The organism is uncultured Cellulomonas sp. (assembly GCF_947494015.1).
GTDB lineage: Bacteria > Actinomycetota > Actinomycetes > Actinomycetales > Cellulomonadaceae > Pengzhenrongella.
Window position 1 is genome coordinate 1 of sequence record NZ_CANLTL010000004.1, and the last position, 115,343, is coordinate 115,343.

General features: G+C 74.5%; 97 protein-coding genes (1 of these 97 running past the window's edge). 54 read left to right on the plus strand and 43 right to left on the minus strand.

The window, feature by feature from the left end:
* The coding region (locus Q0840_RS05485; protein ID WP_298457270.1) for an HNH endonuclease signature motif containing protein at positions 1 to 990 on the plus strand (990 nt) is incomplete at its 5' end.
* Between the two features lie 236 nt (positions 991 to 1,226).
* Here Q0840_RS05485 and Q0840_RS05490 read toward each other — a convergent pair.
* Entirely contained in the window at positions 1,227 to 1,799 is a 573-nt protein-coding gene (locus Q0840_RS05490; RefSeq protein ID WP_298457273.1) for an MOSC domain-containing protein, read from the minus strand.
* Between the two features lie 321 nt (positions 1,800 to 2,120).
* Here Q0840_RS05490 and Q0840_RS05495 point away from each other — a divergent pair, with 321 nt between their 5' ends.
* The 4 genes from Q0840_RS05495 to Q0840_RS05510 all read left to right on the plus strand — a co-directional run bounded on the left by Q0840_RS05495 (position 2,121) and on the right by Q0840_RS05510 (position 5,680).
* A complete protein-coding gene (locus Q0840_RS05495; protein WP_298457275.1) occupies positions 2,121 to 2,660 on the plus strand; it encodes an alpha/beta hydrolase in 540 nt (179 codons plus the stop codon).
* A 57-nt stretch (positions 2,661 to 2,717) separates the two neighbouring features.
* Positions 2,718 to 4,283: a glucose-6-phosphate dehydrogenase gene (locus Q0840_RS05500; protein ID WP_298457277.1), complete on the plus strand. Its 1,566-nt coding sequence runs from the start codon at positions 2,718 to 2,720 to the stop codon at positions 4,281 to 4,283.
* A 154-nt stretch (positions 4,284 to 4,437) separates the two neighbouring features.
* Entirely contained in the window at positions 4,438 to 4,860 is a 423-nt protein-coding gene (locus tag Q0840_RS05505) for a YkvA family protein (protein WP_298457280.1), read from the plus strand.
* A gap of 175 nt (positions 4,861 to 5,035) precedes the next feature.
* Entirely contained in the window at positions 5,036 to 5,680 is a 645-nt protein-coding gene (locus Q0840_RS05510; protein ID WP_298457283.1) for a vitamin K epoxide reductase family protein, read from the plus strand.
* A gap of 105 nt (positions 5,681 to 5,785) precedes the next feature.
* Here the strand turns inward: Q0840_RS05510 and Q0840_RS05515 are convergent, their stop codons facing one another.
* From Q0840_RS05515 to Q0840_RS05525, 3 genes are all read right to left on the minus strand, one after another.
* Complete coding sequence (locus tag Q0840_RS05515) at positions 5,786 to 6,409, minus strand: response regulator transcription factor (RefSeq protein WP_298457911.1); 624 nt, start codon at positions 6,407 to 6,409, stop codon at positions 5,786 to 5,788.
* A 116-nt stretch (positions 6,410 to 6,525) separates the two neighbouring features.
* Positions 6,526 to 7,842, minus strand: a complete 1,317-nt coding sequence (locus Q0840_RS05520; RefSeq protein WP_298457286.1) for a threonine/serine exporter ThrE family protein — start codon at positions 7,840 to 7,842, stop codon at positions 6,526 to 6,528.
* 90 nt (positions 7,843 to 7,932) lie between these two features.
* The gene (locus tag Q0840_RS05525) at positions 7,933 to 8,787 is read right to left on the minus strand and encodes a thioredoxin domain-containing protein (RefSeq protein WP_298457289.1); all 855 of its coding nucleotides are present in this window, start codon (positions 8,785 to 8,787) and stop codon (positions 7,933 to 7,935) included.
* Between the two features lie 254 nt (positions 8,788 to 9,041).
* Between Q0840_RS05525 and adhE the strand changes: the two genes are divergently transcribed.
* The 6 genes from adhE (at position 9,042) to Q0840_RS05555 (ending at position 16,784) form a co-directional block, all read left to right on the plus strand.
* Complete coding sequence (adhE, locus tag Q0840_RS05530; protein ID WP_298457291.1) at positions 9,042 to 11,789, plus strand: bifunctional acetaldehyde-CoA/alcohol dehydrogenase; 2,748 nt, start codon at positions 9,042 to 9,044, stop codon at positions 11,787 to 11,789.
* Between the two features lie 95 nt (positions 11,790 to 11,884).
* Positions 11,885 to 12,352, plus strand: a complete 468-nt coding sequence (locus tag Q0840_RS05535; protein ID WP_298457293.1) for a hypothetical protein — start codon at positions 11,885 to 11,887, stop codon at positions 12,350 to 12,352.
* 97 nt (positions 12,353 to 12,449) lie between these two features.
* Positions 12,450 to 13,940, plus strand: coding sequence for a rifampin monooxygenase (gene rox / locus Q0840_RS05540; protein WP_298457295.1), 1,491 nt, complete (start codon positions 12,450 to 12,452; stop codon positions 13,938 to 13,940).
* A 33-nt stretch (positions 13,941 to 13,973) separates the two neighbouring features.
* Positions 13,974 to 14,819, plus strand: coding sequence for an esterase family protein (locus Q0840_RS05545; RefSeq protein WP_298457298.1), 846 nt, complete (start codon positions 13,974 to 13,976; stop codon positions 14,817 to 14,819).
* A 143-nt stretch (positions 14,820 to 14,962) separates the two neighbouring features.
* On the plus strand, positions 14,963 to 15,658 hold the full coding sequence (locus Q0840_RS05550; protein ID WP_298457301.1) for an alpha/beta fold hydrolase: 696 nt from the start codon (positions 14,963 to 14,965) through the stop codon (positions 15,656 to 15,658).
* Positions 15,659 to 15,767: 109 nt separating this feature from the next.
* Positions 15,768 to 16,784 (plus strand): LLM class flavin-dependent oxidoreductase, encoded by a 1,017-nt coding sequence (locus Q0840_RS05555; protein ID WP_298457302.1) that lies wholly within the window; start codon positions 15,768 to 15,770, stop codon positions 16,782 to 16,784.
* Between the two features lie 25 nt (positions 16,785 to 16,809).
* On the opposite strand, the gene Q0840_RS05560 is transcribed toward Q0840_RS05555, so the two are convergent.
* Positions 16,810 to 17,862, minus strand: a complete 1,053-nt coding sequence (locus Q0840_RS05560; protein WP_298457304.1) for a glycoside hydrolase family 3 N-terminal domain-containing protein — start codon at positions 17,860 to 17,862, stop codon at positions 16,810 to 16,812.
* 537 nt (positions 17,863 to 18,399) lie between these two features.
* Here Q0840_RS05560 and pflB point away from each other — a divergent pair.
* On the plus strand, positions 18,400 to 20,685 hold the full coding sequence (gene pflB / locus Q0840_RS05565) for a formate C-acetyltransferase (RefSeq protein WP_298457306.1): 2,286 nt from the start codon (positions 18,400 to 18,402) through the stop codon (positions 20,683 to 20,685).
* A gap of 98 nt (positions 20,686 to 20,783) precedes the next feature.
* Complete coding sequence (gene pflA / locus Q0840_RS05570) at positions 20,784 to 21,677, plus strand: pyruvate formate-lyase-activating protein (RefSeq protein WP_298457311.1); 894 nt, start codon at positions 20,784 to 20,786, stop codon at positions 21,675 to 21,677.
* A gap of 19 nt (positions 21,678 to 21,696) precedes the next feature.
* On the opposite strand, the gene Q0840_RS05575 is transcribed toward pflA, so the two are convergent.
* Both Q0840_RS05575 and Q0840_RS05580 read right to left on the minus strand, forming a co-directional pair.
* Positions 21,697 to 22,908 carry a cobalamin-independent methionine synthase II family protein gene (locus tag Q0840_RS05575; protein WP_298457313.1) on the minus strand — a complete coding sequence of 404 codons (1,212 nt, stop codon included), beginning with the start codon at positions 22,906 to 22,908 and terminating at the stop codon, positions 21,697 to 21,699.
* Positions 22,909 to 23,036: 128 nt separating this feature from the next.
* Positions 23,037 to 23,810, minus strand: a complete 774-nt coding sequence (locus Q0840_RS05580) for an SDR family NAD(P)-dependent oxidoreductase (RefSeq protein ID WP_298457314.1) — start codon at positions 23,808 to 23,810, stop codon at positions 23,037 to 23,039.
* A 138-nt stretch (positions 23,811 to 23,948) separates the two neighbouring features.
* Here Q0840_RS05580 and Q0840_RS05585 point away from each other — a divergent pair, with 138 nt between their 5' ends.
* The 3 genes from Q0840_RS05585 to Q0840_RS05595 all read left to right on the plus strand — a co-directional run bounded on the left by Q0840_RS05585 (position 23,949) and on the right by Q0840_RS05595 (position 28,172).
* A complete protein-coding gene (locus tag Q0840_RS05585; RefSeq protein WP_298457317.1) occupies positions 23,949 to 24,836 on the plus strand; it encodes a DNA/RNA non-specific endonuclease in 888 nt (295 codons plus the stop codon).
* A 132-nt stretch (positions 24,837 to 24,968) separates the two neighbouring features.
* Positions 24,969 to 25,994, plus strand: coding sequence for a diacylglycerol kinase family protein (locus Q0840_RS05590; RefSeq protein ID WP_298457319.1), 1,026 nt, complete (start codon positions 24,969 to 24,971; stop codon positions 25,992 to 25,994).
* 99 nt (positions 25,995 to 26,093) lie between these two features.
* A complete protein-coding gene (locus Q0840_RS05595; RefSeq protein WP_298457321.1) occupies positions 26,094 to 28,172 on the plus strand; it encodes a bifunctional UDP-sugar hydrolase/5'-nucleotidase in 2,079 nt (692 codons plus the stop codon).
* Positions 28,173 to 28,283: 111 nt separating this feature from the next.
* Here Q0840_RS05595 and Q0840_RS05600 read toward each other — a convergent pair whose 3' ends face one another.
* Together Q0840_RS05600 and Q0840_RS05605 are read right to left on the minus strand one after the other, a co-directional pair.
* Positions 28,284 to 28,679 (minus strand): type II toxin-antitoxin system VapC family toxin, encoded by a 396-nt coding sequence (locus tag Q0840_RS05600; protein WP_298457323.1) that lies wholly within the window; start codon positions 28,677 to 28,679, stop codon positions 28,284 to 28,286.
* 78 nt (positions 28,680 to 28,757) lie between these two features.
* Positions 28,758 to 29,384 (minus strand): hypothetical protein, encoded by a 627-nt coding sequence (locus Q0840_RS05605; protein ID WP_298457326.1) that lies wholly within the window; start codon positions 29,382 to 29,384, stop codon positions 28,758 to 28,760.
* A gap of 159 nt (positions 29,385 to 29,543) precedes the next feature.
* Between Q0840_RS05605 and Q0840_RS05610 the strand changes: the two genes are divergently transcribed.
* Together Q0840_RS05610 and Q0840_RS05615 are read left to right on the plus strand one after the other, a co-directional pair.
* Positions 29,544 to 30,014 (plus strand): hypothetical protein, encoded by a 471-nt coding sequence (locus Q0840_RS05610; protein ID WP_298457328.1) that lies wholly within the window; start codon positions 29,544 to 29,546, stop codon positions 30,012 to 30,014.
* Positions 30,011 to 31,180, plus strand: coding sequence for a zinc-dependent alcohol dehydrogenase (locus Q0840_RS05615; protein ID WP_298457330.1), 1,170 nt, complete (start codon positions 30,011 to 30,013; stop codon positions 31,178 to 31,180). Before Q0840_RS05610 ends, Q0840_RS05615 begins: the two co-directional genes overlap by 4 nt.
* 9 nt (positions 31,181 to 31,189) lie before the next feature.
* Here Q0840_RS05615 and Q0840_RS05620 read toward each other — a convergent pair whose 3' ends face one another.
* The 4 genes from Q0840_RS05620 to Q0840_RS05635 all read right to left on the minus strand — a co-directional run bounded on the left by Q0840_RS05620 (position 31,190) and on the right by Q0840_RS05635 (position 38,158).
* Complete coding sequence (locus Q0840_RS05620; protein ID WP_298457332.1) at positions 31,190 to 31,786, minus strand: DUF5317 family protein; 597 nt, start codon at positions 31,784 to 31,786, stop codon at positions 31,190 to 31,192.
* A 1-nt stretch (position 31,787) separates the two neighbouring features.
* Positions 31,788 to 33,893 carry a bifunctional diguanylate cyclase/phosphodiesterase gene (locus tag Q0840_RS05625; protein ID WP_298457334.1) on the minus strand — a complete coding sequence of 702 codons (2,106 nt, stop codon included), beginning with the start codon at positions 33,891 to 33,893 and terminating at the stop codon, positions 31,788 to 31,790.
* Positions 33,894 to 34,263: 370 nt separating this feature from the next.
* On the minus strand, positions 34,264 to 35,109 hold the full coding sequence (locus Q0840_RS05630; protein ID WP_298457336.1) for a Cof-type HAD-IIB family hydrolase: 846 nt from the start codon (positions 35,107 to 35,109) through the stop codon (positions 34,264 to 34,266).
* Positions 35,110 to 35,137: 28 nt separating this feature from the next.
* Positions 35,138 to 38,158 (minus strand): bifunctional diguanylate cyclase/phosphodiesterase, encoded by a 3,021-nt coding sequence (locus tag Q0840_RS05635; RefSeq protein ID WP_298457338.1) that lies wholly within the window; start codon positions 38,156 to 38,158, stop codon positions 35,138 to 35,140.
* Positions 38,159 to 38,471: 313 nt separating this feature from the next.
* On the opposite strand from Q0840_RS05635, the gene Q0840_RS05640 reads away from it, so the two are divergent.
* Complete coding sequence (locus Q0840_RS05640) at positions 38,472 to 39,692, plus strand: M15 family metallopeptidase (RefSeq protein WP_298457340.1); 1,221 nt, start codon at positions 38,472 to 38,474, stop codon at positions 39,690 to 39,692.
* A 42-nt stretch (positions 39,693 to 39,734) separates the two neighbouring features.
* On the opposite strand, the gene Q0840_RS05645 is transcribed toward Q0840_RS05640, so the two are convergent.
* Complete coding sequence (locus Q0840_RS05645; RefSeq protein WP_298457343.1) at positions 39,735 to 40,598, minus strand: NAD(P)-dependent oxidoreductase; 864 nt, start codon at positions 40,596 to 40,598, stop codon at positions 39,735 to 39,737.
* Between the two features lie 152 nt (positions 40,599 to 40,750).
* Between Q0840_RS05645 and Q0840_RS05650 the strand changes: the two genes are divergently transcribed.
* On the plus strand, positions 40,751 to 41,164 hold the full coding sequence (locus Q0840_RS05650) for a VOC family protein (protein WP_298457348.1): 414 nt from the start codon (positions 40,751 to 40,753) through the stop codon (positions 41,162 to 41,164).
* A 56-nt stretch (positions 41,165 to 41,220) separates the two neighbouring features.
* Positions 41,221 to 41,394: a chromosome partitioning protein gene (locus tag Q0840_RS05655; RefSeq protein WP_298457350.1), complete on the plus strand. Its 174-nt coding sequence runs from the start codon at positions 41,221 to 41,223 to the stop codon at positions 41,392 to 41,394.
* 14 nt (positions 41,395 to 41,408) lie between these two features.
* Here the strand turns inward: Q0840_RS05655 and Q0840_RS05660 are convergent, their stop codons facing one another.
* Complete coding sequence (locus tag Q0840_RS05660) at positions 41,409 to 41,618, minus strand: hypothetical protein (protein ID WP_298457353.1); 210 nt, start codon at positions 41,616 to 41,618, stop codon at positions 41,409 to 41,411.
* A gap of 51 nt (positions 41,619 to 41,669) precedes the next feature.
* Positions 41,670 to 43,076, minus strand: coding sequence for a glycoside hydrolase family 5 protein (locus Q0840_RS05665; RefSeq protein ID WP_298457357.1), 1,407 nt, complete (start codon positions 43,074 to 43,076; stop codon positions 41,670 to 41,672).
* Positions 43,077 to 43,233: 157 nt separating this feature from the next.
* On the opposite strand from Q0840_RS05665, the gene Q0840_RS05670 reads away from it, so the two are divergent.
* The 3 genes from Q0840_RS05670 (at position 43,234) to Q0840_RS05680 (ending at position 48,062) form a co-directional block, all read left to right on the plus strand.
* Positions 43,234 to 44,265, plus strand: coding sequence for a LacI family DNA-binding transcriptional regulator (locus tag Q0840_RS05670; protein WP_298457361.1), 1,032 nt, complete (start codon positions 43,234 to 43,236; stop codon positions 44,263 to 44,265).
* A 189-nt stretch (positions 44,266 to 44,454) separates the two neighbouring features.
* Positions 44,455 to 45,810, plus strand: a complete 1,356-nt coding sequence (locus Q0840_RS05675) for an ABC transporter substrate-binding protein (protein WP_298457363.1) — start codon at positions 44,455 to 44,457, stop codon at positions 45,808 to 45,810.
* 50 nt (positions 45,811 to 45,860) lie between these two features.
* On the plus strand, positions 45,861 to 48,062 hold the full coding sequence (locus tag Q0840_RS05680) for a hypothetical protein (RefSeq protein WP_298457365.1): 2,202 nt from the start codon (positions 45,861 to 45,863) through the stop codon (positions 48,060 to 48,062).
* A 13-nt stretch (positions 48,063 to 48,075) separates the two neighbouring features.
* On the opposite strand, the gene Q0840_RS05685 is transcribed toward Q0840_RS05680, so the two are convergent.
* Complete coding sequence (locus Q0840_RS05685; RefSeq protein ID WP_298457367.1) at positions 48,076 to 48,966, minus strand: Gmad2 immunoglobulin-like domain-containing protein; 891 nt, start codon at positions 48,964 to 48,966, stop codon at positions 48,076 to 48,078.
* A gap of 108 nt (positions 48,967 to 49,074) precedes the next feature.
* Between Q0840_RS05685 and Q0840_RS05690 the strand changes: the two genes are divergently transcribed.
* A complete protein-coding gene (locus Q0840_RS05690) occupies positions 49,075 to 49,671 on the plus strand; it encodes a DUF488 family protein (protein ID WP_298457370.1) in 597 nt (198 codons plus the stop codon).
* Positions 49,672 to 49,703: 32 nt separating this feature from the next.
* Here the strand turns inward: Q0840_RS05690 and Q0840_RS05695 are convergent, their stop codons facing one another.
* Genes Q0840_RS05695 through Q0840_RS05705 form a run of 3 tightly spaced genes read right to left on the minus strand, consistent with a single transcriptional unit; the run spans position 49,704 to position 52,122 of the window.
* Positions 49,704 to 50,618: an SDR family oxidoreductase gene (locus Q0840_RS05695; protein ID WP_298457372.1), complete on the minus strand. Its 915-nt coding sequence runs from the start codon at positions 50,616 to 50,618 to the stop codon at positions 49,704 to 49,706.
* A complete protein-coding gene (locus tag Q0840_RS05700; RefSeq protein ID WP_298457374.1) occupies positions 50,615 to 50,797 on the minus strand; it encodes a DUF1059 domain-containing protein in 183 nt (60 codons plus the stop codon). Before Q0840_RS05700 ends, Q0840_RS05695 begins: the two co-directional genes overlap by 4 nt.
* Positions 50,794 to 52,122: an EAL domain-containing protein gene (locus Q0840_RS05705; RefSeq protein WP_298457378.1), complete on the minus strand. Its 1,329-nt coding sequence runs from the start codon at positions 52,120 to 52,122 to the stop codon at positions 50,794 to 50,796. The genes Q0840_RS05700 and Q0840_RS05705 overlap by 4 nt, the downstream gene beginning before the upstream one ends.
* Before the next feature lie 258 nt (positions 52,123 to 52,380).
* Between Q0840_RS05705 and nirB the strand changes: the two genes are divergently transcribed.
* The 7 genes from nirB (at position 52,381) to Q0840_RS05740 (ending at position 62,040) form a co-directional block, all read left to right on the plus strand.
* Complete coding sequence (gene nirB / locus Q0840_RS05710) at positions 52,381 to 55,011, plus strand: nitrite reductase large subunit NirB (RefSeq protein WP_298457381.1); 2,631 nt, start codon at positions 52,381 to 52,383, stop codon at positions 55,009 to 55,011.
* An 86-nt stretch (positions 55,012 to 55,097) separates the two neighbouring features.
* Positions 55,098 to 55,493, plus strand: a complete 396-nt coding sequence (gene nirD, locus Q0840_RS05715) for a nitrite reductase small subunit NirD (RefSeq protein WP_298457913.1) — start codon at positions 55,098 to 55,100, stop codon at positions 55,491 to 55,493.
* A complete protein-coding gene (gene cobA, locus Q0840_RS05720) occupies positions 55,490 to 56,764 on the plus strand; it encodes a uroporphyrinogen-III C-methyltransferase (protein ID WP_298457383.1) in 1,275 nt (424 codons plus the stop codon). Before nirD ends, cobA begins: the two co-directional genes overlap by 4 nt.
* 20 nt (positions 56,765 to 56,784) lie before the next feature.
* Positions 56,785 to 57,921 (plus strand): uroporphyrinogen-III synthase, encoded by a 1,137-nt coding sequence (locus Q0840_RS05725; protein WP_298457916.1) that lies wholly within the window; start codon positions 56,785 to 56,787, stop codon positions 57,919 to 57,921.
* Positions 57,914 to 58,624 (plus strand): sirohydrochlorin chelatase, encoded by a 711-nt coding sequence (locus Q0840_RS05730; protein ID WP_298457385.1) that lies wholly within the window; start codon positions 57,914 to 57,916, stop codon positions 58,622 to 58,624. Before Q0840_RS05725 ends, Q0840_RS05730 begins: the two co-directional genes overlap by 8 nt.
* A 299-nt stretch (positions 58,625 to 58,923) precedes the next feature.
* Positions 58,924 to 60,555, plus strand: coding sequence for a ribonuclease J (locus Q0840_RS05735; protein ID WP_298457918.1), 1,632 nt, complete (start codon positions 58,924 to 58,926; stop codon positions 60,553 to 60,555).
* Positions 60,556 to 60,651: 96 nt separating this feature from the next.
* A complete protein-coding gene (locus Q0840_RS05740) occupies positions 60,652 to 62,040 on the plus strand; it encodes a deoxyribodipyrimidine photo-lyase (RefSeq protein WP_298457388.1) in 1,389 nt (462 codons plus the stop codon).
* Here Q0840_RS05740 and Q0840_RS05745 read toward each other — a convergent pair.
* Both Q0840_RS05745 and Q0840_RS05750 read right to left on the minus strand, forming a co-directional pair.
* Positions 62,025 to 62,780: a class F sortase gene (locus Q0840_RS05745; RefSeq protein ID WP_298457391.1), complete on the minus strand. Its 756-nt coding sequence runs from the start codon at positions 62,778 to 62,780 to the stop codon at positions 62,025 to 62,027. The genes Q0840_RS05740 and Q0840_RS05745 overlap by 16 nt on opposite strands.
* On the minus strand, positions 62,780 to 63,544 hold the full coding sequence (locus Q0840_RS05750) for a CHRD domain-containing protein (RefSeq protein WP_298457394.1): 765 nt from the start codon (positions 63,542 to 63,544) through the stop codon (positions 62,780 to 62,782). The genes Q0840_RS05745 and Q0840_RS05750 overlap by 1 nt, the downstream gene beginning before the upstream one ends.
* A gap of 198 nt (positions 63,545 to 63,742) precedes the next feature.
* Here Q0840_RS05750 and Q0840_RS05755 point away from each other — a divergent pair, with 198 nt between their 5' ends.
* On the plus strand, positions 63,743 to 64,036 hold the full coding sequence (locus tag Q0840_RS05755; RefSeq protein ID WP_298457397.1) for a DUF2277 domain-containing protein: 294 nt from the start codon (positions 63,743 to 63,745) through the stop codon (positions 64,034 to 64,036).
* Between the two features lie 105 nt (positions 64,037 to 64,141).
* Here the strand turns inward: Q0840_RS05755 and Q0840_RS05760 are convergent, their stop codons facing one another.
* Positions 64,142 to 64,972: a tryptophan-rich sensory protein gene (locus tag Q0840_RS05760; RefSeq protein ID WP_298457399.1), complete on the minus strand. Its 831-nt coding sequence runs from the start codon at positions 64,970 to 64,972 to the stop codon at positions 64,142 to 64,144.
* Between the two features lie 230 nt (positions 64,973 to 65,202).
* Between Q0840_RS05760 and Q0840_RS05765 the strand changes: the two genes are divergently transcribed.
* The gene (locus tag Q0840_RS05765; RefSeq protein WP_298457403.1) at positions 65,203 to 65,859 is read left to right on the plus strand and encodes an LON peptidase substrate-binding domain-containing protein; all 657 of its coding nucleotides are present in this window, start codon (positions 65,203 to 65,205) and stop codon (positions 65,857 to 65,859) included.
* A 75-nt stretch (positions 65,860 to 65,934) separates the two neighbouring features.
* Here Q0840_RS05765 and Q0840_RS05770 read toward each other — a convergent pair whose 3' ends face one another.
* Positions 65,935 to 66,186: a hypothetical protein gene (locus Q0840_RS05770; protein WP_298457406.1), complete on the minus strand. Its 252-nt coding sequence runs from the start codon at positions 66,184 to 66,186 to the stop codon at positions 65,935 to 65,937.
* Positions 66,187 to 66,535: 349 nt separating this feature from the next.
* Positions 66,536 to 67,438, minus strand: a complete 903-nt coding sequence (locus Q0840_RS05775) for an oxygenase MpaB family protein (RefSeq protein ID WP_298457409.1) — start codon at positions 67,436 to 67,438, stop codon at positions 66,536 to 66,538.
* 211 nt (positions 67,439 to 67,649) lie between these two features.
* Here Q0840_RS05775 and Q0840_RS05780 point away from each other — a divergent pair, with 211 nt between their 5' ends.
* Together Q0840_RS05780 and Q0840_RS05785 are read left to right on the plus strand one after the other, a co-directional pair.
* Complete coding sequence (locus Q0840_RS05780; RefSeq protein WP_298457410.1) at positions 67,650 to 68,114, plus strand: NUDIX domain-containing protein; 465 nt, start codon at positions 67,650 to 67,652, stop codon at positions 68,112 to 68,114.
* A 277-nt stretch (positions 68,115 to 68,391) separates the two neighbouring features.
* Positions 68,392 to 69,030: a uridine kinase gene (locus Q0840_RS05785; RefSeq protein WP_298457413.1), complete on the plus strand. Its 639-nt coding sequence runs from the start codon at positions 68,392 to 68,394 to the stop codon at positions 69,028 to 69,030.
* Positions 69,031 to 69,135: 105 nt separating this feature from the next.
* Here Q0840_RS05785 and Q0840_RS05790 read toward each other — a convergent pair whose 3' ends face one another.
* From Q0840_RS05790 to Q0840_RS05830, 9 genes are all read right to left on the minus strand, one after another.
* Positions 69,136 to 69,783 carry a hypothetical protein gene (locus tag Q0840_RS05790; RefSeq protein ID WP_298457416.1) on the minus strand — a complete coding sequence of 216 codons (648 nt, stop codon included), beginning with the start codon at positions 69,781 to 69,783 and terminating at the stop codon, positions 69,136 to 69,138.
* 137 nt (positions 69,784 to 69,920) lie between these two features.
* On the minus strand, positions 69,921 to 70,760 hold the full coding sequence (locus tag Q0840_RS05795; protein ID WP_298457417.1) for a PRC and DUF2382 domain-containing protein: 840 nt from the start codon (positions 70,758 to 70,760) through the stop codon (positions 69,921 to 69,923).
* Positions 70,761 to 71,037: 277 nt separating this feature from the next.
* On the minus strand, positions 71,038 to 71,961 hold the full coding sequence (locus Q0840_RS05800; RefSeq protein WP_298457418.1) for a class I SAM-dependent methyltransferase: 924 nt from the start codon (positions 71,959 to 71,961) through the stop codon (positions 71,038 to 71,040).
* On the minus strand, positions 71,937 to 72,635 hold the full coding sequence (locus tag Q0840_RS05805; protein ID WP_298457421.1) for a hypothetical protein: 699 nt from the start codon (positions 72,633 to 72,635) through the stop codon (positions 71,937 to 71,939). Before Q0840_RS05805 ends, Q0840_RS05800 begins: the two co-directional genes overlap by 25 nt.
* An 81-nt stretch (positions 72,636 to 72,716) precedes the next feature.
* Positions 72,717 to 73,415, minus strand: coding sequence for an ANTAR domain-containing protein (locus Q0840_RS05810; protein ID WP_298457424.1), 699 nt, complete (start codon positions 73,413 to 73,415; stop codon positions 72,717 to 72,719).
* A 71-nt stretch (positions 73,416 to 73,486) separates the two neighbouring features.
* Positions 73,487 to 75,430 (minus strand): bifunctional diguanylate cyclase/phosphodiesterase, encoded by a 1,944-nt coding sequence (locus tag Q0840_RS05815; RefSeq protein WP_298457427.1) that lies wholly within the window; start codon positions 75,428 to 75,430, stop codon positions 73,487 to 73,489.
* Between the two features lie 190 nt (positions 75,431 to 75,620).
* Positions 75,621 to 75,986 carry a TraR/DksA C4-type zinc finger protein gene (locus Q0840_RS05820; protein ID WP_298457430.1) on the minus strand — a complete coding sequence of 122 codons (366 nt, stop codon included), beginning with the start codon at positions 75,984 to 75,986 and terminating at the stop codon, positions 75,621 to 75,623.
* A 30-nt stretch (positions 75,987 to 76,016) separates the two neighbouring features.
* Positions 76,017 to 78,110, minus strand: a complete 2,094-nt coding sequence (locus tag Q0840_RS05825; RefSeq protein WP_298457432.1) for a SpoIIE family protein phosphatase — start codon at positions 78,108 to 78,110, stop codon at positions 76,017 to 76,019.
* A 132-nt stretch (positions 78,111 to 78,242) separates the two neighbouring features.
* Complete coding sequence (locus Q0840_RS05830; protein ID WP_298457435.1) at positions 78,243 to 79,616, minus strand: aminotransferase class V-fold PLP-dependent enzyme; 1,374 nt, start codon at positions 79,614 to 79,616, stop codon at positions 78,243 to 78,245.
* 114 nt (positions 79,617 to 79,730) lie between these two features.
* Between Q0840_RS05830 and Q0840_RS05835 the strand changes: the two genes are divergently transcribed.
* The 4 genes from Q0840_RS05835 to Q0840_RS05850 all read left to right on the plus strand — a co-directional run bounded on the left by Q0840_RS05835 (position 79,731) and on the right by Q0840_RS05850 (position 85,368).
* The gene (locus Q0840_RS05835) at positions 79,731 to 81,845 is read left to right on the plus strand and encodes a bifunctional diguanylate cyclase/phosphodiesterase (RefSeq protein ID WP_298457438.1); all 2,115 of its coding nucleotides are present in this window, start codon (positions 79,731 to 79,733) and stop codon (positions 81,843 to 81,845) included.
* Between the two features lie 106 nt (positions 81,846 to 81,951).
* Positions 81,952 to 82,206: a hypothetical protein gene (locus Q0840_RS05840; RefSeq protein ID WP_298457440.1), complete on the plus strand. Its 255-nt coding sequence runs from the start codon at positions 81,952 to 81,954 to the stop codon at positions 82,204 to 82,206.
* Positions 82,207 to 82,301: 95 nt separating this feature from the next.
* A complete protein-coding gene (locus Q0840_RS05845; RefSeq protein WP_298457443.1) occupies positions 82,302 to 84,767 on the plus strand; it encodes a TIM-barrel domain-containing protein in 2,466 nt (821 codons plus the stop codon).
* Entirely contained in the window at positions 84,754 to 85,368 is a 615-nt protein-coding gene (locus Q0840_RS05850) for a flavodoxin family protein (RefSeq protein ID WP_298457446.1), read from the plus strand. Before Q0840_RS05845 ends, Q0840_RS05850 begins: the two co-directional genes overlap by 14 nt.
* A gap of 28 nt (positions 85,369 to 85,396) precedes the next feature.
* Here the strand turns inward: Q0840_RS05850 and Q0840_RS05855 are convergent, their stop codons facing one another.
* The 6 genes from Q0840_RS05855 to Q0840_RS05880 all read right to left on the minus strand — a co-directional run bounded on the left by Q0840_RS05855 (position 85,397) and on the right by Q0840_RS05880 (position 94,360).
* Complete coding sequence (locus Q0840_RS05855; protein ID WP_367183074.1) at positions 85,397 to 86,218, minus strand: putative protein N(5)-glutamine methyltransferase; 822 nt, start codon at positions 86,216 to 86,218, stop codon at positions 85,397 to 85,399.
* A gap of 40 nt (positions 86,219 to 86,258) precedes the next feature.
* On the minus strand, positions 86,259 to 87,632 hold the full coding sequence (gene nhaA / locus Q0840_RS05860; RefSeq protein ID WP_298457449.1) for a Na+/H+ antiporter NhaA: 1,374 nt from the start codon (positions 87,630 to 87,632) through the stop codon (positions 86,259 to 86,261).
* A 178-nt stretch (positions 87,633 to 87,810) separates the two neighbouring features.
* The gene (locus Q0840_RS05865) at positions 87,811 to 89,316 is read right to left on the minus strand and encodes a SulP family inorganic anion transporter (protein WP_298457924.1); all 1,506 of its coding nucleotides are present in this window, start codon (positions 89,314 to 89,316) and stop codon (positions 87,811 to 87,813) included.
* A gap of 295 nt (positions 89,317 to 89,611) precedes the next feature.
* Positions 89,612 to 91,651, minus strand: a complete 2,040-nt coding sequence (locus Q0840_RS05870; protein ID WP_298457452.1) for a beta-galactosidase — start codon at positions 91,649 to 91,651, stop codon at positions 89,612 to 89,614.
* Positions 91,652 to 91,767: 116 nt separating this feature from the next.
* Positions 91,768 to 93,141 (minus strand): MFS transporter, encoded by a 1,374-nt coding sequence (locus Q0840_RS05875; protein ID WP_298457455.1) that lies wholly within the window; start codon positions 93,139 to 93,141, stop codon positions 91,768 to 91,770.
* A gap of 7 nt (positions 93,142 to 93,148) precedes the next feature.
* Positions 93,149 to 94,360, minus strand: coding sequence for an alpha-hydroxy acid oxidase (locus tag Q0840_RS05880; RefSeq protein ID WP_298457458.1), 1,212 nt, complete (start codon positions 94,358 to 94,360; stop codon positions 93,149 to 93,151).
* Between the two features lie 161 nt (positions 94,361 to 94,521).
* Here Q0840_RS05880 and Q0840_RS05885 point away from each other — a divergent pair, with 161 nt between their 5' ends.
* Genes Q0840_RS05885 through Q0840_RS05910 form a run of 6 tightly spaced genes read left to right on the plus strand, consistent with a single transcriptional unit; the run spans position 94,522 to position 100,663 of the window.
* Positions 94,522 to 95,838 carry an ABC transporter substrate-binding protein gene (locus tag Q0840_RS05885; protein ID WP_298457460.1) on the plus strand — a complete coding sequence of 439 codons (1,317 nt, stop codon included), beginning with the start codon at positions 94,522 to 94,524 and terminating at the stop codon, positions 95,836 to 95,838.
* A gap of 39 nt (positions 95,839 to 95,877) precedes the next feature.
* Positions 95,878 to 96,837, plus strand: a complete 960-nt coding sequence (locus Q0840_RS05890) for a carbohydrate ABC transporter permease (RefSeq protein ID WP_298457461.1) — start codon at positions 95,878 to 95,880, stop codon at positions 96,835 to 96,837.
* Positions 96,837 to 97,784 carry a carbohydrate ABC transporter permease gene (locus Q0840_RS05895; protein ID WP_298457463.1) on the plus strand — a complete coding sequence of 316 codons (948 nt, stop codon included), beginning with the start codon at positions 96,837 to 96,839 and terminating at the stop codon, positions 97,782 to 97,784. Before Q0840_RS05890 ends, Q0840_RS05895 begins: the two co-directional genes overlap by 1 nt.
* A 16-nt stretch (positions 97,785 to 97,800) precedes the next feature.
* Complete coding sequence (locus Q0840_RS05900) at positions 97,801 to 98,439, plus strand: hypothetical protein (RefSeq protein ID WP_298457466.1); 639 nt, start codon at positions 97,801 to 97,803, stop codon at positions 98,437 to 98,439.
* Positions 98,436 to 99,536 (plus strand): Gfo/Idh/MocA family protein, encoded by a 1,101-nt coding sequence (locus tag Q0840_RS05905; protein WP_298457468.1) that lies wholly within the window; start codon positions 98,436 to 98,438, stop codon positions 99,534 to 99,536. Before Q0840_RS05900 ends, Q0840_RS05905 begins: the two co-directional genes overlap by 4 nt.
* Positions 99,533 to 100,663 carry a Gfo/Idh/MocA family protein gene (locus Q0840_RS05910; RefSeq protein ID WP_367183075.1) on the plus strand — a complete coding sequence of 377 codons (1,131 nt, stop codon included), beginning with the start codon at positions 99,533 to 99,535 and terminating at the stop codon, positions 100,661 to 100,663. Before Q0840_RS05905 ends, Q0840_RS05910 begins: the two co-directional genes overlap by 4 nt.
* A gap of 21 nt (positions 100,664 to 100,684) precedes the next feature.
* Here Q0840_RS05910 and Q0840_RS05915 read toward each other — a convergent pair whose 3' ends face one another.
* Entirely contained in the window at positions 100,685 to 101,476 is a 792-nt protein-coding gene (locus Q0840_RS05915) for an SDR family NAD(P)-dependent oxidoreductase (protein WP_298457471.1), read from the minus strand.
* A gap of 131 nt (positions 101,477 to 101,607) precedes the next feature.
* Between Q0840_RS05915 and Q0840_RS05920 the strand changes: the two genes are divergently transcribed.
* Positions 101,608 to 102,117 (plus strand): MarR family winged helix-turn-helix transcriptional regulator, encoded by a 510-nt coding sequence (locus Q0840_RS05920; RefSeq protein WP_298457473.1) that lies wholly within the window; start codon positions 101,608 to 101,610, stop codon positions 102,115 to 102,117.
* A gap of 69 nt (positions 102,118 to 102,186) precedes the next feature.
* Here Q0840_RS05920 and Q0840_RS05925 read toward each other — a convergent pair whose 3' ends face one another.
* Positions 102,187 to 103,365 (minus strand): LacI family DNA-binding transcriptional regulator, encoded by a 1,179-nt coding sequence (locus tag Q0840_RS05925; RefSeq protein ID WP_367183076.1) that lies wholly within the window; start codon positions 103,363 to 103,365, stop codon positions 102,187 to 102,189.
* A gap of 140 nt (positions 103,366 to 103,505) precedes the next feature.
* On the opposite strand from Q0840_RS05925, the gene Q0840_RS05930 reads away from it, so the two are divergent.
* The 4 genes from Q0840_RS05930 to Q0840_RS05945 all read left to right on the plus strand — a co-directional run bounded on the left by Q0840_RS05930 (position 103,506) and on the right by Q0840_RS05945 (position 108,811).
* Complete coding sequence (locus Q0840_RS05930; RefSeq protein WP_298457475.1) at positions 103,506 to 103,880, plus strand: L-rhamnose mutarotase; 375 nt, start codon at positions 103,506 to 103,508, stop codon at positions 103,878 to 103,880.
* 151 nt (positions 103,881 to 104,031) lie between these two features.
* Entirely contained in the window at positions 104,032 to 105,177 is a 1,146-nt protein-coding gene (gene rhaI, locus Q0840_RS05935; RefSeq protein WP_298457932.1) for an L-rhamnose isomerase, read from the plus strand.
* 3 nt (positions 105,178 to 105,180) lie between these two features.
* Positions 105,181 to 107,283, plus strand: a complete 2,103-nt coding sequence (locus tag Q0840_RS05940) for a bifunctional aldolase/short-chain dehydrogenase (protein WP_298457478.1) — start codon at positions 105,181 to 105,183, stop codon at positions 107,281 to 107,283.
* 4 nt (positions 107,284 to 107,287) lie between these two features.
* Positions 107,288 to 108,811, plus strand: a complete 1,524-nt coding sequence (locus Q0840_RS05945) for a rhamnulokinase family protein (protein ID WP_298457480.1) — start codon at positions 107,288 to 107,290, stop codon at positions 108,809 to 108,811.
* A 103-nt stretch (positions 108,812 to 108,914) separates the two neighbouring features.
* Here Q0840_RS05945 and Q0840_RS05950 read toward each other — a convergent pair whose 3' ends face one another.
* Entirely contained in the window at positions 108,915 to 111,815 is a 2,901-nt protein-coding gene (locus tag Q0840_RS05950) for an S-layer homology domain-containing protein (RefSeq protein ID WP_298457482.1), read from the minus strand.
* Between the two features lie 318 nt (positions 111,816 to 112,133).
* Between Q0840_RS05950 and Q0840_RS05955 the strand changes: the two genes are divergently transcribed.
* The 3 genes from Q0840_RS05955 to Q0840_RS05965 form a co-directional block, all read left to right on the plus strand.
* The gene (locus tag Q0840_RS05955; protein WP_298457484.1) at positions 112,134 to 112,919 is read left to right on the plus strand and encodes a 3-ketoacyl-ACP reductase; all 786 of its coding nucleotides are present in this window, start codon (positions 112,134 to 112,136) and stop codon (positions 112,917 to 112,919) included.
* A 155-nt stretch (positions 112,920 to 113,074) separates the two neighbouring features.
* A complete protein-coding gene (locus Q0840_RS05960; protein WP_298457486.1) occupies positions 113,075 to 115,141 on the plus strand; it encodes an FAD-binding protein in 2,067 nt (688 codons plus the stop codon).
* 133 nt (positions 115,142 to 115,274) lie between these two features.
* Positions 115,275 to 115,343, plus strand: partial view of a GDSL-type esterase/lipase family protein gene (locus tag Q0840_RS05965; protein ID WP_298457489.1) — the 5' end (the start) only. It continues 1,146 nt past the right edge of the window; 69 of the gene's 1,215 nt are visible here — the first part of the coding sequence; the start codon lies at positions 115,275 to 115,277; the stop codon falls past the right edge of the window.

The window sequence follows — 115,343 nt, forward strand, 5'->3', positions numbered from 1 at the left end:
CGGCAGTGGGCCGCCTACGCCGACCCCGACGCCGACGACCGCGGCTACGTCGAGTCCTGCGACCGCGAACACCTCGAGCTCTCCCGCATGGGCGACGGGTACCACCTGGAAGGGCAGCTCACCATCGAGCACGGCCAGACCCTGAAAGCCGCCCTGGCCGCGGTGACAGCGGTGCCGGCGGTCGACGACGACCGCACCCCCACCCAACGCCGCGCCCACGCCCTGGCCGACCTCGCCGCGATCACCCTCGACCACGGCCTGGTCGGGACCGGCCGGGCAGTGCGCCCGCGGGTCACGGTCCTGGTCGACGAACCGACCTTCCGCGCCCGCGCCGAGGCCGCACTGGCACGATCCGCCCCCGCCTGCCCCGAGCAGGGCACGCTGCTCGGTGATGAGCTGGGCGGCGGTGCGGGATCCGCGGCGAACGGGACCGCGAACCAGGCCTCCACCGGTCCAGGTGCCGCGGCCCCCACCGGCGGCCACGACCCGGCTCCCCGCACCCCGCCGGCGGTGACCGCGACGATGCTGACCGGTCACGCCGTGGCCGGTGGGCCGCAGTACGAGGACCGCACCCCCGTCCCCCGCGCGCTGCTCGACCGGATCGCGTGCGACAGCCAGATCAACCGCATCATCTTCGGACCCCACGCCGAAGTCCTGGACGTCGGACGCGCCGAACGCACCTTCACCCGACACCTACGCGCCGCGATCACCGCCCGCGACACACACTGCCAATACCCCACCTGCACCGCACCACCACCGGTGTGCGAAGCCCACCACGTCCAGCACTGGGCCCGCGACAACGGCGCCACCAAGGTCGACAACGGAATACTCCTGTGCACCTACCACCACGGCCTCATCCACCGCCGCGCAATACAGATCCACCGCCACGGAAAACACTGGACATTCCACGACACCCACGGAACCCAGATCGACCCGGACCGTGATCGAGCGTCGCGTCCGTTCGAGTCTGGACGTGCGGCCGACCGATGAGCCACCCAGGCGCGAGCGGCGTCGGCGCATCGCACGCACACGCCGGTGCACGCAGATATCGATCTCCTTCAGCGCGGCACGGCACCGGTCGCCGCGGATCGGTGCGGGGCACCCGTCCTGGCACCCGCGTCTCAGCACGGCCCATCGACAGGTCGTCGCGGCCGACGGTCACGATGAGCCGGCGGTCCTCGCTGCGGCCGGCTTCGCTCCGCCCGAGCTCGCGACGGGCGGCTCCGCTACGGCAGGCGAGACGGCAGCCGACGGCTCGGCACCCCGGCGAGCCCGGGCTCGAGCGGGACGGGGGTCACGAGCACAGCCGGTCCGCGGTGAAGCAGCCCGCTGGTCAGCGGCTGGCACCGCACGCCACCGCGACCGCGCATCGCCGCGTGGGCGCCGGGCGCCAGCACACGGTCCATCCATGCGCACGGGTTCGCCGGCCGACCGGCTCGCAGACGCACCGACGCGTCACGCGACTCCACCACGAACTCCTCACCCAGCAGCGGCGCCAGGTGAGCCCCCCGCAGCACGACGTTGCGGCGGGTGCGCAACGGGTCGAACGGTCCGGCGCCGAGCTCGGCCGCGATCGCCTCCAGGGCCTCCACCGCGAACAACGTCACGGCGGCGTCCACGTGCGCCGCCTTGCCGAAGAACCGGTCCCCGACGATCCCCTTGCCCGCCACGATCTCGACCCGGTCGGCATCGGTGGTGGGTACGTCGACGGCACCGTCGCGCGGACGGCCGAAGTACGCGTGCTCCGGCGACACCAGCAGGTGCAGCACCTCCACGTCGTACCTGTACTCCGCTGTCATCGCGTCCGGTCCGGCCGGTCGCGCACGGTCAACCGCGCCGCGCCGATACCGGTGCGGGCGACCACGTCCTCCACGAGGTTGGCGACGAGGCGCGGCAGAGGCCCGCCGCCGGCGACTCCGACCCGCACACCCTGTGCCCAGCGCTCCATGGACCGGCGCTCAGCTCGGCCCGTCGGTTCGGACCTCGGGCACGGGCATGGGCGTGGCATGCGTGCACCCTACGAGGGGTGATGCCGACTCGCGCCACCACCGCTCGCGTCCCCGTCCCGTGCCCTCGCCGTCCGGCCACCGGAGCGGCCGCGGTCGAGCACACTGGGTGTCGTGCCGAAGAACGCGATCCTCTTCCACGGGACCGGCGGGAGCCCGGATGCGATCTGGTACCCGTGGCTCGCGCGCCGGCTGACCGACCGGGGCTACGCGGTGCAGACGCCGCACTACCCGGCGCTCAACGTGGAGCCGATCGCGACCTTCCTGCCGCAGGTCCTGCGGCGGCACGCGTTCGACGACGAGACGGTGCTCGTCGGCCACTCCGGCGGCGCCGCGCTCCTGCTGTCCCTGCTGGAGCACCTCGATGTCACCGTCGCGCAAGCCGTGCTCGTGGCCGGCTACGCGACGGCGCCGAACACAGCCGACGAGCCGGTGCTCCAGGACGACTACGACTGGGCAGCCATCCGTGCGCACGCCGCGGACCTCTGCTTCGTGAACTCCGTCGTCGACCCCTACGGGTGTGACGCCGTGCAGGGCCGGGCCATGTTCGACCGGCTCGGCGGGACGCTCGTCGTACGCGACGAGGGCCACTTCGGCGACGTGGACCAGCCGTACCCGACGTTCCCGCTCCTGGACCGGCTCATCGGCGGCTGACCCGGCGGACCGACCGCAGGCGAGCACCGCGGCCCGACCCGTGCCAGGGTCGGCGCCATGATCATGCGACTGCTCCTGCTCGGCGCGACCGGGGACATGGCCGGGCGGTTCCTCCTGCCTGCGATCGCGGCCCTGCGCCAGTCCGGACGACTGCCGGGGGACCTGCAGGTCGTCGGCGCGGGGCAGGAGGACTGGGACGACGCCACCTTCCGCGACCACGTCGGGACGCGGCTCGCCGAGCACGCGGCCGACGTCGACGAGCCGGCCAGGGAGTGGCTGCTGAGCGCCCTGCGGTACCGGCGGGTGGAGCTGACCGACCACGACGACGTGGCTCGCACCGTCGCCGAGGCTGCCGGGGGAGCGCCCGGCGCCGCCCCGGCACCGGTCGCGGTGTATCTGGCGCTGCCGGCGACCGTGTTCGCGCCGACCCTCCGGGCACTCGCGGCGGCCGGCCTGCCGCCGGGCAGCCGCGTCGCCGTCGAGAAGCCGTTCGGCGCGGACCTTGCGAGCGCGGTCGACCTCAACAGGCTGCTGACCGCTGTCGCCGGCGGCGCCCCCGACGCGGTGTTCCGGGTCGACCACATCCTCGGGATGCCTGCGGTGCAGACCCTGGAGAGCCTGCGCGGGAGCGGTGGCGGGCTCGAGCCGGTGTGGTCGGGCACCGACCTGGAGCGGATCGAGGTGATCTGGGAGGAGACGCTCGGGCTCGGCACCCGGACCGGCTTCTACGACCGCACCGGCGCCGCGCGCGACGTCCTGCAGAACCACCTGCTCCAGGTCCTGGTGCTGGCCGCGATGGAGCCACCCGCCGGTCCCTCCGAGGACGACCTGCACGCCGCCAAGCTGACCCTTCTGCGGTCCCTGCGAGCACCGGCCCCCGAGACGATCACCGCCCACACCGCCCGCGCGCGCTACACCGCCGGCTCGCTGGTCGTCCCCGGGGTGCCCGGCGGCCACCCCGTGCCCGGGTACGCCGAGGAGTCCGGGGTGGACCCGTCCGCCGGCACCGAGACCCATGCCCAGCTGGTGCTCACGGCGGACAGCCCGCGCTGGTCGGGGACGACGTTCGTGCTGCGCACGGGCAAGGCCATGGCAGCGGACCGCAAGGGAGTCGCGCTGCACTTCCGCACCGCGGTGCCCGACCACGTCCCGCCCGGCGCGCAGCGCGTCTCGGACACCGAGCTCTGGCTGGAGCTCGACGCCGCCGCCGGCGACCCGGACGGGAGCGGGCGGTCAACGGGGCCGGCGGACGACGCCCTCGCCGCGGCGGGCGGTGGCCCGCGGGTCCACGCGCCGGGGGAGCGGTCGGCCTACGGCGTGGTGATCACCGACGTGCTGACCGGCAGCACCCGCACGTCGATCGGCGCCGAGGAGGCCGAGGAGGCCTGGCGGGTCGTCGAGCCGGTCCTGCACGCGTGGTCCGCCGAGGCGGTGCCACTGGGGGAGTACCCGGCGGGATCGGCCGGCCCGCCGCTCGTGGGCGTCTCCGGGACGCCCGGGACGCCCGGGACGTCGGGCAACCCGGGCACGTCGGGCACGTCGGGCACCCCGGGCAACCCGGGCACGTCGGGCACCCCGGGCACGTCGGGCACCTCGGGCAGCCCTGGCACGGCCGGGACGTAGCGACACGCGTGCCCGCACCGCGCCGTCACGGTCCGCGGCACGCCTCGACGCTCGACGCGCGCACGGCATCCGGCGGCGGAGCCGCGCGTCTGGCAACGGAGCCGCTGCCGGACGGCCAGTCCGCGCACACACCCGTGGCGGGCACACTCGGGGCATGGACGGATCCTGGTGGGCGCCCGTGGTGGGCGTCGTCGCCGGCGTGCTGCTGCTGTGGCTGGCGCTGCTCGCCGTGCTGTGGCGGTACCGGCCCGACGACCTCGGGGTCCGTGACGCGCTGCGGCTGCTGCCCGACGTCGTCCGGCTGGTGCGGCGCCTCGCCGCCGACCCCGCCGTGCCCCGCGGCGTCCGGGTCCGGCTGTGGCTGCTGCTCGGCTACCTCGCGCTGCCGTTCGACCTCGTCCCCGACGTCGTGCCCGTGCTGGGCTACGCCGACGACGCCGTGGTGGTGGCGCTCGCGCTGCGGTCGGTGGTCCGGCACGCCGGGCCGGGAGCGCTCGACCGGCACTGGCCCGGCACCGGCGCGGGCCTGGCCGCCGTCCGCCGGCTCGCGGGTGTGACGGACGATCGGGACATCTAGGACCTCCGTCCTGTCACATCGGCGCCGTCCCGGCCGATCCTGTGGTCATGGACACGACCCAGACCCGCGCCCTGACCCTCGCCGACCTCCTGCGTGAGCTCGGTGTCGCCGACGACGACTCGCTGCCCCAGTTCTGGGACTGACCGGTCGTCCCGGGGCTGCGACCATGGGCCCCATGACCGTCACCACCGACCCGGCACAGGCCACCGTGCTGGCCCGGCTGCACCGGCTGCGCGGCTCGGACCGCTTCATCTTCACCACGATGCTGCTGTCCGCGTGCGTCAGCCTGCTCGCCTCGCTCGTGCTGTCGATCGACGCCGTCCGGCTCGCCGCCGACCCCGGCACGGTGCTGGCCTGCGACATCAACGCGACCCTCAGCTGCGGCACGGTCGCGCAGTCGTGGCAGGCGTCTCTGCTGGGCTTCCCCAACGCCTTCCTCGGCCTGATGGCCGAGCCGGTGGTCATCACCATCGCCGTCGCCTCGCTCGGCGGGGCCCGGTTCCCGCGGTGGTTCATGGCGTCGGCGCAGGCCGTCTACACGATCGGCCTGCTGTTCGCGTACTGGCTGTTCGCGCAGTCGATGTTCGTCATCGGGGCGCTGTGCCCGTGGTGCCTGCTGGTGACCGTCTCCACCACGCTGGTGTTCACGTCCCTCACGCACGTGAACGTCCGGGACGACAACCTCTACCTGCCGCGTCGGCTCCAGGCGCGTGCGGCCGCCGCGGTGGCCGCGGACGTCGACCTGTTCGTCGTGGCCGCCTGGCTCGTGCTGCTGGCGACCGCCATCGTCGCCCGGTACGGCACCCAGCTGCTCGGCTGAGCGGGCAGCCGCTCGGCCGGCGGCACGGTCGCGGCGGGCGACGGGCGTCAGCGGCGGTCGCCGCGGGCGACGGGCGTCAGCGGCGGTCGCCGCGGGCGACGGGCGTCAGCGGCTGTCGCCGCGCCAGGCGCTCGCCCTGCGGCCGGCGACCCATGCCGTGACCTGCGTCCGGCGCTGCAGGCCCATCTTCGCCAGCACCGCGGTGACGTGGTTCTTGACGGTCTTCTCCGACACCCCGAGCCGGTCGGCGATCTCCCGGTTGGACATGCCCTCGCCGATCAGGTCGACCACCTTGCGCTCGCTCGGCGTCAGGTCACCGGCCGGGTCGTCGTGCCCCGCCCGACGGCGCGTGATCGTCCGTTCGTCGAGCAGGGTCCGGCCGGCGGCCACCGAGCGGATGACCTGCGCGATCTCCGCGCCGTGCACCGACTTGAGCACGTACGCGGCCGCGCCCGCCTCCAGGGCGGCGGCGAGGGCGTCGTCGTCGTCGAACGAGGTCAGCACGACGGCGCGCGTCGCCGGCAGCGCCTCACGCACGGCCCGCAGGATGTCGATGCCGCTGCCGTCGGGCAGCTGCAGGTCCACGAGCATGACCTGCGGACGGACCAGCGTCGCGCGGCGCACACCCTCGGCGACCGTGCCGGCCTCCGCGACGACGGTCATCCCCTCGGTGCGGTCGATCACCTCGGCGATGCCGCGCCGGACGACCTCGTGGTCGTCGACGATCATGACGGCGATGTCACCGGTGCTGCGGGCGGCGGGTGTGGTCGGCGGCATGGGTGCAGCCTAGGCAGTCCACCGCGGCTGCACACCCAGCCCACGGTCGCGTGCCGCCGCGCGCAGGCTCAGCGCTCGTACGCCCACGCGCGGTCGGTCAGCATGCGGGCCGCCGCCAGGCCGACGGCGATCGACACCAGGACGAACAGGGCCTGGGCGCCCGATGCGAACGCCGTGGCCGCGTCGCCGTCGTTGAGCCCGACGACGGCGCGGTAGGCCGCCGCGCCCGGGACCATGATGACGACCGCGGGCACCGACACCGTGATCCGGGGCACGCGCAGCCGCGGGGCGACCCAGGCCGCGAGCAGACCGACCAGCAGCGTCGCGCCCATCGTGGCGGCCTGCACCGCGACCCCGACGTCCACCATCTCCAGCCGCAGCACGTTGGCGACCATGCCGATCACGGCCGCCCCGAGCGCCATCCGCAGCGGGGAGTTGAACATCAGGGCGAAGCCGAGCACGCCGAGGAAGCTCGCGAGCAGCCGCAGCACGACCTCGAGCGCCGCGTGCAGCGGCTCGGGGGACTGCGGGGGAGCGCTCACGCCGGTCACCCACAGCACCGCCCACACGCTGAGCCCGGCCGCGATCAGGATGATGTTGGCGTAGACGGTCCGCGCGATGCCCGCGGAGAAGTCCAGCTTCGCCAGGTCCAGCGCGCCGGTGACCAGCGCGAACCCCGGCACCAGGAACAGCACCGCGGACACGTACCCGGCCTGGTGGCTCGGCTCGGCCCCCGCCCACTGCTGCAGACCGAGCACGAACCCCAGGTAGACCAGGCACGCCACCCCGGCCGCGACCATGGTGGTGCCGAACTGGTTGATGCGGCGGTGCAGCAGCCAGCGACGCACCGCCTGGCCGAGCCCGGCCGCCAGCGCGACGCCCAGCACCTCGATCGGGCCGCCGGCGTTGAGGTAGGCGAACGCACCGCACGCCATCGCCGCGAACAGGGCGTTGGCCGGTGCCGGGTACAGCGGCGCCATCGCCTCGATCCGGTCCAGCTCGTGGTCGACGGCGTCGACCGAGGTGCCCGGCCGCAGCCCGTCGCACAGGCGGGTCAGCTCGGCCAGCCGGGCGGAGTTCACCCCGATGGTGCGGGCCTCGGTGACCTCGGTGCGGAAGATCGACCCGCGGTGGGAGGTCGCGGTGATCTCCGTCAGGGTGACGTGGGCCTCGTGCCGGTCGACCCCGACCGCGTGCGCCACCTGCTGCATCGCCGTCTTGACCCGGTACGACCCCGTGCCGGCGGCGAGCATCGCCCGTCCGGTGCGCAGCACCACGCCGGACTGCCGGATCAGCTCCACCGGCTCGAGCGCGTCCTCGGGGCTGCCGACCGGGACGGGCGGGGTGCCCGGCAGGGGGCCGGCGGGCTCGGGTGGCTGCGTCACGGGCGCCATCATGCCGGTGCGTCGCGGGTGAGGGCGGCAGGGTGAGGGCGGCAGGGTGCGGGCGGCAGGGCGGCGTCGGTCGCCGGCCCGTCAGCCGCGGGCGGCCTCGATGGCGTCCGCGAGCCGGCCGGGCTGGCTCCAGTCGTACTCGTCGGTGTCCAGGGGCTCGCCGTCGACCAGGATGGCGGGGGTCGCCAGCTGGTCCAGGTCCTCCCCGGCCCGTCCGGTGAGCGCGGCGACCCACGGCGCGAACGAGTCGGGGCCGGTGAGGTAGCTGCCGTCGGCGATCGCGTCGACGACGGCCTGGGCCGCGCCGGCACCGGCGGCCAGGTCGGCGATCTGCGCGTCGGTCAGGCCCTCGCTGTTCTCCGCCGGCTGGTCGACGAACATCACGTCGTTGAAGGCGACGAACGCCTCGGGCGAGCGGTCGGCGACCAGGGCCGCCGCCGTCGCGGCGCGCGTCGAGTACTGCGTCCCCGACGAGAGCCGGTCCAGGATCGACACGGGGTGGTACTCCACCACGACGTCACCGGCCTCGCGCATCTCGGCCAGCGTCGCGGCGTTGATCTCCTCGAACCGGCCGCAGAACGGGCACATGTAGTCGGCGTACACGCTGACCACGACGGCATCCGGGTCGGCCCCCTCGGTGCTCCCGGCAACCCCGGCCGCACCCACCGGGATCGCGCCGTCCCCAGTGGCGCCGGCGGGCGCGCTCACCTCGTCCAGCGACGGCACGGCGCCCCCGGCGGCGTCGTCGCCGTCGTCCCCGGAGACGAGGATCACCGCCACCACGGCGCCGAACAGCACCAGGCACGCCACCAGGACGGAGATGGCGATGGTCCGCGACCGGCGCGCAGCGCGCGCCTGCTCGGCGCGCAGCCGCTCGGCCGCCGCGCGGGCCTCCTCACGGCGGCGGTTCGCGGGGCGGTTCTGGGTGGCGCTCACGTGGTGCTCCGTCCGTGCCGGTTCAGCTGGTGCCGGTCTGCCTCGTGCCGGTCAGGTCCGCACCACTGTCCGTGCTCGACGGCGCGACGGCGTGGGACCCAGGTCCCGGACACGGTGCACCCGAGCGCGGCCGCCGGCCAAATCGGCCGGCCACCCCGGACCTTCGACCCGGGTGGACGGCCGCGGGCCGCAGCAGGGTGGGCGGCGAGCCAGGTCGGCTCGCCGCGGAACCGCGGCCCTGGGAAGGGACGATCATGAGCACAGCGCACGCCTCCGCCGACGCCACCGCCGGCACCACCGCCGGCACCACCGCCGACACTGGCGGTCGGTCCAGCGCCGACACGAGCGGCGGGTCCACCGGCGGGACCAGCGCGGTCGGCGACGCCGTGGACGCCCTGGTCGCGGCGGCGACCAAGGCGCTGGCGGAGTTCATGCACCTGACCCAGGCCGACGTCGACCACGTCGTCGCGAAGGCCTCGGTGGCGGCGCTCAGCCAGCACGGGCCCCTCGCGCAGGCCGCCGTCGCCGAGACCGGGCGGGGGGTGTTCGAGGACAAGGCGGTGAAGAACATCTTCGCGTGCGAGCACGTGACCCACTCGATGGGCACGCTGCGCACGGTGGGCGTCGTCGGGCGCGACGAGCTGACCGGGATCGTGGAGATCGCCGAGCCGGTCGGCGTCGTCGCCGGGATCACGCCGGTGACCAACCCGACGTCGACCGCGATCTTCAAGGCCCTGATGGCGCTCAAGACGCGCAACCCGATCGTGTTCGCCTTCCACCCCTCGGCCCAGCAGTGCTCGGTCGCCGCCGCGCGCGTGGTGCGGGACGCGGCCGTCGCGGCCGGCGCACCGCAGGACTGCATCCAGTGGGTCGAGCGTCCGTCGCTCGAGGCGACGTCCGCCCTCATGCACCACCCCGGCGTCGCGCTCATCCTCGCCACCGGCGGCAACGCGATGGTCCGGGCCGCGTACTCGTGCGGCAAGCCCGCCCTCGGGGTCGGCGCCGGCAACGTCCCGGCCTACATCGAGAGGTCGGCCCGGCTCCAGCGCGCCGTGAACGACGTCGTGCTGTCCAAGGCGTTCGACAACGGCATGGTGTGCGCCTCGGAGCAGGCGGTCATCCTGGACGACGAGATCTACGACGCCGCGATGGACGAGTTCGGCGTGCTGCACGCACACCGGTGCACGCCCGAGCAGAAGGCGATGCTCGAGGCGCTCATCTTCGGGGTCGCCGCCGGGTCCGGGAACTGCGCGGGCGCGCGGCTGAACGCCGCCGTCGTCGGGCAGAGCCCGCAGTGGATCGCCGAGCAGGCCGGCTTCAGCGTGCCGGACGACACGTCGGTGCTGCTCGCCGAGGTCTCCGGCGTGGGCCCGCAGGAGCCGTTGACCCGCGAGAAGCTGTGCCCCGTGCTGGCGGTCCTGCGCGCCGCCTCGACCGAGCACGGCATCGCGCTCGCCGAGCAGATGGTCGAGCTCGACGGCCTGGGGCACAGCGCCGCCATCCACACCGAGGACGCCGAGCTGGCCGAGCGCTTCGGCAGCCGGGTCAAGGCCGTGCGGGTGATCTGGAACTCGCCGGCGTCCCTCGGCGGCATCGGGGACATCTACAACGCCTTCATCCCGTCGCTCACCCTGGGCTGCGGCTCCTACGGCCACAACTCGGTGTCCAACAACGTGTCGGCGGTCAACCTCGTGAACATCAAGCGCATCGGGCGTCGCACCAACAACCTGCAGTGGTTCAAGGTTCCCGGCAAGACGTACTTCGAGCCGCACGCGATCCGCTACCTCGCCGACATGCCGGACGTGCACCGGGTCACCATCGTCACGGACTCGACGATGACGAAGCTCGGCTTCGTCGACAAGGTGCTCGACGTCCTCGGGCGGCGCGCCGAGACGGTCGCGCTGCAGATCATCGACAACATCGAGCCCGAGCCGAGCATCGCCACGGTGGACCGCGGTGCCGAGCTCATGCGGGAGTTCGGCCCGGACACCATCATCGCGCTGGGCGGCGGCTCGCCCATGGACGCGGCGAAGGTGATGTGGCTGCGGTACGAGCACCCGGAGGTCGTGTTCGCCGACCTCAAGGAGAAGTTCTTCGACGTGCGCAAGCGGGCGTTCAAGTTCCCCACGCTGGGTGACCGAGCGCGCCTGGTGTGCATCCCGACGACGTCGGGCACCGGCGCGGAGGTGACGCCGTTCGCGGTCATCACCGACCCCGCGACCGGCATCAAGTACCCGTTGGCGGACTACGCGCTGACGCCGACCGTCGCGATCATCGACCCGGCCCTGACCGGCCGGATGCCCGCGTCGCTCGCCGCCGACTCGGGGTTCGACGCGCTGACCCACGCGACGGAGGCGTACGTGTCGGTCTACGCCAACGACTTCACCGACGGCATGGCGCTGCACGCCATCCGGCTCATCTTCGAGAACCTGGAGCGGTCGGTGGCCGGTGACGACCCGGCGGCACGCGAGCGGATGCACAACGCCGGCACCATCGCCGGGATGGCGTTCGGCAACGCGTTCCTGGGGATCGTGCACGCGATGGCGCACACGGTGGGCTCGACGTTCCACCTCGTGCACGGGCGCACCAACGCGACCCTGCTGCCGCACGTGATCCGCTACAACGGCACCGTGCCGACCAAGCTGACGAGCTGGCCGAAGTACGAGCACTACGTCGCCCCGGAGCGCTTCCAGCAGATCGCGGCGACGCTCGGTCTGCCGGCGTCGACCCCCGCGGAGGGGGTGGAGTCCTACGCCCGGGCGGTCGAGCGGCTGCGGACCGCCGTGGGGATCCCCGGGTCGTTCCAGGAGCAGGGCGTGGCCGAGGACGCCTTCATCGGGCGGCTCGACGAGCTGGCGATGCGGTCCTACGAGGACCAGTGCGCACCGGCGAACCCGCGGCTGCCGATGCTCGCGGACATGAAGGACCTCATGGCCGCGGCCTACTACGGCACATCGGTCGACGAGATCCGGACCCGCGAGGCGTCGTCGGCGCCGGCGTGACGGCGTCCGGCCGGTCGGCGCGAGCAGCCGCTCGTGGCGACCGGCCGGACGGCGCGGCGGGCACAGCCGCCCCCCCGTGGGCCAGGCTGGGTCCCATGGTCGGACGACGGGACGCCACGGGACTCACCCCGGCGGGTGGGCTGCTCGCCGCTGCCGCGCTGCACCTCGGCTTCCAGGCCGTGGTGACGGGCGTGGTGTACCCGGCCCTCGCGGAGGTCCCCCAGGACCGGTGGGCGGCGGCGCACGCCGCGCACTCACGGCGCATCGGGGTCGTGGTGGCCCCGGTCTACACGCTTCTGGCCGCGGCCTGCGCCCGGGTGCTGGTCTCCGGGCCGCGGACGCCGTCGTCGCTGGCGGCCGTGGGCGGCGCGGCGGGTGCGGCGCTGTCGACGGCGTTCGTCGCGGCCCCCACGCACCGGCGGCTGGGGCAGGGCCGCAGTCCCGAGCTGCTCGCCACGTTGCGTGCTGCCGACAGGGTGCGCCTCGCCGGTGCCGTCCTGGCCGCGGGTGCCGCGCTGCGCGTCGTCCACCGCCCCCCGCGAGAGGGGACGCGGGGTCCATGACTGCGGCACCGGCGCAGGCGCGACCGGTGCCACTCCCAACGTATAGCGCGGTGCGGGTCTTGCAGCAAGGGCCCCGTCCGGGGGCAGGCTCGCGGCCATGGTGCACGACGCGCGGGACGTAGACGTGGTGGTGGTGGGGGCCGGTCCGACCGGCCTGATGCTCGCGGCCGAGCTGAGGCTGCACGGTGCCGGTGTGCTCGTGCTCGACCGCGAGCCGTCCCCGACCGAGGTGGTGCGCGCGCTGGGCCTGCACGTGCGCAGCATCGAGGTGATGGACCAGCGGGGGCTGCTGGAGCGGTTCCTCGAGCACGGGACGCAGCATCCGCTCGGCGGCTTCGCCGGCATCCCCGCACCGCCCCCGGCGGACCTGGACACCGCCCATCCGTACATCCTCGCGATCCCGCAGCCCGTCACCGACCGGATCCTGGCCGGGCACGCGACCGCGCTGGGCGCCGACGTCCGGCGCGGCGTCGGTCTGGTGGACCTGCGGCAGGACGACGACGGGGTGACCGCCGACCTCACCGACGGCACCGGGGTGCGCTCGCGGTACCTGGTCGGCTGCGACGGCGGCCGCAGCACGGTGCGCCGGCTGGTCGGCGTCGGGTTCCCGGGGGAGCCGTCGAGGGTCGACACGCTGCTGGGTGAGATGGAGCTGTCCGCGCCACCGCACGAGGTCGCGGCCGTGGTCGCCGAGGTCCGCCGCACTCAGCTGCGGTTCGGTGCCGGGCCGCTGGGGGACGGGCGGTACCGCGTCGTCGTCCCCGCCGACGGCGTCGCCGGGGACCGCGCCGCCCCGCCGACGTTCGAGGAGCTCACGCGCCGGCTGCGGGCCGTCGCCGGCACCGACCTCGGCGCCCACTCGCCCCGCTGGCTGTCGCGCTTCGGGGACGGGACCCGGCTCGTCGAGCGGTACCGAACCGGCCGGGTGCTGCTGGCCGGGGACGCCGCGCACGTGCACCCGCCCGCCGGTGGGCAGGGGCTCAACCTCGGGGTCCAGGACGCGTTCAACCTCGGCTGGAAGCTCGCCGCGGAGGTCGACGGCTGGGCGCCGGAGGGGCTGCTGGACAGCTACCATGCCGAGCGGCACCCGGTCGCCGCGGACGTGCTCGACCTCACGCGCGCGCAGATGGAGCTGATGTCCACCGAGCCGGGCGCTCGAGCGGTCCGTCAGGTGCTGGCCGACCTCATGGGACTCGAGGAGGTCAACCGCCGCCTGGTGGAGCGGGTCACCGCGATCGGGATCCGCTACGACGTCGGCGAGGGACACCGGCGGCTCGGCCTCCGGATGCGGGACCTGCGGCTGGGTCGTGGGCACCTGTACGGCCTCATGCACGCGGGCCGCGGGGTGCTGCTGGACCGGACCGGCCGGCTGTCCGCGGCCGGGTGGCAGGACCGCGTCGACCACGTCGTCGACGTGATGGACGACGTGGTGGACGGCGTGGTGGACCACGTGGGCGACGTGGAGCCCCTCGACGTGCCGGCGGCGCTGCTGCGTCCGGACGGGCACGTCGTGTGGGTCGGCACCGACCAGACCGAGCTCGATGGCCGGCTGCGATCCTGGTTCGGGGTGCCGACGTCGCGCTCGTGAGCGGTGGGGCGGCCTGCACCTGGAGTCCCGGACGTGCCGACACCCGTCCCGTACCGCGCCCTGCCGCACGAGCTCGCCGACGTCCGGTACGCGCACGGCCCCGACTCCGTCCGGCATCCCGACGTCCCCGCCGGCGAGACCGTCGAGCTCCAGCTGGACGCGAGCAGGGTGTACCCCGGCACGTCGCGCAAGGTGTGGATCCACGTGCCGGCGGGGTACGCCCCAGCGCGACCCGCCGGCCTCGTGGTGTTCAACGACGGCGGCTGGTACCTGGACCCCGACGGCGAGGTCCGTGGCGCCCTCGTGCTCGACAACCTCGTGCACCGCGGTGACATCCCGCCCACCATCGGGCTCTTCGTCGACCCGGGCGAGCTCGTCGGCGCCGCGCAGCCCAAGCACCGCAACGTGGAGTACGACGCCTTCGACGACCGCTATGTCACCTACCTGCTCACCGAGGTCGTCCCGCGGGTGACCGAGCGGTACGCCGTGACCGACGACCCGCAGCGCTGGGTGATCTGCGGCGGCAGCAGCGGAGGCAACGCCGCGTTCACCGCCGCCTGGATGCGGCCGGACCGGTTCCGACGCGTGGTGTGCTCGCTGTCCAGCTTCGTGCAGATGCCCGGGGGCAACCCCTACCCGGAGCTCGTGCGCCGCAGTCCGCGCCTACCGCTGCGGATCTTCATGCAGGCCGCCCACCACGACCTGCACGGCGAAGGGCTCGGTACGAGCTGGTTCGCCGAGAACCTGCGCGTCGCGGCCGCTCTTGCCGAGGCCCGGTACGACGTGCGGCTCGTGGTCGGTGACGGCGGGCACAGCCCCAACCACGGTGGCGTCCTGCTGCCTGACGCGCTGCGCTGGGTCCTGGGCCGGACCGGCTGACCGTCCACCTGCGCCGTTCGCCCGTCGGCCCCGCGCCTCGGCCCGGCCCCCTCCACCCGGCCGACCCCCGATCACCCGATGACTTCCGTGCCGCGCAGCCGTCTGCCCCGGGACGGGACATCACGGACGGGAGGTGCGCCCCGATGGCGACCTTCGTGCTGGTTCACGGCGGGGGCGACGTCGGCTGGTACTGGCACCTGGTCGACCCCGAGCTGCGCGCCCGGGGTCACGAGGTGGTGGCGCCCGACCTGCCCTGCGACGACGACACGGCCACGCTGTCCGACTACGCCGACGCCGTGCTGGACGCCGTCGGCGACCGGCCGGACCTGGTCGTGGTGGGGCAGTCGTACGGAGGCTTCACGGCCGCACTGGTCGCTGCGCGGGCGCCGGCGGACGCGCTCGTGTTCGTCGCGGGCATGATCCCCGTACCGGGCGAGCGGCCGGCGGACTGGTGGACGACCGCCGGGTTCCGTGAGGCGGTGGCGTCGCAGGCGCAGAAGGACGGCGGGCTGACCGGCCACGGGGACCCGCTGGTCGCCTACTACCACGACGTGCCGCGGTCCTTGGCCGAGGAGGCGATGGGCAGGTCCCGAGGCGAGTCGAGCGCCGCGTACGACGACCCCTGGCCGCTGGACGCGCTGCCATCCGTCCCCACCCACTGCGTGATCGGCGCGGAGGACCGGTTCCTGCCTGCGCCGTTGCAGCGGCGGCTCGCGGCGGATCGGCTCGGCGTCGTCCCCGACGAGCTCCCGGCCGGGCACTGCGTCGCGCTCAGCCGCCCACGCGAGCTGGCCGAGCTGCTCGACGGGTACGCCCGCGCCGTGACCCGGGTGCCGTAGACGCCCGACCGCGACCCACCACCCCGACGAGCGGCCATACTCGCGTCGAGCCGCCTGCCCACCACCGAGCGTGCCCCGGGCGGGCCCACCGCACAGCGAGGAGACACCCATGGCAGCCCCCGACGCCCCTGGCAGCCTGCGGCTCGGCGTCCGCTTCGAGCCCGACTGGCCGCCGGAGGACCTGCCCGCCTTCGCCCGCCAGGCGCAGGAGCAGGGCTACGACGAGCTGTGGTTCAGCGAGGACCTGCCGTGGGCGGGCGGGATCGCGATGGCGGCCACGGCGCTGGCCCACACCACGAGCCTGCGGGTGGGTCTGGGCCTGCTGCCGGCCGTGACCCGGAACGTCGTGACGCTGGCCATGGAGGTCGCCGCGCTCGAGCGGCTCGCCCCGGGCCGCCTGGTGCTCGGTGTGGGCCACGGCGTGCCCGAGTGGATGGCCCAGATCGGCGCCGCGACGCCTCGGCCTGCTGCGGCGCTGGAGGAGACGACCCTCGTGCTCCGGCGACTGCTGGCGGGGGAGCGGGTCACGTTCCACGGCACCCATGTCCGGGTGGACGACGTGGCCCTGGGCCGCCCGCCCGCGGCATGCCCGGAGATCCTCGTGGGCACGACGGGGCCGGTCGGCCTGGCGATGGCGGCGCGCTGCTCCGACGGCGTCGTGCTGCCCGAGGTCACGGTGCCCGACGCCGTCCGGTGGGCGCGCGCGCAGATGGCCGGGGCGGGGGACCCGGGCAGCACGGTGGTCTTCGCGATGGTCGAGGTGGACGACGACCGCGACCGGGCGCTGCAGACGGTCCGGCAGCGGGTGCGACGGGTGCTCGACCTCGGCATCTTCCCCCAGCTGACCCGGCTGGCCGGACTGGGGGCCGAGGCGGACGGTGAGGTGACCGACGACGTCGTCACGTCGATCGCCGCGGCGGGCGGCCCGGACGACGTCGTCCGGGCGCTGACGGGGTGGTCCGACGCGGGGGCGTCGCGCGTGGTGCTCGTCGCCGGCGGGGACGACGCACCGCGCAGCTACGCCCGCGTCGCCGCGCAGGTCCTGCCGAGACTCCGGGCGGCGGGCGTGGTGGGCGCCGGACCGGCGCCGGCGCCGGCGGTCAGCCCCTCGCCGCCGCGGGCCTGACCGACGTGCTGACCGACGGGCTGGACTACGGGGTGGGCGACGCCGCCGTCGGCGGCACGGACAGCACCGGCATTTGCACGTCGAGGCACGACATGGCGACCGGGTCGCCGCCGGCCAGCGCGGTCACCCGGGCCGCCGCCTCGGACAGCCGCTGCTCGGGCAGCTGCCCGGTCCGCACCGCCTCGACCAGCGAGTCGCGCATGCCCAGCGCCTGGCTGCCGTCGGTGGTCAGGACCGCGTCCGCGCCCGCGCCCACCGCCGCGACGGCGGCCTCGGGGAAGTTCCAGCGCAGGTTCACCGCGCCCATGCCGACGCTGTCGGTGATCGCGACACCGTCGAAGCCCATGTCCCGCAGCAGCGCGTAGGCGCGCGGGCTCAGCGACGCGGGCAGCTCCGGGTCGAGCGCCTCGTACTGCAGGTGGTTCAGCATCACCACGGGGGCCCCGGCGTCGATGGCGGCCTGGAACGGCACCAGGTCGGTGGTGCGCAGATCGTCCATCGAGGCGTCGACCACCTCGGTGGTCGCGTGCGTGTCGGTCGTGGACCGGCCGTGACCGGGGAAGTGCTTGACGGTCGGCGTGACGCCGGCGTCGGCCAGGCCCGCGGCGAACGCCAGCCCGTACTCCGTCGCGGTGGCCGGGTCGGCGCCGAACGAGCGGTCGCCGATGATGCCGCGAGCCGGGCCGTCGTCCAGGTCGAGCAGGGGGGCGAGGTCGACGTCGACGCCCACGGCGGCGAGGTCCGCCCCGATGTCGCCGGCGAAGGCGCGCACCTCGGCCGGTGTGCGCTCGTCCGCCAGGCGCCGCGGCGAGGGTCCCGACCCGACGACGCCGGCCGCGACGGCGACCCGTCCGGACTCCTCGTCGGTGGACACCAGCAGCGGCCGCCCGGCCCGCTCCCGGAGGCCCGCGGTCAGCCGGCGTGTCGACTCGACGGACGCGACGTTGGGCTCGGACAGGAAGACGCCGCCGACCCCGAGGTCGACCACCTCGTGGGCGAGGGCGTCGTCCGGCGAGGTGACGCCGGGGAGGCCGACCACCAGCACCGCGGCGGCGCGACGCTCGAGCGGTGCGGGCACGCAGCTCGGCGTCGGGGACGGTGTCGGGCGAGCGGTGGGTGTCGGCGAGGGGCCGCCGGCTCGCAGGTCCGACGACGGGTCCGCCGGCGCACACGCCGCCAGCAGGCTCGCGCCGATCGCCAGCGCCACCACGGACCGGGGGGTGACCGGCCGTCGGCGTGGGCGAGGCGTCGACCGGCGCGGGGTGCTGATCGGCGCGCTCACCGGGCGCGCCTGGAGCTCGGGGTGCTCGGGGCATGGCTGCGGTCAGGCATGGTGCCCAGCCTGCGCGACGGGGACCGACCCGTCGAATCCGCAGCGGCCCGACAGCCGACGCGTGGCGTCGAGCGGGTGTGCCGAGGCGGTGTCGAGGGGGCGGGAGGCGTCGAGGGGGCGGGAGGCGTCGGGGGGACGACGGGGTGACGAATCCGGGACCGAGGACCTACGCGAGGGCCCACGACGCGCGGAAGAGTCGTGACAGGACGAGCGCGGGCGCCACCCGTGTCCGACCGACCGCACGCCACCGGCTCACGGGCCGACACCCTGGAAGGACCCATGATGACCACGACCGTCCCGAACCCCGGATCGACGACCGGGCCGACCCGCACAGCGACGACCGCGCCCGCCTGGCGCGGGTTCGTGCCCGGCCCGTGGCAGGACGGCGTGGACGTCCGCGACTTCATCCAGCGCAACTACACCCCGTACACCGGCGACGCCGGGTTCCTCGCGGGTGCGACGGCGCGCACCGCCGGCGTCTGGGCGAAGCTGACCGCGATGTTCCCCGAGGAGCGCGCCAAGGGCGTGTACGACGTGGACGCCACGACGCCGTCGACCATCACCGCGCACGCGCCCGGGTACATCGACGCGGAGAACGAGATCATCGTCGGCCTGCAGACCGACGCCCCGCTCAAGCGCGCGATCATGCCCAACGGCGGCTACCGGATGGTGGAGAACGCGCTGCGGACCTACGGCTACGAGCCGGACCCCACGGTGGCGAAGATCTTCACCGAGTACCGCAAGACCCACAACGCCGGCGTCTTCGACGTCTACCCGCCCAACGTCCGCGCCGCCCGCAAGTCCCACATCGTCACCGGTCTGCCGGACGCCTACGGCCGCGGCCGGATCATCGGCGACTACCGCCGCGTCGCGCTGTACGGGGTGGACGCGCTCGTCGCCGCCAAGGGCCTCGAGCGCGCCGAGCTCGACCTGGAGCGCTCGACCGAGGACGTCATCCGCGACCGGGAGGAGCTCGCCGAGCAGGTGCGGGCGCTGGGTGAGCTCAAGACGATGGCTGCCTCGTACGGCTACGACATCTCCGGCCCGGCGACCACCGCCCGCGAGGCCGTGCAGTGGCTGTACTTCGCGTACCTGGCCGCCGTGAAGGAGCAGAACGGCGCGGCGATGTCGCTCGGGCGCACGTCGACGTTCGTGGACGTGTACCTCGAGCGGGACCTGGCCGACGGCGTGCTCGACGAGACCGCCGCGCAGGAGATCATCGACGACTTCGTCATCAAGCTGCGGATCGTGCGGTTCCTGCGGACCCCGGAGTACGACGCCCTGTTCTCCGGCGACCCGACCTGGGTCACCGAGTCCATCGGCGGCATGGGCGACGACGGCCGCCCGCTCGTCACCCGGACGTCGTTCCGCTACCTGCAGACCCTGTACAACCTCGGACCGGCGCCCGAGCCGAACCTCACCGTGCTGTGGAGCGCCGCCCTGCCGGACGGCTTCAAGCAGTTCTGCGCCCAGGTCTCGATCGACACCTCGGCCATCCAGTACGAGTCGGACGACCTGCTGCGTGGCCAGTGCGGCGACGACGCGGCCATCGCGTGCTGCGTCTCGGGCATGACGGTCGGCAAGCAGATGCAGTTCTTCGGCGCCCGGGTCAACGTCGCCAAGGCGCTGCTGTACGCGATCAACGGCGGCCGGGACGAGATCAGCGGCGAGCAGGTCGCGCCGGCGACGGCGCCGCTGGCCGGCGACGTCCTGGACCACGACGAGGTCCGGGCCGCCTACGACCGGCTGCTCGACTGGCTCGCGGAGACCTACGTCGACGCGCTCAACTGCATCCACTACATGCACGACAAGTACGCCTACGAGCGCCTGGAGATGGCGCTGCACGACCGCACCGTGCTGCGCACGCTCGCCTGCGGCATCGCGGGGCTCTCCGTCGCGGTCGACTCGCTGTCGGCGATCAGGTACGCCACCGTCCGCCCCGTGCGCGACGAGACGGGCCTGGTGGTGGACTACGACGTCGAGGGCGAGTACCCCACGTACGGCAACGACGACGACCGGGCCGACGACATCGCCGTCGAGCTCGTGCGGTCCTTCATGGCCAAGATCCGCCGGCAGCCGACCTACCGGGGTGCGGTGCACACCCAGTCGGTGCTCACCATCACGTCCAACGTGGTCTACGGCAAGCACACCGGCAACACCCCGGACGGGCGCCGGGCCGGCCAGCCGTTCGCCCCGGGCGCCAACCCGATGAACGGGCGCGACACCCACGGGATGCTGGCCAGCGCGCTGTCGGTGGCCAAGCTCCCGTACGACGACGCGCAGGACGGCATCTCGCTGACCTCCACGGTGGTGCCGTCCGGGCTCGGACGGACCCGCCGGGAGCAGGTCGGCAACCTCGTCGGTCTGCTCGACGCCTACACGCTGTCGCACGGGTTCCACGTCAACGTCAACGTCCTCAACCGGGACACCCTCACCGACGCGATGGAGAACCCCGACAAGTACCCCCAGCTGACCATCCGGGTGTCCGGGTACGCGGTCAACTTCACCCGGCTGACCCGCGAGCAGCAGCTCGACGTGCTGTCCCGCACGTTCCACGGGGCGGTGTGACTCACCGCCGCAGGACGTGAGCCACATCTCGTCGTCGACGGCGCCCGGGGGGACCGAGGTCCCAGGCCCGGGCGCCGTCGCGTCGGCACAGTGGTGACATGAGCACGCAGCCGGCCACCCTGCCCGCCACGACCGACGGCGCCCCCGTCATCGAGCTGACGACCCCCCTGGTCGGCGGTGCGCTCGGCCGCTCGTCGACCGGCACCGCGGGGCTGGACGTGTCCGACGCCGACCGGCACGAGCGCCTCGCGCAGATGCGCGCCGGCGAGCTCGGATCGGTGCACTCCTGGGAGCTGGTGACCGCCGTGGACGGCCCCGGCACCCGGCTGACGGTCTTCCTCGCCGGCTGCCCGCTGCGGTGCCTGTACTGCCACAACCCGGACACCATGGAGATGAGGCGCGGCGAGCCGGTCACGGCCGACCAGCTCCTGGCCCGCATCGCGCGGTACCGGGGCATCTTCACCGCCACCGGCGGCGGCCTGACCATCTCCGGCGGCGAGCCCCTCATGCAGCCGGCGTTCGTGCGCCGCATCCTGCGCGGCGCCAAGGAGCTGGGCATCCACACGACGATCGACACGTCCGGCTTCCTGGGAGCGCACTGCTCGGACGCGATGCTCGACGACCTCGACCTGGTGCTGCTCGACGTGAAGTCGGGCGACCCGGACACCTACCGCCGCGTCACCGGCCGGGACCTGCAGCCCACGCTCGACTTCGGGCGCCGCCTCGCCGCCCGCGGCACCGAGATCTGGGTCCGCTTCGTCCTGGTGCCCGGCCTGACCGACGACGTCGCGAACGTCGACGTCGTGGCGGACTACGTCGCCTCGCTGGCGACCGTCAGCCGCGTCGAGGTGCTGCCCTTCCACCAGATGGGGCAGGACAAGTGGCAGTCGCTGGGGCTGCGGTACGAGCTCGCCGACACCCGCGCGCCCAGCCCGCAGCTCGTCGAGCGGGTCCGGGGCCAGTTCCGGGCGCGCGGCCTGACCGTCCACTGACCGCGGCCGCGCCGGCCGGTCAGCGCCAGAGGCGCTCGCTGGCGATCCGCGCACCGGCCGAGAGCGCCTCGAGCTTGGCCCAGGCGATCTGCGGGTGCACCCGGCCACCGAGCCCGCAGTCGGTCGACGCCAGGACGTTCTCCCGGCCGACCCGCTCGGCGAAGCGCTGGATCCGCTGGGCGACCAGCTGGGGGTGCTCGACGACGTTGGTGGCGTGCCCCACCACGCCGGGGATGATCACCTTGCCGTCCGGCAGGGCGACGTCGTCCCACACCGTGAACTCGTGCTCGTGCCGGGCGTTGGCCGCCTCGAACGTGTACCCGCCGGCGTTCACCTCGAGCATCGTGGTGACGATGTCCGCCATCGGCAGGTCGGTCGTGTGCGGCCCGTGCCACGACCCCCAGCACAGGTGGAAGCGGATGCGGTCCTCCGGCAGCCCGCGCAGGGCGTGGTTGAGCGCCTCGACCCGCACCCGGGTGAAGCGCACGTAGTCCTCGATGCTGGGCTCGGGGTCGATCTGGTCGAAGTTCTCCGCGACCGAGGGGTCGTCGATCTGCAGCACCAGGCCGGCGTCGATGATCGCCTCGTACTCGGGGCGCAGGGCGTCCGCGCAGGCGTACACGAACTCCTCGTCGGACGCGTAGTGCTCGTTGGCGATCCGGGACGCGCTGCCGGGGGACAGGGCGGTGATGAAGCCCTCGGCCGCGCCGGTCGAGTCGACGGCGGCGCGGAGGTTGGCGACGTCGGCGGCGACCGCGTCGTGGCCGGTGTACGTCAGCGGGCCGGTGCACTTGGGGAACGGCGCCGGGTCGTCCCCGCCGGAGAAGATGCCCGACGCCGGGTCGGCGTACGCCTCGGCGAACCGCTGGCGGTCCCGGCGGTGCAGGAAGCCGGTCAGCCGCACGTCGCCGGGCGCCGCCGCGACCTGGTCCACGGCCCAGCGGCCCTCCAGGTCGAGCTCGAGCCCGCCGAGCCGCTGGAACGAGTACGACCACCACGCGCCGTAGTCGACCGGCGAGCTCATCGCCTTGCCGTACTCGCCGTCGCCCACGACCGTGATGCCGGCGTCGAGCTGGCGCCGGACGACACCGGCGACCTGCTCGCGCAGCAGGTCCTCGAAGCCCTCGGGCCCCTCGCCGGCGGCTCGCGCCGCGTTGGCGGCGATGAGCTCCGGCGTCCGCGGCAGCGAGCCGGCGTGGGTGGTCAGGATGCGGTCGGTGCTGCGCAGCACGGGTGTCCCTTCGCCGGACGTCGGGGGCCCGACGTCGTGGGCCTGGGTCGGAGGGCCGGGTCGCGGGTCATGCTGCCACGGCCCGCCGACGTCGGCCGCCGGCGGGCCCCCGCCGGGTCGCGGTCCGGTCAGCGGGGCAGCCGCACCCCGGTGAGGCCGGCCAGGTGGTCCAGCAGCGCGTCCTGCAGCCCGACGTCCGACGCCTGCGGGTTGGCGTCCAGGACGCTGAAGCGCTTGAGGTACCGCCCGGTGACCCGAGCGGCGTCGTCGTCGGACGTCGCGAGCCACACCTGCGTCGCAGCGCCGTCGGCGACGTCGTCCGTCGCGCGGGGCCCGCCCATCCGGGTGCGGATCCAGCCCGGGTCGACCGCGTTGGCGTGCACGTCGGGCCACAGCCGGGCGACGGCGAAGGCGAGCACGACGTCGTGCAGCTTGGAGTCGGAGTAGGCCTGCATGCCGTCCCAGTCCCGCCGCTGCCACTGCAGGTCGTCCAGCTGCACGGTGCCCTGCGACTCCAGGCCGGAGGTGAGGTACACCAGGCGGCCCGGCCGCGGCACCAGGGCCGTGAGCAGGTACGTGGCGACCGTGTTGACCGCGACGATCCGCTCCAGGCCGTCGACGGTCACCTGCCGCTCACCCGAGCCACCACCGACACCGGCGTTGTGCACGACGGCGTCGAACGGTCCGGCGTCGGCGGCAGCCTCGGCCAGCCGGCGGGTCTGCTCGAGGGAGGCGAGGTCGCCGACGACGACGTCGCGCAGGCCGGGCAGCGCGGCGCGCACGTCCGCCGCCCGCTCGTCGTCGCGGGCGTGCGCGACGACGTCGTGGCCGTCGGCCAGCAGCTGCCGGGCGGTCTCCCGACCGATGCCGTCGGTGGAGCCGGTGACGAGGACGCGGGACATGGCGCTCCAAGGGGTGCGGGGTACGGGTGTGCCGGTGCGGCGGCGGTGGCGGCGGTGGCCGGGGGGTAGTGGTCGGCGGCCCAGTCTGGACGAGCACGGCCCGGCGCGCGCGTCGGTGGCGGCTGGTTGCCTGGTGCCATGAGCTACGACCCGTCGTTCCTGACCTGGACCGTCCCCCTGCCGCGCCCCGCCGCCGATGACGGCGACGACACCGGCACCCGCACCGGCACCGGCAGCAGCGCCGGCACACCCGGGGGTTGGGTCCAGCTTTCCTACCCGCACTTCACCGTGCAGCTCGACCCGGCCCGGCGGCTCGCGGCGGCCACTGCCGTCAACGTCGACGGCGCGCGGCTGCTCGACCTGCCGCGGGCAGGGCTGGACTGGTTCCTCGACGAGCGGGTGCCGGCGTCGGCCCAGGTCGGCCAGGACGTCTACGCGCGCAACGACCTGGACCGCGGCCACCTCGTGCGGCGACGGGACCCCGTCTGGGGGGAGCCCGCCGTGGCCGCCGCGGCCAACGCCGCGACCTTCTGCTTCACCAACGCCGCACCGCAGGCCGCGGTCTTCAACCAGTCCAAGGACCTGTGGCTCGGGCTCGAGGACTACCTGCTCGAGCACGCCGACGCCACGGACACCCGCCTGACGGTGCTCACCGGACCCGTGCTGGACGCCGGCGACCCGGTGTACCGCGGCGTGCAGGTGCCGCGCGCGTTCTGGAAGGTGGCCGTGTGGGCCGGCCCGGCCGGCCTGGCGGCGACGGCCTACCTGCTGGATCAGAGCGACCTCCTGGTCGCCCTGCTCGACCGGGAGCGGGTCCGCGGCACCGCGGCGGACGCCGGCCCCGCGGCCACGACCGAGCTCGGCGCGTACCGCACCTTCCAGGTCCCCGTGCTCGACGTGGCCACCACGGCGGGTCTCGACCTCGGCCCGCTGCCGGCCGCCGACCGGCTGGGTGTGCGTGCCGCCGCCGCGCGGCCGGCCGGCGGCGCCATCGAGCTGACGTCCGTCCGGGATCTCGTCCTGTGACCGGCGGCCGCCCCGCCCCGCCGTGACCTCCGCTGCCCGCGCGCCGGCCCCCCGGGTCTGGGATGGTGTCCGGAGCAGGCACCGGCCCCCCTGGCGTGCCGACCGGTCCACATCAGCAGGAGGCCACCCGGCATGGACTCAGCACGCACCGAGGGCGCTGTCGCGCCGTCTTCCGGGCGGGCAACGCCCTCCGCCGGCCCGCACCTCGCAGCCGAGGAGGACCGCCGGCCGCTGCGCTCCGTCGTCGTCTTCAACCCCGTCCGGGTCGACGACCTGCAGGGGCGGCAGGCCGCCGTCGCGCAGGCGCTGTCCGAGGCGGGGTGGCCGGCGACCGAGTGGATCGAGACCACCGCGGACGACCCCGGCGCGGGCCAGGCGCGCCAGGCGATCGCCGACGGTGCCGAGCTCGTCTTCGTGTGCGGCGGCGACGGGACCGTCCGGTCCACGATCGAGGGCGTCGCCGGGACCGACGTCCCGCTGGCCGTCCTGCCCGCGGGCACCGGCAACCTGCTCGCGACCAACCTGGGGGTGCCCGACGACCCGCGCGCCGGGGTCCACCTCGCGACGCAGTGGGGTCGGCGGCGGCTCGACATCGGCGACGTGGACGGGCAGGCGTTCGCGGTGATGGCCGGGATGGGGTTCGACGCGGCCCTGCTCGACGACGCGTCCACAGAGCTCAAGGCGAAGATCGGCCCGCTCGCGTACGTGCTGTCGGCCGTGCAGCACCTGCGCGACCGGCGGTCCGACGTCCAGGTCGGCCTCGACGGCCGGGCGCCGGTGCGCCGCCGGGCCCGCAGCGTCGTCATCGGCAACGTCGGGCGGCTGCAGGGCGGGGTCACGCTGCTCGCAGACGCCGAGCCGGACAACGGGCAGATGGACGTCGCCATCCTGGCCCCGCGGACGCTCGGCCACTGGGTCGCCCTGGCGTGGGGCGTCGTCCGCCGCCGGCGGCGCATCGCGCACATGCAGGTGCTGCGTGGGTCGCGGATCACGGTGACGTGGGACCGCGAGCAGCCCCGCGAGCTGGACGGCGACGTCATCGAGCCCGGCCGGTCGATGACCGTGACGGTCCGTCCGGGAGCGCTGCTGCTGTGCGTGCCGCAACCGGAGCAGACCCCGGACCTCGCCGAGGGCAGCGAGCACCTCGCGGAGGGCTGAGCCGACCGGGCGCGCCGGGGGACACGCCGACCGGTCACCGTCCGTTCACCCGGACGGCCTACGGTTCTCGCGCAGTCGACCCCCTCTGACAGGAGACCCATGCCCGTGCGCAGAACCGTCGGCACCCTCGCCGTCGCGTGCCTCGGAGTCACCGCCGCGCTGCCCGCCATGTCCGCGGCCGCCGTCACGACACCCCCCGCCCCCCTCAGCCTGACCCTGCTGTCCACGACGGACACGCACGGGCACGTCATGAACTGGGACTACTTCGCCGACGCGCCGTACGAGGGGGAGGACACCCTCGGCCTGTCGCGGGTGGCCACCGTGGTCGAGGACGTCCGGGCGGAGCAGCCCGAGAACTCGGTCCTCGTGCTGGACAACGGGGACGCCATCCAGGGCACCCCGCTGACCTACCTGTACGGCATGGGCGAGCGCGCCGACGAGGTGCTCTCGAGCACCACCGCCCACCCCATGGCGCAGGCGTTCAACACCATCGGCTACGACGCCCAGGTGGTGGGCAACCACGAGTACAACTACGGCCTGGACCTGCTCGGCGCGTACGAGGACGACCTCGCCGCCCCCCTGCTCGGCGCGAACGTCATCGACGTCGCGACCGGCGAGCCGTACCACACGCCGTACACGCTGATCGAGCGCGAGATCGACGGCCAGAGCGTCACGGTCGGCGTCATCGGGCTGGTCACCCCCGGTGTGCGGGTGTGGGACAAGCAGCACGTCGAGGGCGTCCTGGAGTTCCAGGACATGGTGCAGGCGGCCCAGAAGTGGGTGCCCGTCGTCGACGGGCTCGCCGACGTCGTGGTGGTGCTGGCGCACACCGGCCAGGGCACCGTGCCGGACGCCGGGTACGACCCGGCAGACCTCAACGAGGACGTCGTCAACAACATCGCCGTCCAGGTGCCCGGCATCGACGTCATCGTCGCCGGGCACTCCCACCAGGACGAGCCGGCCACCGTCTACACGAACGTCGACGGCGGCCAGGTGCTGGTGACCCAGCCGTACTACTGGGCGCAGAGCGTGACCGAGGTCAGCCTCAACCTGCTGCCCACCGACGACGGCTACGCGGTCGACTGGAGCGAGGCAGGCGCGCCCGCGGTCGAGCCGCACTACGGCTACCAGATCGAGACCGAGGACCCCGAGCTCGTCGCCGAGCTCACCCCCGAGCACGAGGCGACGGTCGAGTACGTCAACACCCCGGTGGCGACGTCGGTCACCGAGCTGTCGGCGGCCACGTCCCGCTACGAGGACACCCCGATCATCGACTTCATCAACCACGTGCAGGCCGAGACGGTGGACGCGGCGCTGGACGGCACCGACCTGGCCGACGTGCCGGTCCTGTCCCAGGCGTCGCCGTTCTCGCGGACGGCGGTCTTCCCCGAGGGCCAGGTCACCATCCGGGACATGGCGGGCCTGTACATCTACGAGAACACGCTGCTCGGCGTGAGGATGACCGGTGCACAGGTCCAGGACTACCTGGAGTACTCCGCGCGCTACTTCAACCAGGTCGCCGAGGGTGCGCCGTTCGATCCCGAGACGGGCACGAACGCCGTCACCGCGGACCGTCCGGGCGGTATCCCGGACTACAACTACGACGTGCTGTCCGGCGTCGAGTACGCCATCGACATCTCCCAGCCGGCCGGCTCGCGCATCTCGGGTCTGTCCTACCCCGACGGCACGCCGGTGGCCGACGACGACGTCGTGGTCCTCGCGGTGAACAACTACCGGCAGAGCGGCGGCGGCGGCTACCCGCACGTCGCCGGGGCCGAGGTGGTCTACGACGAGCGGCAGGAGATCCGCCAGCTGCTCATCGACTGGGCCGCCGCGCACGGGTCGATCGACCCCGCCGACTTCGCGCAGCAGAGCTGGACGCTCGTCACCGCCCCCGTCGTCGCCGAGCCGGAGCCCACCCCGACGCCGACGCCCGACCCGACGACCCCTGCCCCGACCACGCCGTCGGCGCCCGGCGGCACGACGGGCGGGACGACCGGTGGCACCGGCACGACCGGCGGGACGACCGGCGACGGCCCGAACCAGGCGGCCGACCGCTCCGGCGCCCTCGCGGCGACCGGTGCCGAGCCGGCCGCACTGGTGGGGCTCACCGCGGTGCTGCTCGCCCTCGGGACCGCGCTGTGGGCCGTCGCCCGCCGCCGGCAGCCCGTCGGCTGACCGACCCGGTACGCCAGGGGCCGAGGCCGCCGTCCGCGCACGTGAGCGGGCGGCGGCCTCGGCCGTCTGCGGCACGCGCGGCACGGCCTCGCGTGCGCCGGGTGGCGCGCGTCAGCGCAGGTCGTCGACCGTCGCCACGGACACGACACCCTCCAGCGCCCGGGCGAAGTCCTGGTCGAGCGTGAGCAGCGCATCACCCTGCAGCTCGGTCAGGGCCACGTACTCGGCACCGAACGTCTCCCACCACCCGAGGCGGTCGGCGACCTCCCAGGCGCGACGCCGCATGACGGCGTCCCCGAGCAGGCGGATCCGCAGCCGGCCGACCGCGGCGAGCCGGTCGCGGGCGATGTCGTCCGGCAGCTCCCCGCGCTGGACCGACTCGTGCAGCCGCGACAGCACCTGCGAGCGCAGCAGGGTCGGTGCCAGCAGCTCGTGCTCGGCCCCGATCTGCAGCCCCTCGGTCACGATGTGCAGCACGGCACTGGAATCGACGACGAACTTGGTCATGCTTCTCCCTCTGGTCGCAAACCCGCCAATCCTAGGGACCGCACGAGCCGGTCGACGCCACGCCGACGCGACCCGACGTCACCCCCGGCTACCGGGCGGCCGGCCCGGCGGCGCCAGACCCGCATCGCGCAGCGTCACGGCGGCGAGCGCGGCCACGACCTCCGGGTCCCCCCGCCGCCAGGCGCCGGCCACGTCGGGGCCGACGGCGGCGAGCCGGGACAACGGTGCGTGAGCGAGGGCTCGCAGCGCCAGCAGGTCCACACCGTCGGGCCCGGCCAGCACGCGCCGCACGACCGCGAGGCGTCGCGCGGTGCGCCACCGGTGCAGCGCCCACGCCCCGGCGACGAGCAGGACCGGCCACCCGGCGACCGACACCCCGGCGAGCACCGCGACGCGCTCCGCGCCGGTCTGCACGTCGACCCCGGCCCGGGCGAGCGCGAGGGCGGCGTCGCCCGCGGCGTCGAACGGCCCGCGCAGGTCGTCACCGAGCACCGGGGCGCGCCCGACGCCGTCCGCCGTGGCGCGCAGCCCGTCCTCGAGCGAGAGGCCCGCCCGCTCCAGGGCACGCCCCGGCGCCGCCAGCCGCCCGACGACGTCGTGCACGGCGCGGCCGACGAGGACCCAGGCGACGACCCACCCGGCCACCACCAGGTCGCCGACGACCTGCCGGGTGCGGTGCGTGCGGTCCTGGGCGTAGAGGCTCACCGACGCATCGTCCCGCGCGGGCCGCCGGCGTGCACGGTCCGGCGGCGCGGTTGCCGGTCACCGGGGGCGGTGCGAACGTGGGTCCGGGCCGGTGGCCCGCACCCGGCAGCCCGCCGGCGTGGACGGTCCGGCGGCCTGCCGGAGGACGGGGGCGGACCCATGGCATCCAGGACTGGGGTGGCGGCCGCGGGCCTGGCGGGTCTCGCGCTCGCCGGTGCGGCGGCCGGTGGGCTCGCGTCGCGCGCCGGGACGGTGGCCTCCGCGGGGGCACGACCGGACCGGTGGCACGCGGTCACGATCCTGTGCGCGCCGCAGGACGTCGGGTCGCCCGGTGCGTGGCCGCAGCCGGTCGCCGAGCTCGGCGACCGCGTCGACGTCCGGGTCGTCCCGGCCCCCGGTGACCGCGGGACCGAGTTGGGGCTGCGCGCCCGCGCCGGCCTGCGGCCGGGGGAGTCGCCGGACGCCGCCGACCTGGAGGACCGCATCCGCCTCGCGCTGCGGCACACCCGGATGCTGCTCGAGACCGGCGAGGTCCTGCAGCCGGACCGTCCCGGCACGACCCGCACGACCCTGACCAGCCTGCCGCTGCGGCTCGCGCTGCGCCGGTCCCAGACCGGAGGCCGGCCGTGAAGGCGCTGACGTGGCAGGGCGTGAACCGGCTGTCGGTCGAGCAGGTCCCCGACCCGGGACTGCTCAACGCGCAGGACGCGATCGTCAAGGTGACCAGGACCGTCGCCTGCGGCTCGGACCTGCACCTGCTGGGCGGGTACATCCCCTTCATGCGCGCCGGCGACGTGATCGGGCACGAGTTCCTCGGTGAGGTCGTCGAGGTGGGCAGCGAGGTCCGCACGCACCGGGTGGGGGACCGGGTCGTGGTGAGCTCGTTCATCGCGTGCGGCCGGTGCTGGTTCTGCCGGCAGGGCCTGTTCTCCGCCTGCGACAACGGCAACACGAACCCCGCCCTGACCGAGCGGCTGTGGGGGGCCGCGCCGGGCGGCTGCTTCGGCTACTCCCACGCGCTCGGCGGCAACGCCGGCAGCCACGCGGAGTACGTCCGGGTGCCCTTCGCGGACGTCGGCGCCTTCCGCGTGCCCGACGCCGTCAGCGACGAGCGGGCGCTGTTCGCCTCGGACGCCGCCGCGACCGGATGGATGGGCGCCGACCTGGGCGGCGTCCGGCCCGGTGACGTCGTGGCGGTGTGGGGCGCGGGCGCGGTCGGCCAGATGGCTGCGCGCGCCGCGATGCTCCTCGGGGCGGAGCGGGTCGTCGTCATCGACCGGGTCCCGGAGCGGCTGGCGCTGGCCGAGCGGCACGTCGGCTGCGAGGTGCTCGACCTCACCACCACCAGCGTCGGAGCCGAGCTGATGGAGGCGACCGCCGGCCGGGGCGTCGACGTCGCGATCGAGGCGGTCGGCATGGAGGCGCACGGCCGCGGACTGTCCGCCGCCTACGACCAGGTCAAGCAGCAGCTACGGCTGCAGACGGACCGTCCCACCGCGGTCCGCGAGGCGATCTACAACACCCGCAAGGCGGGCACGGTGTTCGTCCTGGGGGTGTTCGCGCTGGCGGTCGACAAGTTCCCGCTCGGCGCGGTGCTGAACAAGGGGCTCACCGTGCGGGGCGCGCAGATGCACGGCCAGCGGTACATCCCGATGCTCCTCGAGCGCATGGAGCGTGGCGAGCTCGTCACCGAGCACCTGGCGACCCACGTCCTGCCCCTGGACGACGGGCCGCGCGCCTACGACCTGTTCAAGAACAAGAAGGACGGCTGCCTGCGCCCGGTCCTGACCCCGTGACCCCGGTCCTCACCCCGCGGCCCCGGTCGTCGGCGCGGCCGGTACCGGGTGCGCGACGACGCGCGCGTCGGGCGCTGCGGGCTGGGGCAGCCGGCCGAGCCGTTGCGTGCCGTGCCAGGCGGCCACCGCCACCCCGGCCGCGATGAGCACGTCCCCGACGCTGAACGTGTTGGCCAGCGGCAGCGGCGCCGGCCAGGCGAAGACGTCACCGAGCCAGGGCAGCACGGGGTCGGCGACGACCGCCGAGTTCGCGAACTCGCCGGCGCGGTCGACCCCGGTGGCGGCCACGGCGGCCGCCGATGCGGGCAGCACGCCGCCGTTGAGCGCGATCGTGATCCCGTTCAGGGCGGCACCGGCGCCCACCACGAGCACACCGGTCAAGGCACGGTTGACGACGATGAAGGCCACCGCGAGGGCGTAGGTCGCCACGTGCAGGACCGACGCGACGACGTCGGGCAGCGGAGCCTCGACGACGACGACCTGCAGCGCGAGGGTGCCCCAGATCAGCAGCGGGTGTCGCCACCGGTGCAGGAGGAGGTGTGCGGGCCAGCGGCCGGCGACCAGCGGCGACAGCATCGCGAGCGCGCACACGGCGAGGAGCAGCACGTCAGGCCTGCGTCCCGGGTCGCGGACGCGGCAGCGTGCCGCCGGTCGTCGCCGCCGGCCGGGCACCGCCGCGCGGCTGCTCGGCGTGCAGGCGACGACCGATCTCGGCGGACGTCGTCGGGCGGGCCAGGTGGTAGCCCTGGCCGATGCCGCAGCCCAGCGCCTGCAGGCTCACCGCGGTCTCCTCCTCCTGGACCCCTTCGGCGATGACCCGCAGCCCCAGGTCACGGGCCAGGGTGATCGTCGATCGGACGATGACGAAGTCGTGGCGGTCGCGGTCCATGTCGCTGACGAACGACCGGTCGACCTTCAGCTCGTCGATCTCGAGCCGCTTGAGGTAGTTCAGCGACGCGTGCCCGGTGCCGTAGTCGTCCACCGCGATGCCGACGCCGATCCGCCGGAGCTCGGCGATGACCACGTCGGCGCGGGCCGGGTCGGACAGCAGCCCGGTCTCGGTCACCTCCAGCACCAGGTCGCCGGCCGGCACCCCGTGCCGCTGGAGCGCGTCGAGGACCTGGCGGGGCAGCGCCAGGTCGGACAGGTGGCGCGCCGAGAGGTTGACCGCCATCCGCAGCCGGTGGCCCTCGGCGCGCCACCGCGCGAGGTCGCCGAGCGCGGTGTTCAGGACGAACGCGGTGACCGCGGCGATCAGCCCGGACTTCTCCGCGAGCGGGATGAAGCTGTCCGGCGGCACCTGGCCGCGCACGGGGTGCCGCCAGCGGACGAGCGCCTCGACCCCCACGGTGCGGCGGTCGGTGAGGTCCACCTGCGGCTGGTAGGCGACGCTGAGCTGGCCGGTGTCGAGCGCCGCGCGCAGATCGGCCAGCAGGCCGAGCCGCTCCAGGGTGTGGGCGTCGAACTGCTCGGAGTACACGCAGGTGCGGTCGCGGTCGAGCTTGGCCTGGTAGAGCGCGATGTCGGCGTTCTTCATCAGCGTGGCCGCGTCCGTGCCGTGCGCGGGCGCGACGGCGACGCCGGCGCTCGCCCGCACCAGCAGCTCCAGCTCGCCGACCTGCGTGGGCGCCTCGAGCGCGGCGAGCAGGTCACGGGCCAGTGCCTCGCAGTCGACCAGTCCGCCGGCCACGACGACGGCGAACTCGTCACCGCCGAGGCGGTTGGCCTGCCGGGTGCCCCCGATCACGGCGTCGAGGCGGTGCGCGACGTTGCGCAGGAGCTCGTCGCCGACGGGGTGGCCGAGGGTGTCGTTGATGTCCTTGAAGTGGTCCAGGTCGAGCATGACGAGGCCGGGGCCGGCAGCGGGGTCGTCGGCTGCCGCGGCGAGCGCGTGCGTGAGCTGGGTCTGCAGCCGGTCGCGGTTGCCCAGGCCGGTGAGGGAGTCGTGGGTGGCCTGGTGCGCGTGCCGCACGGCCACCTTGGTCATCCCGTAGACGGCCACGGCCGGTGCGCACAGCAGGAAGAGGAACACCACGCCGCTGCTCGCGACGTTCGCGGCGACCGCGCCCACGCACAGCAGCACACCGGTCGTCGCGGCGAAGAACCGCGCGTCCTGACCGACCACGATCCCCAGCGGCTGGCGGACGGCGAGCGCCACCACGACGGCGACGAGCAGGCGGTTGACGAGCACGAGGACGGCCCCGCCGACCAGGAGCGGGAGCACGTCGCGCATGCCGACGGTCATCGGGGGTCCGAAGACCGGGTGCCCGGCGAGGGCGGCGAACACCACCCGGCCGGCGATCACGCTGATCGCGTACTGCCCGAGGTTGAACAGCGACTTGGTGGCCGGGCGTCGGCGCAGCACGTCGTCCGCAACGCTGGCCACGAGCTGCGCCCCGAGGGCGATGCCCAGACCACCCACCGAGATGAGGGCGACGATGAACGGCGTCGAGCTGGACACCGCCTCGGCCGGCTCGTCGCCGCGTGTCACGCTCAGGGGCTTGATCTCGCCGATGAGCGCGGCCAGCACCAGGAAGGCGACCGCCCACACCGGCACCTGCGCCAGCGTCTGCGCCCAGTCCGTCTGCACGACGACCAGGGCCAGGCCCACGGCTCCCAGGACGGCCACGGCCGTCACGTAGGCGCCGACGACGAAGGACCGGGCCGGCCGTCGAGCCGCCACCCGGTCCTCGTCCGAGCTGGTCAGATCCACTTCCACCCGGCGCCGACGACGGCGGCGACGGCCGCGAAGGTGGGCGCGCTGACGGCGATGCGGACGACGGTGCTCTTGGTGCTCGTGCGCCAGTTGTTCATCGTGGGTCTCCTTCTGCTGTGCGTCGGTCCGCTCGACCCTGGTCGCTCGTGCCGTCGGTGCTGGTCCGCCTGGGCGGCGGGCGAGTGTGTTCGCCCTGCACTGGTGTCATCGGCGTGTACGACCCGGCGTTGAGCAGATCGGCCCCCCCTGCGTGCGAACGGGTGAACCCGCGCGTGCCCGCCCATCTGTAGCACGCCCGGGCGCGTGCCGCCGTGCGGCCGGGTGCGCGGTCGGCGGGAGGTGGTGCCGGCCGTGGCACGACGCGCCGTCACAGCCCCAGCGCGGCGCGGATGGTGCGCACGACGCCGTCCTCGCGGTTGGACGGCGCCCGGTACCGCGCTCGCGCGAGCACCTGCGGGTGGGCGTTGGCCATCGCGACGGAGTGCTCGGCGGCGTCGAGCATCTGCAGGTCGTTGAGGTAGTCCCCGAACGCCAGGGTCTGGCTGCGCGTGATCCCGTGCAGCCGCTGGACGGTCTGGACCGCGGTGCCCTTGTGCACGTCGCGGGCCATGACGTCGACCCAGTGCGCGCCGGACACGACCACCTGGTGGGAGGTCCGCAACGACGCCAGGGCGGGTTCGGTCGTGTCGGCCGCGGAGCCGGCGTCGAAGACGGCGACCTTCAGCACGTCGTCGTCCACGGCGAGCAGGTCGTCCACGTGCTCGAGCCGGGCGTAGTAGCGGTCCGCCTCCGCGCGGACCCGCGGGTCCGGCGTCTCCAGGTAGGCCGACCGCTTCCCGCACACGACCGCACCGGCCCCCACGCCCGCCGCGGCGAGCCGACGGACCCGGTCCACGACGTCGTGCACGACCCTGCGGTCGATGGTGGTCGAGCTGATCTCCTGCCCGCCCCGGGCGACGTACGACCCGTTCTCCGCGATGACGACCAGGTCCCGCGCGACGGGCGCGAGCTGCGCCACCAGCGTGGCGTGCTGGCGGCCGCTCGCGGGGCAGAACAGCACACCGCGCTCCCTCAGCTCGGGCAGCAGGGACCACAGCGACGGCGGGACGCGGTGGTCCTCGTCCAGCAGGGTGCCGTCCATGTCGACGGTGATCAGGCGGATGTCGGGCAGCGGACCGGTCAGGGCGACCGGTCCGGCGGTGTCGAGCGTCATGCCCCGATCCTCCCAGGACCGCTCGCGCTCACCCCTCGCGGTGCCGCGCCTGCGCCCGCGCGGCGATCGCCGCACCCGGCTGGGGCCGGCCGAACAGGTAGCCCTGCGCGAGCGTGAACCCCGCCTCGCGCAGCAGCGTCAGCTGCTCGACCGTCTCGACCCCCTCGGTGACGACCTCCACCCCCAGCTCGCGGGCCAGCGCCAGGACGCCGGTGGCCAGCGCGAGCGACTTGCCGTCCTCGGTGATCGCGCTGGTGAACGACCGGTCGAGCTTGATCTGGTCGACGGGGAGCCGCTGGAGCCACGCCAGCGTGGAGTAGCCGGTGCCGAAGTCGTCCAGGGACACGCCCACCCCGATCCGGCGCAGCGCCGACAACCGGTCCGCGACCCCCGGCAGGTCGACCAGCGAGCGGCTCTCGACCACCTCCAGGTAGAGCCGCGAGGGTGCCAGGCCGTTCGCGGCCAGCGCCTCGCGGACCGTCGCGTGCAGCCGGGGGTCGACCAGCGTCCGGGCGGAGGTGTTGACCGCGACGTGCAGGCGCGCGCCGCGGCAGCCCGCGTCCCACTCCGCCAGGGTGCGGCACGCCTCGCGCACCGCCCACAGGTCCAGCTCGACGACGACGCCGATCTCCTCGGCGAGGGACAGGAACGCGGCCGGGGCGAGCAGTCCGAGCGTCGGGTGCTGCCAGCGCAGCAGCGCCTCCACCCCCACGGTGGGCATCCGGTCGGGGTGCACCGGCGCGGGGTCACCGATGTCCACCAGTCGCTGGAAGTGCAGCCTCAGCTCGCCGTTGTCGGCGGCGCACCGCAGCGCGCGCTCGACGTCGGTGTGCCCGACGTCGGGCGCGGTCGCGGCGCGGCCGGCGACCGAGACCTGGTTGCGGCCGTGCTGCTTGGCGACGTACATGGCGCCGTCGGCGGCCTGCAGCAGGCTGGGAGCGGCCGCGTCCTGCCCGTGGTGGACCGCCACGCCCACACTCGTGGTCACCCGCAGGTCCAGGCCGTCGACGCGGAACGGCGCCGCCAGCCGGGACACGACGGTCTCGGCGACCTGTGCGGCCTCCTCGTGCGTGGACAGCCCGTCGAGGAGCACCGCGAACTCGTCCCCGCTCAGGCGCGCCACCAGGTCGCTCGGCCGGACCGCCGCACGCAGCCGCCCCGCCGCCTGGCGCAGCAGCTCGTCCCCGGCGGCGTGCCCCAGGGCGTCGTTGACCTGCTTGAAGCGGTCCAGGTCGCAGAACAGCACCGCGACGGTGCCGACGGCGCCGGGACGCTGCAGGGCGGCGTCCAGGCGCTGGTTGAACAGCACCCGGTTCGGCAGCTGGGTCAGCGCGTCGTGCAGGGACTGGTGCCGCACCGTGCCCAGCAGCCTCGCGTTCTGCATCGCGGTCGCCGCGAACTCGACCACCCCGCCGAGCCGGTCCAGCCGCTCGGCGACCCCGGTCAGGGCGCTCGGCGCCTGCCAGGACGCGGTGGCCACGCCGAGGAACTCCTCGCCGGCCACCAGCGGCGCGACCATGACGTCGGCCAGGCCCATCTGGCGCAGCAGGGCCGCCACCGTCGGCGCGGCCGTCTCGGGCGTGAGCAGGCACGGCTCGTGCCGGGTGAGCAGGGCCGCCACCTCGGGCGACGTCTCGGGCCCGAGCACGCAGGCGTGCACGGCCGCCCGCTGCGCGTCGTCCAGGCCGGCGGAGGCAGCCACCCGCAGGCGCCCGTCGCGCTCGTCCCAGGTGAACACCGACGAGCTCGCACAGCCCACGATCCGCACGATGGCGTCGCTGACGACCTGCGCGACCGTCGCGGGCTCGGTGGCGGACCGCAGGTCGTGGGCCAGGGTGAGCAGGGCCGTGGACCGGCTCTCCCCGCGGCGGCTGGCCTCGAGGGCGGTGAGCAGGTCGAGCGCCGCCGCGGCGTGACCGGCGTAGGCGGACAGCAGGACGGCGTCCTCCTCGGGACCGCGCTGGCCGTTGCCGTGCAGCGCGGCGAGGTGGCCGTACCGCCGTCGGCTGGATGCGACCTCGGCCACCACGGCGCTCTCGCCCAGGCCGCCGCCTGCCAGCAGCCGGCGCGCCAGCTCCCGGGCCCGGTCCTCGGAGATCCCGCGGCTGTGCACGAGCGGCTCCCCGCCGTCGGGGTCGTGCAGGGCCAGCAGGTACGACGGCGCGATCACCGCGGCCGCGGCGCGCTCGGTGATGCGGTGCAGCAGGGCGTTCAGGTCCTCGGTGCGCACCAGGTCCGTCGCGGCGGACTGCAGCTCCTCGATCTGGCCACGCAGGGCGGCGAGCTCGGGATCGACCGCCGTGGCGGGTCGGCGGGTCCAGGGCCGGCGACGCCGCGTCCACGTCAGGTGGTACAGGCACGCGTCGACGCCGTCGGACTGGCACTCGTCGTGCACCACCTTCGCCTGCGGCAGGCCGAACAGCTCCGGCACCACCGACATCAGACCCTGCGCGTACAGGCAGTCCAGCCGGGAGTGCTCGTACCCGTCGTGCAGTCGGTAGCGGACCGTGGCCCGCGCCGCCCGGGCGTCGAGCATCTCCATGGTGGACGTGGTGGTGAACTTGGGGACGGCGCGAGGCATCTGGCGGTACACCCCGGCCGGCGAGCCGATCGCCCGCAGCACCAGGACGAGCGGCGGCGCCAATCCGGCGCGCAGGGCCTCGGAGCCCATCTGGCGCGTGCACAGCGGGTCGTCGAGGACGACCGTCGCCGCCTCGAACAGCCGGATCCGACAGTCGTAGCTGCTCCACCGACCGAGGTCCTCGAGCTCCTCCACCGTCGCGGACACCTGCGCGAGCTCGAGCATCCGGTCCAGCGCCGCCCGGCCGCCGCGGGCACGCACGTGCTTGACGATCAACGCCGTCGTGGCACCCGAGGTCTCCGCCGCGGCTGCGTCGACGGGCCCCGTCCCGACCGGTGCCGCCAGCGCCGCGGGACCGTCGGCGGGGCCGAACGGCGCCGGCACGGCGCCGGCCGAGCCGGTCCGGCCACGGCGCACATCGGGGAGCACGACGCCACCCCGGTGCCGGGCCCTGGACTGCTCGGTCATGACGCTCCCTCCGTTCACGGGCCGCCGGTCGTCCGCCGGTGCCCTCGGCGTCCCATCGGCCGCCCGGGTCACCGGGTGAGGATCACCGCGACACGCGGGTGCGCGACACTCCGGGTCCGCCGGGCCGTGACCGGATCGTGACCGACGGCCGGCAGACGAGCGGCGCGCGGCTGTGCTGTGCTCTCCGCGGGGTCCGTCCGATCGCGGGCGCGTCCCCGTGCCGGACGCGGATCCCAGCGGTGACAAGTCTTTTCACGCTGGTTTGCGGATCGGCTGGTGTCATGGGTGGCACCGAGGGAGGGCAGGGGTGAGGGTGGACAGGTCACGAGCAGCCGGCGCCGGGCGATCCCGGCCCGACGGCGCCGACCGCGCAGGCCGCCCGGCCGCGCGACCGGCGACGACCTGGGTCCGGTGCGGTGCCGCTGCCCTCGTCGCCGGCCTGCTGGCCGGGGGAGCGCCCGCTGCGGCGGCACCGAGCCCCTGGTCCGGCTTCGGTGGCGACATCCTGCCGCCGGCGCCGCAGCGCGCCGCCGCGGCCGCCACCGACCGGCTGGAGCCCGCGGCGCGCGCCTACGCCGAGGCGGCGTGGACCGAGTCCGTCGCCCTGGCCACCGCGGCGCTCGCCGCCGCCAGGGCGGTCGAGCAGGAGCAGGAGCAGGTCGAGCAGGAGCAGCAAGCGGAGGCGCCGACCGGGACGCCGTCGGCCGCGGACGCCGTCGCACGGGCCGACGCCGTCGCGCGGTTGACGGCTCTGCTCGGTCCGGCCGACGGCCGGGTGCGCGTACCCGGCGACCTGGCACTGAGCGCCGCCGTCAGGCGGACCGCCGGGGAGGTGCTGCGGCACGCGATGGACGCCGAGTCCGCCCGCGAGGCCGCCGCGCGAGAGGCCGTCGCGGTGCGCACGCAGCGACTGGCGGGGCTCGAGCAGGCCGCCGGCGCCGCGGCGCAGACGGTGGCGCTCACTGAGCTCACGCCGCTGACCCCCCTGCCGGCCGACCCCGCCCGGGAGACGCAGGGCACGCATGGCACGCACGGCACGACGTGGGCCACCGGGCCGCGCTCCGCGGCGGGGGACAGGGCACGCCTTCGGCCCGACGCGCCGGCAGCGGTCGCCCAGCTCGTCCGCAGCTGGAGCAACGGGATGATCCCCGCCGACGCGCTGTGCCCGGTGGACTTCGCCCCCGGCGAGCTGCTGCAGTGCGACGCCGCCGCCGCGCTGGCCCTGCTCAACGACGCCTACCGGGCGCAGTTCGGTGCCGACCTGGACGTGGTCAGCTCCTACCGGACGCTGTCGGAGCAGGTCGGGCTGCGAGCCACCAAGGGTGGGCTGGCCGCGGTGCCCGGCACGTCGAACCACGGCTGGGGCCTGGCGGTCGACCTCGGCGGGATCGGGGGCCTCGGTCAGTTCGACGCTCCCGGCTACCGGTGGCTGCAGGAGCACGCGGGCGCGTTCGGGTGGCACCACCCCCGCGCCATGGAGCCGGGCGGGTCCGGGCCGGCCGAGCCCTGGCACTGGGAGTTCGCGACCGCCTGAGCCGCGACCCCACACCGCCGGCGCCGCGACCCGCAGACCGGCTCAGGCGGTGGCGTCGGCCTGCACGTGGTCACGCCAGCTGTGCTGGGGGTCGTAGCCGAGCACGCGCCGCGCCTTGTCGATGGACAGCAGGGTCTCTTGGCCGCTGACCTCGCGGGCGAGCGGCACCCCGGGGAAGACCTCGCCGGCGAGGTCGGCGCTGGGTCGCGTCATCACGGTGTCCGCCGCGGCGATGATGAAGGTGTCGAAACCCGGCCCGGCGTTCTGCAGGGCCCGCACGACGGCCTGCGCCCCGTCGCGCGCGTCGATGTAGCCCCACAGGTTCCACCGACGCAGGGTGCCGTCGTCCTGGAACGAGGGGAACCGGGCGTAGTCCTCGGGCTCCATGACGTTGGAGAACCGCAGTGCGGTGATGCTCAGCGTCGGGTCCCAGCGCGTCAGCTGCGCCGCCATCTGCTCCTCGAGGTGCTTGACCAGCGAGTACGTCGACTCGGGCCGGGCGGGGTACTCCTCGTCGACGGGGATGTACGGCGGCGGCGTCTCGAACGGCAGCCCGAGCACGGTCTCGCTGGACGCGTACACGATCCGGTCGACGCCGGCCCGGCGCGCGGCCTGGAACACGTTGTACGTGGCCAGCATGTTGTGGTGGAACGTCGCCACGTCGGGCACGATGCCGGGCGCCGGGATCGCGGCCAGGTGCACGACGGCGTCCAGGCCGCCGTGGTGCTCGTCGATGCCGGCGATCGCGTCCGCCACCTGGCCGTAGTCGGTCAGGTCGATCAGGACGAAGCCCGTCCCGCGCTGCCCGACCCGGTCGAGGTTGAGCACGTCGTGCCCGTCCTGGCGCAACCGCGCCACGACGCTTCGACCGAGCTTGCCACTGCCACCTGTCACCGCGATCTTCATGCCGCCCATCATGGGGGGTCCGGGCGCGAGCGGCGCGCGGAGGACCGCGCCGGGCGACCGGCCGGCGGTCGCCCGGCGCAGCGGCGATGACTTCGGTGGACCGCTCCGGTCTGCCCTGCACCGGGACGGGCCCGGACGACGAGGAGGCACCGATGAGCTCGCAGCTCAACCCCTATCTGAACTTCGACGGCACCGCGCGCGAGGCGCTGGAGCTCTACCGCGACGTCTTCGGCGGGACGCTGACGATCAGCACCTTCGCCGAGTTCGGCGCGCCGGAGGGCGTCGATCCGGACGGCGTCATGCACGGGCAGCTGGAGACCACCCGCGGGTACGTCCTGATGGCGTCGGACCTGCCGCCCGGTGCGCAGCTGTCGCCGGGCGGGAGCATCACCATCTGCCTCAGCGGGGACGACGGCGACGAGCTGCGCGACCGCTTCGCCCGGCTCGCGGAGGGCGGCACGGTGAACGTCCCGCTGGCGAAGCAGATGTGGGGCGACGAGTTCGGCCAGTGCACGGACCGCTACGGCATCGGCTGGATGGTGAACATCACCGCGGCGCCGGAATGACCGGTCGGCGCCCGGGCGGGATGCGGGTCCGGGCGGACGGTGCCAGCGTGGAGGGCATGACCGAGAACCTGCCCGAGAGCTTCGACCCCCGCCAGCCGGACCTGCCGACGTGGGCCGTCGACCCGAACCCGATCCCCGACGACCACGAGGGCGAGGCGCCCACCACGGAGCCCCTGGGCGACGAGACGACGTCCGGTGAGGGCAGCGGCGCCGAGGGCGTCCCCGGCTGACCTGCCCGCCCGACCTACCCGGCTGACCCCTGGCCGTCCGCCATGAGCGGCTCGAGCCACGCCAGCTGCCGGGGGAAGCGGTGCCCGCCGCCCTCGTGCTCCCGCAGCCCGGCGGCCGAGCGGCGGACCGTGGCCGGTCCGGCACCTGCGGGCCGCAGCAGCCAGCCGCGGATCCGGCGCCCGCCGAAGCCGGTGAAGCTGACGTCGTGCACGTCCCCGGGCATCGGGCCCGTCGGCGCCGGCGTGAGCTCCGGCGCGAGGTCGTGCGCGCGCCCTCAGACCGGCTGCTGCGCCGCGGGGGACAGCTCGGCGCGCAGGAGGTCCTCCAGGGCGGATCGACGCACGCACCGGTCGAGGGCGAACGACCCGGCGAGCGGGCCGACGTCGGCCACCCCCACGTCGCCGAAGCGCTGCGCGAACTCGTCGACCAGCGGCTCGGCGAGCAGCAGGTGCCGCACCAGCAGGTTGATCCACGGCTTCGCGCCCCACGGGAAGGGGTCGAAGTCGGGGAACTCCCTCGCGAAGAGCTCCTCGACCGGCGCCAGCACGTCCCTGATGCCCTGCTCGGAGCCGCCCCACGAGTCGGTGCCCAGGCGCCGCTTCTTCTCCAGCACGGGACGGATGCGGTCGAGGTAGGGGCTGTCGGTCGCGGCGTGCACGAGGCCCTGGGTGCCGACGTCCTTGTAGGTCCACAGGCTCCAGCTGGCTCCGTGCTCCCGGTACAGGTCGAGCTGGTCCCTCAGCAGGCGCAGCGCGCCGGCGTCCCGGTCGGCGTCGCCGGTGTACAGCGGGCCGAACTCGCCGATCCAGATCGGCGTGCCCGTCCGGCGCATGAACGCGGTCCGCTCGAGGAACTTGGCCTCGACGGTGCCGCGGTCGAAGTGCTGGCCGCGGGTCTGCCCCGGGTAGCGGCTCTCGGTGGCGATCCCCGGCAGCGCGTAGTCGTGCGCGGTGTAGACGGTCTGGTCGAAGACGTCGGTGAACACCGAGAAGTCGGTGGAGTACCGGTTGCCGTCCAGGAACAGCACGTGGCCGGGATCCACCGCGCGGATGGCGCGCTCCAGGCGCGTGTAGAACGGCCCGATCACCTCGCCGCTGGGGTCGGCGGGCTCGTTGAGCGGGTTGTAGCCGGCGACCCACGGGTTGTCCCGGTAGCGCGCGGCGAGTGCCTCCCACAGGTGCACCACGCGGTCCTGGAAGTGCGGGTGGGTCCAGAAGTGCGCCCAGTGCGACGGGTTGTCCGAGTGCCAGTTCTGGTTCTGGTACCCGGGGGCCGAGTGCAGGTCGAGGATCGTGTAGATCCCGTGCGCGGCGCACGCGTCGACCACCTGGTCGAGCCGGCGGAAGCCGGACTCCTTGAGCCGGAACGGTGCCGCGTCGTCCTCGACGTGGTGGTAGCTGAACGGCACCCGCAGGCAGGTGACGCCGAGACCGGCGAGGTAGGCGGCGTCCGCGTCGCCGAAGAAGTCGGTGAGCAGCCGGTCGAAGAACGCCTCGGACGCCTCGGCGCCCATGCTGCGGCGCATCGCGCGGCGCAGCTGCGACTCCGTACCGGGGTGGCCGGTGATGAAGTTCTCCATCGTCATCCAGCCACCGAGCCCGAAGCCGCGCAGCAGCACCGTGGCGCCGTCGCCGTCCACGAGCCGGTCACCCTGGACGCGCACCGCATGCCGGTCGTCCACTGCTTCCTCCGCACCGAGGGATGACCGGCAGGGGGTAACCGGTTACCATCACTCTAGGTCGCAGCAGCGGTGCCGTCCACCGCGTTCGGCCGCACCCCGCCGTACCGCGAGCCCGACCCGACCGGGGCCGCGCCGCCGCGCACCACCAGGAGGACCCGTGTCGGCGACCATGCGCGACGTGGCCCGGCGGGCCGACGTGTCGGTCAAGACGGTGTCCAACGTGGTCAACGACTTCCCGCACGTGCGGCCGGCGACCCGCGAGCGGGTGCTGGCCGCGATCGCCGAGCTCGGGTACCAGATGAACTTCACCGCTCGGAACCTGAGCCTGGGGCGGACCGGCATGATCACGCTCGCCATCCCCAAGCTGCGCCTGCCCTACTTCGCCGAGCTCGCCGACGAGGTCATGGGTGCGGCCGAGGCCCGGGGCTACACCGTGCTGATCGAGCAGACCGGCGGCGTGCGCCAGCGCGAGATCGACCTGCTGGCGAGCGAGCGGCGACGGATGACGGACGGCCTGGTGCTGTCGCCGATCGGGCTGCGCGCCGGGGACGGTCCGCGGCTGGAGACCGGGTACCCCGTCGTGCTGCTGGGTGAGCGGTCGCTGGACGCGCGGGTCGACCACGTCGTGATGGCGAACGTCGCGGGCGCCCGGGCGGTGGCCGAGCACCTGCTGGCGGCCGGGCGCCGACGGATCGGCCTGGTCGGCTCGTACGAGGCCGGCAGCGAGGGTGCCGGCTACCTGCGTACCCGGGGGTTCCTCGAGGCGCTCACCGCGGCGGGGCTCGAGCACGACCCGGCGCTGACCGCACCCGCCGAGGACTGGACCCTGGAGGCGGGAGCGGCGGCGACGCGGCGCCTGCTGGACAGCGGGGTGCAGGTCGACGCCCTGTTCGGTCTCAACGACGTGCTCGCCCTGGGCGCGATGCGGGTGCTGTTCGAGCGCGGTCTGCGCGTGCCCGACGACGTCGCGGTCGCCGGGTTCGACGACATCGAGGAGGCCCGCTTCTCCCGGCCGAGCCTGACCACCGTGCGGCCCGACCGCGCGCAGATCGCGCGCCATGCGGTGTCGCTGCTGGCGGAGCGGATCGCGGTCGGCTCCGGCGACGGCGTACCGCCCGTCGGTGGCCCCGCGTTCGTGGCCGACTACGCGCTGGTGGTCCGGGAGTCCAGCGCTCCTGCCGGCCGCTGAGCGCCCGGCGCACGCGGGTCACGGGCCGGTCACGACCCGCCCTCCGGGCGTCGCCGTCCTTGACCGGTCCGGACCCGTGTGCTGCACTTACACCGGTGTAAATGGCCGGGTTCCATCCCGGCGGTGCGAGCAGGGCACGCACCCGACGCACACCCGACGCACACCGCAACGACGCGGGGAAGGGCCACGATGCGACACACACGAGGTACTCGGACAGGGGCACGCAGCACCGCGCGCCGCGCGCTCGTCGGCGCCGTCGCCACCGCCGCGCTGCTGACGACGGCGGCCTGCGGGCAAGGGGCGCAGACGTCGGGGGAGCCGGACGCCGGCGCCCCGGCCGACCCCGACGAGCCCGTCACCATCCGCTTCGTCTGGTGGGGCAACGAGGAGCGCGCGCAGATGACCAACGACGCGGTCGACGCGTTCGAGGCCGCCAACCCCGGCATCGTCGTCGAGACGGAGTCGGTCGACTTCAACTCCTACTTCGACCGTCTCGCGACCGGCGTCGCCGCGGGCGACGAGCCGGACGTGATCACCATGGGTGGCGCGTACCCGCGTGAGTACGGCGACCGGGGCGTGCTGCTCGACCTGGAGACGGTGTCGCAGGACCTGGACCTGTCGACGCTCGACGAGAGCGCACTCGCCAACGGGTACTTCAGCGACACCCAGTACGGGGTGCCGACCGGCGTCAACACCTACGGGCTGATCGTCAACCCGGCGGTCTTCGAGGCCGCGGGCGTGGAGCTGCCCGACGACGAGACCTGGGACTGGGACGAGTTCGTCGACATCGCGACCGAGATCTCGGCGAACACCCCCGAGGGCACCTACGGCGTGGAGGACCCGACCTCGCCGGACACGCTGGACCTGTACGCCAACCAGCACACCGGGCTGGGCCTGTACTCGCCCGAGGGCACCGTGGCCATCGAGCCGTCCACCGTCCAGGACTGGTTCGACATGACCACCACGCTCATGGAGCAGGGTGCCTCGCCGCAGGCGAGCATCACGGCGGAGCTCGCCGGCCAGCCGGCGCCCGAGCAGACGCTGCTCGGCCGCGGGCTCTCGGCGATGAAGTTCGGCTGGTCCAACCTCCTGACCGCCTACAGCGAGGCGGCCGGGCAGGACATGATCATGCTGCTGCCGCCGGGGGAGTCGAACCACGAGGGTCCCGGCGTGTGGCTGCAGGCGTCGCAGCTGTGGACGATCAGCAAGAACTCCGAGCACCCGGAGGCGTCGGCCAAGCTCATCGACTACCTGGTCAACTCCACCGAGGCGGCGGACTTCCTCGGCGCGAACCGTGGCATCCCCGCCAACGCCGAGGTGCGCGAGCACCTGTCGGCGGACCTGACACCCGTGCAGCAGACGGAGTTCGACGTCATCGAGCGGGTCGGTGAGCACGCCGACGGCGACTTCGTGGTCGGGCCGACCGGGTCGACCGAGAGCGTCGCGATCCTCACCCGGCTCAACGACCAGGTGCTGTTCGACCAGATCGAGCCGGCGGCCGCCGCCGAGCAGTTCGTGGCCGAGCTGACGGCCGCCGTGTCCTGACCCGCCCACCCGGCCCGGCAGAGCCCGCCTCGTCCCCCCAGGAGTGCTTCGTGGCTGCGATCGACCGTCAGGCCGTGGTCCGGCGGCACACCGTCCGGGTCGCCGGCGTCGACCCCCGCTCACCGCTCCAGGTCGGCAACGGCGAGCTCGCCCTGTCCGTCGACGTCACCGGTCTGCAGACGTTCCCCGAGCTGTACCCGGTGCCCGACCCCGCCGGCGGACCGACCGGGACGCTGCTGGGCACGCAGTCGCAGTGGGGATGGCACAGCGTCCCGCGGCCGGCCGGGGCGGACCTGGACGCGACCCGGCGGCCCTACCGGACCCCGCGTGGCGAGGTGCGCTACGTCGACGCGGCACCGCTGAGCGGATCGGACGACTCCGCGCTCGACGAGGCGACGCTGTGGCTGCGGGCCAACCCGCACCGGCTCGACCTGGCGCGCATCGGCCTGCTCGTCCCGGTCGACGCCGACGACGCCGGCGGTCGTGCCGGTGACCACCGGGCACCGTCCCCGGACGAGCTGGGGGCCAGCGAGCAGGTGCTGGACCTGTGGACCGGGACGGTGACGAGCCAGGTGGTGCTCGCCGGGAGGCGGCTGCGGGTCACCACGGCCTGCCACCCGGCCCGCGACGTCCTCGCGGTCCGGGTCGTCGTGGACGACGCCGCGCCCCCCGGGGTGGCGGTGCGCCTGGCCTTCCCGTACGGGTCCGAGTCGTGGAGCAACGCCGCCGACTGGACACGGCCCGGAGCCCACCTCACCGAGCTGACCACCCGGCCCGGCGGCGGGCAGGTGCTGCGCCGGCTGGACGGCGCGGCCGGTCCGGCCGGCGTCGAGGGGGCGGCCGGCGTCGAGGGGGCGGCCGGCGTCGAGGGGGCGGCCGGCGCTGACGGCGTCGGCTACCGGCTGGACCTGCGCACCGGCGCGCGGCACGCGGTGGAGCAGACCGGCCCGCACGAGGTCGTGGTGTCCGACTCCGGCCGCGTGCTCGAGCTGGTGGTGGCGCTGGCGCCCGGTGGGGCGCCGGTTGTCGACGGACCGGTCACCGTCGACGGCGTGCTCGACGCCGCTGCCGATCACTGGCCACGCTTCTGGGGCAGCGGAGCGGCGCTCGACCTGGCCGGCAGCACCGATCCGCGCGCCCACGAGCTCGAACGGCGCGCGGTCCTCTCGCAGTACCTCACCGCCATCCAGTGCGCGGGGTCGTTGCCGCCGCAGGAGACCGGGCTGGTGGGCAACAGCTGGCGCGGGCGGTTCCACCTGGAGATGCACTGGTGGCACGCCGCCCACTTCGCGCTGTGGGGACGGCCCGAGCTGCTCGAGCGCAGCATGGCCTGGTACGACGCGGTGCTGCCGCGCGCCCGGGCCACCGCGCGGCTGCAGGGCTACGCTGGCGCCCGCTGGCCCAAGCAGGTGGGTCCGGACGGCCGGGAGAGCCCGAGCGACATCGGGCCGTTCCTGCTCTGGCAGCAGCCGCACGTCATCCACCTCGCCGAGCTGCTGCGCCGAGCCGGTGACTCCGCGCGGGTCGTGCAGCGGTACGGCGACCTCGTCGAGCAGACCGCGCGGTTCATGGCCGACGTGGCCGAGCCCGGGCCGGACGGGTACGGGCTCGGACCGCCGCTCATCCCGGCGCAGGAGTCGTACGCCGCGCTGCGCGACCGGGTGACGAACCCGCCGTTCGAGCTCGCGTACTGGGCGTGGGCGCTCGGCGTGGCGCAGCGGTGGCGGGTGCAGTCCGGCCACCCGCCGGAGCCCCGCTGGGACGAGGTCGGCCGGGGCATGGTGCGCCCGCTGGTGCGGGACGGGGTGTACGCGGCGATCGGCGTCGAGCCGTTCACGATCCGCACCGACCATCCCTCGATGGTCTACGGGCTCGGCGTCGTGCCGGCCACCGACGTGCTCGACCCGGCGCTGGTCCGGGCGACGCTCTCCTCGGTCATGGCCGACTGGGACTGGCCCAGCACGTGGGGATGGGACTACCCCGCACTGGCGATGACCGCGACGCGGCTGGGCGACCCCGCCCTCGCGGTCGACCTGCTGCTGCGGGACGAGGCCAAGAACCTGCACCTGCCCAACGGCCACAACCGCCAGACCGACCACCTGGCGGCCTACCTGCCCGGCAACGGGGGCCTGCTGGCCGCCGTCGCGCTGATGGCCGGCGGGTGGGACGACGACGGCGGCCGCCCGGCTCCGGGCTTCCCCGACGACGGGACCTGGGTGGTCCGGCACGAAGGGTTCGTGCCGGCGCCCTGAGCCCTCCGCCGGCCTACTGCACCACGACGGTCCGCGAGTCCGTCATCGGTGTCCCGCCCGCACCGTCGGACGGGTCGCTCTCGCTGATCACGACCGTGTAGGTGCCCGGGTCCAGCTCCACCTCGAAGGAGTAGGGCGCGAAGGTCTGGCCCTCGGCGGTGGTGGTGAAGCCGGACCGCACCTCGGCGCCCGAGCCGTCCAGGACACGCCAGAGCAGGTTCGCCTCGAACACCGCCGCGTCCCCGGCCACGGTCACCGGGGATGACGTGGTGGCGCCCTGCGCCGGGGTGTCGATCTGGACGAGCTGACGGACGTCCAGCGGGTCCGCCCGGCTGATCGGCTCGGTCCAGCTGACCGCGCCCCACAGGTCACCGGCCGGCTCGCCGTCGATGGTCAGCAGCACCCCGGCCGTCGGATCGTCGGCGGCCGCCGTGGCGGTGTGCACGAGCTGCTGGACCATCCGCGCGGCGCCCTCCGAGCCGATCGACGCGGTGCGCGCCTGCTCGCTGAGGTCCACGACGATCGTCGAGCCGTCCCGGGTCACGCCCAGCACCTGGGTGGCCGGGTCCCAGGCGGTGCTGTAGTCCGGGTCGACCGGCCCGGCGATCATCGCCTCGACCGCGGCGCGGACGGGGTCCGCGGCGTCGACCTCGCGCGGTTCGTGGGCGAGCCGGATGCCGGCGCGCGTGTCGACCAGGTAGGAGACCATCACCGTCTGCGTGGCCGGGCTCGTCGGGGTGGCCGGCGAGGAGGCGGTCGGCGACGGGCCCGGGGAGGCCGCCGACGTCGTCGGTGGGGCGGAGGTGGGCGCGGCGGCGTCCGTGCCGTCGGAGCACCCGGCCGCGACGGCGACCACGGTTCCCAGGGCGACGACGAGGGCCGCGGCGCGGCGCTGTGCTCGCATGGTGTCCTCTCCGAAGACGGTCGTTGACCAGCGACTTTACCCCGCCTTGGCCTGTGCGCACCACCGCGTCGGGTGGCGTGGCGACCGAGCGACGGACACCCTGGCCGGATGCCGCCGACCCTGCCGACGCTGCTCACCTTCGGGCACGGGACCGCCGACGCGGACCGGATGCTGGAGCTGCTGCACGTCGCCGGCGTCACCCGGCTGGTCGACGTGCGGCGCTTCCCCGGCAGCCGACGACACCCGCACGTCGCGCGCGACGCTCTCGAGGAGTGGCTGCCGGCGGGCGGGGTGGCCTACCGCTGGGAGCCGCGGCTCGGCGGCCGTCGGCGGGTGGAGCGGTCGCCCGACGAACCGGCCGCGGACCCGTGGTGGCAGGTCGAGGCGTTCCGCGCGTACGCCGCGCACACCCGCACGCCGGAGTTCCGCGACGCGATGGCCGACCTGCTGGCCGACCTGCTGGCCGAGCTGCCGGCCGACCTGCCGAGCGGCGCCGCGCCGCCCAGGGGGCGCACCGCGGTGATGTGCAGCGAGACGCTGTGGTGGCGATGCCACCGGCGGCTGGTGAGCGACGTGGCGGAGCTGCTGCACGGCACACCGGTCGAGCACCTGGGCCATGACGGGCGCCTCACCGCGCACCGCCCGGCCGACGGTGCCCGGGTCACGCCCGACGGCCTGCGGTACGACCTGGTCGCCGGCTCGTAGGCGTCCGACGCGCCGCCGTCCGGCACGGACGATCAGCGCCCGGTCAGCACCTGACGCAGGGACAGCGGCCGTCGGCCGGTGAGCCGTTCGACGTCGCCGGTCACCGCCGCCAGCTCGCCTCGGGCGATGGCCGTGTAGGTCGACACCCACGCGTCCAGCTGCCAGCGCGGTGCGCCGGACGGCGCACGGGACGCGTACGCCTCCTCGACCGTCTCGTCCTCGAACCGCACCGCGCGGCCGGTCACCTCGGTGACGACCCGGGCGACGTCGGCCAGGGTCAGCGCCTGCGGACCGGTGAGGTCGTAGGTGCGGCCGTGATGCGCGTCCCGCCCGGCGGGCCCGTCAGCCCGACCAGCCGACCCGCCGCCGGCCGGACTGCCGGTGCGCACGTCGGTGAGCACGTCGGTGAGCACGGCGGTCGCCGCGCGGGCGACGTCCGCCCGCGCCACCGCGCCGACGGCGCCGTGGCCGGCCGGGCCGCGCAGCACGCCGTCGTCGCCGGCGAACTCCGGCAGCACGTCGAGGTAGAGGCTGTCGCGCAGGACGGTGTGCGCCATCCCGGACGCCCGCAGGTGCTGCTCGGTCGACCAGTGGTCACGGGCCAGCGTGAAGGTGGCGTCCGGTGCGGCGCCGAGGAAGGACGTGTACACCACGTGCCGGACCCCGGCCGCGGCGGCGGCGTCGACCGCGGTGCGGTGCCGGTCGACCCGGTCGGCGCTCTCCGAGGCCGACACCAGCAGCACGACGTCGACCCCGGTGAGCGCCGCCCGGACGGCGGGGCCGTCGTCGTAGGCGGCCACCGCGACCGTGGCGCCGGGCAGGTCCGGCGCCCGGCGGGCGTCCCGGACCACGAGCCGCTGCGGGGTGCCGGCCGCCGCCAGCGCCCGGGCGACCAGGCCACCGACGTGGCCGGTGGCGCCGGTCACGGCGACCCGGGGCGCGGTCACGCGGTGGTGCGGATGACCGCGCGGATCCGGCTGATGAGGTCGTCGGGCATCTGGGGCTCGGTCAGGCCGTGGTCGTGCTGGGCGTGGACCGTGCACAGCGCGAGCATCTCGTCCTCCCCGTCGACACGGAAGACGGCTCCGCAACCGGGGACGACGTCGCCGCAGGCGTACTCCTTCATGACAGCTCTCCTCGAGCTCGGGCCCCGACGCTGGATGTCGGGGCGGGGGACGGGTGCGCGACCGTGAGCGGGCCGGCACCGTGCTGGAACCGCACGGAGTGGTCGGCGAGCTCCGCCAGGCGGAGCACGAGCCGTTCGGGCCGCAGCACGCCGACGTGTCGACCCAGGGCGTCGCTGCACACCACCGGGTCGAACCGGGTCGCGGGGAGGCGGGTCATGGCCCGGGTCGCCACGTCGGTGAGGTCGGCGGTGTCCGTCGTGCGCAGGCTGACCGGCACGACCTCGGGCGGCCCGGCCGTCGCCCCGGCGGCGGCCTCGTCGTCGCCGTCGGGCCGGGGACGACGGACCAGGCACACCGCGCGCTGGTGCCGGTCGACGACGACGACGAGGTCCTCGCCGGGTGCGTCGGCGAACGGCGGCACCGCCGCGAGCAGCTCCTCGTCGGTGATCGTCGCCGTCCGCTCCACGAGGCCGGCGACCGAGTCGACCCGCTCCCGGCGGTCGGCGAGCGACCGGATCATGGCCGCCTGCTCCGGCGGCACGGCCGCCCAGCCCGGCGACGGCCGGCCGAACAGCCAGCCCTGGGCGAGCGGGATCCCCAGCCGGACGAAGGCCGCGAGCTCCTCGGGGCGCTCGACGCCCTCGGCGATCAGGACGGCGTCCAGGCGTCCGGCGAAGGCCCCGAGCAGCTCGGTCACGGCCAGCTTGACCTCGTCCCGGTCGGCGTGGTCCACCAGGGCACGGTCGATCTTGACCATCTCGGGACGGATCAGCGCGATCTGCTGCAGGCCCGAGTAGCCCGTGCCGGCGTCGTCCAGCGCGATCACGGCACCCTTGGCCCGCGCAAGGGTGAGCAGTGCCGTGAGCGGCTCGTACTCGTCGACGCGCACGTGCTCGGTCAGCTCGAGCACGAGGCGGCGCAGGTCCGGCGCAGCGCGCAGGAGGTCGGCGAGCTCCGGCTCGCACAGCAGGTGGGGGCTGACGTTGACGGACAGGAAGCAGTCCGCGGGCACGTCGGGCAGGACGCCGATCGCGGCCCGCAGGACCCGTGCCTCCAGCAGGGCCCCGACGCCCTCCCGGTCGGCAGCGGCGAACCACCGGTCCGGGCTCAGCGCGGGCGGCCCGTCGAACCGGGCGAGCGCCTCGTAGCCCGCGACGACGCCGCGGCGCAGGTCCACGATGGGCTGGAAGACGAGCCGCGGCTGGTCGGGCTGCTGCAGCACGCGGGCGACGTCCGGGGTGTCGTCGTGCTCGGCGGGCGACCCCGACGGCAGCGGCGTGCGGGCGGTGGGCACGTGCGTGGGCCGGGTCACGTCCTCGGGCACCGTCCCCCCTGACCTCGGCGTCACCACGCCCCTGCTCGCGCAGCACGGGTCGCTGTCAGGCGACGGTAGTCGACGTCGGGCACGTGGACCCATCGTCAGGGGGGCGCGCGACCTGAGGACTTCGGCTCACACGGACCCGCGCGGCGCTGTGCGGACCGTGTTTCGCGGTGGTAACGCCCGCGAACCTTCGGTGACACACGGGCTCTCTAGCGTCGTCGCAGCGGCCCACCCCGGGCCGGATGCACCCGGAGGACCCGCATGCACCCTGACGTCGAGACCGCACCGCCCGCCGGTCCGCTCGACGCCGCCCCGCGACGCCTCGTCGTGGTGGGCGGCGGGATGGTGGCCCAGCGCCTGGTCGAGGCGGTCCGTGACCGCGACGTGGACGACCGCTGGCAGGTGACGGTGCTGGCCGAGGAGCCGCGCGCGCCGTACGACCGGGTCGCCCTGACGTCGTACTTCTCCGGCCGGGACCCCGAGGACCTCGCGCTCGGCGACCCGGGCCTGTGGGACGACCCGGCGGTGCGCCTGGTGCGCGGCGCCCGGGTGGTGGACGTCGACCGGGCCGCACGCACCGTGCGCGTCGCGGACGGCCGCACCTGGGCCTACGACGAGCTGGTCCTCGCCACCGGGTCCAGCGCCGCGATGCCACCGATCGAGGGCAACGACCTGCCCGGCGTATTCGTGTACCGCACGATCGACGACGTGGCCGCGCTGCGCGGCTGGGTCGAGCAGCAGGCCGCGCGCGGGCGACCGGTCCGCGGCGCCGTCATCGGCGGCGGCCTGCTGGGGCTCGAGGCGGCCGGTGCGCTGCGGGCGCTGGGTGCGACGTGCACGGTCATCCAGGTCGGCACGCACCTCATGTCGGCCCAGGTGGACCTCGGCGGCGGCGAGGCGCTGCGCCGGCTGATCAACCGCCTCGGGGTGGCGGTGCGCACCGGCACGGTCACCGAGCGGATGCGGGTCGACCGCCGCGGCACCGTCGGACGGCTGGACTTCGCCGACGGCGGCCGGCTCGACGTGGACGTCGTCGTGGTCGCCACCGGCGTGCGGCCCCGCGACGAGCTGGCCCGCGCCGCCGGCCTGGAGATCGGGGCGCGCGGCGGCGTCGTCGTCGACGAGGCGTGCCGGACCGCGGACCCGCACGTGTGGGCCGCGGGCGAGGTGGCCTGCATCGACGGGGCGTGCCTGGGCCTGGTCGCGCCGGGCTACGCGATGGCGGAGGTGGTCGTCGACCGGCTGCTGGGCGGCAGCGCCGTCTTCCCGGGGGCGGACACGGCGACCAAGCTCAAGCTGTCCGGCGTGGACGTCGCCAGCTTCGGCGACGCCTTCGCCCGCACGCCGGGTGCGCTGGAGCTGGTGCACTCCGACCCGGTGGCCGGCGTCTACACCAAGCTCGTGCTGTCCGACGACGCACGCACGCTGCTCGGCGGCGTGCTGGTCGGCGACGCGTCGGCGTACGCGAGCCTGCGCCCCATGGTCGGCCGTCAGCTGGCCGGCGACCCGTCGGCCCTCCTGCTGCCGGGCAAGGACCCCGCCTCCGGCGGCGACCTGCCCGACGACGCCACCGTGTGCTCGTGCAACAACGTGACCGCCGGCACCGTGCGCGGCGCGGTCACCGACCACGCGTGCACCGACCTCGGCGCGGTCAAGGCGTGCACCAGGGCCGGCACGAGCTGCGGGTCGTGCCTGCCGCTGGTCAAGAAGCTCCTGGGCGCCGAGCTGACCCGAGCCGGGATCACGGTCTCGCACGCGCTGTGCGAGCACTTCGCGATGTCCCGCCGCCAGCTGTTCGACGCGGTCCGGGTCACCGGCCTGCGGACCTTCAGCGAGATCGTGCAGCGGCACGGCCACGGACGCGGCTGCGACATCTGCAAGCCCGTGGTCGCCTCGATCCTGTCCTCCCTCGACGACGGCCACGTGCTGGACGGCGAGCGCGCCGCCCTGCAGGACACCAACGACCACGTCATGGCCAACCTGCAGAAGGACGGCTCGTACTCCGTGGTCCCGCGCATCCCCGGTGGCGAGATCACCCCGGAGGGTCTGCTGGTGATCGGGCAGGTCGCGAAGGACTACGGGCTCTACACCAAGATCACCGGCGGGCAGCGGATCGACATGTTCGGCGCCCGCATCGACCAGCTGCCGGGCATCTGGAAGCGCCTGGTCGACGCGGGCTTCGAGTCCGGGCACGCCTACGGCAAGTCGCTGCGCACCGTGAAGTCGTGCGTCGGCTCGACGTGGTGCCGCTACGGCGTGCAGGACTCGGTGGGCCTGGCCGTCGCGCTCGAGCTGCGGTACCGCGGCCTGCGCAGCCCGCACAAGTTCAAGCTCGGCGTGTCCGGGTGCGCCCGGGAGTGCGCCGAGGCCCGCGCCAAGGACGTCGGGGTGATCGCCACCGACAACGGCTGGAACCTGTACGTCGGCGGCAACGGCGGCTTCACCCCGCGGCACGCGCAGCTGCTCGCCGAGGACCTGGACACCGACACGCTGGTGCGCACGATCGACCGGTTCCTCATGTACTACATCCGCACCGCCGACCGCCTGCAGCGCACCGCCCCGTGGATGGAGGAGGTCGACGGCGGCCTGGCCGGGGTGCGCGCCGTCGTCCTGGACGACGCCCTCGGCATCGCCGCCGACCTCGACGCGAGCATGGCGCGGCACGTGGACGCCTACGCCGACGAGTGGAAGGCGACCCTGGAGGACCCCGAGAAGCTGCGCCGGTTCGCGTCGTTCGTCAACGCTCCGACGACACCCGACCCGTCGCTCGCCTACGTGGCCGAGCGTGGGCAGGCCCGGCCGGCGACGGCGACCGAGCGCGCCGAGCTCGAGCGGTCGACGGCCGGCGGCCCCGTGGTCGTCGCCGGCACGACGTTGGCGGTGCGGTCGTGACGGGGCCCGTCCAGGTGCCGGTCCAGGTGCCGGGCGACGTGCCCGTCGAGGCGCCGGTGGACGGCCCGGTCGACGTGCGGGTCGACGTGCGGGTCGAGGTGCGCGGCGCGGCGCCCCGGTGGACCGCGGTGTGCCGGCTCGACGACCTCGCACCCGAGCGCGGCGCCGCGGCGCTGGTCGACGGCGAGCAGGTGGCGCTGTTCCGGCTGGTCGACGACACCGTGCTGGCCGTCGAGCAGCGCGACCCGTTCAGCGGCGCCCACGTGGTCTCGCGCGGCATCGTCGGTACCCGCGGGGACACCCCCACGGTCGCGTCCCCGATGTACAAGCAGGTGTGGGACCTGCGGACCGGGCGGTGCCTGGACGCGGTGGGACGCGAGCCGCAGGACCTGCGGACGTGGCCGGTGCAGACCGACGGCGACGTCGTCCTGGTCGGCGGGCCGGGTGCCGTCCCGGGACCCGCCGAGGGGGCCGCACCGTGACGACGCTGCTCGGGATCGACCTCGCCGGGCGCTGCGTCCTCGTGGCCGGCGGCGGACCGGTGGCCGCCCGCCGGGTGCACGGGCTGCTCGCCGAGGGCGCGTCGGTGCGGGTCGTGGCGCCCGCGCTGTGCGAGGACCTCGCCGACCTGGCCGCGGCGGGCGCCGTCCGCTGGCGCTGCGACGGCGTCACCGAGGCGGACCTGGACGGCGTGTGGCTCGTGCACACCGCGACCGGGGACGCCGCCGTCGACCAGCGGGTGGCCGGCTGGGCTCAGACCCGGCGCGTCTGGTGCGTCAGCGCCGGCGATGCCGCCGTCGGGTCGGCCCGCACGCCCGCGGTGACCCGGGCGGGCGATGTCGTCGTCGGCGTGGTGTCCGACGGCGCACCGGACCCGGGCCGCAGCCGGGAGGTGCTGCGGTCGGTCGCCGAGCACGTCCGGTCCGGCGGCGCGGACCTGCGGCGCCGCCGCCGGCCGGACGGTGCCGGACGCGTCGTCCTGGTCGGTGGCGGTCCGGGCGCGGTGGACCTGCTCACCCTGCGCGGGCGCCGGGCGCTCGCCGAGGCCGACGTCGTGGTCACCGACCGGCTCGGGCCCACCGACGTGCTCACCGAGCTGCCCGCCGACGTCGAGGTGATCGACGTCGGCAAGACCCCGGGCCACCACCCGGTGCCCCAGGACGAGATCAACCGCGTCCTGGTCGAGCGCGCCCAGCGCGGGCAGACCGTCGTCCGGCTCAAGGGCGGCGACCCGTTCGTGTACGGACGCGGCGGCGAGGAGGTCCTCGCGTGCCGGGAGGCCGGCGTCCGGGTCGAGGTGGTCCCCGGGGTGAGCAGCGCGCTCGCGGCTCCCGCGGCCGCCGGCATCCCGCTCACCCACCGGGGCACGGTCACCGCCTTCCACGTCGTCAACGGCCACGACGGGCTGGACCTGGCGGCGCGGGTCGCGGTGCGGGACGCGACGGCGACCGTGGTCGCCCTCATGGGGGTCTCCGTGCTGCCGGACATCGCCGCCGCAGCGCTCGCCGAGGGCGCCGATCCCGCGACCCCGGTCGCCGTCGTGGAGAACGGGGCGACGCCGCAGCAGCGGGTCACCCGGGCGCCGCTGCACGCGATCGCCGAGCAGGCGCGTCGGGTCGGCGTCCGGGCGCCGGCGGTGATCGTCATCGGCGCCGTCGCGGCACCCGGCCTGCTCGACCCCGGGCCGGCCGACCGCCACCGGCCGGACCCCCACCTGCCGGACCCCGCCCGGCCCGGGACGATGGCACCGTGACCGAACCCATCGCCCAGACCATGGCCGGGTGCGTGGTGCTGGTGACCGCGGACCGCCGCTCGGCCGAGCTCGGCGCCGCACTCGGGCGCCGGGGCGCGGTCATCCGGCACGCCCCCGCGCTGAGCATGGTGCCGAACGAGGACGACGCCCAGCTCGTGGCCGCCACCCGGGGACTGATCGAGGACCCGCCCGACATCGTCGTGGTCACCACCGGCATCGGCTTCCGCGGCTGGATCGAGGCTGCGGACGCGGTCGGCCTCGCCGAGCCGCTGACCGCCGTGCTGAGCCGGGCCCGCATCGTGGCACGCGGCCCCAAGGCGCGCGGAGCCATCCAGGCAGCCGGCCTGCAGGCCGACTGGGTCGCCGAGTCCGAGACGTCCGTCGAGATCGCCGAGGCGCTGCTCGACGACGGCGTCGAGGGGCTGACCATCGCGGTCCAGCACCACGGGGCCGGCTCCGACGGCCTCGACGACGCCTTCACCGCCGCCGGTGCCCGCGTGCGCAGCCTCGTCGTCTACCGGTGGGGACCGCCGCCGGACCCCGCCGCCCTGGACGCCTCGGTCCGGTCGGTCGCGGCGGGGGAGATCGATGCGGTCGTGTTCACCTCCGCGCCTGGTGCCGCGGCCTGGCTCGGTGCGGCCGACGCCGCCCGGGTCGCCGACGCGGTGGTGGCCAGGATGCGGTCGGGCCGGACCGTCGCCGCCGCCGTCGGCCCGACCACGGCGCGCCCGCTGCTGGATCGCGGCGTCGAGCCGCTCATCCCCGACCGTGGGCGGCTCGGCTCGCTGGTGCGCGCGCTGGTGGGGCACTACGGCGGTCTGCAGGTGCTCACCACGAGCGCCGGTGCGCTGCAGGTGCACGCCGGCGCCGCCGTGCTGGACGGTCGGGTGCTCGCGCTGTCCCCGAGCGGGCTGGAGGTGCTGCGGCTGCTGGCCTCGCGGCGCGGCGACGTCGTCACGCGCTCCGAGGTGCTCGCGGCGCTGCCCGGGGACTCCCGCGACCCGCACGCCGCCGAGGTGGCCATCGCCCGGCTGCGGGACGCGACCGGCGACCGGGGGCTGGTCCGCACGGTCGTCAAGCGTGGCTACCGGCTCGAGGTGCTCGACGACGCGCCCGCCGGCGAGGCCCCGCAGCCGGTGCGGAGGGCACGTGCCTGACGCACCCGCCCCGCGCCCGCCGGTGCTCGTCGGCTGCTCCCACGGCACCGACAGCGTCGCGGGCCGGGCGGCGATCCGGTCGATCGTCGACGGCGTCCGCCGCGCGCACCCCGCCCTCGACGTGCGCGAGGCGTTCGTCGACGTCCAGCGGCCCGAGGTGGCCGACGTCGTCGCCGGCGCGCTGGCCGACGCCGGTTCCGCCGTGGTGGTGCCGCTGCTGCTGTCCGCCGGCTTCCACGTGCACGTCGACATCGCCGAGGCCGTCGCGACGGCCGGCGCCGCGGCGTCCGGCGCGCTGGGACCCGACCCCCGGCTGGTCGCGATCCTTGTCGACCGGCTCCGGGCGGCCGGTGCCGGCCCGGGTGACGCGGTGGTGCTCGCCGCGGCCGGGTCGTCCGACGCGCGCGCCGCCGAGGCCGTCGAGGAGGTCGCTGCCGGGCTCCGGTCGGGGTGGCCCCACGGCCCGGTGCTGGTCGGCTACGGCGCGGGCGCCCAGCCGTCCGTGCCCGACGCCGTCGCCGCCGCGCGCGCCCTCGGGCGCCGGGTGGTGGTCGCGTCCTACCTGCTCGCGCCCGGGTTCTTCCACGACCGGCTGCTCGCCGCCGGTGCCGACCTCGTCACCGAGCCGCTCGCCCCGGACGAGCGGCTCGTGGGGATCGTCGTCGACCGCTACCGCAGCGCCGTCGCGACGGTCGGCAGCTGAGCCCCGCACGGTCCGCGCGACGCCGACCGGTAGGCTCCGGGCATCGCCACCGGTCGGCAGGCCGGACCGCCGTCGCCGCACTGTCTGCGGCGCGCAGGTCCGAGCGCCGGGCGGCCGCGACCCGAGACCGTGCAGGACCCGCACCACGACGGGTCGGCGCCGCTGACCGCGGCGCGGACCCGCCCCGCCCGAACCGACGACCCTCGGCGCCCCGCGCCGTCCCGCAGACGAGAGGCCCCTCCGTGCAGTCAGCACACCGGCAGAAGCTCAGCGCCCCGCCCGCACTCGCGAAGGGCGCGATGCGGGTGACCCCGCTCGGTGGCCTGGGTGAGATCGGCCGCAACATGACCGTGTTCGAGTTCGAGGGCAAGCTCCTCGTCGTCGACTGCGGTGTGCTGTTCCCCGAGGACCACCAGCCGGGCATCGACGTGATCCTGGCCGACTTCACCTCGCTGCGGCACCGCCTCAAGGACATCGTCGCCATCGTGCTCACGCACGGGCACGAGGACCACATCGGCGGGGTGCCGTACCTGCTCAAGGAGCGGGCGGACATCCCCGTGATCGGCTCCGAGCTCACGCTGGCCTTCATCGAGGCCAAGCTCAAGGAGCACCGCATCCGGCCGAAGACCGTCCACGTCGAGGCGGGGGACACCCACCAGGCCGGTCCGTTCGAGCTCGAGCTCGTCGCCGTCAACCACTCCATCCCCGGCGGGCTCGCGGTCGCGATCCGCACCCGCGCCGGGCTCGTGCTGCACACCGGCGACTTCAAGATGGACCAGTTCCCGCTGGACCGGAGGATCACCGACCTGCGGCACTTCGCCCGGCTCGGCGAGGAGGGCGTGGACCTGTTCCTCACCGACTCCACCAACGCCGAGGTGGCCGGCTTCACGACGTCCGAGCGGGAGCTCACGCCGGCGATCGACCACGTGTTCGGCACCGCACCGCGGCGGATCATCGTGTCGAGCTTCGCCAGCCACGTGCACCGCATCCAGCAGGTGCTGGACGCCGCGCACGCGCACGGGCGCAAGGTCGCGTTCGTCGGACGGTCGATGGTCCGCAACATGGGCATCGCCCGGGACCTCGGCTACCTGACGATCCCGCGCGGCCTCGTCGTGGACGCCAAGAAGCTCGACTCGATGCCGGACGACAAGGTGACCCTGATCTGCACCGGCTCGCAGGGCGAGCCGATGGCCGCGCTGTCCCGGATGGCCAACGGCGACCACCAGATCCAGGTCAACGAGGGCGACACCTTCCTGCTCGCCAGCTCCCTGATCCCGGGCAACGAGAGCGCGATCTACGGCCTGATCAACAAGCTCACCGACCTCGGCGCGAACGTCGTGCACAAGGGCAACGCCAAGGTGCACGTGTCCGGGCACGCGAGCGCCGGTGAGCTCGTGTACTGCTACAACATCGTCAAGCCGAAGAACGTCATGCCGGTGCACGGCGAGGCCAAGCACCTGCGCGCCAACGGCGAGCTCGCGGTGCGCACCGGGGTGCCGGAGGACCGCGTCATCATCGGCCGCGACGGCGTCACCGTCGACCTCGCCGACGGCGTCGCCAAGATCAGCGGCCAGGTCGAGGCCGGGCTGGTGTACGTCGACGGCCAGACCGTGGGCCGCGCCACCGAGGACACCCTCAAGGAGCGGCGCCTGCTGCGCGAGGGCGGCATCATCACCGTCCTGGCCCTGGTGGACCCGACGACGAACCGGCTCGCCGAGCCGCTGGAGTTCATCAGCCGCGGCTTCGTGCACGACGACCACACCTTCGACGGGGCCTCCGCGGAGGTCGAGAAGGCGCTCGAGCGGGTCGCCGGTGACCGCGTGCAGGACGTCGAGCGCCTGGAGTCGCTGATCAGCAACGCGGTGGGCCGCTTCATCCAGCGCACGTACCGCCGCGAGCCCGTCGTCATCGCCATCGTGGTCGACGCCTAGTCCGACGAGCGGCTCGGCGACCGCGCCGGGCCGGCTCCGTCGAGGGCTGTCGCCGCCCGGCGGGCCCGTCACCGGATCGGCCCCTACGCTGCGGGGATGACGTCGATCCTGTGGCTGCGCCGGGATCTGCGCCTGCACGACCTGCCCTCACTGCTGGCCGCCCACGAGGCGGCCGGCGACGGGACGGTGCTGCCGGTGTTCGTGCCCGACCCGGTGCTGCTGGCGTCGGCCGGCCCGGTCCGCAGCCGGTGCCTGGTCGAGGCGCTGGGCGCCGCCCGGGACGCCTACGACGGCGCCCTGGTGCTGCGGGCGGGGCAGCCGCACGAGGTCGTGCCGGCGCTCGCCCGCGAGGTCGGCGCGACCAGCGTGCACATCAGCGCCGAGACCACCCCGTACGGTCGGCGCCGTGACGCCCGCGTCGCGGCCGCGCTGCCCGACGGCGTGCCGCTGGTCGCGACGGGCAGCCCCTACGCCGTCACTCCCGGTCGCATCGTCGGCGGCTCCGGCACGCCGTACGCGGTGTTCAGCCCGTTCTCCCGGGCGTGGCGCGGTCACGGCTGGCGTGCGCCGGCCGAGGTGCCGGCCGGCGTCCGCTGGCACCGGGGCCCGGAGAGCGAGGACCTGCCGCCCGTGCCGCCCGAGGCGTACGCCGCGGACCTCCCCGCCGTCGGCGAGAGCGCTGCCATGCAGCGCTGGGAGGAGTTCCTGGCGACCGCGCTGGAGACCTACGGGTCCGACCGCGACCGACCGGACCTGCACGGCACGTCGTCGATGTCCGTGCACCTGAAGTACGGCACCGTGCATCCCCGCACGCTGCTGGCCGGCCTGGCCGCGCACCCGCTGGCCGCCGGGGATGGCGCGGCCCGGTACGTCACCGAGCTGTGCTGGCGCGACTTCTACGCCGACGTGCTGTGGCACCGTCCCGACTCGGCGTGGGGCGACCTGTCCGACGCCCTGGCCGGGATGGCGTACGACGAGCCGGGGGAGACCTTCACCGCGTGGCAGCAGGGACGCACCGGGTTCCCCCTGGTCGACGCCGGCATGCGCCAGCTGCTCCGGGAGGGGTGGGTGCACAACCGGGTGCGGATGGTGGTGGCCAGCTTCCTGGTCAAGGACCTGCACGTGCGCTGGACGCACGGTGCCCGCCACTTCCTGCGGCACCTGCGCGACGGTGACGTCGGATCCAACGCGCACGGCTGGCAGTGGGTGGCGGGCACCGGCACGGACCCGTCGCCCTACTTCCGGGTGTTCAACCCCGTCGTCCAGGGCGAGAAGTTCGACCCGCACGGCGACTACGTGCGCCGGTACGTCCCCGAGCTCGCCCACCTGCCCGGCGCCGCCGTCCACCAGCCGTGGCGGGCGGCGGACGGCTACGCGCACGGGTACCCCCAGCGCGTCGTCGACCACGGCGCGGAGCGGGCCGAGGCGCTGCGCCGGTACGCGGAGGCGCGCGGCTCGCGGGGCGTGCCTCAGCCCACCAGGTGACCGAAGGCGACGATGTTGTCCACGTAGTGGCCGGTGCTGCGGTCGAACGCGCCGCCGCAGGTGATCAGCCGGATCTCGGCGCGGTCGGTGGTGTTGCCGTAGACCAGCGACGTGGGGAAGTCCGCCTTGGCGTAGCGGCCGACCTCGTCGATCACGAACGTCGCCACGGTCCCGTCGGCCCGCCCCACCTGGACCTCGTCGCCGGGCTGCAGCTCGCCGAGCCGGATGAACACGGCAGGACCGTCGGGCCCGTCGACGTGCCCGGCGATCACGGCCGGTCCCAGCTGCCCCGGGTTGGGGCCGCGCGTGTGCCACCCCGGCAGCGCGAAGTCCGTGGGGGCCGGCAGGACGCCGTCCGGCCCGACGTCCAGCCGCTCCAGCGTGTCGCTCGCGACGCCGATCGCCGGGATGGTCAGGGAGACCGGCTCGGAGGCCGGCAGGATCGGGCCGAGCTCCGGCAGCGGGGCGGTCTCGGCCGCGGTCGGCGCGGCGTCCCGGGCGGCGCCGCCCGGACCGACGGGGTCGGCGCGGTCACCCGAGCCGTCGGCAGCCGCGGCGGGCGGGGACCCGGCGGCGTCGGACGGGCCCTCCGTCGACGCCGCGAGCGGCGGGCTGGTCGGCATCTCGGCGGGGCCGCCGCGCAGCCCCAGCACCAGGGCGAGCGCCCCGGCCACGGCCAGCACGACGGCCGCCGCGGCCAGGATCCGCGAGCGGCCGTCGTGCCGGCGGTGGTCGCTCATCAGACGGTCGCGCGGACCCGACGAGCGGCCAGGGCACCGGCGCCCGCGCCGGCGGCCAGCAGGCCACCGCCGAGGAGCATCACGCCGGTGGAGGTGCCGGTGCCGGCGGTGCTGCCGGTGCCGGCCGCGACACCGCCCGAGGGCGCCGCCATCAGCACGCCGCAGACGGCGGGGTCGGTCGCCTCGGCGGGCAGCGTCGGGTCGAGGTCGGACATCGCGTCGCCGCTGTAGACGCCGTCCTCGTTGTGGTCGACGCCGTGGATGACCACCGCGGACTTGCCGTCGACGATCGCCTGCGCGACGTCGGGCTCGACCGTGATGCTGCCGCGCTGGTACGCGATCTCGCCGCCCGGCGCGGTGTCGAACCGGTCGACCGCGAGGCCGCTGGCCGGGCTCGTGTCACCGGTCTTCGTCAGCGACACGACGATGCCGCCGTACGCGGGCCCGCCCTCGGTCGTGGTGAGCATGCCGTCACCGTCGGCGTCGTCGGAGGCGGCGGGGCACTCGTTGCGCGCCTCGGCACCGAAGTGGATGTGGGCGGCGTGCGGGGCGTCGGCGAGCAGGCCGTTCGCGGCCATCGTCACGGTGAGGGTGGTGCCCTCGACCTTGACCATGGCGGTGCCGCTGGCGGCCGCGCCGTTCAGGGCGACCGGCGTGAGGTTGGCGTTCACGTCGCCGTCGGCGGCGAACGCGGAGCCGACCCCCAGGGGGAGCAGAAGGGCGGCGCCGAAGCCGGCGAGGGCGATCCGTCGTGTGGTGCGCATGGTGTCTCCAGTCCGTCGGGCGGGTGGCCCTGACGTGTCGGTGCGTGCTCGGTCGGGGGTGGTTCGCAGCGGATGGGCGGGCGGATGGGTCCGGATCTCGACGAGTTCACGCGGTGGGCGCCCGCGCCCTGCTCGTTCCTTCGACGTGCGCCCCGCCCGCTCTGCCGCCGGCAGGGACGCGCGCGTAGCCTGGCGGCCATGTGCCGGAACATCCACGAGCTGCACAACTTCGAGCCGGCCGCGACGGACGACGAGGTCCACGCCGCGGCGCTGCAGTACGTCCGCAAGGTCAGCGGCAGCACCAAGCCGTCACGGGCCAACCAGGAGGCGTTCGACCGGGCGGTCGAGGAGGTCGCCCACGCGACCCGTCACCTGCTGGAGTCGCTCGTCACCCACGCCCCGCCCAAGGACCGCGAGACCTTCGCCGCACAGCGGCGTGAACGTGCCGCCAAGCGGTACGCGACCGCCCCGCCGGCCTCGGCGTCGGCGTAGCCCGACCACCCACGTCGGGGTCCGGCCATGACCGACGCGCCGGGCGGCACACGGCGCCGCCGTGCCGCTGTCCCACCGGCTGCGGGCCGCATGCGCGGTCCGCGCTCATCGAGCACGGGGTGCCGCCGAGCGGATCCGCACGGCGATCGTCGCCAGGGCCACGACCACGGCGGCGACCACGGCCGCCGACGCGGCCGCGCCCGACTGCAGGTCGCCGCTCGTCCGCGCGACGGCGATCCACGCGAGCCCCCACACGATGGCCGCACCCACCGCCAGCCGTCCGTGGCCGTACACGGCCAGTCCGACCCCGATCGCGGCGGCGACCAGCAGCACGATCCAGGACCAGACCTCCGGGCCGAGGCCCAGCTCGGTGTACCCGGCGGCGGTCAGCACGGCAGCCACGTTGGCGACCGTGGCCACGACGACCCAGCCGAGGTACAGACCCAGCGTGCCGTCCACCACGACGGCCTCCACGACGCCGGACGCCGGACGGTCGACCAGCCGGCTCAGCACCACCACCAGCACGGCGACCAGCGCGGCGATCACCGGGACGCTGAGCCCGAGCAGGCCCGCCTGCACCACGGTGATCCACAGGGCGTTGAGCAGCATCGACCCCAGGACCCACCACCCCGTGCTCCGCTGTCGTGGGTCGGCCCGCCGGGAGGGCAGCGCCTGCCACACGGCGTAGGCCAGCAAGCCGCTGTAGATGACCGACCAGATGGCGAAGGCGGGTTGACCCGGGGCGACCAGCGTCGCGTCCGCCGCGAGAGCACCGTCACCGACCTCGGTCTGGTCGGGTCCACCGAAGGCGCCCGACCCGACGAAGGCGGCGGCGATGGCGAGCAGGGAGCCGAGCAGCACGGTGATCTGACGCGTCGCGTCGGCCGTCGTTGCGCTGCCGGGGGCGTCGGTCGCTGTCGATCGGGCTGAGCTCACCTCGCCATCCTCTCCACTGCACCGCGGATGCGCCAGGCTGAGTCGGTGGTGCCGGCGTGCTCCGCGACACCGCGACGCCGGTGCACATGCGGGCGGCGGCGGTCGTCTCCCCCCCTGGCCTGCCGTCGTCCGCCGGCACGTCCTCGGAGCAGCTCGGGTGCGCCCGTGATCCCCACCGGCCGACGGACGGGGGCTCGCCCGGTCGGGCAGCGCGCGAGAGGATCGCATCCATGTCCGGTGAGACGCGTGAGCTGCCGATGTTCCCGCTCGGCTCGGTGCTGTTCCCGGGCATGCCGTTGCCGCTGCGCGTCTTCGAGCCTCGTTACCTCGCGATGCTGTCCTCGGTGCTCGCCGAGACCGACCGCGAGTTCGGCGTGGTGCTGATCGAACGCGGCTCGGAGGTCGGCGGTGGCGACGTCCGGTTCACGGTGGGCACCGTGGCTCGCATCGCCTCGGTGGAGGTCACCGCCGGCTTCATCGGTCTGCTGGCGACCGGTGCCGCGCGGTTCGAGGTGGTCCGCTGGCTCGAGGACGACCCGTTCCCGCGGGCCGAGGTGCGCGAGCTCGCGCCGCTGGAGCTCGACCCTGCGCTCGTCCCTGAGCTCGCCACGGCGGAGTCGCTGGTGCGCGCGACGTTGACCAGGGCGAGCGAGTTCGTCGAGCTGCCCTGGTCGCCGGACGTCGAGCTGTCGTCCGATCCCGAGGAACGGGTCTGGCAGGTCGCCGGCATCGCGCCGCTCGGCTCCTTCGACCAGCTGGCGCTCCTGCGCTCGACGACCGCGCGCGAGCTGCTCACCATGCTGGTCGAGGAGACGCGGGCCGCAGACGTCCGCTTCACCGCCGGGTGGACCGACGACCCGCAGGACGACAGTGACGGCGCTCCCTGAGTGGCGGCACCACAGCGAGGCATGACTGCGCGCGCCGCCGTGGTCGCCGTCCCGAGCGGCAAGGGGGCCGCCGCGTCAGTCGTCGCAGTCGCGGTCGGTCGAGGACCGCAGTGTCACCGGGCTGGGAAGAAGCGGCAGCTCCACGCGGCGGGTGAGCCCCAGCGTCGTGACGTCGAGCAGGACCTGGTCAGCGACCACGCCACCGCCGGCCGTCAGGTCGACGCAGGGGACGTCCGAGGTCAGCCACACGGCGACCGAGCCACCCCGCGGAGCGACCACGGCGGGTGCCGCGTCGTGCGGCGCGAGCCCCGAGCGCTCCCCGATCACACTGACCCGACGGCGACCCAACCTCGGCCGACGTCGCGTTGATCGATCACCTCAGAGCCCCACGCCGTCTGGCCCTGCTCCAGCTGAGGGTTCACACCCACGGCGAGCCTCCCGCCCGCAAGGGCCACCGAGAACACTCGTGCGAGGACCTCCACGGTGAGGACACGAGCCGTGCCGGTTCAGGTCGGAGACTGATCCCCGATCACCCGCATATCAAGCATGAGCGGTGACCACCGGCGCGGTCGGCGCCACCAGCCGACCTGCGCCGCGCACACCCTGGGCGCCGCCTCATCGGGACGTCCGTGCACTGTCGCGCCGGGCGCGGATGCTGACCCTTCCTGCACCCGCCTCAGGCAGTTCCGGCCGGGGCGTCCACGTCGGGGTCCTGCACGGCCACCGCCCGGTCGGGTGCGCCGAGCGCCCAGCGGATCGACCGCGTGACGGCGTGACCGCCGGCCCGGACGACGGTGTCCTCGGCGAGGGGCAGGTACGGCAGGCGCAGCTGCCGGCGGGTCCAGCGGGGCATGAGGGCGACGGCCGCGCCGGCCAGCGCGGCGTACGGGGGGCGCGCCACCCACGGCAGGGGTGGACTGACGAGCAGGAAGCGGGCCGCCTGGTGGGCCTCGGTGGTGGCCCGCAGCTCGGGACGGTACCCGCGCAGCTGGTCGACCAGCTCGGCGAGCGTGGTCGGCGGGTCCACCGCACCCAGCGCCCGCCCGACGACGGCGACCTGCGCGACGTACTCGTCGCACCCGTCGGCGTCGAGCGGCTCGGCGCCGTACCGCTGGTGCGCCGCGAGGAAGCTGTGCGCCTCGGCGACGTGCACCCAGCGCACCAGGTGCGGGTCCGACGCGGCGTAGGCCAGTCCCTCGGACGTGACGCCGCTGATCCGGTCGTGCACCGCGCGGACCACCGCGACGGCCTGGGCGGCGTCGTCGGCGGTGCCGAAGGTGGTGGTCGCCAGGAAGGTGCTGGTGCGCGCGAGCCGCCCCCAGGGGTCGCCGCGGTAGCCGGAGTGGGCGGCGACCGCGGCCATCGCCTGCGGGTGCAGGGACTGCAGCAGCAGGGCGCGCAGGCCGCCGACGAACATCGACGCGTCGCCGTGCACCCGTTGGATGGCGCTGCCCTCGTCGAACCAGCGGGGCCCGGGCGTGCCGTGGATCCGGTCCCGGGCCTGCGGCCCCTCGGGCCCGGCCACGCGGGCGAACAGGGCTCCACCGATGCGTGTGCGCACCTCGTCCGTGACGGTCATGCGTCGATCCTCACCCGCCGCGGCCCGGGGCGCCGCACGAGCCCGCGGCGACACGCCCCGACACGCCGCCGGCGCGTCCGGGGACACCCCACCGCCGGGCCGAGGGACCCACGAGCAGTACGCGGCGCCGGTCCCGTCGCACCCGGCAGCACCGCGCCCTAGCCTGCGTGGGGGCGCCGACGTCGGCCGTCCCGGGTCGTCGGGAGGATCCATGCAGCGCAGCGCGGGCCTGCTGCTCTACCGCACGGGGGACACGGGCGTCGAGGTGCTGCTCGGCCACATGGGCGGGCCGTTCTGGGCACGCAAGGACGCCGGCGCGTGGACCGTGCCCAAGGGCGAGCACGGCCCCGACGAGGACCCGCACGCGGCCGCGCTGCGGGAGTTCGGCGAGGAGATGGGGCAGCCACCGCCGGACGGCCCCGACCTGCCGCTGGGGACGGTGCAGCAGCGGGGCGGCAAGTCCGTGACCGTGTGGGCGCGCGCCGGCGACCTGGACGTGGCGACCGTCGTGAGCAACACGTTCGAGCTGGAGTGGCCACCGCGCAGCGGGCGGCGGCAGTCCTTCCCCGAGCTCGACCGGGCGCGCTGGCTGCCGCTCGCGCAAGCACGCACGCTCGTCGTGACGGCGCAGGCCGAGCTGCTCGACCGACTGGCTGCCGCGCTGGGCACGACGTGACCCCGGTCGCCGCCGCGGGCCGCGGCGGTCCGGACCTCGGGCCGCTGCCGCGCGACGGGTGGGCCGGCGACGTGCGGCTCGAGGACGTCAGCACCGCCCGGCCGGGGCAGGGCGTCGCGGTGGTCACCGACACCGCACCCAGCCAGGGCGCCGAGGCGCTGGCCGACGCCGTCGACCTGTCCCGCGCCGGCGACCGGGTGGTCGTGGCGGCGGCGGACCTCGACCGGTTCGCGCTCCCGCGGCGTGGGCAACCGGTCCGAGCCACCAGACTGGTCCGGTGCGCGTGCGACCCTCGACCCCCGGCGGCGTGGTCGAGCACGTGGTGGACCGCGTGCTGGCGGCGGTGGCGACCCGCGACAGCGCGGGTCACCTGCGGGTCGCGGTCGACGGCGCCCAGGTGGCCCGGCCGGGGGAGCTCGCCGATGCCCTGGTCGTGCCGCTGCGGGCGGCCGGGCACCCGGTGGTGCGGGTCAGTGCCGCAGACTTCCTGCGGCCGGCGTCGCTGCGGTTCGAGCACGGGCGCCAGGACCCCGATGCGCTGGTCGACGACTGGCTCGACGGGAGCGCGCTCGCGCGGGAGGTGCTGGACCCGTTGGCCCCGGGCGGTAGCGGCCACTACCTGCCGTCGCTGTGGGACGCCGCCCGCGACCGGGCCACCCGGGCCCCGGCGCAGGCGGCCCCGGACGGTGCCGTCCTGGTGCTGGACGGCACGCTGCTGCTCGGGCGGTGGCTGGACCTCGACCTGACGGTCCACGTGGCCCTGCGGGAGGCGACCCTGCGGCGTCGGACGTCGCCGGGCGACCTCTGGATGCTGCCCGCGTTCGCCCGGTACGCGCGGGAGGTCGACCCGGAGGCGACCGCGGACGTCGTCGTGCGGGCCGACGACCCGGCGCGGCCCGCGCTCGTCGAGCGCTGAGGGTCCCCGGTGAGCCACGGGCCCCCCAGCCCCGGACGTGCCGAGGCCCCGGTGGCGGACGACGTCCGCCACCGGGGCCCAGGTCCGTGCTCGGTGTCGGACGGGTCAGCGACCCAGCCCCGCGCGGTCCACCTTGCGGTGGAAGCGCATGCCGGTGATGCCCCCCAGGACGGCGCCCGGGAGGCTCGCCAGGGCGACCAGGACCAGCGCGACGATGCCGCCGGTGGTCAGGTCGCCCTCGTTGACGGGGATCCGCGGGAAGCTGTTGAGGTCGCTCAGCACGTTGAACTGGTCGCCGGCGATCGCTGTGAGGATCGCGACGACGATCGCGATGACGACGGCCCAGAGCCAGACCGCCACGCCCTGCTTCGCGCCGTCGAACCGCGCCATGCGTCCGGCGACGTAGCCGCCGCAGAAGTACGCGAGGAACAGCACGACGAACAGGATGATCCCGCCCACGATCCCGACGGTGGCCGGGTCGGAGGTGACCGTCTCGGTCGCCTCGGCCACGTCCGTGTCGTTCGCGACGCCGATGGCCGTGCCCGCCGCGGCGACCAGTGCGGTCAGCAGCACCGCCGTGCCGGTGGCGGTCAGCCAGCCGAAGAACGCCGACCCGACCTTGATGCCGCCGTACTGCTCCTTCTCCCGCTCGACCACGCTCTCGCGGTCGCGCCCGAACGCCCGGGCCGAGACGGCTCCGGTCGCGTTCGGTTCCTGCGCCGGGGTACCGGCTCCGTGCTGGGGGGTGCTCATGCGATGTCATCTCCTTCGACGAGGGGCGACCGCACGGGTGCGGCTCCACGGAAGCACGACGGCCGGCCACGGGGTGACCCGGGCCGGCCGTCGGGGGGTGGTGCAGGCGCCCGACGGTGGGTCGGGCGGTGGAGTTCTTACAGACCCCGGGTGTCCCGGGAGTCGTCGTCGAGCTCGATCTCCTCCTTGCGGACCGAGTCGGTGACCGTCTCGGTGTCGGTGACCGTCTCCTTGTCGAGGCGCACGCGCTCGACCGGGACGGCCTCCTTGGCGACCACGGGGCGCTCCTCGGTGAGGACGACCTCGTGCTCCTCCTCGCTGATGGCCGGGCCGTCCAGCGCGTCGCCCACGTTGCCGTCGGTGATCGGCTCACGCTCGAGCCGGACCTCCTCGTGGCTGACCGGGACGGTGACCGTCTCCTGCTCGGTCACGACGTACTTGCGCAGCCGGGCACGACCGGTCTGGACCTTCTCGGTCCCGACGTGCAGCTGCTCCTCCGAGCGGGTCATCGACTCGTCGGTCGTCGGGCCGGAGGTGTCGTGGCCGACGGTGCCGCGGGTGGTGTCCGTGGTGTCGTAGCCGGCGGTCCCGGTCGTCCCCGTGGTGCCCAGGGTGCCGGTGGTGTCCGTGGTGCCGGCGTTCTCGTGGCCGGTGGTGTAGTCCAGCCCGTAGTAGCGGTAGAGCTCACCCTCCTCGGCCTCCGAGAGCTTGCCGTTGGAGTCGTCCACCCGCGGAGCGCCCTTGACCGTGGACTTGTCGTAGGGGACGTGGATCTCGTCGCCGCGGACGGAGCCCTGGGTCAGGGGGATGAAGGACTCGGCGGTGCCGAACAGCCCCGTCGTGACGGTGACCCACTCGGGGTTTCCGGTCTGGTCGTCCAGGAACACCTGGCTGACCTTGCCGATCTTGTCCCCGTCGGAGCCGACCACGGTGCCGCCGGACACGAGCAGGTTCTGGATCTCGTCTGTGCCGATCATGGTGTTTCCTCCACTGGTTGGGGATGGGGTCGTCGCGTGGTGACGCGGCCGGCCCTGGAGCGGCGAGACATCGGTGCGGTCCCACGGCGACGATCGTCGAGCCGGGCCGCCCCGGGCCCCGGGTCGTCCGGTAGGAGCACCGTGCCCGCCCTGCCCGGCGCGATCGCACGCCGTCTGAGTCGTTCGAGGACCACGCCTTCTGCGCCGCCTCGAATCAGGCTAGGTGCGGTCGCCAGGGCCAGCAACAGGAACGCGCACGGCCACCGTGCGATCGGACCTAACCCGCGCTGACCTGCGGCTTCGTCAGACGGACGCGCAGATAGCGCAGGTCGCCCCGCTCGAGCCCGACGTGGTTGCGGGTGCCCTCGATGCCGGCGAAGACGCGGAAGGCGCCGTGCACGGGACGGGGGATCCAGGCCTCGATGAGGGCCAGCTTGCGGGCGTTGTCCTGCCGGAGCGCGGCCACGACGTGCACGGTGACGTCCTCCAGCTCGACCAGCTCGAGCCCCGACCCGGCGAGCTGGTCGCGCAGCACGACGACGTCGTCGTGGTTGCGCAGGTCGGCGAGCAGCAGGTGACCGCCGGGTCGCAGGACGCGCCGGACCTCCGCCAGGAAGCGGGGCACCGAGGGGTAGCAGTGGGAGGACTCCACGCTGACGACCGCGTCGAAGGACGCGTCGGGGAACGGCAGGGCGAGGGCGTCCCCGCGGACGAACCGCAGGCCGGGCCCGCGCCGGTGCCGCGTGGCCAGGGCCACGGCGGCGGCCGAGAAGTCGAGGCCGGTCGTGCTGCGGGGGCCCGCGTACCGACTCAGCCACGACGCGCCGCCGCCCCTGCCGGAGCCGACCTCCAGCACGTCCGCACCGCGCAGGTCCACGCCGGCCACCGTCGCGGCGTACAGCCGGATGCACGAGCGGTCGGGCTCGTCGGCCGGGTCCAGCACGAGGGGATCGGACGCCGCCGCGACCGTGCCCGGGGCGGATCCGTCCGCGCCCGGCCCGACGTCGGCGTAGCCGTAGTTCATGAACGCCCAGGCCGGCTCGCGGACGCGGGCGCCCAGGGCCTCGTAGCACGCCCGCCACGCGAGCCGGCGCAGCGTCCCCGCGAGGCGCCGGCCGTCGTCGAGAGGGCGCCGGCCGTCGTCCGGGGGGCGACGGCCAGCACGGGCCCGGCGGCTCAGGCGGACCGGACCGGTGCGCACACGGCCGTCCACGCCGCCCCGTCGAGGGTGGGCGCGGCGTCGACGCCGGCGATCCCGGCCAGACGCCGGCACCGGTCGATCGCGTCCCGCAGGGCGTCGTGGAGGATGTCGTCGGCGTCGGCCCGCCACGTGCACGCGACCGCCTGGACGGCGAAGTCCACGACCGCCGGTCCCGGGTGCCCGGTGTGCCGCACGGAGGCGTGCTCGGCGGCGAAGCGCTCCGCCCATCGGGCCGCGAGGGGGACCCCCGCCAGCGCCTCCCGGGCCCGGGCCCGGATCGGGTCGTCCACCGGCCGGCCGTCGGCCGCCAGCAGGCGCTCGCAGGTCAGCACCCCCACGGCGAGTGCGCGCTGGTGCTCCTCGGCGACCACGGGCAGCGCGGCGGCCGCCACCGTCACCGCGACCTCGTGGTCCCACCGCGGATCGGGGCTGGTCAGCCCGATGACCGAGGGGATCAGCAGCGCGAGCCGTGGCCGGGCGTCGTCGGACGTCACGTCGTTGACGCCGCGCGCGAGGCGCGCCAGCAACGGGTGCGTGCACCGGGGGTGGTCGCTCCACCGCTCACCGGCGAGGTAGCTCGCCAGCTCCATGAAGCACGCCCCCCGGCGGGGGCTGCGATGCCTGCCCCGGGAGAGCAGCGGCAGGACGTCGGGGGCGGCGGACCGCTGGACCATGGACCTCACCTCGCAGAGCGGGCGTGTGTGGTGCTGCGACCCTACGCCCGCCACCCGGGATCCGTCTCCGGTGGGCGCACATCAGCGAGCGCGGTCACCACCGAGCTCGCCGAGCAGGGCCCGCGCGACGTCCCGGACGTCGGCCCCCTCGGCGACGGCGCGGTCGCGCAGCCGGGCCAGCGCCGTCTCGGCGCCGACCCCCTCGTGCGCCATCGTGGCCCCGACCGCGCGGTCGAGCGTCGCCTGGGCGTCGCGAGCCGCCTGCAGGTCGGTGATCCGCTCGGTGAGGTCGGCCACCTGCAGGCACAGGGCGACGCTGGCCGCGACCTGCTGGGCGTAGGCGTCGGCGCGCGTCAGCAGCACCCGGTCCCAGGGGTCGACCTGCTCGGAGTAGAGGTTGAGGGCGATGTCGACCCCCGGTGCGACGTGCGCCGGGACCGCGGCGGCCGACCGGAAGCCCTGGTCCACCGCCTCCCGCCGCCACACCGGCCAGCGGGCGTCGTCCAGCAGGTCCGGGACGAGGACGACCTGCAGCCCGTCCATCGCCGTCAGGCACGGTCCGGCACCGTGGTCGTACTCGACCTGGTCGCACCGCTGCGCGCGCACGCTGCTGGTGGCCGCGAGCCGGTCGCGGCCCTGGTGGCGCAGGGACACGCTGCAGTGCGTGCCCGCGCCGAGGTGGTGGCCCGCCCGGTCGGCGCAGTCGTCGAGGTGCTCGCGGACGGTGCGGGTGCTCAGCAGCAGCGACTCGAGCTCGGCGCGTGCGTCGTCCTGGGTCACCGGCGATCCTCTCGGGCATGACGGCACCACCGAGGCGCCGGACCGGCACACGATAACCGCCGGACCGGTGGTCAGTACCCGGGATCGGCCGTCGCGGCCAACCACGGCGGGTCGACGAGCTGGACCCGCAGCTCGTCGGGGTGCTGCGGCATGGACACGAAGTAGCCCTGGACGTGCGTGCACCCGAGCTCGTGCAGCGCCTCGAGCGTCTCGGCGTTCTCGACGCCCTCCACCACGACGGTGCGGCGCAGGTTGTGGCCGAGCAGGAGCACGGCGGAGACCACGGCGGCGGCGTCACGGTTGCCCGACAGTCCCCGGGTGAAGGACTGGTCGACCTTGAGCGTCGTGGCGGGGATCTCCAGCAGCCGTCCGAGCGACGAGTAGCCCGTGCCGAAGTCGTCGATGGCGAGCTGGACGCCGAGCGCGCGCACCTGCTCGAGCGCGGAGACGGTCACCTCGGGGTGGCTGATGACACCCGACTCGGTGATCTCCAGGGTCAGCCGGCGGGGGTCCAGCCCGTGCGCACGCACGGTGTCCGCGACCCGTCCGGGCAGCCGCGGGTCGGTGAGCTCCTGGGTGGAGACGTTGACGAAGACGCGCTGCGGCGCGCGAGCGCCCAGCTCGTCGTCCCAGGCCGTCAGCTGCCGGCACGCCTCGGCGAGCACCCACGCGCCCAGGTCGTTGATCAGCCCGCCACCCACGGCCGCGTCGATGAAGGCTCCGGCGGGCAGCACCCCGCGGGTGGGATGGCGCCAGCGGACCAGCGCCTCGACGGCGTAGACCCCGCGCTCGCGGTCCGCGGGGGCAGCCAGCAGGTCGACGATCGGCTGGTAGTGCAGCACGAGCTCGCCGGCTCGCAGCGCGTGGGTCAGGTCCGCGATGAGGCGCTCCTGCGCCGTGGTGCGGGCCCGCTCGGCGGCATGGGTGACGGCGTCGAACACCTCGTACCGGCCGCGGCCCGCGTCCTTGGCCCGGTACATCGCCGAGTCGGCCTGGGACACCAGCGCGTCGGCGGTCTGGGCCGGGTCGTCGGTGGTCGCGATGCCGATGCTCACCGACGTGCTCACCGCCCGCCCGGCGAGGCGGTACGGGACGCGCAGGGAGTCCAGGATGCGCTGGGCGACCGTGCCGGCCGCGCCCGGTGTGGTCAGGTCCTCCAGGAGCACGACGAACTCGTCGCCGCCGAGCCGCGCCAGGACGTCCGTGGGCCGCACCGCGCCACGCACCCGCTCGGCGACCGTGGTCAGCAGCCGGTCACCGGCCTCGTGGCCGAAGGTGTCGTTGGCCTCCTTGAGCGCGTCCAGGTCGAGGAACAGCACGCCGACGTGTCCCGGGCGGCGGGCCAGGCCGGCGATCGCGTGGCTGACCTGCTCGAAGAACATCCACCGCGTGGGCAGGTCGGTGAGCGGGTCGTGCGTGGCCCGGTGCGCGAGCTCGTCCTGCGCGTTGCGCGCGGCGTCGCGGTCCGCGGCCACGACGAGGTAGGACGTCGCCAGGTTCGCGAGCGTGGTCGCGGCCGCCTGCTCCGCGGCCGTGAGCGGGCCGCTGTCGAGCCGGTACAGGTTCAGCACACCCCACAGGCGGCCTCGGGCGCGCATGGGCACGGCGGTGACCGCCCGCACGCCGACCGCGCCGGCCCGCCGCTCCAGCGCCGGCCAACGGCCCGTCGAGGTCAGGTCGTCGACCGCGACCGGCTCGCCACTGAGGTACGCGTCGTGGCACGGCCCCTCGCCGAGGCTCTCCTCGAGGCGCTCGACCGCCTCGGCCGGTCCAGGGGTCGCGAACACCACCCGCAGGACGCCGCCGCCGGCCCGCGGGGTCATGACGCCGGCCCCGTCCACGTCGAGCACCCGCGCGACCCCCGAGCCGAGCTGGCTGAGGATGTCGTCGACGGAGAAGTCGCCGGTGACGGTGGCCGCGAAGTCGTTCAGCACGGCGGCGAGCGCATCCGTGTCGACGTCGTGCGCGCCGGTCAGGGCAGGCGCGCCCGCGGAACGACGGCGTGCAGAGGTCACAGACGGGCTCCACGGGGGGCTCGGATGGGGTGCCGCCGGGACGGCGGACCGCGAGCTGCGCGGCAGCCCACGTGCATCGTAGGCGGCCGCCCGGGCCCCAGCATGCCGGGCCCCCGGCGCCCGGGACGGCGTCCACGCGGCCGGCTGGGCCGGACGTGGCGGGACTCACCCGGACGGGTGAGTCAGGGCGTCAGGCACGTCGGACGGCGCACGCGATGCACGTCCGTGCCAGCGGCAGCGCCTCGAGACGGGCCGGCGCGATCGGCTGCCCGCAGGACTCGCACCGGCCGTACCGGCCGTGCGTCAGCCGGTCCTGGGCGGCGTCGGCCTCGGCCACGACGTGCCGGGTGCGGACGACCACGGCGTCGAGCTGGGACCGCTCGAACGCGATCGTGGCGCCCTCGGGGTCGTGCTCGTCGTCGGCGTTGGAGTCCCGTGAGGCGTCGACCAGCTCGGTGTGCTGACCGGTCAGCGCGGCCAGCCGGCGGACGGCGTCCTGCCGGACCGCGGCGAGCACGCGCTCGACGCGCGCGGTCTCGTCGTCTCCACGGGGCACGGTGCAGCCTCTGCGTCGTCGATGACCGGGTCAGGTGGACGGGTCGGCGAGCGCGACGCGGACCGCGACGAGGGCCACGTCGTCGTTGCGGCGCTCGGGCAGCAGCCGGCCGAGCACGGCGTCGCACAGCGCCTCGGGGTCCAGGCCCGCGGCGTCGGACAGCACCGTGCGCAGCGTCTCGAAGCCGTCGCTCAGCGACTGGCCGCGTCGCTCGACGAGGCCGTCGGTGTACAGGAACAGCGTCGCCCCCGGCTCGAGCACCACCCGGGTCTCCAGCCGGGACGCGTCCGGGACGACCCCCAGCAGCAGGTCGGAGTGCTCGGCGACGAGCGTGGACACCGACCCGTCCGGGGCGATGAGCATGGGGGGCGGGTGCCCGGCGTTGGACCAGCGCACCGCCCGCGCGCCCGTCCCGGGCTCGGGGGGCTCGACCCGCGCGACGACCGCGGTCGCGATGGTCGAGGCGCGCAGCGTGACCATCGCCCGGTCCACCTCACGCAGGAGCTCACCGGGACCCGCGCCGGTCGCCACCGCGATCCCGCGCAGCAGCGAGCGCAGCTGACCCATCGCGGCGGCCGCGACGATGTCGTGGCCGACGACGTCGCCGATCACCAGCACCGTGGCTCCGTCGCGCTGCGCGAACGCGTCGTACCAGTCGCCGCCGACCTGGGCCGCCTCGCCCGCCGGGACGTAGCGCACCGCGATGTCGAGCTGGTCGGTCCGGGGCGGCTGGGTGAGCAGCGCCCGCTGCAGGCCCTCGGCGAGCTGGCGCTGCTGGCGGAACAGCCGCGAGTTGTCCAGGGCCAGCCCGGCGTGGCCGGCGACCTCCTGGGCGACGGCGAGCTCGTCCGCGGTCAGCGGCGCGCGCTGGGCACCACCGAACAGCGACATGAGCCCGACCGTCCCGCCCCGGCCGCGCAACGGCAGGACGACCACGGTCTCCGGCGCGAGCCGGGCGATGAGCTCGCGCGCCGGTGCCGAGCCCAGCATCGAGTCGATCGCCGCCGCCGCCCCGTGCCCGACGACGACCATCTCGCCGGTCCGCAGGGCGCGGGACAGGAACGAGTGGTCGCGCAGCGCCGTGAGCCGCTGCTGGGCGTAGCCGCGCACGACCGGCAGAGCCGCGGGGTCCACGTGCGCCCAGCCGATGTCCCGCAGCCCGCGACGTGTCCCGGCCTGCTCGTCGTCGTCCACGAGGGTGACCAGGCACCAGTCCGCGAGCGCCGGGACGACGAGCTCCGCGAGCCGGGCCACCGCCTCGACGCCGTCGAGGGTCTCGGTGAGCTGGGCGGTCACCTGGGCGATCAGCGCGGCTCGGCGCACCGAGCGGTCGGCCTCCTCCTGCATGCGGCGCCGGGACGTGACGTCCAGGAAGTACACGGCCAGCCCGTCCGGTCCGGGCCACGCGACGACCTCGTACCACGCGTCGAGCGGGGGCGGGTAGTAGGCGTCGAAGGCGACCGGCTCACCCGACGCCACGGCGCCGCGGTAGTGGGTCTCGAAGTCCGAGCCGTTGGCGGCCGGGAACAGGTCCCACACCACGCCGCCCAGCAGGTCCTGGCGGGTCGCACCCAGGACGCGCTCGCCCTCGGCGTTGACGTACCGGAAGCGCCAGTCGCGGTCCAGGGAGAAGAACGCCGTGGGCATGGACTCCAGCACGCGGGCGGTGCGCGCCTCGCCCGCCTGCCGCTCGGTGATGTCGTAGCTGGCCCCGAGCATCCGCACCGCGACGCCGTCCCGGTCGTGCAGCACCCGGCCGCGGCTGGCGACCCAGCGCGGGGTCCCGTCCGGCTGCACGATCCGGTGCTCCACCGCGAGCTCGCCGGACGACTCCACGGCGGTGGTCAGGGCGTCCTCGAGGGTGCCGCGATCTTCCGGGTGCGCCCGCCCGACCAGACCCGCGGCATCCCGTTCCAGCGGAGTCCGCGCGTCCCACCCGTACAGCCGGGCGAGCGCGGCGTCGATGGTCACCCGGCCCGACCGCAGGTCCCAGTCGAAGGTGCCGATGCCGGCCGCCGTGATCGCCAGCTCGCCGAGCACAGTGCCCATGTCCGGTGCCCCGGGCGGACGGGGCCGGACCGCCGGCGCGCCCTGCCGGCGCTGCGGTGCGGGCGTCTGGGGCATGCGCGTCCTCCACCTGGCCGGCTCCGCGCCGTCCGTCGGACGGCGCGCGGGTCCGGCTCAGCGGTGCGGGTGCCGGAGCAGCCGGTGCCCCGGTCCATTGCCGGAGCGGGAACGGCGACTGCAGGCGCGAGTCTATCCGGTGGGTGCCGCGTACCCGTGCGGCCCCAGGTGGTACCGGCGGTCGAGCTCCGGGGTGGCCGCGATCGCGCGAAGGGCCTGGCCCAGCACGGCGACGTCGTCCAGGCGCGTCCCGCGGTTGGCGCTCGCGCGGACCGCACCCGGCACGCGGTCGCGCCGCCCGGCCCGGACGTCGTCGTGGAAGCTCTCGACGTCGGTGGGGGACAGGCCGAGCAGGCGACCCATGTACGGGTGCGCGCAGAAGCAGCCGCTGCGCACGCCGACGCCCCACTCCGCGGACAGCCGCGCCGCGAGCAGGCCGTGCGGCGTCCCGGGCAGGGTGAAGGCGGCCACCGGCAGCAGCGACGCGGTGCCCGTGGGGCCCAGCCGCACCAGTCCCGGCACCGTGGCCAGCTCGCGGTCAAGGGCCGCGACGAGCGCGGCCTCGTGCTCGGCGATGGCGGTCCAGCCCTGCCGCTGCATGTCCCGTACCGCGGCGGCCAGCGCCACGACGCCGAGCACGTTGGGCGATCCGGCCTCCTCCCGCTCGGGGCCGTCGGACCAGACCACCTCGTCCCAGGAGACCGCCGAGACCGCGCCGCCGCCGACCATCAGCGGCTCGCCGTCGCGGAACAGGCGCCGCGGGGCGATCAGCGCGCCCGTGCCGAACGGGGCGTACATCTTGTGCCCGGACAGCGCGACCGCGTCGACGCCGAGCGTGGTGATGTCGATCGGCCGGTGCGGCGCGAGCTGCGCGGCGTCGACGACGACCAGCACGCCGCGGCGCCGCGCCTCGGCGGCGATCTCGGCGAGCGGCGGCATCCACCCGGTCACGTTGGACGCCCCGGTGACGGCCAGCACCCGCGGTGTCGGGGAGGCGTCCAGCCCCGCCACGACGTCGTCCACGGTGAAGGTGCCGTGGGCGCCGACGTCGACGGTGCGCAGGCGGGCGTGCCGGCGCCAGGGCAGCAGGTTGGCGTGGTGCTCCACGGCGGTGGTCAGGACGACGTCGTCGGGTGCGAGCCGCAGCCGGAACGCCAGGATGTTCAGCGCCTCGGTGGTGTTGCGCGGGAACACCACCTGGTGGGTGGCGGCGTCGGCCCCGACGAACTGCAGGAGGAGCCCGCGGGCCTCCTCGTACCGGGCGCTCGCGTGCTGCGACTTGGCCCCGGCCCCGCGGTGCACGCTGGAGTACCACGGCAGGAACGCCTCGACGGCGCGGGCCACCGCCGGGGCGGCCGAGCTCGTCGCGGCGGTGTCGAGGTCGACGTACCGGCGGGTGGACCCGTCCGCCAGGGGCACCCGGACGTCGTCCCCGACCAGGGTCCAGTGGCCGGGCTCGGCCGTCGTCCCGGAAGGAGCCGGCCGGGTACCGCTCGTCGTCAGCATGCCCGGCCCATCGGCAACGGGCACACCGATGTGAACAAATCGGGCCGGACCGGTCAAGTCCGGGAAGAACCGGCCGATAGGGACCACGTGGCCCACTCCCGTCCCACCCCGCGCGTGCAGCCGACCCACCGACCGCACCGGCTCCGGCTGACCCGGCGGGTGTTCTGGGACCTCGCCGTCTACATGGTCGGCCTCGGTGTCGCCGTCGGCGTGGTGTTCCCGTACTTCACCGTCCTGCTGGGCGTCCCGCGTCCGATGGCCACGCGACCGGAGCTCGTGATGGCGTGCCTGGGCGCCGGGTTCGTGGTCGGCGCTGCGAACTACGCGCTGTGCCGGGTCGTCGTGGGCGGCCGGCTCGCGGTGCTCAGCGCGCACCTGCACGCGGTCGCGGAGACGATCGCCCGAGGCAGCCGGACGGGGGACTGGACCGGCGGGACCACCGAGCGCATCGGCGTGGACTCCGACGACGAGCTGGGCGAGACCGCGCGCGCGTTCAACGAGCTGCTGGACACCCTCGAGGCGGGCGCCCACTTCCGCTCCCTGGTCCGCAACGCGTCCGACATCATCACGGTCGTCGACCCCGCCGGCCGGATCAGCTATCAGACGCCGTCGGTCACGGCGGTGCTGGGTCACAGCCGGGACGCGCTGGTCGACACCGACGTGCACGACCTGGTGCACCCGGACGACGTCACCGCTCACCGCGGCCAGCTCGCCGCGGTGGTGGCCGGCTGCCCGACGGGGCTGCCGCTGGCCCACCGGATGCGGCACGCGTCCGGCGCCTGGCGCTGGATGGAGACGGTCGCCGCCGACCTGCTCGACGACCCGGCCGTGGCCGGCGTGGTGCTCACCACGCGGGACGTGAGCGACCGGCACGAGCTCGAGGACGCGCTGCGCACGCAGGCCTTCCAGGACACCCTCACCGGGCTGCCCAACCGCGCCCTGTTCATGGACCGGCTGCGCGCCGCGGAGGACGCGTGCCGGACCGCCGCGGTCCCGATGGCCGTGCTCTTCCTCGACCTGGACGACCTCAAGCCGGTCAACGACACGCTGGGGCACGACGTGGGGGACACGCTGCTGCGTGCGGTGGCGGCTCGCATCCAGGGCTGCCTGCGGCCCGGCGACCTGGCGGCGCGGCTCGCCGGCGACGAGTTCGCCGTCCTGCTCGCGGGGGCCGCCGGCTCCCGGGACGCCGCCGGCGTCGGCGCGGACATCATGCGCTCGCTGGCGCAGCCGGTGCAGCTGGGCGACCGGCAGGTCCAGGTGAGCCTGAGCATCGGCGTCGCCTCGTCGGGCACGTCCGCCGCGGTCGAGCTCGGCCTGCTGCGCGCCGCCGACATCGCCATGTACGTCGCCAAGACCACCGGCAAGGGTCGCGTCGAGGTCTTCGAGGGCGGTCACCACGCCGCCCAGCTGGAGCTGGACCGGCTGCGCGCCGACCTCCACCACGCGCTCGACGCCGGCGAGCTGGAGCTGTACTACCAGCCGATCGTCGCGCTGCCGGGCGGGACGGTGACCGGGTACGAGGCGCTGCTGCGCTGGAACCACCCGCTGCGCGGGGTGGTCTCGCCCCAGGTGTTCATCCCCCTCGCGGAGGACACGGGTCTGATCATCCGGATCGGGCGCTGGGTCACCCGCGAGGCGACACGCCAGGCGGCGGCGTGGCAGCGCCCCGGTGCGCCCGGACTGCGGATGAACATCAACGTGTCCGCCCGTCAGTTCCAGCACCCCGGGTTCGCCGACGACGTCGCGGACGCGCTGACCGCGAGCGGTCTCGACCCGCACCTGCTCACGCTCGAGCTGACCGAGAGCCTGCTCGTGCAGGACGCGCCCCTCGTGGCCGGGCGCCTGCGCCGGCTCAAGGAGCTGGGGCTGCGGCTGGCCCTGGACGACTTCGGCACCGGGTTCTCCTCGCTGAGCTACCTGCGCCGGTTCCCGATCGACATCCTCAAGATCGACAAGTCGTTCGTCGACGGCATCGCGACCAGCCCCGAGGACCGCGCGGTCACGGGCGCGATCGTGCAGCTCGGCCGGACGCTGCGGCTGGACGTGGTCGCCGAGGGCGTCGAGGACGAGCGTCAGGTCGCCGCCCTGGAGTCGCTGGGCTGCCCGTCGGCGCAGGGCTACCACTTCGGCCGCCCGGTCCCCCCGCCGGGACCGGATCGCCCGGCGGCCGGCGCACAGGTGCGCACGACCTGCCAGGGCGCGGCGCCGATCCTCACGTCCCGGTAACCCGCCCGAACCGTGGCGTTCATCTGGGCTGCCTAGCGTGGCGGGCGACGCCGACCGGCCCAGCAGCGCGCCACCGGGCGGGCGTCGGCGCGGAGGGAGCGTGGTCATGCCGGAGTACGTGTGCCTGGACGGTCCGTTGTCGGGTCAGCAGCTTGACTGGCGGGACGTCGCGGTCGAGGGCGAGCTGGTGACCATCGGGCTCGTCGACGTGGGTCAGGACGACGTCGGTCCGCACGGTCCGACGGAGGCCGACTACGTGGTGGAGCGGGTCGCCGACGTCGTGCCGGGACGGCTGCGCTTCGTGGCCGGCCGGGGCGCGTGGCACCCGGACGCACTCCTCGCGGCCCCCGTGCCGGCGTAGCGCCGCGGCCCGCGGGCCGATCGGGTCCCGGTGCGCCAGCATGGGCCGCGGCACGACCGCCCGGTCGGGTCGTCGGGCGAGCGGACGAGGGCGCGATGCAGACCGATCACTACGGGCGGCCGGAGCGGGTGGACCGCGTCCGACCGACGCCGCGCGGGTTGCTGGCCGAGCTGGGGCGCGAGCGGCTGCGGGTCGACGTCGTCCGGGACGACGTCGTGCGGCTGGCGATCAGCCGGGGCGGGGTGTTCGACGAGCAGCCCACGCACGCCGTGTGCGTCGACCCGCTGGCCACGGAGGTCGACGTGGACGTCACCGTCGAGGACGGGACCGCCCGGGTCCGCACCGCCCGGCTCGTGGTGTCGGTCGGGCTGGACCCGTTCCGCCTCGACGTGCACCGCACCGACGGCACCCCGGTCGTGGAGACCGCCGTCGACGACGACGGCAGGCCGTGGGCGTACGCCACGCTCAACGACGCCTTCGTGGTGCGCCGCCGTTGTCGTCCCGAGGACGCGGTCTACGGGCTCGGCGAGAAGACCGGCCGGCTGAACCGCCGCGGACGTGACTTCACGCTGTGGAACACCGACGTGCTCAGCCCACGCGCCTCGGGGGAGTTCACGCACGGCCGCGGTGCGGACGACCCACGCTCGGACAACACCAGCACGGAGTTCGACCCCTACTACGTGTCGATCCCGTTCTTCTACCACCAGAGCCATCCCACCGGGGCGATGGCCGGGGCGTTCCTGGACAACGGCTACCGCGTCGACTACGACTTCACGGCCCCGGACGAGCTGGTGATGCACGCCCGGGGCGGGCAGTACACCGAGTACGTCTTCGCCGGCCCGACGATGCCCGAGATCCTCGAGGCGTACACCGGGCTCACCGGCCGCACCCCGCTGCCCCCGCTGTGGGCGCTGGGCTACCACCAGTGCCGCTGGTACGACTACACCCAGGACGCCGTGGAGTCCCTCGCCCGGCGCCACCGCGAGCAGGACCTGCCGTGCGACGCGCTGTGGCTCGACATCGACCACATGGACGGCTACCGGGTGTTCACCTGGGACGCCGAGCGGTTCCCGGACGTCCCCGGGATGCTCGCGCGGCTGGCCGACGACGGCTTCCGGGTGGTCACGATCGTCGACCCGGGCATCAAGCGGGACCCCGGGTACCCGGTGTACGACGACGCCGTCGAGCAGGACGTGCTGTGCCGGACCGAGGGCGGTGACCACTACGTGGGGCAGGTCTGGCCGGGGGACACGGTGTTCCCGGACTTCGCCACCGAGCGGGCGCGGACCTGGTGGGGACGGCTGAACGCCGAGCACGTGCGGTCCGGGCTGGCCGGGATCTGGAACGACATGAACGAGCCTGCGACCGGCGACATCGCCCCCGAGGCGATGCGGTTCGGCGGTGGGCGGTTCTCCCACGAGCGCTTCCACAACCAGTACGCGCTGCTGATGGCGATGGGCACGACGCAGGGGCTGCTGGCCGAGCGCCCCGACCGGCGCACGTTCGTGCTCACCCGCGCCGGGTCTGCCGGGATCCAGCGGTACGCGGCGAGCTGGATGGGCGACAACATGTCCCGCTGGGACCACCTGGGGCTGAGCATGCCGATGGCTGCGGGCTTCGGCATCTCCGGGCAGCCGTTCGTGGGCGCCGACATCGGCGGCTTCATGGGCGACACCAGCCCCGAGCTGCTGCTGCGCTGGATGCAGTACGGGACGCTGACGCCGTTCTGCCGCAACCACACCGTCAACACCGCGATCGAGCAGTATGCCTGGTCGTTCGGCGGCGCCGTCCTGGAGGCGGTGCGAGCGGCGGTGCAGGAGCGGTACCGGCTGCTGCCGTACCTGTACGCGTGCTTCGTCCGGGCGGCGCAGACCGGCGCACCCGTGCAGCGGCCGCTGGTCTTCGACCACGGCGACGACGTGCTGGCCCGTGACCTGGACGACGAGTACCTGCTGGGGCCGGACCTGCTGGTGGCGCCGGTGGTCGAGGCGGGCACGACGGCGCGCCAGGTGTACCTGCCGGCCGGCGGCTGGTACGACCACCACAGCGGCGAGCACCACACCGGCCGTCGCTACGTCACCGCCGCGACGCCCATGGAGCACATCCCGGTGTACGTGCGCGCCGGGGCGGTCGTGCCGCGCTGGACCCAGGCGCCGCCGTCCACGGCCGGCCACCACCCGCAGGTCGTGGAGCTGCACCTGTACGTCCCGCGCGAGGACGGCACGCACCGGTCCCTGCTGCAGGAGGACGACGGCCTGACCTTCGCCGCGCTGGACGGCGCCCGGTACCGGACCACCCTGACCGTGACCCGGACCGGTCGCTCGCTGACCCTGCGCGGCGAGGTCGACGGCGGCGGGTACCCCGAGTTCCGGCGGTCCGCGTTCCACCTCCTCGTGCACGGCGACGCGGTCGAGCAGGTCGAGCTCGACGGCGTCCCCGTACCGGTGCGCGACGGGGTCGCGGTGCTGCCCAACGCGGGGGAGAGCTTCACCGTCCGGATGACCCTGCCGGATGCGGTCCGGCGGGGTCCCGGCACAGGATGGGGACATGACCAACTCTGACCTGACCGCAGTCGTCCTCGTGGGGACCCTGTCCCCGTCCCCCGCACCGTCCAGCAGCGAGCTGATCGGCCGGCAGGTGCTCGACGCGCTCGCCGAGCACGGCGTCGTCGGCACCGTCGTCCGCCTCGTCGACCACGACGTGAAGCCCGGCGTCCAGGTGGACATGGGCGCCGGGGACGAGTGGCCGGCGATCCGCCAGCAGGTCCTCGCCGCGGACATCCTGGTGATCGCGACGCCGATCTGGATGGGCCAGCCGTCGAGCGTGACCAAGCGCGCGCTGGAGCGGCTCGACGGCGAGCTGTCGGAGAAGGACGACGAGGGCCGGCTGCTGACCTACGGCAAGGTCGCGGCGGTCGCCGTCGTCGGCAACGAGGACGGCGCGCACCACGTCAGCGCCGAGGTGTTCCAGGCGCTGAACGACGTCGGCTTCACCATCCCGGCCGCCGCGGTCACCTACTGGGTGGGCGCCGCGATGCAGGGCACGGACTACAACGAGCTCGACGAGGTCCCCGAGATGACCGCCACCACCACCCGCACGCTGGCCGCGAACACCGCGCACCTGGCGCGGCTGCTCCACGGCGCGCAGTACCCGCCGGCCTAGGACCGGGTGCGTCGGCCGGCGCCCGTGCCTACCGCGGACGCCGGCCGATGACCGCCGTCGCGTCGAGCTCGGCGGACGTCGCGACCCGCGCGAGCAGTCCGGCACGCGCGACGGCGTCGACGGCCCCAGGGACCTGGCGGGTGCTCGACTCGACCAGGACGTGGCCGCCGGGGGCGAGCCACGCGGCGGCGCCGTCCAGCACCCGGCGCACCACCTCCAGGCCGTCCCGGCCCCCGTCCAGGGCGACCTGCGCCTCGTGGGAGCGGGCCTCGGAGGGCATCAGCGCGATCTCGTCGGTGGGCACGTAGGGCGCGTTCGCGACGAGCACCTCCACGCGGCCGCGCAGGCCCGGGGGCAGGGGCGCGAACAGGTCCCCCTCGACGACGTGGCCGCCACGTGGCTCGACGTTGCGGCGCGCGCACCGCACGGCGGCGGGGTCGACGTCGGCGGCGACCAGGGACACCTGCGGCGCCGCCTCGAGGATCGCCGCGCCGACCGCACCCGACCCGCAGCACAGGTCCACCACCACCGGGGTTCCGTGCGCCGGGGTGCCGTGCGCCCGAGCGCCGCCCTGCTTCGGGGCCGTACCGCGTAGCGCGGCCGTGCCCGAGAGCAGGGCGAGCGCCTCCCGCACCAGCAGCTCGGTGCGCCGGCGCGGGACGAAGACGCCCGGGTCGACGGCGATCCGCAGGCCCCGGAACTCCGCCCACCCGAGCAGGTGCTCCAGCGGCTCGCCCGCGACCCGCCGTCCGACGAGCGCGGTGAGCTCGGCCTGGCTGCCGGCGGCGTCGACGAGCAGACGGGCCTCGTCCTCCGCGTAGACGCACCCGGCCGCGCGCAGCCGCGCCACGATCGCGTCGACGGACGGCTGCGTGATGGCGATCAGCCCGTCACGACCGACGGACCGCGGGGCCGGCGCTCGAGTCGGGACCGGCGGGGTCGTCCGGGAACGCATCCGCCGCCGGCTCGAAGACGTCGGGGACGCCGTCGTTGTCGGTGTCGACCGCCTCCGCCAGGGCGATGCGGCGGTACGCGCGGTTGCGCGTCAGCAGGACGGTGGACGCCAGGACCGCCGCGACCACGGACCCCATCAGGACGCCGATCTTGATGTGCTCCTCGCGCGTGACGTCGGAGCCGAACGCGAGCTCGCCGATGAGGAGCGAGACCGTGAACCCGATACCGCCCAGCAGCGCCACGCCGAGCACGTCGGTCCAGCTCAGGCTCTCGTCGAGGTCGGCCCGGGTGATCCGGGTGACGAGGAACGTCGTGCCGAGGATGCCCACCACCTTGCCGAGGACGAGCCCGGCGACGATGCCGAGCGAGACCGGGTCCGCGAGCGTCTCGACGAGGCCGGACAGCCCGCCGATGGTCACCCCGGCGGCGAAGAAGGCGAACAGGGGCACGGCGAACCCGGCCGAGATCGGCCGGAACCGGTGCTCGAAGTGCTCAGCGAGGCCGGGTCCCGCGTCCGGCCCGCCGGCCGCCGCGCTGCGGATCACCGGGACGGTGAAGCCGAGCAGCACCCCGGCGACGGTGGCGTGCACCCCGGACTCGTGCATGAGGACCCACGCGACCACGGCCAGCGGGATCAGCAGCCACCAGGACCGGATGCGCTTCTGCACGGCGACGCCGAACAGCGCGATGACCCCGATCGCGCCGGCCAGCGGCAGCACCCGCACCTCGTCGGTGTAGAACACCGCGATGACCGTGACCGCGAGGAGGTCGTCGACGACGGCGAGGGTCAGCAGGAAGGTACGCAGCGCCGCGGGCAGGTGGGAGCCGATCACGGCGAGCACGGCGAGCGCGAAGGCGATGTCGGTCGCGGTGGGGATGGCCCAGCCCCGCATCGCGTCGCTGCCGGCGAGGACGTTGACGCCGACGTAGACGAGGGCCGGGACCACCATCCCGCCGACCGCGGCGAGGATGGGCAGCGCGGCCCGGCGCGGGTCACGCAGGTCCCCCGCCACGAACTCGCGCTTGAGCTCGAGGCCGACGACGAAGAAGAAGATCGCCAGCAGGCCGTCCGCGGCCCAGGTGGCGAGCGTGAGGTCCAGGTGCAGCGCAGCCGGACCCACCCGGACCTCGCGGAGCGCGGCATAGCTGTCCGACCACGGCGAGTTCGCCCAGACCAGGGCGATGACGGTCCCCACCAGCAGCAGCGCACCGCCGACGGTCTCCTTGCGCAGGATCTCCGCGATCCGCTGGTTCTCCGCCCACGATCCGCGGGTCAGCAGGGGTGGACGGGTCGTTGAGCTCGAGGGCACGGGCAGAAGCCTTCCGTTGGGGTCGTTCTGGGGTCGACTGACGACGTTGCCGACCAGACTTCCCGGCGCACCGCGGCCAGGGTACCGGCGGGCGGCGGTGCGTGCCCGCCGCGTGGCTGCCGCGTGCCCGCCGCGGGTCAGCCGACGGACGGGCGCGGTGATGGGGCGGGCGGCCGGGTCAGTGGCCCGCGCCGAGCCGACCCGCGAGCTGCCGGTGCCGTCGGGCGCTGTCGGGGTCCAGGCCGGTGATCGTCACCGTCGTGCCCCGGGCGGCGTACTTGGTCGTGATGGCGTCCAGCGCGGCGACGCTCGAGGCGTCCCAGACGTGGGCGCCGGACAGGTCGATGACGACGTCGGCCGGGTCGCCGGCGTAGTCGAACTGGTAGACGAGGTCGTTGGAGGAGGCGAAGAACAGCTCGCCGGTCACGGCGTAGACGCGGGTGTGGTCGTCGGTCGGGTCCAGGCGGGTGACGTCGGTGAGGTGCGCCACCCGCCGGGCGAACGCGACCATCGCGACCAGCACCCCCACGCCGACTCCGTACGCGAGGTTGTGGCTCACGACCGTCACGACGACCGTCGCGAGCATGACGGTGGTCTCGCTGCGCGGCATCCGGCGCAGCGTCGACGGCCGCACCGAGTGCCAGTCGAACGTCGAGATCGCCACCAGGATCATCACCGCGACCAGGGCGGCCATCGGGATCACCGCGACCAGGTCACCGAGCCCCACCACGAGGGCCAGCAGGAACACGCCGGCCAGGAACGTCGAGATGCGCGTGCGGGCGCCGGACGCCTTCACGTTGATCATCGTCTGACCGATCATCGCGCAGCCGCCCATGCCGCCGAAGAAGCCGGTGATGATGTTCGCGGCCCCCTGCCCCCAGCTCTCCCGGGTCTTGTCGGAGTGGGTGTCGGTGACGTCGTCGACGAGCTTGGCGGTCAGCAGCGACTCCAGCAGACCGACCAGGGCCATCGCGAGCGCGAACGGCGCGATGACCCGCAGCGTCTCGAGGGTCAGCGGGACGTCGGGCAGCAGCAGCGTGGGCAGGCGCTCGGGGAGCTCGCCCTGGTCGCCGACGGTCGGCACGGTCACGGCGGCGACCACGGTGAAGGCCGTCAGCAGCACGATGGCCACCAGCGGCGCGGGGACCACGTCGGTCAGCCTGGGCAGCGCGAACACGATGACCAGACCCACCGCCACCAGCGGGTACACCGCCCACGGCACGTCGCGCAGGTGCGGCAGCTGCGCCACGAAGATGAGGATGGCCAGGGCGTTGACGAAGCCCACCATGACCGACCGCGGGATGAACCGCATCAGCCGGGCCACGCCGAGCAGGCCGAGCACGACCTGGATCAGCCCGCCCAGGATCACGGTGGCCAGGAGGTGGTCGACGCCGTACTCACGCGCGACCGGCGCGACCACCAGCGCGATCGCCCCGGTGGCCGCGGAGATCATCGCCGGGCGCCCACCGAGGACCGCGATCGACACCGCCATGGTGAAGGAGGCGAACAGGCCCAGCCGCGGGTCGACCCCGGCGATGATCGAGAACGAGATCGCCTCGGGGATGAGCGCCAGGGCGACCACCAGCCCACCGAGCACCTCGGTCCGCAGCCGCCGCGGGGTGCGCAGTGCGCCGAGGACCGAGTCGGTCTCGTCCGCCTCGGGGACGTGGGGGGCGGTGGGCACGGGGTGGGACACGCACGGATCCGTTCGTCGTCGCGGGGCACGCCGGCACGGGGTCGGCGGGGCCCCCGGCCCGGTGCGGCAGCGGCCGCCGGGAACGGGGGAGACAGGGGAGGGCAGGGGTGGTCCGGGCCGCTCGGGCCGGACCGGGAGGCGTCGCGCCGGGGGCAGCGGTGTCGCCGGCGCCATCGTCCCACGTCACGGGCCGCACGCCGCGCCCGCGACCACGTGACGGGCAGCACGCACGCGAGGCGTCGCGGGCCGGCCCGGCGACCCGGTGGTCGCCGGGCCCGCCCGGTCACCCCTCCTGCACGACGGCGACCCCGTGCGCGGGGACGCGGACCTCGCCCTCGGCGCGCCCGCCGGTCAGCAGGTCGACGCCCGTCACCGGCACCGTGACGTCCTGCGCGGTGTGGTTGAGGACGAACAGGAACGCCGCCGCGGCGTCGTCGACCGGGCCGGCGGCGTGCCGCCGCACCACCTCCACCCCGGCCGGCAGGGCGTCCACGGTCGGCGCGACGCCGGCCTCGGTGAGCAGGGCGTCGGTCAGGCGCGACGCCGCGTCGTCGTCCAGCCGGGTCCCGACGTACCAGGCCGCCCCCGAGCCGACGCCGTGCCGGGTCACCGCGGGCAGGCCGTCCAGGGCACCACCCGCGTACGTGCGGACGGCCTCCGCCCCGGTGAGGTGCGTCTTCTCGCTCCACAGGCCCCCGGTCGTGCCGTCGTCGAGGGCCAGCCGCTCGCCGGCGTCCAGCGGCCAGAACTCCTCGGTCCGCACGCCGAGCAGGTCGCGGAACGCGCCCGGGTAGCCGCCCAGCCGGACGTGGTCGTGCTCGTCGACGATGCCGCTGAAGTAGGTGACCAGCACGCTGGCACCCGAGCGGGCGGCCGCCGCGACGCGCTCGGCGGCGTCGTCGGTCACCGAGTAGAGCGTCGGCACGACGACGAGCCGGTAGCCGGTCAGGTCGGCACCCGCGGGGACGACGTCGACGGTCACCCCGCGGTGCCACAGCTGCCGGTACCACGCCATGACGGCGTCGGCGTAGCGCAGGTCCTGGGTGGGGTGCGAGTCGAGCTCGGCGCCCCACCATGCCGGGTAGTCGAACACCAGCGCGACGTCGGCGCGCACCCGGCTGCCCTTGACCGGGTCCAGGCGCCGCAGGGCGTCGCCGAGCGCCACCGTGTTGCGCCACACGTCGGTGTCGGTGCCTGCGTGCGGCAGCATCGCCGAGTGGTACTTCTCGGCCCCGGCGGCGGACTGACGCCACTGGAAGAACATCACCGCGTCGGCGCCCCGCGCGACGTGCGCCAGGGAGTTGCGCAGCATCTCGCCCGGCGCCTTGGTGCGGTTGCGCGGCTGCCAGTTGACCGCGGAGGTGGAGTGCTCCATGAGGATCCACGGAGCCCCGCCGGCCACGCCGCGGGTGAGGTCGGCGCTGAAGGACAGCTCCACGTGGCCCTCGGGGTCGCGGGCGCGCAGGTAGTGGTCGTTGGCCACCACGTCCAGGTCACCGGCCCAGGAGAAGTAGTCCATCCACTTCGTGCCCGTGGACAGCATGAGGTTCGTGGTCGTCGGGATGTGCGGCGTCACCTCGCGCAGCACGTCGCGCAGCGCGCGGTAGTGGGTGAGCAGCTCGTCGGAGGAGAACCGTGCGAAGTCCAGCTGCTGGGTCGGGTTGGCGTAGGTGGGTGCCGCGCGTGGGGGCAGCACCTCGTCGAACGAGTCGTACCGCTGGGACCAGAAGGCGGTGCCCCAGGCGGCGTCGAGCGCCTCGACGGTGCCGTACCGGGCCTCGAGCCAGCGCCGGAACGCGACCGCGGCGTTCTCGGAGTAGTCGTGCGGCACGTGGCAGCCGAGCTCGTTGTCCACGTGCCACAGCGCCACGGCCGGGTGCTGCCCGTAGCGCTCGGCCATCACCCGCGTCATCCGCAGCGCGTAGTCCCGGAACACCGGTGAGGAGACGGCGTAGGCCTGCCGGCCGCCCTGGCCGAGCACGGTGCCGTCGGCCAGCTCGGGCAGGATCTCGGGGTGGTGGCGGGTCAGCCACGGCGGGGGCGAGGCGGTGGCCGTGGCGAGCGCGACCCGGATGCCGCCGGCGTGCAGCCGGTCGAGCACGGCGTCCAGCCACCCGAAGTCGTGCTCGCCCTCGCGGGGCTCGAGCATCGCCCAGGAGAAGATGCCGACGCTGACCAGGTTGACGCCGGCCTGCTGCATGAGCTCGACGTCCTCGATCTGGGTGGCCACCGGCCACTGCTCGGGGTTGTAGTCGCCGCCGTAGGCGAGGCCGGGTACCGCCGGGAACCGGGCGGTGGGGGGCTCCGGGTGCCGTGCCGTCATCGTGCGTTCCTTCCGTCGTGGGATGTCGGGGTCGAGGTGCTGGGTCGGGGGTGCGGGGTGGCGGCCGACCGGGCTGGCCGGACGCCGGCACGTGGTGCGGGAGTCGGGTCGGGTGCTCAGGACGGGTGGTCGGGCGGGTGGTCGGGCGGGGTGGCGTCGTGGGACCCGTCCGGCTCGGGTGGCGTGGCGCGGCCCACCCGTGCGAGCCCCGCCGCGACGGCGGCCGTGGCGAGCAGCGCGAGCCCGCCGGTGACGACCAGGCCCAGCCGCACGCCGAGCTCCTCGGCCAGCCAGCCCTGCAGCAGGGCCCCGAGCGCGTGCCCGCCGAGCAGCACGGGGGAGTAGATCCCCAGCACGCGGCCGCGCACCGCGGGGTCGGCGGCCAGCTGCACGTACGTCGCGGCGCTGGTCAGGAAGAACAGCGTGGCGGCGCCCACGGCACCGAGCGCCAGGACGAAGGCACCCTCCGTCGGCATGACGGCCGCGGTGGCCTCGGCCAGCGCGAACAGCGCCGAGCCGAGCACCACCACCCGCACGCGCAGCCGCTTCAGGCGTGCGGCCAGCACGGCTCCGGCCAGCGCACCGATGGCGCTGACCGAGTTGTACAGGCCGAAGCCCCGCGCCCCGGTGTGCCACACGCCGTCGGCGAACGAGGCGAGCACCACCGGGCCGTTCATCCCCAGGGCGCCCATGAGGCCGGCCAGGACGACCACCCCGAGCAGCGCCGGCCGACGCGCGACGAAGCCGAATCCCTCGCGCAGCTGGCCGCGCGCCGGGGCCACGACCTGGGCTCGCAGCAGCTCCGCGGGCCGGATCGCGCCGAGCAGGGCCACGACCGCGACGCAGACCAGCGCGTTCGCCCCGAACGCCCAGCCCTGCCCGACCTGGGCGATGACCAGCCCGGCCAGCGCCGGCCCCACCAGCCCGCCGCCCTGGTTCAGCGCGTTGTTCAGGCTGATCGCCGACCGCAGCGACCCGTCGCCGACGACCTCGCCCACCAGCGCCTGGCGAGCCGGCAGCTCCACCGCCGCGACCAGCCCGAGCAGCACCGCGCTCGCGTACAGGTGCCACACGGCGATCGTCCCGGTGAGCGTGAGCGCCGCCAGCCCCCCGGCGACCACCGCCGACGACGTCTGGGTGGCCAGCACGAGCCGGCGCTTGTCGTGCCGGTCGGCGACGACGCCGCCCAGCGGGCCGACCACGAACAGCGGCAGGAACTGCAGCGCGACGAGCAGGCCGACGGCGGCCGCACTGCCGGTCAGCTCCAGCACGAGCCAGTCCTTGGCCATCCGCAGCATCCAGAGCCCGCTGCTGCCGAGCAGCTGCGCGGACAGATACAGCCGGAAGCCCCGACGGCGCAGCAGCGGCACGGCGGCCACGTCCGCGCCGGCGGCGTCGTCGTCCACGGGTCCGCCGGGGACGCCGGGGCGGCCGGTCACGCCGGTGGGACGGACGCCGCCGGCGCGCGTACGGGCGGCCGGGCCGGTCACGCGCTCGTCACGGCAGGCGCACGTGCTGGGTGCCGAGCTCCTCCACGCTCCGCACCCCGAGCAGCGCCATGGTGCGGCGGACCTCCTTGGTGAGGATCTCCGCGGCGCGGTCGACGCCGCGCTCACCGCCGGCCATCAGGCCGTACAGGTACGCCCGGCCGATCATGGTCGCGTCGGCACCGAGGGCGAGCGCCGCCACGACGTCGGCGCCGCTGGTGATGCCGGTGTCGACCCAGACCTCGCTGCGCCCGTCGAGCGCCTCGACGACGTCCGGCACGAGCCGCAGCGGCACCGGCGCCCGGTCCAGCTGGCGACCGCCGTGGTTCGACAGCACGACGGCGTCGGCGCCGGCGTCGCTCACGAGGCGGGCGTCGTCGACGGTCTGGATGCCCTTGATGATCAGCGGCCCGTCCCAGCTGGCGCGCAGCCACTCCAGGTCCGCGACCGTCATCGACGGGTCGAAGAGCTTGTCCAGCAGCTCGGCGACCGTGCCGTCCCAGGCCTGCAGCGACGCGAACGTCAGCGGCGCGGTCGTCAGCAGGTTGATCCACCAGGCCGGGTGCATGCCGGCGTCGAGCACGGTCTTGACCGTCAGGGCAGGCGGGATGGAGAAACCGTTGCGCGCGTCGCGCAGGCGGGCGCCGGCGACCGGCACGTCCACGGTGAGCATGAGCGCCTCGTAGCCGGCGGCCTTGGCGCGCGCCATGAGCTCCTCCCCGGCCGAGCGGTCCTTCCAGACGTAGAGCTGGAACCACTTGCGGGCGTCCGGCGACGCCGCCGCGACGTCCTCGATCGAGGTCGTGCCCATGGTCGACAGCGCGTACGGGATGCCGCGGCGTCCGGCGACCTTCACGACGGCGCGCTCGCCCTCGTGGTGCATGAGGCGGGTGAAGCCGGTCGGGGCGAACGCGAACGGCACGGCCGCGGGGCGGCCGAGGAAGTCGGTGGTGGTGTCGACGGCGGAGACGTCCTGCAGGATCGACGGGCGCAGCTCGAGGTCGCGGAACACCCGGCGCGCGCGGCGCAGGCTGACCTCGCCCTCCGCGGCGCCGTCGGTGTAGTCGAACACCGATCGAGGGGTCCGGCGGCGCGCCACCTGGCGCAGGTCGCCGATGGTGAGCGCCTGGCCGAGACGCCGCTCGGTCGGGTCCAGCACCAGAGGCTTGGCCCGCATGAGCGGCTTGAGCTCGGACCATTGGGGGATCTGACGCTGGGTCATGGGGACTCCGGTGTGTCGGCAGGTGTGGAGTGGGACGGGGTGGTGTGATCGCGGCCACGGTATTGTAACGTTTCATTCAACCCCTTGACCGTCCAGGATCGGCAGTCCTACGGTCGGGAATGCGCTTTCACCCACCGACTGAGCAAGGGAGCTCACCCACGATGAAGCGATACACCCTGAAGGTCGCGGGCGTCGCCGCCGCGGCCGCCCTCGCGCTCACCGCCTGCTCCGGCGGCGGCACCGAGACCCCCGCCGAAGGAGCGGCCACCGCGGACCCGACCGAGGACGTCACCCTCAACTTCACCTGGTGGGGCAACGACGACCGGGCCTCGCGCTACCAGGAGGCGATCGCGCTCTTCGAGGACGAGCACTCCAACATCACGGTGCAGCCCACCTTCGTCGACTTCCCGAACTACTGGACCCAGCGGTCCACCGAGGCGGCCGGGCGCAACCTGCCCGACGTCATGCAGTTCGACCTGTCGTACCTGCGCGAGTACAGCGAGAACAACCACCTGCTGGACCTGACCCCGTACCTGGGGGAGAGCATCGACGTCGGCGAGATCGACGAGTCGCTGCTGGAGTCCGGTGCCCTCGACGGCAAGCAGGTCGGCATCCCGACCAGCACCAACACGCTCGCGATGTTCTACCACCCCAGCCTGCTGGAGCAGACCGGCGTCGCGGCCCCCTCCGAGGACTACACCTGGGAGGAGTACAACGAGTTCATCGCGGCGGTGTCCGCGGCCGGAGCCACCACGCCCGAGGGTCAGCCGATCTACGGCGCCGCCGACTACACGAACACCTTCTGGTTCTTCCTGCAGTGGCTGGTCCAGCAGGGGATCGAGCCGTTCAGCCAGGACGGTGAGATCAACTTCACCGAGGACGACATGAAGGAGTACCTCGCGCTGGCCGAGGACCTGCGGGCCTCGGATGCCGTCTACCCCGTCGACCGCGGGATCCAGCTGCTCCCGCTGGGCGGCTTCACGGTCAACGAGTCGGCCTCGGAGATCTCCTGGGACAACTTCCTGGCCGGGTACACCGCCGACTCGGCCGACGAGAACATCCAGATGCTGCCGGTCCCCTCGGGTCCGGACGGCGAGAAGGGCATGTTCTTCAAGCCGTCGATGCTGCTGTCGGCCGGCGCGAACACCGAGCACCCGGCCGAGGCCGCGATGCTGATCGACTTCCTCATCAACGACCCCGAGGTCGGCCGCATCTTCGGGACGTCCAAGGGCGTGCCCGCCACGCAGACCCAGCGCGACGCGATGGTCCTCGAGGAGGGCAGCGTCGACGCCCGGGTCGTGGCCTACGAGGAGGCCGTCGCCGACCAGGTCACCGAGCCCGTGCCGGTGCCGGTCAAGGGCTTCGGCTCCATCGAGGCCGAGTACAAGCGGCTCGGCGAGGAGCTCGCCTACGGGACGGTCACGATCGACGAGTTCGTCGAGCAGTGGTTCTCCGAGGCCGCCCTCATGGTGCAGTGACCTGACCCCGACCGTCCCTGCGTCTGATCGGATCTGACCGTGACTCTCCTCGACGAGGTCACCGGGACCGGGGGTCGCTCTGCCGCCTCGCCGCCGTCCGCCACCCGGCGGCGGCGGCGGGCGGCCGAGACCCGGGCCGGCTACGCCTTCCTCGCCCCGTGGCTCATCGGCTTCTTCGCCCTGACGGCGGGACCGATGCTGGCCTCGCTGTACCTGGCGTTCACCGACTACAACCTGTTCGCGCCGCCGTCCTGGGTCGGGCTGGACAACTTCACGCTGCTGTTCTCCGACCCGCGGTTCCTGCAGTCGGCCAAGGTCACCGCGATCTACGTGGTGCTGGGGACGCCGATCAAGCTCGCGGCGGCGCTGGCCGTGGCGATGCTGCTGAACAACAACCGGTGGGGCCAGGGCCTGTACCGCTCGGTGTTCTACGCCCCGTCGCTGATCGGCGCGAGCGTCTCGATCGCCATCGTGTGGAAGGCGATGTTCATCGACGCCGGCATCGTGGACCGTCTGGGCCAGTCCGTCGGCCTGGAGCCGGGCGGCTGGGTCGGCGACCCGGGCAAGACCATGCCGATGTTCATCCTGCTGACCGTGTGGCAGTTCGGTGCCCCGATGGTCATCTTCCTGGCCGGGCTCAAGCAGGTCCCGACCGAGCTCTACGAGGCCGCCTCGGTGGACGGCGCCGGACCGGTGCGCAAGTTCCTGAGGATCACGCTGCCGATGCTGTCGCCGGTGCTGTTCTTCAACCTGCTGCTGGAGACGATCCACTCGTTCCAGATCTTCGCCTCGGCGTTCATCATCTCGGGCGGCACCGGCGGCCCGGCCGGCTCGACGCTGTTCTACACGCTGTACCTGTACCAGCGCGGGTTCGTGGACTTCCGCATGGGGTACGCCTCGGCGATGGCCTGGGTCCTGGTGGTCGTGGTCGGCATCATCACGCTGCTGTTCTTCCGCAGCTCCAAGGCATGGGTGCACTACAGCGGGGAGGCCAAGTGATGAGCACCGACCCCACCGTCGTGGCCGCATCGACCACCACGTCACCGGAGAACACCGGCCGGCACGGCGTCAGCCAGGAGCGCAGCACCGCCCTGCGCCGCCGCGCCCGCACCCGGGACCGCGGACGCGGCCTGCTGTTCCACCTGTTCGTGCTGGCCGTCACCGCCGTCGTGCTGTACCCGGCGCTGTGGATGCTCATGTCGTCGTTCAAGCCGACGTCGCAGATCGTCGGGAACGTCTCGCTGTGGCCGGAGTCGGCGTCGCTGGCGAACTACGCCACCGCGCTGCAGGGCATCGGGGGCGTGTCGTTCTGGACGTTCTTCTGGAACTCGATGCTGCTCGCGGTCGCGTCGGTCGTGGGGATCGCGCTGTCAGCGTCGGTGAGCTCCTACGCGTTCGCGCGGATCGAGTTCCCGGGGCGCAAGGTGTGGTTCACGCTGATGATCGCCACGCTGCTGCTGCCGTTCCACGTCGTGATCATCCCGCAGTACATCGTGTTCAACAATCTGGGCCTGGTGAACACCTACGTCCCGCTCCTGATCGGCAAGTTCCTGGCGGCCGAGGCGTTCTTCGTCTTCCTCATGGTGCAGTTCATGCGGAACCTGCCGCGCGAGCTGGACGAGGCGGCGCGCATCGACGGGGCGGGGCACGTGCGGATCTTCCGCTCGATCATGCTGCCGCTGATGAAGCCGGCCCTGGTGACGTCGTCGATCTTCGCGTTCATCTGGAGCTGGAACGACTTCTTCGGGCCGCTGCTGTACCTCAGCGACCCGGGCCTGTACCCGCTGCCGATCGCGCTGCGGCTGTTCGTCGACCAGACCACCACGTCCGACTACGGGGCCCAGATGGCCATGTCGGTCCTCGCGCTCGTCCCGGTCCTGCTCTTCTTCCTGCTGTTCCAGCGGTACCTGGTCGGGGGCGTGGCGACCCAGGGACTGAAGGGCTGACGTGGGGCACCCGGCGGTGACGAGTGCCCGTGACCGACGCGGTCGTGCCCGCGACCGCGCCAGCGCGCCGGGACCGCTGCTCGGCGGGACGACCCGGCTGCAGCTGTTCGGCGAGGTGCTCGTCGTGGGTGCCGCGGTGGCGGTCCTGAGCCTTCCGCTGGTCACCGCCGTCCCGGCGGTGGCCGCGGGGGTGCTGCACCTGCGCCGGCACCTGTCGGGTGAGCCCGACAGCCTGCGCGACCTGCTGGCAGGGGTCGGTCCCGCGGTGCGGGACCTGTGGCCGGTGGGTCTCGCGCTGCCGGTCGTGCTGCTCGGGCTCGGCTACAGCGTGTGGATCTCCGGCACGGGGGCCCTGCCCGGCGGCACGGTGGTCGGCGTGGTCAGCGCGTTGGTCGCGCTGGTCGCCGTCGTGGTGGCGCTGCGCACCGCGGGGACCTGGGCACCGGGGCGCGGTGCGGCGGGGTCGGTCCGTGCTGCTTCGCGCCGGGCGGGCGACGACCTCGGCGGCTCCGGGCTGCTGGTCGCGGCCCTCGCCGTGAGCGCCGTCCTGGTGTGGATGCTGCTGCCGCTGCTGCTCGTCGTCGGCGGGTTGCTGGCCATGGCGGTGCTCGCGGTCGAGCACCGGTGGGCGGTCGACGGGGGCGGGCACCGGTGACCGGCGGTACGCCCCGGATCGCCGTCGTCGGGACCGGCTGGTGGTCCGCCAACCACCACGTCCCCTCGCTCGCGCAGTACGACGGTGCGGAGCTGGTGGCGCTGTGCGACCCGCAGCGCGACCGCGCGCGGAGCCTCGCCGACCAGCACGACGTGCCGCAGGTCGTCACCGACCTCGACGCGCTGCTGGCGCTCGGCCCGGACGGCGTCGTGATCGCGACGCCGCACGTCACGCACCACGAGCTCGCGTCGCGCGCGCTGGACGCCGGGGTGCACGTGCTGCTCGAGAAGCCGATGACCACCTCGGCAGCCACCGCGGCGGACCTCGTCCTGCGCGCCGAGCGGGCCGGCGTCCACCTCGCGATCGGCTACACCGACCAGTACTCACCCACCGCGGCGCTCGTGCGCCGCGCCGTGCGGGAGGACATCGGCGACCTGGTCCAGGTGATGGCGGAGTTCAGCTCGGCGACCGAGCCGCTGTTCGCCCGGGCCGAGGCCGGCGAGCACGGGGACTCCGCCGCGGACCAGCACCCCGACACGTACGCCGCGGACGCCGGCGGGGGACAGGCCCACACCCAGCTCACCCACCTGATGGGCATGGTGCTGTGGGTCACCGACCGCGAGGTCGCCGAGGTCGCCGCCTTCACCGACCACCGCGGGCTCGACGTGGACGTCGACGACGTCGCGGCGCTGCGCTTCGCCGGTGGCGGCACCGGTGTGGTCACCTCGACCGGGATGGCGGGCGACGCCAACGGCGTGCGGCACAGCGTGCGGTTCCTCGGCACCCGCGGCACCGTCGACCTCGACATGGTCACCGGCATCGCCCGCGTGCGGCGCGGTGACGGGACGGTCGCGACCATCACCCCACCCCCGCACGAGCCGGACGACCGGACCTGGGCACCCGCGCGCAGGTTCGCGGACCTGATCGCCGGGCGCGCCGACAACCCCGCGCCCGCCCGGCCCGCGGCGGCCGCGGCGGCGTGCATCGAGTCCCTGCTCGAGTCCGCGCGCACCCGGGCGTTCGTCCGGGTGCCACCCCTGCCGCCGGCGCCCGCCACGACCGGCGCACCGGCGCACCCCACCCGAGGAGACCTGTGAGCCCCGCCCCCCAGAGCCCGATGCGCTCGATCATCGTGGGGACCGGCGGCGTCGCCGGTCTGCACGCCGCCGCCGTCGCTGCCCAGCCCGAGCGTGCCGTCGTCGTCGCCGGGGTGGACATCGACCCCGCGCGGGCCGAGGCGTTCGCCCGGGAGCACGGTCTGGCGTCCTGGACCACCGACCTCGCCGCCGCCCTGGACGGACGGCTGCCCGGCCGGCCCGCCGACGCACCGCCGGACCTGGCGCACGTGTGCACGCCGCCCGGCACGCACGTCCCGCTCGCGCTGCAGTGCCTGGAGGCCGGCGTCCCCGTGCTGCTGGAGAAGCCGCCGGCGCTCAGCCTCGCCGAGGTCGACCGGCTGCTCGACGCGTCGCAGACCACCGGCGTGGGCATCGGCGTCGTCGTCCAGCAACGGTTCGGCGGCGCCGCACGGCGAGCCCGCCGGCTGATCGCCGACGGTGCGCTCGGGCGGCCGCTCGTCGCAACCTGCCACACGCTCTGGTACCGCGACCCGGCCTACTTCGCCGTGCCGTGGCGCGGCCGGTGGGAGCTCGAGGGCGGCGGCACCACGATCGGTCACGGCATCCACCAGATGGACCTGCTGCTGTCCCTGCTCGGGCCCTGGGCCGAGGTGACGGCGATGGCGGGGCGCCTCGCGCGGGACACCGCCACCGAGGACGTCTCGACGGCGGCCGTGCGCTTCGCCGACGGCGCCCTCGCCACCATGACGAGCTCGGCCGTCTCCCCGCGGCAGACGTCGTCGGTGCGGATCGACACCGAGCGGGCGACGCTCGAGCTCGAGCACCTGTACGGGTACTCCGACGCCGACTGGACCTTCACCCCGGCCCCCGGGCACGAGGACCTCGCCGAGGCGTGGGCGGCCGACGGGCCCGGCCCCGACAGCGGCCACGACAGCCAGCTCGCCGCGGTGCTCGACGCGCGGGACGCCGGCGAGCCGCTGCCGGTGCCGCTGGCCGACGTGCGCGACACCATGGAGCTGGTCGCGGCGATCTACGCCTCGGCGTTCACCGGGCAGATCGTCCGGCGCGGAGACATCGTCCCCGGTCACCCGTTCTACGAGCGCATGGACGGCACCGGCGCCCCGTGGGCCGGCGACGGACGCTGACGCGCACGGACCGGTCCGTGGCTACAGCATCCCCGTGAGGACCCCGCCGTCCGCGCGGAGCGAGGCCCCGTTCGTCGCGGACGCCAGCGGGCTGGCGAGGTAGGTGACCAGGTTCGCGATCTCGGCCGGCGCGATGAAGCGCTCCAGGAGCGTCGTCCGGTTCTGGGCGATGATCGCGTCCCGCATCGTGTCGGTCGGGATGCCCTGCGCTGCGGCGATGGCCTCGACCGTCGTCGCGACCCCGTCGGAGAGGGTCGGTCCGCCGAGCACGGTGTTGACGGTGACCTCGGTGCCGCGGGTGAGCTTGGCGAGCCCGTTGCCGAGCGCGAGCATCGCCGCCTTCGTGGTGCCGTAGTGGATCATGTCGGCCGGGACGTTCACGCCGGACTCGCTGCTGACGAAGACGATCCGTCCCCAGCCGCGTTCCAGCATGCGGGGGAGCAGGTACCGCGAGAGCCGGACGCCGCTCATGACGTTGACCTCGACGTACCGGGCCCATTCCTCGTCGGGGATCGTCCCGAAGTCGGCGAGGCCGAACAGCCCGACGTTGTTGACGAGGATGTCGACCGCTCCCAGTGACTCCAGGAGCTCCGCCACCTCGGTGCGGTCGCTGAAGTCGGCCACCAGGCCGGACGGATCGGAGCCGGGATGCTCCTGGCGGAGCCGGTCGACCGCGGCCTGCACTCGATCGGTGGCCCGCCCGTTGACCGTCACGCGGACACCCTCGGCGGTGAGAGCCGCGGCGACGGCGTACCCGATGCCCTGTGTCGATCCGCTGACGAACGCCGTCCTGCCCCGAAGGCCGAGCTCCACGATGACCCCTCCACTGGTGTCCCTGCCGGTGTCGATCACTTGCGCAGGCAAGTGCTGGACCGGACGCTATCACTTGCCGGAGCAAGCGACGCTGTCGGCGGGAGGCCCGACCGGTGGCATAGCCTCGGGCCATGTCGACGCAGGTGGGACCCCCGGGGATGACCGAGGCGGAGTTCGAGGTCTGGGCGTCGCTCGCCACGCTGCTGGAACGGCTGCCCGCGGCGCTGGACGCGCAGCTGCAGCGCGACAGCGGCCTCACCCACTTCGAGCAGGGCCTGCTGTACGCACTCGACACCGCTCCGGAGCGCACGCTGCGGATGAGCACGCTCGCCGGCTTCGCCAGCGCCACCCTGTCGCGGCTGTCCCGCGCGGTCACCCGGCTCGAGACGAAGGGCTGGGTCCGCCGCCGGCCCGATCCGACCGACGGCCGGTTCACCTTGGCCGTCCTCACCGAGGAGGGCCACCGCATGGTGGCGCAGGCGACCCCTGCTCACCACGCGCTGGTCAAGCGCCTGGTGTTCGACGCACTCAGTGACGCCCAGGCACGTCAGCTCGGGCTCATCGCCCGGCGGCTCGTCGAATCGGTCGACACCGCGCCCGCCTGGCGCCCGCCGGCCGCGGGGGAGGTCGGCGCGCCCTGAGCACGGGGCACCCCTCGAACGCGCGGACCGAGCCGCCGACCGCAGCGGCGTCCCGGCGCACTGTGGCCGTCAGCGCAGCGTCTCGGTCGCCGGAACCCCCCCGACCCGTTCGTCCCCCTCCGCACCCGCGACGTCGCCCGCGATGGTGCCCGATGGCGCCGCGCCGGACGACGCCCGCACGACGAGCTCGGGCTGGAACTGCACGTGCTGGGCGGGCGCGCCGTCGGGGCCCGCGCCGCGCAGCAGCAGGTCGGCGGCGACCTCGCCGAGCCGGTGCGTGGGCTGACGCACCGAGGTCAGCGGCGTGGTGAGCATCGAGGCGAAGTTGACGTCGTCGTACCCCACGACGGCCATGTCGTCCGGGATGCTCAGGCCGTGGGCACGCAGCGTGCGCATCGCGCCCAGCGCGGTGAGGTCGTTGACGCAGAACAGCGCGGTGGGCGCGGTTCCGCCGACGAGCAGCTCGGTGACGCCGGCCTCGCCGCCGTCGGCGTTGAGCGCCGGGACCTCCACCTCCACCAGCGCCGAGGCTCCCAAGCCCGCCTCGTCGAGCGCGCGCAGCGCACCGGCGCGCCGGTCCACGCACTGCTGGATGGTCGCCGGACCATTGATGAACCCGACGCGGCGGTGACCGAGCGAGACCAGGTGGCGCACGGCCATCGCCGCGCCCGCGACGTCGTCCACGGCGACCGACGAGACGTCGGCGACGGGGGAGGTCTGGTCCAGCAGGACGACCTGCACACCCCGGGACCGCAGCTCGAGCAGGTGGTCGAGGTCCGCTCCCGCGGGCGTCACCAGCACGCCGAGCACGCCGTGCTCCTCGAAGAGCCGCAGGTACCGCGCCTCCCGGGCGACGTCGCCGTCGGAGCTTGCGAGCATGAGCGTGTAGTCGTCGAGGGAGAGGCGGTCCTCGATGCCCCGGGCGACCTCGGTGAAGAACGGGTTCGCGATGTCCAGCAGGACCGCGCCGACCGTCGAGATCGTCCCCGCGCGCAACTGACGTGCCGAGCCGTTCGGGATGAAGGACAGCTCCTCGATGGCGCGCTGCACGCGCTCGCGGGTCGTCTCCGAGACACGGTCGGGCCGGTTGAGGACGTTCGACACCGTGCCGAGGGAGACCCCGGCGTGCCGGGCGACGTCGCTGATGCTCGTGCGTCGTGGACCGCGCCGCCGGGTGTCGGCGGGCCGCGATCCGGTGAGCCGGGCCGGGTCGCTGGACGCGTCCGCACGGTCGGGGGTGGTGGCCACGGGGCTCCCTCTGCTGCGCTGCGCGGACGCCGGTTGACGCTCCGGTGGCCGCCTCGTACGGTCATTCTGCCCGTGAACCGATTCACCGAGGAATGGAGCGGCGTCCCGGGTCCTCGGGCCGGCGCCCGGCGAGGACCCCCATGGCGCGCGTGTGCTTCATCTCCCGCATCCGGACCGACCAGATCGAGACGTACAAGCAGCGCCACGCCGAGGTGTGGCCCGAGATGCTGGACGCGCTGCACGAGACCGGGTGGCGGGACTACACGCTCCACCTGGCGCCGGACGGCCTGCTGGTCGGCGTGGTCGACGTCGACGACTTCGACGCCGCCCGCGAGGCGATGGCGGCCCGCGAGGTGAACGCGCGATGGCAGGCCGAGATGGCGCAGCTGTTCGGCAGCGACGGCCCGCCGGACGAGGGGTTCGTCCAGCTCGAGACGGTGTTCGACCTCGACGCCCAGCGGGCCGCGGCCCACGGGGCGCCGTCGGGCGCCCCCGGAGCGCCCGACGCCGACTGACCAGGCCGCCGGTGGTTGACCGGCGACGACCGCACCGGTTACGCTCGCTTGAAACGTTTCACACCGTCGTGGGACGCCGGACCGACGAAGAGGCAACGACGTGAGCACGCAGACGACGACGTCAGGTGGCAGTGACCGGCAGGAGCGCGCGCTGGCCGCGCTCCGGGACCAGACCATCGAGCTGCCCAGCTGGGCGTTCGGCAACTCGGGTACGCGCTTCAAGGTGTTCGCCCAGGCGGGCGTCCCGCGGGACCCGTTCGAGAAGATCGCCGACGCCGGTCAGGTCCACCGGTACACCGGCGTCGCGCCGCGGGTGTCGCTGCACATCCCGTGGGACAGGGTGGACGACTACGACGCCCTCGCCAAGCACGCCGGCGAGCAGGGCGTGTCGATCGGGGCGATCAACTCGAACCTGTTCCAGGACGACGACTACATGCTCGGGTCCCTCACGCACCCCGACGCCCGGGTCCGGGCCAAGGCGGTCGCTCACCACCTCGAGTGCATCGACATCATGCGCGAGACGGGGTCGCAGGACCTGAAGATCTGGTTGCCGGACGGGCTGAACTACCCCGGCCAGGACGACCTGCGCGCCCGTCAGGACCGCCTCGCCGAGGGCCTGGCCCAGGTGTACGCGGCGCTCGACCCCGAGCACCGGCTGATCCTGGAGTACAAGTTCTTCGAGCCGGCGTTCTACGCGATGGACGTCCCGGACTGGGGCACCTCGCTGCTGCACTGCCTCGCGCTCGGTGACCGCGCGATGGTGGTGCTGGACACCGGCCACCACGCCCCCGGCACGAACATCGAGTTCATCGTGGCCCAGCTGCTGCGGGTCGGCCGGCTCGGGGCGTTCGACTTCAACTCCCGCTTCTACGCCGACGACGACCTCATGGTCGGCGCCGCGGACCCGTTCCAGCTGTTCCGGATCATGCACGAGATCGTGGGCGCCGGGGCGCTCGCACCGGACTCGGGCGTGAACTTCATGCTCGACCAGTGCCACAACATCGAGCCGAAGATCCCGGCGCAGATCCGCTCCGTGATGAACATCCAGGAGGCGACCGCCAAGGCGCTGCTCGTCGACCGCGACGCGCTGGCCGCTGCCCAGCGGTCCGGTGACGTGCTCGCCGCCAACGGCGCGCTCATGGACGCCTACAACACCGACGTGCGCCCGCTCGTCGCGGACCTGCGCGAGTCGCAGGGCCTGGACCCGGACCCGATGGCGGCGTTCGCGGCGTCGGGCTACACCGACACGATCGTGGCCGAGCGCGTCGGTGGCGCGCAGGCCGGATGGGGAGCCTGACCGATGACCGACACCAGCACCGCGGCGGGCTCGACCGCCGACGGCACGCCCGGCACGCCGTCGCCGGCGGCCCAGCTGATCGCCCGCTCGAACCGCCTGGGCGCCGACCCGCGGACCACCAACTACGCCGGCGGCAACACCTCGGCCAAGGGCACCGAGACCGACCCCGTCACCGGTCAGCCGGTCGAGCTGCTCTGGGTCAAGGGGTCCGGCGGCGACCTCGGGACGCTCAAGCCCGCCAACCTCGCGGTGCTGCGGCTGGACCGCCTGCGTGCGCTCGCCGACGTCTACCCCGGCGTGGAGCGCGAGGACGAGATGGTCGCCGCGTTCGACTTCTGCCTGCACGGCAAGGGCGGCGCCGCGCCGTCGATCGACACCGCGATGCACGGCCTCGTCGACGCGGCGCACGTGGACCACCTGCACCCCGACGCCGGCATCGCGGTCGCCACCGCGGCGGACGGCGAGGCGCTGACCCGTGAGATCTTCGGCGACGCCGTCGCGTGGGTGCCGTGGCGACGTCCCGGCTTCCAGCTGGGCCTGGACATCGCCGCCATCAAGGCGGCGCACCCGCAGGCCATCGGGTGCGTCCTCGGTGGCCACGGCATCACGGCCTGGGGCGACACGAGCGACGAGGCGGAGGCCCGCTCGCTGGACATCATCGCCCGGGCCGAGGCCTACATCGCCGCCCGGACCGCCGAGCTCGCCGACCGGGGCGAGCACCCGTTCGGTCCGGTCGTCGAGGGCCGCGAGGCGCTGCCCGAGGCCGAGCGCCGCACCAAGGCCGCCGCGCTGGCCCCGGTGATCCGGGGCCTGGCGAGCACCGACCGGCCGCAGGTCGGGCACTTCACCGACGCCGACGTGGTCCTGGACTTCGTGGCCCGGGAGCGGCTGGGGGCGCTGGCCGAGCTCGGGACGTCCTGCCCCGACCACTTCCTGCGCACCAAGGTCAAGCCCCTGGTCGTGGACCTGCCCGCCGACGCCCCGGTGGACGACATCGTCGCGCGCCTCGGGGAGCTGCACGCCGCGTACCGCGAGGACTACGCCGGCTACTACGCGCGCAACGCGACCCCGGACAGCCCGGCGATGCGCGGCGCCGACCCGGCGGTCGTGCTGGTCCCCGGGGTCGGGATGTTCTCGTTCGGCAAGGACAAGCAGACCGCGCGGGTCGCGGGGGAGTTCTACGTCAACGCCATCAACGTGATGCGCGGCGCCGAGGCGATCAGCACGTATGCGCCGATCGACGAGGCGGAGAAGTTCCGCATCGAGTACTGGGCGCTGGAGGAGGCCAAGCTCCGGCGGATGCCCCAGCCCAAGCCGCTGGCGACCCGCGTCGCGCTGGTCACCGGCGCGGGCTCCGGGATCGGCAAGGCCATCGCCGAGCGACTCGCCGCCGAGGGGGCCTGCGTCGTCATCGCCGACCTGAACCTCCAGGGCGCCCAGGACGTCGCCGACTCCCTCGGCGGGCCCGACGTCGCCGTCGCCGTCCGGGCGGACGTGACCTCCGAGGACGACGTGCACGCCCTGGTCCAGGCCGCGGCGCTCGCCTTCGGCGGCGTCGACCTCGTGGTCAACAACGCCGGGCTGTCCATCTCCAAGCCGCTGCTGGAGACCACCGTCAAGGACTGGGACCTGCAGCACGACGTGATGGCGCGCGGGTCGTTCCTGGTGGCCCGGGAGGCCGCGCGGGCGATGATCGCCCAGGGCCTGGGCGGCGACATCGTGTACATCGCGTCGAAGAACTCGCTGTTCGCGGGGCCGAACAACATCGCGTACTCGGCGACGAAGGCGGACCAGGCCCACCAGGTCCGGCTGCTCGCCGCGGAGCTCGGCGGGCACGGGATCCGGGTCAACGGCGTCAACCCCGACGGCGTGGTGCGCGGCTCCGGCATCTTCGCCGGTGGCTGGGGCGCCCAGCGCGCCGCCACGTACGGCGTGCCGGAGGAGGAGCTGGGCGCGTACTACGCGCAGCGCACGCTGCTCAAGCGCGAGGTCCTGCCCGAGCACGTCGCCGCGGCGGTGTTCGCCCTGACCGGGCCGGACCTCGTCCAGACCACCGGCCTGCACGTCCCGGTCGACTCGGGCGTCGCCGCGGCCTTCCTGCGGTAGCGGCGTGGAGGCTCACACCGACGCGCCGGGGTCGGCCGCCACGTTCGCGGCGGTCGACCTCGGCGCGTCGAGCGGCCGGGTCATCGTCGGCCGGGTGCTCGGTGAGGTGGGGGAGCGGCGGGTCGAGCTGCACGAGGTCCACCGGTTCACCAACGGCGCGGTGTCGGTGCCCGTCGGCGCCGGGACGAGGCTGCACTGGGACGTCCTGGGGCTGTACCGCGAGATCCTGGACGGGCTGCGCACCGCCGCGCGCGATCACGGGCGGCTGAGCGCCGTCGGCATCGACTCCTGGGCCGTCGACTACGGACTGCTGGACGCCGGCGGCGCACTGCTGGGCAACCCCGTGCACTACCGCGACGCACGCACCACGGGCGTGCCGGAGCGCGTCTTCGCGCGCGTCCCCGCGGCGGAGCTGTACGCCCGCACCGGGCTGCAGGTGCAGCCGTTCAACACCGTGTTCCAGCTGGTCGCCGCGGCCGGCAGCGCCCAGCTCGCCGCGGCCCGGCGCGCGCTGCTGGTGCCGGACCTGCTCGGGTACTGGCTCACCGGCGCGCAGGTCGCGGAGATCACCAACGCCTCCACGACCGGCCTGCTCGACGCCACGACGCGGACGTGGACCGTCGACCTCGCCGAGCGGGTGGGGGTCGACCCCGCGCTCCTGGCGCCGCTGTGCGAGCCGGGCGCCACCGTGGGGGACGTCCGCGGTGAGGTGCTGGCCGAGATCGGCCACCCCGACCCGCTGCCGGTGGTCGCCGTCGGCTCGCACGACACCGCCTCGGCCGTGGTCGGCGTCCCGGCGACGGAGCCCGACTTCGCCTACATCTCGTGCGGCACGTGGTCGCTCGTCGGCGTCGAGCTGGACGCCCCGGTGCTCACCGAGGCCAGCCGGGCGGCCAACTTCACCAACGAGCTCGGGGTCGACGGCACCGTCCGGTACCTGCGCAACGTCATGGGCCTGTGGCTGCTGCAGGAGTCCATCCGCCACTGGGCCACCGCCGGCGAGCCCGCGCAGCTCGCGGACCTGCTCGCCGAGGCCGCCGACGTCGCCCCGCTGACCCGCGTGGTGGACGCCGACGACGTGGAGTTCCTCGCCCCCGGGGACATGCCGGCCCGCCTCGCCGCTGCGCTCGCGCGCACCGGCCAGCCGGTGCCGGCCACCCCGGCGCAGACCGTCCGGTGCATCCTCGACTCGCTCGCCCTGGCCTACCGGCGCGCGGTCCGGGACGCGTCGGCGCTGTCGGGTCGTGACGTCCGCGTGGTGCACGTGGTGGGTGGTGGCGCCCGCAACGAGCTGCTGTGCCGGCTCACCGCGGACGCCACCGGACTGCCCGTGGTCGCCGGCCCGGTGGAGGCGGCCGCGCTCGGCAACGTCCTGGTGCAGGCCCGCGCGACCGGTGTGCTGGACGGCGACCTGGCCGCGCTGCGAGCGGTCGGCGGGCGCGGGCAGAGCCTGCGCCGGTACGAGCCGGGCACCGTCGTCGCCGACGAGGCGACCTGGGCCGACGCGGAGCGCCGGCTGCGCGGCTGACGCCGGGCTCCCGGCACCGGACGCACGACGGGACGAGGGCCGGCGGGTGATCCCGCCGGCCCTCGTCCGTCAGTCGGTGCTCGTCGTCACCGGGTGGCCGCCGTCAGTCGGTGGCCGCGTCGGCGGCTGAGTCGGTGCGGAACAGGAACTGGTCGAAGCGGTGCAAGAACGCCGCCATGGCCTGCCGGGTCACCGGCCGGGTCACCCCGAACGTCCCGTCCCGGTACCCCTGGGCGATCGTCGCCTGCTCCAACCACGCGATCGCGTCGGCGAACTGCGAGCCGTCCGACACGTCGGTGAACGACGCACCCGACACCGTCACCGGCTCACCGGCCATCCGGTACAGGAACGCCGCCATCGCCTGCCGCGAGACCGGCTGCGTCGGCCCGAACGTGCCATCGGCGTACCCCTGGGTCACCCCCTGCTGCGCCAGCCACTCGATCTCGGTGTAGAACGGGTGATCGGTCGGCACATCGGAGAACGACGGCGTCCCGTCCGGCGTCCAGTCCGCCCCGGCGTACCGGTACAAGAACGCCGCCATCGCCTGCCGGCTCATCGCCGACCCCGGGTAGAAGAACACCTGGTCACCCACCACCGAGCCGTTCGACAGACCCGAGTCCGCCAACCACCGGATCTCCCCGTAGAACGGGTGCCCCGGCGTCACGTCCACGAACACCGGCGACGCTGCGACCGCGGGCAGCGGCACCTGGGACCAGTCCAGGTCGGACGCCAGGTAGAAGCCCGGGTACGCCGGCTGGTTGTAGGTGGTCTGCTGCCGGGCGACCTCCGCCCGGTACTGCAGGTCGTGCATCAGCGTGTACAGCTTGCGGTCGGTCACCTCCGTGGAGAGGTAGACCCGCATGGCGCTGGAGTCGGCCGTGCGCACGAGCAGCTCCTCGCGCCAGTCGCCGACGACGTCCGCGACCAGACTGGGGTTGCCCTTGGTGCCGTTGTTCGTCCGGGTGCCCTCGGCCGTCAGGACGGTCCCGTCCTGCCAGTCGTCGATCGTGACGTCGGCGTCGCCGGAGCCGTTGACGATCTGGGTCGTCATGTCGGCCGCCCACCGGATGCTCTGGTTCGTGCCGGGGGTCGTGTCCGCGACCACCTCGCCGGTCGGCGTGACGATCCCGCTGCCCTCGGTGCCACCGGGCATGCTCGCCCACGCCTCGATCCCGGGGGACTGCGGCAGGACGTCACCGATCATGCCGCGGCCCGTGTCGCGGCCGGAGTACACGCCGAAGATCAGCTCGCCGTCCTCCGCCTGGCGCATCCCCATGCCGAACGGGGCGAACGTGCCACCCTCGTGGACGGTGAAGATCTCCAGACCGGGCCGGTCGGGATCGATGTCGGTGACGTGCATGGCGTCGCCGTGGCCGAGCCGGACCGTCTCACCCGGTGCCGCACTGCCCTCCGGCAGCACGTCGACCGACGAGTACAGCAGGCTGCCGTCGTGGTCGATGGTCGCGGCGCCGTAGACGATCTCGTGGCGCCCGTCACCGTCGACGTCGGCGGCGGACAGCGAGTGGAAGCCCTGGGTCGTGATGGAGCCGAACTCGGGGTCGGTCCCGTCCCGCCCGTGCGGGCTGTCGTTGAACGGGTTGGTCATCGGCACGTGTCCGCTGTCCACCAGGAACTCCTGGGTCAGGCTCTCACCGTCCCAGTGGTAGGCGCCGATGGTGGCCCGGGTGTAGTAGCCCCGCGCGAAGATCGCCGACGGGTGCACGCCGTCCAGGTACGCCACTCCGGACAGGAAGCGGTCGACCCGGTTGCCCGGCTCGATCCGGGACATCGCGTAGTCGCCCCACAGCAGGCCGTCGTCGCCACGGCCCGGCTCGTACGCGACCGTCTCGAGCTCGGCGCCGGTCGCGCCGTCGAACACGCTGAGGTACTCCGGCCCGTCCAGGATGAAGCCCTCGAAGGTCCGCAGGTCGTTGCGCCCGCTGCGGGCGGGGGCGTACACGTCGATGAAGTAGTCCGCCAGGGTCTCGGCGTCCGCCTCGGAGAGCGGGTACGGGTAGGCCGGCTCGATGCCGAAGGCCTCCTCGAGCGTGGCGGGCCAGGTGCCGGCGACCACCTCCGGGTGCTCGCTCCAGCCCATGAACATCTCGACGAGGTGGTCCTGGTAGTCCTCGGCGCTCAGCCGCAGGTCATCCTCGTGCGTGACGCCGGCCGCGATGTCCTCCGGGAGCAGGGTGATGAACTCGCTGGAGGTCACCTCGCCGTCCTCGTACTGCAGGGTCCGGGTCCCGGGGGCGGTCTTGAGCATGATCTCGGCGCGACCGTCGCCGTCGAAGTCGTAGACGAGGAACTGGGTGTAGTGCGCGCCGGCACGGATGTTGACCCCGAGGTCGAGACGGTGCAGCAGGGTGCCGTCCATCTCGTAGGTGTCGAGGTAGACGTTGCCCGTGTAGCCCTTCTGCGAGACGTCCTTGGAGTTGGACGGGTCCCACTTCACGACGAGCTCGTACTCGCCGTCACCGTCGACGTCGCCGACGCTGGTGTCGTTCGCCGAGTAGGTGTAGGACTCCCCGGCCGGCGTCACGCCGTCGGCGGGCTTGGTGAGCGGGACCTCCCAGAACTCCTCGGCGTGCGGGCTGACCGTCGTGCCGTCCCCGACCTCGGTGTCGCCGACGAGCGGCACCACCCGGTACGACGACGTCGCGGTGCCGTCCGCGTCGAGGAGGTTGGTGCTGTCGGTGACGTCGGCGACCCGGACCCCGTCGCGGTAGACCCGGAAGTCGGTGCCCATCAGACCTGAGGCGCCGGCTCCGCTCACCTCACCGGCGAGCAGTCGCCAGCTGAGGAAGACCCCGTCGGGCGTCACGGCCGCGACCAGGCCGCGGTCGAGCTGCTCCAGCTGCGGCACGGCCGGTGTCGCCGGGTCCGGGGCGGCCGAGGCCACCCCCTGCGAGCCGGTGACCAGCAGGGCCGCCGCCACCGTGGAGACGGCGAGCCGGGAGGTGACCGCCCGCGGGGGTGGCGCGGTTCTGTGTGGAAGGTTCATCGTCGAATCCTTCGGTTGGTGCGGCGGCCGCACGTCTGACGGTGAAACGTTTCACACCGCGGCGGCCGCCCGAGGTCCTCGACCGTAATCACCGCGATGACCGCAGTCAATGGAGCGACCCGAGGCGGTCGGTCGGAGCGCGGCCGGCCGGGCCGCGCTTCCGCGGGCGCGCGGAGGCTCCCGACGGGCGGGCCGCACGCCGCTCGGCACCCGGTGCCGGAAAGCGCTTGCCGTCGCCCGGCCTCGCATGCCAGGATCGTCGCGCGGCACGGGCCGCGCGCACGGCTCAGAGACGAACCGACGGAGAGGACGCGACCGATGCCGGCTGTGGCACTGGTGACCGGGGGCAACCGGGGGATCGGACTGGGGATCACCCGCCGGCTGCTGACGGACGGGTTCGCCGTCTCGATCCTGGCCACGCGCGAGGAGCCGACCGACGTGCTCACCGAGCTGCGCGAGCTCGCCGGTTCGCCCGACCGCGTCCGGTACGTGCGCGGCTCGGTGGCGGACCCCGACGACCACGGCCGGTACGTCCAGGACGCCGTCGACGCCTGGGGACGGCTCGACGTGCTGGTCAACAACGCCGGCGTCGGCCCGACCGTGCGCGACGACATCCTCGACGCCGGGACCGAGAGCTTCGACCGGGTGCTCGGCATCAACCTGCGCGGTCCGTACTTCCTCACCCAGGCGTTCGCCCGCGCGGTGCTCGACCTGCGAGGTGACCTGCCCGAGCGGCTCGAGCGCCCCGTCGCGACCATCGTCAACGTGTCGTCCATCTCGGCGACGACCGTGTCGACCAACCGCGGGGACTACTGCATCTCCAAGGCCGGCGTGGCGATGGCGACGCAGCTGTGGGCCGCCCGCCTCGCGCCCGAGGGCGTCGTCGTCTACGAGGTCCGGCCGGGGGTGATCGCGACCGACATGACCGCCGGCGTGACGCAGAAGTACGACGAGCTGCTCGCGAACGGGCTGGCGCCCATGCCTCGGTGGGGCACACCGGCCGACGTCGGCGGTGCGGTCGGGATGCTCGTCCGGGGGGACGCGCCGTACTCGACCGGGGAGGTCTTCCACGTCGACGGTGGGATGCACATCGCCCGGCTGTAGACCGGTCGGGTCGCCGGTGGCTGCCGGCCGGCGACGCTCGTCCGCAGCGCGGGTCCGCACCACCCGTCGACAGCGCCGGCCGGTGCCGCACGCCGTCGTCCGGCACGACCCCAGCCCCACCCTGCTCGCACAGAGGCCGCACCACAGGAGGAACGATGAGCCCGCACGACCCCCAGACGCTGCGCGTCGCCGGCCGGCCGGTGCCGGTGGTGACCGCCAACACCGTCGTGGTCGGCACCGGTTCGGCGGGCTTCTGCGCCGCGGACCGGCTCTTCGAGTTCGGCCAGTCGGACATCGTCATGGTCACCGACAAGGTGGGCGCCGGGGCGTCGCGCAACGCGGGCTCGGACAAGCAGACCTACTACAAGATGACCCTCTCCGGGGACGACGGCGACTCCGTCCGGGAGATGGCGCAGACGCTGTTCTCGGGCGGCGCGATGGACGGTGACAACGCGCTGTGCGAGGCGGCGCTGTCGGCGCGCGGCTTCCTGCGGCTGTGCGAGCTCGGCGTGCCGTTCCCGCAGAACCGGTACGGGGAGTTCATCGGCTACAAGACCGACCACGACCCGCGCCGGCGGGCGACGTCGGTCGGGCCGTACACGTCCCGCTCCATGGTCGAGCAGCTGGAGAAGAAGGTGGCCCGCAACGGCACCCGGATCTTCGACAACTGCCGGATCGTGGACCTGGTCGTGGTCGACGGCGAGGTGGCCGGGCTGCTGGTGCTGCGCACCGACGTCAAGGCCGACCCCGACGACCCGGACGGCGAGAGCCCGTTCGCGCTGTTCCGCTGCACCAACATCGTCTACGCGACCGGCGGACCGGCCGGGCTGTACGCGACCCGGGTGTTCCCGAACGGTCAGTGGGGGGCGTCCGGCGCGGCGTACCGCGCCGGGGTGCACGGCAAGAACGTGACCGAGTGGCAGTTCGGCCTGGCGTCGGTCCGTCCGCGGTGGAACGTGTCCGGCACGTACATGCAGGTGCTGCCGCGGTTCGTGTCCACCGACGCCGAGGGCGGGGACGAGCGCGAGTTCCTCACCGAGGGCATCGGCGACTACGGCCGCCAGCTGTCGATGACCTTCCTCAAGGGCTACCAGTGGCCCTTCGACGTGCGTAAGGCGGTCGACGGCTCGTCGCTGATCGACCTGCTCGTCTACCGCGAGACGGTGCTGCGCGGGCGACGGGTGTTCCTGGACTTCCGCAGCAACCCGATGCGGGCGGAGCTCGACCCGAGCGCGCTGTCACCCGAGGCGCACGCCTACCTGGAGCGCGCGGACGTGCTGTTCGGCACGCCGATCGAGCGGCTGAAGAAGATGAACCTGCCCGCGTACAGGTTCTACCTGGAGAAGAACCCGACCGTGGATCTCGCGACGGAGATGCTCGAGGTCGACGTGTGCGCCCAGCACAACAACGGCGGCCTGGTGGTGGACGCGTGGTGGCAGTCCAACGTCGCGGGGTTCTTCCCCGTCGGTGAGGCCGGCGGCGCGCACGGGGTGTACCGCCCCGGCGGTGCTGCGCTGAACAGCGGGCAGGTCGGAGCCACGCGGGCGGCGCAGTTCATCGCGGTGCAGCGCGTCACCGAGCCGCTGCCGGTCGACGCGTTCGTGGCGGCGGCCGAACCCGTGCTCGCCGGTGCGCTGGACCTCGTCGAGCGGGCGACCGCGCGGGCCGAGGCGGGGCAGCCGGACAACACCGGGGACCTGCTGCGCGACGTCGGCGAGCTGATGAGCGCCAAGGCCGGGCCGGTGCGGTCGGCGCGGTCGATCCACGAGGCGCTGGTGCAGGTGCACGACTGGCTCGCGCGCTACGACGACCTGGTGACCGCGGACGCGGCCTCGCGGCGCGCGGTCGACCGCACCTTCCTGGTCCGCGACATCCTCACCACCGCGTACGTGTACCTGTCGGCGATGGCGGACTACGTCGCGCACGGTGGCCGGTCCCGCGGCTCGGTGCTCTACACCGACCCCGACGGGGCCCTCCCGGTCGTGGGCCACGGGCCCGACCCCGACGCCGAGCTGGATCTGCCTGAGCTGTTCCGGTTCTCGCTCGACGGCGGCGCCCTCGACGGCGAGGTGCAGGAGGCCGCATGGGCACCGGCCGCAGCCGGGGAGGACCCCGCCGGACGCGCCGAGTTCGTCTGGCGTCCGGTGCGGCCCATCCCGGAGGACGACGACTTCTTCGAGAACGTCTGGCGGGAGTACCGCGAGCACCGCAACGTCTACTGAGCCGGTGCCGAGCAGCATCACCGGCGGTGGGCCGCGGTCGACGTCGGCGGCCGTCGGTCGGGCCGCCGGCCGGACCGCCGCCAGGGCCGACCCGAGCCGTCCCGAGCGGACCGACCTGAGCAGGAGTGAGCGCATGACGCAGTGGGTGAGCACGCCGGTCGTCGGCGGACCGGTCCGCGTGCTGGGAGCCGTGGAGGTCGAG

What these genes read in the sequence shown, in the direction of transcription:
- Q0840_RS05690 (WP_298457370.1), top strand. Translation starts at nt 49,075, where the DNA reads ATGCCGCCGACCCTGCCGACGCTGCTCACCTTCGGGCACGGGACCGCC.
- Q0840_RS05775 (WP_298457409.1), bottom strand. Translation starts at nt 67,438, where the DNA reads ATGACCGTCACGGACGAGGTGCGCACACGCATCGGTGGAGCCCTGTTC.
- Q0840_RS05920 (WP_298457473.1), top strand. Translation starts at nt 101,608, where the DNA reads ATGTCGACGCAGGTGGGACCCCCGGGGATGACCGAGGCGGAGTTCGAG.
- Q0840_RS05745 (WP_298457391.1), bottom strand. Translation starts at nt 62,780, where the DNA reads ATGAGCGACCACCGCCGGCACGACGGCCGCTCGCGGATCCTGGCCGCG.
- Q0840_RS05845 (WP_298457443.1), top strand. Translation starts at nt 82,302, where the DNA reads ATGCAGACCGATCACTACGGGCGGCCGGAGCGGGTGGACCGCGTCCGA.
- Q0840_RS05550 (WP_298457301.1), top strand. Translation starts at nt 14,963, where the DNA reads ATGGCGACCTTCGTGCTGGTTCACGGCGGGGGCGACGTCGGCTGGTAC.
- Q0840_RS05590 (WP_298457319.1), top strand. Translation starts at nt 24,969, where the DNA reads ATGGACTCAGCACGCACCGAGGGCGCTGTCGCGCCGTCTTCCGGGCGG.
- Q0840_RS05825 (WP_298457432.1), bottom strand. Translation starts at nt 78,110, where the DNA reads ATGCCCCAGACGCCCGCACCGCAGCGCCGGCAGGGCGCGCCGGCGGTC.
- Q0840_RS05675 (WP_298457363.1), top strand. Translation starts at nt 44,455, where the DNA reads ATGCGACACACACGAGGTACTCGGACAGGGGCACGCAGCACCGCGCGC.
- Q0840_RS05885 (WP_298457460.1), top strand. Translation starts at nt 94,522, where the DNA reads ATGAAGCGATACACCCTGAAGGTCGCGGGCGTCGCCGCCGCGGCCGCC.
- nirB (WP_298457381.1), top strand. Translation starts at nt 52,381, where the DNA reads ATGCACCCTGACGTCGAGACCGCACCGCCCGCCGGTCCGCTCGACGCC.
- Q0840_RS05515 (WP_298457911.1), bottom strand. Translation starts at nt 6,409, where the DNA reads ATGATCGTCGACGACCACGAGGTCGTCCGGCGCGGCATCGCCGAGGTG.
- Q0840_RS05585 (WP_298457317.1), top strand. Translation starts at nt 23,949, where the DNA reads ATGAGCTACGACCCGTCGTTCCTGACCTGGACCGTCCCCCTGCCGCGC.
- Q0840_RS05840 (WP_298457440.1), top strand. Translation starts at nt 81,952, where the DNA reads ATGCCGGAGTACGTGTGCCTGGACGGTCCGTTGTCGGGTCAGCAGCTT.
- Q0840_RS05795 (WP_298457417.1), bottom strand. Translation starts at nt 70,760, where the DNA reads ATGATCGGCACAGACGAGATCCAGAACCTGCTCGTGTCCGGCGGCACC.
- Q0840_RS05490 (WP_298457273.1), bottom strand. Translation starts at nt 1,799, where the DNA reads ATGACAGCGGAGTACAGGTACGACGTGGAGGTGCTGCACCTGCTGGTG.
- Q0840_RS05940 (WP_298457478.1), top strand. Translation starts at nt 105,181, where the DNA reads ATGACCGACACCAGCACCGCGGCGGGCTCGACCGCCGACGGCACGCCC.
- Q0840_RS05700 (WP_298457374.1), bottom strand. Translation starts at nt 50,797, where the DNA reads ATGAAGGAGTACGCCTGCGGCGACGTCGTCCCCGGTTGCGGAGCCGTC.
- Q0840_RS05510 (WP_298457283.1), top strand. Translation starts at nt 5,036, where the DNA reads ATGACCGTCACCACCGACCCGGCACAGGCCACCGTGCTGGCCCGGCTG.
- Q0840_RS05930 (WP_298457475.1), top strand. Translation starts at nt 103,506, where the DNA reads ATGGCGCGCGTGTGCTTCATCTCCCGCATCCGGACCGACCAGATCGAG.
- Q0840_RS05555 (WP_298457302.1), top strand. Translation starts at nt 15,768, where the DNA reads ATGGCAGCCCCCGACGCCCCTGGCAGCCTGCGGCTCGGCGTCCGCTTC.
- Q0840_RS05740 (WP_298457388.1), top strand. Translation starts at nt 60,652, where the DNA reads ATGACGTCGATCCTGTGGCTGCGCCGGGATCTGCGCCTGCACGACCTG.
- Q0840_RS05750 (WP_298457394.1), bottom strand. Translation starts at nt 63,544, where the DNA reads ATGCGCACCACACGACGGATCGCCCTCGCCGGCTTCGGCGCCGCCCTT.
- Q0840_RS05805 (WP_298457421.1), bottom strand. Translation starts at nt 72,635, where the DNA reads ATGGTCCAGCGGTCCGCCGCCCCCGACGTCCTGCCGCTGCTCTCCCGG.
- Q0840_RS05765 (WP_298457403.1), top strand. Translation starts at nt 65,203, where the DNA reads ATGTCCGGTGAGACGCGTGAGCTGCCGATGTTCCCGCTCGGCTCGGTG.
- Q0840_RS05755 (WP_298457397.1), top strand. Translation starts at nt 63,743, where the DNA reads ATGTGCCGGAACATCCACGAGCTGCACAACTTCGAGCCGGCCGCGACG.
- Q0840_RS05650 (WP_298457348.1), top strand. Translation starts at nt 40,751, where the DNA reads ATGAGCTCGCAGCTCAACCCCTATCTGAACTTCGACGGCACCGCGCGC.
- Q0840_RS05635 (WP_298457338.1), bottom strand. Translation starts at nt 38,158, where the DNA reads ATGACCGAGCAGTCCAGGGCCCGGCACCGGGGTGGCGTCGTGCTCCCC.
- rox (WP_298457295.1), top strand. Translation starts at nt 12,450, where the DNA reads ATGGTGCACGACGCGCGGGACGTAGACGTGGTGGTGGTGGGGGCCGGT.
- Q0840_RS05780 (WP_298457410.1), top strand. Translation starts at nt 67,650, where the DNA reads ATGCAGCGCAGCGCGGGCCTGCTGCTCTACCGCACGGGGGACACGGGC.
- Q0840_RS05600 (WP_298457323.1), bottom strand. Translation starts at nt 28,679, where the DNA reads ATGACCAAGTTCGTCGTCGATTCCAGTGCCGTGCTGCACATCGTGACC.
- Q0840_RS05830 (WP_298457435.1), bottom strand. Translation starts at nt 79,616, where the DNA reads ATGCTGACGACGAGCGGTACCCGGCCGGCTCCTTCCGGGACGACGGCC.
- Q0840_RS05870 (WP_298457452.1), bottom strand. Translation starts at nt 91,651, where the DNA reads ATGACGGCACGGCACCCGGAGCCCCCCACCGCCCGGTTCCCGGCGGTA.
- Q0840_RS05880 (WP_298457458.1), bottom strand. Translation starts at nt 94,360, where the DNA reads ATGACCCAGCGTCAGATCCCCCAATGGTCCGAGCTCAAGCCGCTCATG.
- Q0840_RS05790 (WP_298457416.1), bottom strand. Translation starts at nt 69,783, where the DNA reads ATGAGCACCCCCCAGCACGGAGCCGGTACCCCGGCGCAGGAACCGAAC.
- Q0840_RS05595 (WP_298457321.1), top strand. Translation starts at nt 26,094, where the DNA reads ATGCCCGTGCGCAGAACCGTCGGCACCCTCGCCGTCGCGTGCCTCGGA.
- Q0840_RS05535 (WP_298457293.1), top strand. Translation starts at nt 11,885, where the DNA reads ATGGTCGGACGACGGGACGCCACGGGACTCACCCCGGCGGGTGGGCTG.
- adhE (WP_298457291.1), top strand. Translation starts at nt 9,042, where the DNA reads ATGAGCACAGCGCACGCCTCCGCCGACGCCACCGCCGGCACCACCGCC.
- Q0840_RS05660 (WP_298457353.1), bottom strand. Translation starts at nt 41,618, where the DNA reads ATGCCCGGGGACGTGCACGACGTCAGCTTCACCGGCTTCGGCGGGCGC.
- Q0840_RS05950 (WP_298457482.1), bottom strand. Translation starts at nt 111,815, where the DNA reads ATGAACCTTCCACACAGAACCGCGCCACCCCCGCGGGCGGTCACCTCC.
- Q0840_RS05685 (WP_298457367.1), bottom strand. Translation starts at nt 48,966, where the DNA reads ATGCGAGCACAGCGCCGCGCCGCGGCCCTCGTCGTCGCCCTGGGAACC.
- Q0840_RS05725 (WP_298457916.1), top strand. Translation starts at nt 56,785, where the DNA reads ATGGCCGGGTGCGTGGTGCTGGTGACCGCGGACCGCCGCTCGGCCGAG.
- Q0840_RS05955 (WP_298457484.1), top strand. Translation starts at nt 112,134, where the DNA reads ATGCCGGCTGTGGCACTGGTGACCGGGGGCAACCGGGGGATCGGACTG.
- Q0840_RS05645 (WP_298457343.1), bottom strand. Translation starts at nt 40,598, where the DNA reads ATGAAGATCGCGGTGACAGGTGGCAGTGGCAAGCTCGGTCGAAGCGTC.
- Q0840_RS05500 (WP_298457277.1), top strand. Translation starts at nt 2,718, where the DNA reads ATGATCATGCGACTGCTCCTGCTCGGCGCGACCGGGGACATGGCCGGG.
- Q0840_RS05895 (WP_298457463.1), top strand. Translation starts at nt 96,837, where the DNA reads ATGAGCACCGACCCCACCGTCGTGGCCGCATCGACCACCACGTCACCG.
- Q0840_RS05505 (WP_298457280.1), top strand. Translation starts at nt 4,438, where the DNA reads ATGGACGGATCCTGGTGGGCGCCCGTGGTGGGCGTCGTCGCCGGCGTG.
- pflA (WP_298457311.1), top strand. Translation starts at nt 20,784, where the DNA reads ATGAGCACGCAGCCGGCCACCCTGCCCGCCACGACCGACGGCGCCCCC.
- Q0840_RS05850 (WP_298457446.1), top strand. Translation starts at nt 84,754, where the DNA reads ATGACCAACTCTGACCTGACCGCAGTCGTCCTCGTGGGGACCCTGTCC.
- Q0840_RS05655 (WP_298457350.1), top strand. Translation starts at nt 41,221, where the DNA reads ATGACCGAGAACCTGCCCGAGAGCTTCGACCCCCGCCAGCCGGACCTG.
- Q0840_RS05960 (WP_298457486.1), top strand. Translation starts at nt 113,075, where the DNA reads ATGAGCCCGCACGACCCCCAGACGCTGCGCGTCGCCGGCCGGCCGGTG.
- Q0840_RS05630 (WP_298457336.1), bottom strand. Translation starts at nt 35,109, where the DNA reads ATGACGCTCGACACCGCCGGACCGGTCGCCCTGACCGGTCCGCTGCCC.
- pflB (WP_298457306.1), top strand. Translation starts at nt 18,400, where the DNA reads ATGACCACGACCGTCCCGAACCCCGGATCGACGACCGGGCCGACCCGC.
- Q0840_RS05610 (WP_298457328.1), top strand. Translation starts at nt 29,544, where the DNA reads ATGGCATCCAGGACTGGGGTGGCGGCCGCGGGCCTGGCGGGTCTCGCG.
- Q0840_RS05735 (WP_298457918.1), top strand. Translation starts at nt 58,924, where the DNA reads ATGCGGGTGACCCCGCTCGGTGGCCTGGGTGAGATCGGCCGCAACATG.
- Q0840_RS05580 (WP_298457314.1), bottom strand. Translation starts at nt 23,810, where the DNA reads ATGTCCCGCGTCCTCGTCACCGGCTCCACCGACGGCATCGGTCGGGAG.